Raw genomic sequence first — 115,343 nt, forward strand, 5'->3', positions numbered from 1 at the left:
CCAGCTCGACCGGCTCCTCGAGCTGACGAAGCTGCCGTCGGTGAACCTACTGGTCCTGCCGTTCTCGGCCGGTGTGGGCCGGGCGCACGCCGGCCGGTTCGCGGTGCTCGAGATCCCGGCCGAGCTGGGCTCGGACCTGGTGCACACCGAGGGCCATGCCGGGGAGACGTTCCTGGACGGCGTCGAGGACCTGGCGACCTTCCGGACGGTGCTGACCGGTCTGCGGGCCGACGCGCTCACACCCGAGGAGTCCGACCGGATGATCGCCCACTACCGGGACGTGCACCGGGCGTCCGCGCGAACCGGTACGGGCGTCCAAGAAGTTCCCCTTTCGTGATGTGCAGGTCTACCGATCGGTAACGCAGCGCTATAGGTTTCGTGCTCATCGCGATGTCGCCCCGCAAACATCGGGGAGGCGTCACCCGGCCACCAGTGGGGGATGCATGAGCAGCAACGGAGCGCTCGCGCGACGATGGGTCGGCGCCGTCACGGCGGGACTGCTCGCCGTCTCGATGACGGCGTGCGCGACCTCGGAGCGGGACGCCGGGGGCGAGGGGGGCGGGACGTTCGTCTTCGGCGCCGCCGGTGCCCCGAAGAACTTCGACCCGATCTTCAACGACGACGGCGAGAGCTTCCGGCCCGCCCGTCAGATGTACGACACGTTGATCACCTACAAGCAGGGCACCACCGAGCTCGAGCCCGGTCTCGCCACGAGCTGGGAGTCGACCCCGGACGGCAAGACCTGGACGTTCACCCTGCGCGAGGGCGTCACGTTCCACGACGGCACTGCCCTCGACGCCGAGGCGGTCTGCGCCAACTTCGACCGCTGGTTCCAGATGAAGGGCGCGGCCGCCCAGAGCCAGATGATCTATTACGGCGACGTCTTCGAGGGCTTCCAGACCAACGAGGGCGACGCGTCCGGCGAGCCGGTCTACAAGTCCTGCACCGCCCAGGACCCGACCACCGCGGTGCTGTCGCTGAACCAGTTCAAGGGCGCGTTCCCGGCCGCATTCGGGCTCACCTCGTTCTCGATCTCCAGCCCCACGGCCATGCAGCAGTACGACGCGAACGCCGTGACCCAGAGCGGGGACTCGTTCACCTACCCCGCCTACGCCACCGAGCACCCGACCGGCACCGGGCCGTTCAAGTTCGAGAGCTACGACAAGGCGGCCAACACGATCACCCTGGTCCGCAACGACCAGTACTGGGGTGAGCCGGCGAAGCTGGACCGGCTCATCTTCAAGGTCATCCCGGACGAGAACGCCCGCAAGCAGGAGCTCGCCGCCGGCACCATCGACGGCTACGACTACCCGTCCCCGGCGGACTACGGCACGCTCAAGGACCAGGGCCACCAGGTGCTGATCCGGGACCCGTTCTCGATCCTCTACCTCGGCATCAACACCAAGAACACCCCCGAGCTCCGCGACATCCGGGTCCGGCAGGCGATCGCGCACGCGGTCGACCGGGATTCCCTGGTGCGGACCAAGATGCCCGAGGGCTCCGCGGTCGCCGACGAGTTCGTCCCACCGACCGTGGCCGGCTACACCCCGGACGTGCAGAAGTACCCGTACGCCCCGGAGAAGGCCAAGCAGCTGCTCGCCGAGGCCGGTGCGCAGAACATGACCCTGGACTTCTACTACCCGACCGAGATCACCCGGCCCTACATGCCGAACCCGGCCGACCTGTTCTCCGCGATGGCGGCGAACCTGGAGGCCGTCGGGATCACGGTGAACCCGGTCGCCCGGCCGTGGAACGGCGGGTACAAGGACGACGTCCAGAAGGCCGGCAGCCACGACCTGCACATGCTCGGGTGGACCGGCGACTACAACGACGCCGGCAACTTCGTCGGCACGTTCTTCGGCCGGGAGAAGGCGGAGTTCGGACCGCAGGACCCGGCGATGTTCGCCGACCTGGCCAAGGCCGACGCGATCCCGGACCCGGCGGGCCACGCCGCCGCCTACGAGCAGGCCAACAAGAACATCATGTCGACCTACCTGCCCGCGGTCCCGATCCTGACCACCGGTCCGGCGATCGTGGTCCGCGAGAACGTCCAGGGGCTGATCCCGTCCCCGCTGACCGACGAGCGCTTCGTCACCGTCAGCAAGAACTGACGCTCCCGGGCGCCGCGGACACCCCGCGGCGCCCGGTCGCGCCGTCTCCCACCACGGAGGACGTCCACGCATGCTGCGCTTCGTCGTGCGCCGCCTGCTCCAGGTCATCCCGACGTTGCTGATCCTGTCCCTGCTGCTGTTCGCCTGGCTGCGCTCGCTGCCCGGCGGACCGGCCGGCGCGCTGCTCGGCGACAAGGCGACCCCGGAGTCGATCGCGGCACTCAACCGCACGCTGGGCCTGGACCAGCCGATCCCCATCCAGTACCTGCAGTACCTGGGCCGCGCGGTGACCGGTGACTTCGGCGCGTCGCTGGTCAGCGGCGACCCGGTGCTCACCGAGCTGGGCCGCGCCCTGCCCGCCACGGTCGAGCTGTCGGTCACCGCGCTGCTGCTCGCGGTGCTGGCCGGCATCCCGCTCGGGTACCTCGCCGCCCGCTACCGCGGCCGGCCGTGGGACAACGTCACGATCCTGGGCACGCTGGTCGGGGTGGCGGTCCCGGTGTTCTTCCTGGGCTACGTGCTCAAGCAGGTCTTCGCCGTCGAGCTGGGCTGGTTCCCGCCGTCCGGCCGCCAGGCGGTCGGCATCGACGCCACCGACGTCACCGGCTTCGCCATCCTCGACGGTGTCCTCACCCGCGAGTTCGACGCCAGCTGGGACGCGATCATGCACCTGGTGCTGCCCGCCGTCGCGCTGGCGACCATCCCGCTGGCGGTGATCGTGCGGATCACCCGGGCGTCGGTGCTGGACGTGCTCGAGTCCGACTTCGTCCGCACCGCCAACGCCAAGGGCCTGGCGCCCGGCACGGTGCGGGGACGGCACGTGCTGCGCAACGCGCTGCTGCCGGTGTCCACGACGATCGGCCTGCAGACCGGGTTGCTGCTCGCCGGGGCGGTGCTCACCGAGACCGTCTTCAACTGGGGCGGGATCGGCACGCTGATCGCCGAGGGCATCGAGCGCCGGGACTACCCGCGGCTGCAGGCCGTCGTGCTGCTCGGCGCGCTGGTCTACGTGCTGGTCAACCTGCTCGTCGACCTGTCCTACGCGATCATCGACCCGAGGGTGAGGCTCCGGTGAACGCGGCCACGACCTGGGCGCAGAAGCGCCGCGAGCGGATCGACGACACCGCCGGTCGCAGCCTCGGCGCGGACGCGTTCCGGCGGCTGCGGCGCAGCCCCACCGCGATCGTCGGCGCGGTGATCATCGGGTTGTTCGTGCTGGTCTCGGTGTTCGCGCCGCTGCTGGCCCCGCACGACCCGGCGCAGGCGTTCCCGGAGCTGCTCGAGCAGCTGCGGCCCGGCTCGATCCCGGGGGCGCAGGACGGCTTCCCGCTGGGCAGCGACCAGAACGGCCGCGACGAGTTCTCCCGGATGCTGCTGGCGTCCCGGCAGACGCTGCTGGTCGGGGTGCTCGCCACGCTGTCCGGGCTCGCCGTCGGCGCACTGGTCGGGGCGGTCGCGGGCGCGGCGGGCGGCTGGGTGGACACCGTGCTGATGCGGGTCACCGACGTGCTGCTCTCCATCCCGTCGCTGCTGCTGGCGATCTCGGTCGCGGCGCTGGCCGCCCGGCCCAGCCAGACCACCGTGATCATCGCGGTGGCGCTGGTCAACGTGCCGATCTTCGCCCGGCTGCTGCGCGGCTCGATGCTCGCCCAGCGCGAGTCCGACCACGTGCTGGCGGCGACCGCGCTCGGGGTGCGGCGGCGGTCGATCGTGCTGCGGCACATGCTGCCGAACGCGATCGGGCCGGTGATCGTGCAGGCCACGCTGACCCTGGCCACCGCGATCCTGGACGCCGCCGCGCTCTCCTTCCTCGGCCTCGGCGACGCCGACCCGGCCCGTGCGGAGTGGGGCCTGATGCTGGCGTCGGCGCAACCGTTCCTCGACGTCCGTCCCGCGCTGGCGTTCTACCCGGCGATCGCGATCATCATCGTCGCGCTCGGGTTCACGCTGCTCGGCGAGGCGTTGCGCGAGGCTCTCGACCCGAAGGGACGCCGATGAGTTCCCTGCTGGACGTACAGGACCTGTCCGTGCGCTTCGTCCGCAAGGGCGAGCCGGAGGTCGTCGCCGTCGACGGGGTGTCGTTCGACGTCGAGCCCGGCGAGATCGTCGGCCTGGTCGGCGAGTCCGGCTGCGGCAAGTCGGTCACCTCGCTGGCGATCATGGGCCTGCTGCCGGGCCGGACCCCGCGGGTGTCCGGGACGGTGCTGCTGGACGGCGATCCGCCGGTGGACCTGCTCGCGCTCTCCGACGCCGAGCTGCGGGGGCGGCGCGGCCGGGACATCGGGATGGTGTTCCAGGACCCGCTGTCCTCGCTCAACCCGGTGGTGCCGGTCGGCGTGCAGATCACCGAGGCGCTGACCCGGCACCGCGGGATGGACAAGCGGGAGGCCCGGGCCGAGGCGGTCGCGCTGCTGGGGCGGGTCGGCATCCCGGACCCGGAACAGCGGCTGACGGCCTACCCACACCAGATGTCCGGCGGGATGCGGCAGCGCGCGTTGATCGCGATCGCGCTGGCCTGCCGCCCGCGGCTGCTCATCGCCGACGAGCCGACGACCGCGCTCGACGTGACCATCCAGGCGCAGATCCTGGAGCTGCTGGGCGATCTCGTCGCCGAGACGGGAACGGCGCTGGTGATGATCACCCACGACCTCGGCGTCGTCGCCGGGTTGTGCGATCGGGTCAACGTGCTCTACGGCGGCCGGGTGGTGGAGCGGGCGCAGCGGCACACCCTGTTCGCCGGTCCGCGGCACCCGTACACGGCGGGGCTGATCGGGTCGATCCCGCGGCTGGACTCCGACCCGGCCGAGCACCTGCCGGCGATCGCCGGCTCGGTGGCCGACAACCTGCCGTGGGACGGCGCGTGCGCGTTCGCCCCGCGCTGCCCGCGGGCGCTGGAGACCTGCACCGCCGTCACCCCGGCCGTCTCGGACGAGGGCGACCGGCTGCTGCGCTGCCACAACCCCGTCCCGATCGGAGCGGATGCATGACCGCCCTGCTACAGGTCGACGACCTCGAGGTGCACTTCCCGATCGCCCGGGGGGTGCTGGTGCAGCGCACCGTCGGGCACGTCCGCGCCGTCGACGGGGTGAGCCTGTCGATCGAGCCCGGTGAGACCTACGGCCTGGTGGGGGAGTCCGGCTGCGGCAAGTCCACGCTGGGCCGGGCGATCCTCAAGCTCACCGAGCCGACCGCGGGATCGGTGCGGTTCGACGGTACCGACGTCGCCGGTCTGGCGGGCGAGTCGCTGCGCCGGATGCGGCGCCGGTTCCAGATGGTCTTCCAGGACCCGCTGTCCAGCCTGGACCCCCGGCAGTCGGTCGGCTCGATGCTGCGCGAGGGACTGGCCGCCCACGGCCTGTCCCGGGGTGCCGACGCCGACGCCGAACGGCTGCGCGGGCTGATGGCGGCGGTCGGGCTTCCCGAGGCGGCGTTGCGCCGCTATCCGCACGAGTTCTCCGGCGGGCAGCGGCAACGGATCGGGATCGCGCGGGCGCTGTGCGTCGAGCCGGACCTGGTCGTCGCCGACGAACCGGTGTCCGCGCTGGACGTCTCGGTGCAGGCCCAGGTGCTCAACCTGCTGCGGTCGCTGCAACGCGAGCTCGGCCTGACCTACCTGGTGATCGCGCACGACCTGGCGGTGGTCCGGCACGTGTCGGACCGGGTCGGCGTGATGTACCTGGGGTCGATCGTCGAGGAGGGACCGGCCGGCGGACTCTACGACGAGCCGCTGCACCCCTACACCCGGTCGTTGCTCTCCGCCGTGCCCCAGCCGGACCCGTCCGCCGAGGACACCCGGGAGCGGATCCTGCTCACCGGGGACCTGCCCTCACCGGCCGCGCCGCCGCCGGGGTGCCGGTTCCATACCCGCTGCCCCTGGCGGCAAGCCGATCGCTGTGACACCGAACGTCCCGCCCTGCGGGTGATCGAGGGAGCCGATCCGGGGCACCGGGTGGCCTGTCACCACGCCGAGGCGATCCGCGACGGCCGGATCACCCCGGCTGACACCCGTGAGTGGTTATGTGGGCCCTGGCCCACATAACCACTCACGGGCGCGAAGCGCCTACCGCAGCGCCCGGTTGATGGCGCTGACGACGGCCTTCAGCGAGGCGCTGGTGATCGAGCTGTCGATCCCGACGCCCCAGAAGACCTTCTCCTCGACGGCGCACTCGACGTAGGCCGCGGCGCGGGCGTCGTCGCCGCCGCCCATCGCGTGCTCGTGGTAGTCGAGCACCCGCACGTCGAATCCGATCCCGGCCAGCGCGTCCACGAACGCCGCGATCGGGCCGTTGCCGGAGCCGCTGATCTCGTGCAGGTCGGACTCGACGCGAACGGTCGCGACGATCTCGTCGCGGCCCTCGCCGTCGCTGGTGACCCGGTGCCGGACCAGCATGAGCGGGGTCTCCCGGCCCAGGTACTCCGTGTCGAAGGCGTCCCGCATCGTCTTCGGCTCGACCTCACCGCCCTCGGAGTCGGTGTAGGCCTGGATGACGTGCGAGAACTCGACCTGCAGCCGGCGCGGCAGCTCCAGCTGGTGCTCGGCCTTCATGACGTAGGCGATGCCGCCCTTGCCGGACTGCGAGTTGACCCGGATGACGGCCTCGTAGGTGCGGCCGATGTCGCGCGGGTCGACCGGCAGGTACGGGACCTCCCACGGGTGGTCGTCCACGTGGCGCCCGGCCTCGGCGGCGTCGGCGCGCATCGCGTCGAAACCCTTGTTGATCGCGTCCTGGTGCGAGCCGGAGAACGCCGTGTAGACCAGGTCACCGCCCCACGGATGGCGCTCGGGCACCGGCAGCTGGTTGCAGTACTCGACGGTGCGGCGCACCTCGTCGATGTCCGAGAAGTCGATCTGTGGGTCGACGCTTTGGGTGAACAGGTTCATCCCCAGCGCGACCAGGTCGACGTTGCCGGTGCGCTCGCCGTTGCCGAACAGGCAGCCCTCGATCCGATCCGCGCCGGCCTGGTAGCCCAGCTCGGCGGCGGCGATCCCGGTGCCCCGGTCGTTGTGCGGGTGCAGCGAGAGCACCAGCGAGTCCCGGCGGTCCAGGTTGCGGTGCATCCACTCGATCGAGTCGGCGTAGACGTTCGGGGTCGCCATCTCCACCGTCGCCGGCAGGTTGACGATCATCGGGCGCTCCGTCGTCGGCTGCCAGATCGCGGAGACCGCGTTGGTGATCTCGACCGCGTACTCCAGCTCGGTGCCGGTGTAGGACTCCGGGGAGTACTGGAACGTCCAGTCCGTGTTCGGGTACTTCTCGGCGAACCGCGCCACCTCCTCGGCGCCGTCGGTCGCGATCTTGCTGATGCCGGCGCGGTCGGCGCGGAAGACCACCCGGCGCTGCAGGATCGACGTCGAGTTGTAGAGGTGCACGATCGCCGAGTGCGCGCCCTCGCAGGCGGCGAACGTGCGCTCGATCAGCTCCGGACGGGCCTGGGTCAGGACCTGGATCTGGACGTCGGACGGGATCGCGCCCTCGTCGATGATCTCGCGGACGAAGTCGAAGTCGGTCTGGCTGGCGGCCGGGAAGCCGACCTCGATCTGCTTGTAGCCCATGCGTACCAGCAGGTCGAACATGCGCCGCTTGCGCAGCGGGCTCATCGGGTCGATCAGCGCCTGGTTGCCGTCGCGCAGGTCCACCGCGCACCACAGCGGCGCCCGGTCGATGACCTTGTCCGGCCAGGTCCGGTCGGGCAGCGACACCGGCTCGACCAGCTCGGCGAAGGGCTTGTACCGGTGGAACGGCATCTGCGAACCGCGCTGGCGGTTCCAAGCCGGCTGGGCGGAGTGCGGGGCACCCTCGGGGGTGCGGACGTTGCTGCGGACGCGGGACTCGTAGGAGTCGGGCGAGGTGGTCACGAAAGAACAGCTCCCGGGTGTCGGACGGTCGTGGCGACCGGCGGACACGCGAGACCCCGCGACGAGGGGCCGGTCGGTCAGACCCCGCCGCGGCGGCGAAGGAGCAGGTGCGCCATGGCCTCTACGGTAGACCCGACCCCCCGTTGCACGGCAACCCGGCGCCCGAGGCGATCGATATCCGGTCGCAACGAACGGGTCACAACCCGACGCCGGGTAGCTCGTTGTACCGGCTGGTAACGGCGCCGGATGCGACCATGGCGCCGACCACTTCCGGGAGGGTGCTCGATGACGACAACCGTGGGAACGACCGTGCGACACGGTCTCGGGATCATCGCGACGATCGTGCGGATCGTCGGTCTCGTGATCGTCGCGGTCCTGGTCGCGCACATCGTGCTGACCCTGCTCGAGGCGAACCCGGCCAACTTCCTGACCGAGTACGTCTCGTCCTGGGCCGGGCAGCTGAACCTCGGGCTCGGGAACCTGTTCGTGCCGGCGCAGCCGAAGCTGGCGGTGACGCTGAACTACGGCGTCGCGGCGATCCTCTGGCTGGTCCTCACGACGGTCGTGGTCCGGCTGCTGCGCCGGGTCTGACCCGCAGCCCCGCACACGACGACGGACGGGCCGGGTGGTCACCACCCGGCCCGTCGTCGTGCGCGTCTCAGGCGCGGCTCCGGGTGCGCGCGGCGAGGCCGGCGAGCGCCTCCGGGAAGATCCCCGCGGGCGGTGTGACCAGCCCGGCGCCGACCTGCCCCACACCCGCGACCCTCCCGGCCATCCCGGTGTTGATCTGCGGCAGCACGCCGGTGCGGCACACCTTCGTGACGTCGATGCCGCTGGGCACCCCGGCGAACTCCAGCACCGGAACGGTCCACCGCGGGTTCGTGCCGAGGGTGATCTCGCGCATCCGGCGGGTGGTGGCGAGGGCGTCCGGGACCGTGCCGCCCACGAGCCGCACGATCGCCGGCGCCGTGGCCATCGCGAAGCCGCCGATCCCCGCCGTCTCGGTGATGGCCGAGTCGCCGATGTCCGGGTTGGCGTCGTCCGGGCCGTAGTCGCCCAGGAACAGGCCGTCGGCGAGCTGGGCCGGTCCGGTGAACCACTCGTCGCCGGTGCCGGAGACCTGGATACCGAAGTCGGTGCCGTTGCGAGCCATCGCGACCACCATCGTGGACCCCTCGACGCCGCGCGCGGCGTCCAGCGCGAGCTTGCAGGCCGGCATGGCCAGGTTGAGGAAGAAGTGGTCGTTGCCGCCGACGAACCGCAGCGCAGCGGCGACGTCGTCGGCGGGGAAGCCGGCGGTCGCGGCCCCCGACACCAGCGCGGGGGACAGGTCGCGCAGCAGCATCAGGGTGCCGGCCCGGTTGCGGTTGTGTGCCTCGTCGCCCATCTGCAGCATCTGGGTGAGGATCGCGGTGACGTCGACCGGGGAACCGTGCTCGCGCACCGCCCGGACCGCCACGCGCAGCAGCGGGCCGAGGACGTCGCGCAGCCAGCGCAACCGGTCCAGCACCTCCGGTGCGTACGCGCCGTAGCGCAGCACCTTGCCGAGGCCCTCGTTGAGCGAGCAGTGGGTCCGCCGCCCGGTGGCGGGGTCCTCCAGCACGAACATCCACATGCTCGGGGTGACGACGCCGGCCATCGGGCCGACCGCCGAGCGGTGGTGGCAGGGTTCCAGCGACACCGAGGTCCCGGCCTCGAACAGGGCCGGTGCGTCGGTGGGGTCGTCGACCAGGCCCTCCAGCGCGGCCCCACCCATCAGCGCGCCGCGCAGCGGGCCCGAGGCCCGCTCCCAGGTGATCGGCGGGCCGGCGTGCAGGAACTGCCCCCGCTCCAGGCCGAGCACCTCGGCGGCGGGCGCGACATCGACCAGCGTCGCGGTCACGCCGAGCATCGCGGCGAGCGCCCGCTCGTTCGCCGCCCGGCGCAGCGGGTCGGTGGCCACGGTGACCAGGTCGTCGGCGGTGCCCGCCATCGGCGGCCGCCAGTCGACCCGGGTGACCGGGATCGCCTGTCCGGCGACGGCGTCGGCGAGCAGGTCGGTGCCGGCCGTCACGACGGCGTCGGGGGTCGCTGTGCTCACGGGGTGGCTCCGTTCCGGACGAGGTCGAGCGCCCGGCGGGTGGCCCGGGCGTTGGACCGGTGCACCTCGGCACCGGCGGCGACCAGCGCGTCGATCTGGCGGGGGAGGTCCTGCGGGTCGGCGTCCGTGCCGACGACGGTGACGACGACCGGGACCCCGGCTCCTGCCAGCGCCGGTGCCAGCGTCGCGGCCGGGTCGGGCTCGGCGCCGTGCCCCAGCACGACGTCGAGCAGCACGGCGGCGGTGTCCGGGTCGGCGAGCGCCTTCGCGAGGTGGTCCAGGCGCAGTGTCGGGTCGATCATCGGGTGCGCGCGGCCGGTGGTGTAGGCGTCGTCGCCGAAGTCGACGAAGGTGTGGCCCGTCCCGGGGTCGGCGGCCTCGGCGATCCGGGCCGCCTCGGTGGCGAGGGTGCCGCCGACGAACAGCCCGCGCAGGTACCGCCCGCCGGCCGCCGGACGGGCCGTGCCGTGCACCGGCCACTCCGGCACCGGGCGGCCGAGCCGCTCGAGGACCGCTTCGGCGGCGGCCGTCAGGTCCGGGCGACCCGGCCCGAGCAGGGCGAGCTCGACCGGCGTGTCCAGGGACCCGACGAACTCGCCGATCTCGTCGACCACGTCGTCCGCCGGTGGCTTGGACACCAGCGCGATCATCGCCACGGTCGGGTCGGCGTCCAGCCGGCGCAGCGCCTCCCGGGTGGCGAGCCCGCGGACCTGCGCCGAGAGGTCCCGGCCGCCGACGCCCAGCGCGGAGCCGACCCCGACGCCGGCGTGGTCGAGCAGGGCCAGCAGCTGCTGGGCGCCGGTCCCGGACGCCGCGACGACGCCGACCGGCCCGGGCGCGACGGTGTTGGCGAACCCCAGCCCCAGCCCGTGCACGACGGCCGTGCCGCAGTCCGGGCCCATCACCAGCAGGGAGCGTTGCGCGGCCGTCCGCTTCAGCGCGACCTCCTGCTCCACCGGCACGTTGTCGCTGAAGATCAGCACATCGCTGCCCGCGTCGAGCGCGTCCATCGCCTCGACCGTCGCGTGCGGTCCCGGGACCGAGACCAGCGCGATCGGTGCGGGGGAGCGGTCCAGCGCGGAGCCGGTGGTCCGTGGGGGTAGCGCGACGTCGGTGCCCTTCCGGGGCCGGTTCGCCTCCTGCAGCGCCTGATCCACTCCGGCCAGCACGGCGGGCAGCGCGTCCGGGCCCGCCTCCAGCCGGACCGCCACCAGCAGGTCGTTCGGCCCGGCGCCGGTGGGCACCTCGAAACCCATGCCCGCCAGGACGTCGACGTTCAGCGGGGTCGCCATGGCGACCTGGGCCGCGGCGACGCCGTCGAACCCCTGGACGGTCCGGCTCACGCGCAACAGCGTGACCGAGTCGGCGTAGGCGCCGGGCCTGACCTCGACATGGGTCGTCATGCGGCAACTCCTTCGGAGCGGTCGGGTACGGGCAGGCCGGGTGGTCCGGGGCGCAGGACGGCCAGGGCGAGGCGGGCGCCGTAGGCCATCCCGGTGCCGGAGCTGTGCCCGACACCCGCGAGCGCCGCCTCCGCGGCGGGCTCGGCGGGCGAGCCCAGCGCGGCGACGAACGCGGCGAACCGGGGGATCACCTCGCCGTCGAGCGCGCAGCGCAGCAGCGTGGCGGACAGCAGGGTCGTCCGGTGCAGGTGCGCGCGGACGGCCACGTCGACCGTGGTCGTGTCGGCTCCGGCGGCGCGGTGCAGCGCGAGCCAGCCGCACAGGACGTCGTCGCCGAGCGGGGTGAGGCCCTCGCCCCGGCCGACGAGGTCCCCCGCGGTGTCCGGGGTGACGGCCGTGGGCAGCCCGACGGCGGACATCCGGGCCGGCGCGGGCGGGGCGCCGGCCGGGAGGGCCGGCAACGAGGGGACACGGGTGTCGACCAACCGCCGGACGGCCAGCGGCTCGCCGTCCAGGTGCAGCACCCCGGCGCGCACGGCCGCGGTCCGCACGTCGAACCGTGCGACCCGCGAGTGCAGCGCGCACGGCACGGCGACGGCGCCGGCACCGGTGACGCCGAGGCACCCGTCGTCGAGCGCGAGGTACACCGCGTCCGGCCCGCGGTGCACGATCCGGACCGGGCCGTCCGGGGCCCGCCGGAGCCGGTCCCGGGCCCGGACGGGCGCGCTGACGGGGATCACAGTCTTCGACGCTAGCCTGGGCAACCCCGCGATCCGATGTTAACTTGTGCCACCTTCAGTGCCCGAGAGGGGCAACACTTGCTGAATGACGATCTCGCGGATCCGGAGTGGCCGGCCCGTGCCGCGCTCGCCCGGGTGGACGCCCTGCACACCGGCCTGACCCAGATCGCACTGGAGGGCGGGGACCTCGCCGGCATCGCGGCCGAGGTCGGCCGGGCGCTCGACGTCGGTGTCGCGTTCACCTCCACCGACGGCCGGGTGCGCGCCTCGGCGCTGTCCGCCGACGTGCACCGGCTGCTCGTCGAGCACGACCTGGTCGACCCGACCGGGCGGCTGCGGGTGGAGCGGATGGGTGCCGACGGCGTCGGCGTCGCCGGTGGGCAGGCCCGGACCCTGCGGGTGGCCGCCGGCGGCACGAACCTGGCCCGGCTGGTGTGCGTGCGCCGCGATGCCCGGCTCACCTCCGACGACGTGCACGCCATGGAACGTGCTGCCGCGGTGGCCGCGCTGCTGATCACCCGGGAGGAGGCGGTCACCGCGGTCGAGACGAAGTACCAGGGCGACTTCCTGCGCGACCTGCTGCTGCGTCGCACCGCCGACTCCGCCTACGTCGCCGAGCACGCCGCCACGTTCGGCTGGGACCTGCGCCGTCCGATGGTGGTCGTGTCCGCCGAGCTGGACCCGACCGACGAGCCGGTCTCCGGCGAGCAGCGCCGGGCCTGGCAGAAGAGGTTCGCGGCCGGGTGGCGGCAGGTCTGCCCGGTGCTCGGCCGGGGCATCCCGACCGTCGACTTCTCCTCCGAGGTCGTGACCCTGCTACCGGTCACCGGGGAGGGGGACACCGGCCCGGCGGGGCGGGACATCGTCCGGCGCGCGGTGACCGCGATGACGGGGGACAGGGGTGGGGGCCGTCGGCAGTTCTCGGCCGGGGTCAGCCGTCAGGTCGCCGGCGTCGACTCCCTGCCGGAGGCCTACGGGCAGGCCCGGCGCGCGGTCGAGGTGGGCCGGCGGATCTCCGGCGGGGGCAGCACGACCTTCTTCGACCAGCTCGGCCTGCACCGGCTCCTCGCGCTGCTCCCCGACCCCGCCGAGCTGCGCTCGTTCGTCCGGGACGCCCTCGGCCCGCTCGCCGAGCCCACGCCGGAGGCGGCCGAGTTGCGCGAGACGCTGCAGATCCTGATCGACACCAACTTCAACGTCGCCGAGGCCGCGCGGCTGCAGTTCTTCCACTACAACACGATGCGCTACCGGGTCTCGAAGCTCGAGCGGCTGCTCGGGCCGCTGGCCACCGACCCGAACCTGCGGCTCGACGTCGCGGTGGCGCTGCAGGGGCTGAAGATCGCGTTCTGAGGTCCGCGTCATCACTTCATGCCAACGGATCCGCGGACCAATCGGCAACGATCGCCGTCGAGGTGCGACCTGGGTCTCATTAGCTTGAGTGGATTCGTTGAGTGGATCCGCGAGGCACCGAACCGGAGGGACCCGAGATGTCGATGTTCACGTGGGAGGTGGTCGACCCCGCTCCGGGCCAGCCGGTCGGAGCCCGTCAGCGGCTCCCGTGGGGGAAGACCGTCGGACTCGGCGTCCAGCACGTCGTCGCGATGTTCGGCGCGACGTTCGTTTTCCCGGTGGTGATGGGGCTCGACCCGAACCTCGCCATCCTGTTCTCCGGGCTCTGCACGATCCTGTTCCTGGTCGTCTGCAGGAACCGGGTCCCCAGCTACCTCGGCACCAGCGCCGCGTTCGTGGGCGGGGTCGCGGCGATCCGGGCGCTCGGCGGAGACTCCGCGGACGTGACCGGTGCGATCCTGCTCTCCGGGGTGGTGCTGCTCCTCGTCGGCGTCTTCGTGCACTTCGCCGGGCCGCGGCTGCTGCACGCGGTACTGCCGCCTTCGGTCACCGGCGCCGTCGTCATGCTGATCGGGTTCAACCTGGCCCCGGTGGTCGCCAGCGTCTACTGGACGGTCGACCAGTGGAGCGCACTGCTCACCGCGACCTTCCTAGTGTTCGCCGCGGTGCTCTTCCCGGGATTCTGGGGCCGGATCGCGGTGTTCCTCGCGCTGGTCTTCGGCTTCGTGCTCTCGTTCCTGTCCGACCTGATGTTCGGGCCGATCACCTCCTGCGGCGGCGACGGCTGCACGCCCGAGCCGCACCCGCGCGTCACCTTCGACGGGCTCGGCGACGCCGCCTGGTTCGGCCTGCCGAGCGGCACCCTGGACGACGGCGTGGCCGCCGTGCACGCGCCGAGCTTCTCCCTGGTGTTCTTCCTGCTGGTGGTGCCGGGCGTGATCGCGCTGATCGGCGAGAACCTGGGCCACGTCAAGGCGGTCGCCGAGATGACCGGCGACGACCTCGATCCCTACATGGGACGCGCGCTCGGCGCCGACGGCGCCGCGACCGCCCTGGCCAGCCTGTTCGGCGGGTCCCCGACGACCACCTACGCCGAGAACATCGGCGTCATGGGCGCGACCCGGGTGTACTCCACCGCCGCGTACTACGTGGCGGCCGTCGCGGCGATCGGCCTCGGCCTCTGCCCGAAGTTCGGGGTGCTGGTCGCCGCCATCCCGGGCGGCGTGCTCGGTGGAATCACCCTGGTGCTCTACGGGATGATCGCCCTGGTGGGCGCCAAGATCTGGGTGGAGAACGGCGTCGACTTCGGGGGACCCCGCAACCTCGTCGGCCTCGCGGGAGGACTCGTCGCCGGCATCGGAGGCGTCGCGCTGGACTTCGGCAACGGCTTCGAGATCGGCGGCATCGCGCTCGGGACGGTCCTGGTGCTCGTCTACTTCCACGCGGTGGGGCTGCGCTCCCGCAGGCGTGCCGCGACCGACGAGGAGGTGACCTCGGAACCGTGAAACCCGCGCCCTTCGACTACGTCCGGCCCGGCGGGATCACCGACGCCGTCGCCGCGCTGTCCACACCGGACAGCAAGGTGATGGCCGGCGGTCAGAGCCTGGTCCCGCTGCTCTCGATGCGGCTGGCCGCGCCGTCGATGGTCGTCGACATCAACGGCCTGCCCGGCCTGGACGCGATCACCGTGACCGGGGACGGAGTGCACGTCGGTGCGCTCGCCCGGCACACCGCGGTGCTGGAGTCGTCCGCCGTCGCCCGGAGCCAGCCGCTGGTCCCGATGGCCCTCGCGCACGTCGCGCATCCCACGATCCGCAACCGCGGGACGACCGTCGGTTCGCTGGTGCACGCCGATGCCTCCGCCGAGATGCCGGTGGTGCTGAGCCTGCTCGGCGGGTCGCTGGACGTCGAGGGGTCGTCCGGACGGCGCACGATCGCCGCGGCGGAGCTGTTCACCGGCCCGCTGGAATCGTCGGTGCGGCCGGACGAGATCGCCGTCTCGGCGTTCTTCCCGGCGCTGCCGGCGGGTGCCGGGGTCGCCTTCGACGAGATCGCCCGCCGGCACGGCGACTACGCCCTGGTCGGTGCGGCGGCCATGGTCGAGGGCGAGGAGATCCGGGTCGGCTACCTGTCGGTGAGCGATGTCCCGGCCGTCGTCGACCTGACCGGGGTCGCGCCGGAGGACCGGGCCGACGCGGCGCTGGAGCACCTCGACCCGATCGGTGACATCCACGCCACCGCGGCCTACCGGCGGCAGCTGGTCCGGATCCTGACCGACCGGGTCGTGGCCGCCGCGACCGCGAACGTGAAGGGAGCCACGCGATGAGCGAGACGCTGCACCAGGTCCGGCTGCGGGTGAACGGGCTACCGCACGAGATCCGGGTACCCGCGCGGCGGCTGCTGTCCGACGCGCTGCGCCACGACCTGGGCCTCACCGGCACGCACGTCGGCTGCGAGCACGGGGTCTGCGGCGCCTGCACGATCCTGCTCGACGGCGAGCCCGTCCGGGCCTGCCTGATGCCGGCCGTGGCGGCCCAGGCCTACGAGATCACCACCGTCGAGGGGCTGGCGGAGCCGGACGGCGCGCTCTCGCCGGTGCAGCAGGCGTTCGCGGAGTGCCACGGGCTGCAGTGCGGTTTCTGCACGCCCGGCTTCCTGACGACGATCACTGCCGGGCTGCGCCGCGACCCGTGCCCGACGCACGAGCGGGCCCGGGACATGATCGCCGGGAACCTCTGCCGGTGCACGGGCTACCAGAACATCGTGCGAGCGGTGGAGCGAGCAGCGACCATCGGGTCGGAGCGGGCGGCGGAGATCGGGGCCTCGTCGTGACCACGAAGCTGATGGGACAGCCCGTACAGCGGGTCGAGGACCAGCGCTTCCTGCGCGGCGGCGGCCGCTACGTCGACGACGTGGCGGCGGGCCCCGGCACCCTGCACGCGGCGGTGCTGCGCAGCCCGCACGCGCACGCCCGGATCGTCGACATCGACGTCTCCGGGGTCCTCGACGTCGAGGGCGTGCACGCGGTCTACACCTACGACGACCTGACCGGCCCGATGGCCGAGCCGCTGCCGGTCCTCATCCCGCACCCCGCGCTCACCCGGGGCCGGACCCAGTACGCGCTGGCCCGCGACGAGGTGAACCACGTCGGCGAGGCGATCGCGTTCGTCGTCGCCGACGACCGCTATGTGGCCGAGGACGCCGTCGACCGGATCGTCGTCGAGTACGAGACGCTGCCCGCCGTCGTCGGCGTCGAGGCGGCCCGGGCGGCGGAGCGCCTGGTGCACGACGACGTCCCGGGCAATGTCGGCGCCCGGCTGGAGCAGACCGTCGGCGACGCCCCGGCCGCGATCGCCGCGGCGCCGCACCGGCTCGAGCTGGACCTGGAGATCGAGCGCAGCGCGTGCATGCCGATGGAGGGCCGCGGCACCGTGGCCCGCTGGGACCCCGACGCCGGCCGGCTCGTCCTGTGGACCTCCACCCAGAGCTCCACCGGTGTCCGTGCCGCGGTCGCCGCGAAGCTCGGCCTGGACATCGGGCGGGTCGACGTGATCACCCCGGACGTCGGCGGCGGGTTCGGTGTCAAGATCGTGCACCCGTGGCCGGAGGAGCTGCTGGTCCCGATGGCCGCCCGCGCGCTGGGCCGGCCGGTGAAGTTCGTCGAGGACCGGCGCGAGCACTTCGTCTCCTCGGCGCACGAGCGCGGGCAGGTCCAGCACGTCGAGGTCGGGTTCGACGACGACGGCAGGCTGCTCGGCCTGGACGTCGAGTTCTGGCACGACCACGGCGCCTACACGCCGTACGGGCTGATCGTCCCGATCATCACCTCGACCCAGCTGCTCGGCCCGTACAAGCCCGGCGCCTACCGGGTGGCGTTCGAGTCGCTCTACACGAACACCGTGATCGTCACGCCGTACCGCGGAGCCGGCCGCCCGCAGGGCTGCTACGCCATGGAACGCACGATGGACGCGATCGCGGCGTACCTGGGGCGGGACCGCACCGAGGTGCGGGCGGCGAACTTCATCCAGCCGCACGAGTTCCCCTACGACCACGGCCTGATCTTCCAGGACGGTCGGGCGCTGGAGTACGACTCCGGCGACTACCCGGCGTCGCTGGAGAAGCTGCGCAAGCTGATCGGCTGGGACGAGTTCGCCCAGTTCCGCCGCGAGTGCGCCCAGCAGGGCCGGCGGGTCGGGATCGGGCTGGCCTGCTACGTCGAGGGCACCGGCGTCGGCCCGTACGAGGGCGCGCACGTGCACGTCGAGACCACCGGCAGGGTCAAGGTCGCGACCGGCCTGACCACCCAGGGGCAGAGTCACGAGACGGCGTTCGCCCAGATCGTCGCGGACGAGCTGGGGGTGCCGTTCGCCGACGTCGAGGTGGTCACCGGAGACACCCGCCGGATGCCGTACGCCGTGGGCACGTTCGCGTCCCGGGCCGCGGTGATGAGCGGCTCGGCGATCTTCAAGGCGGCCCGCCGGACGAAGGAGAAGGCGCTGCGGCTGGCCGCCGAGGCGCTGGAGGCCTCGGTCGACGACCTGGAGATCGTCGAGGGGGTGGTGGGTGTGCGCGGCACGGGCCGGTCGATCCCGCTCGGGACGCTGTCGGTGCTGTCCAACCCGCTGCGCTACGCCTTCGACGAGGCATCGAAGGCCGCCACCCAGTTCTCGGTCGGTGACGCCGACGCGCCGCCGGTCGCCGAGGGCGAGGAGCCCGGTCTGGAGGGCAAGGACTTCTACAGCCCGGAGCACGCCACGTTCGCCTCCGGCATGCACGCGGCGATCGTCGAGACCGACCCGGACACCGCCGAGATCCGGATCCTGCGCTACGCCGTCGTGCACGACTGCGGGAGCTTGATCAACCCGATGGTCGTCGAGGGGCAGATCCACGGCGGGGTGGCCCAGGGGATCGGCGGCGCGCTGTACGAGCGGATGGCCTACGACGGGTCAGGGCAGCTGCTCAACGCGTCCTTCATGGACTTCCTGATGCCCTACGTCAGCGAGATCCCGGACGGGATCGACATCGACCACCTGGAGACGCCGTCCCCGCTGAACCCGCTCGGGATCAAGGGAGCCGGCGAGGCGGGGGTCATCCCGGTCTCGGCGGTGATCGCCGCCGCCGTCGAGGACGCGGAGGGCATCCCGGTCACGGCGATGCCGATCTCGCCGTCCGACCTGCACACCCTTCGGGAGGAACACCGCTCATGAAGATCAGCGGGACCGACGTCGTACCGCACCCGGTCGAGAGCGTGTGGGACGCACTGCTCGACCCCCGGGTACTGGTCACCACCATTCCCGGCTGCGAGAAGCTGGAGGCCACCGGCGACAACGAGTACGCGATGACGGTCACCGCGGGTGTCGCCGCGGTCAAGGGCAGCTACTCGGGCAGCTGCGCGCTGTCCGACCTGAAGCAGCACGAGTCGCTGGTGATGACGGTGCAGGGGGCCGGCGGGCCGGGCACGATCACCGCGGTCGTCGACGTCGGTTTCGACGACCTCGGCGCGGAGGGCACCCGGATCTCCTACGCCGCCGACGCGACCGTCGGCGGCGTGATCGGCGGGGTCGGGCAGCGGATGCTGGCGAGCGTGTCGAAGCGACTGGCGGCCGAGTTCTTCGGCAACGTCGGCGCCGTGATCGCCGCGCCCACGGCGGTGCCGGTCGAGGGGTCCGGCTCCGTCACCACCGGTGCGCCGGTCCCCGCCGGCCGGGACGCCGACACCGCGCCGACCGCACTCGTCGGGGGGCCCCGGTACACCGCCCCGACCACCCGGCCGGGCGTCCACACGGGACCCGCCGCGGGCGCCGCCGGGCCGGACGACCTCACGAAGGGCATCGGGATCGGTGCCGCGGTGGCGCTGCTCGGCGTGCTGGTCGGCGCCGCGATCGGGCGGCGCCGGTGACCGGCGCGGGGCGCGCGTTGTCGGTGGACTCGACCGCCCGCGAGCAGGCCGCCGCGCTGCGCACCAGGGACGTCTCGGCGCGCGAGCTGCTGGAGCTGCACCTCGACCGGATCGCCGAGCGGAACCCGGAGCTGAACGCGGTCGTCTCGCTGGATCCGGGACGGGCCCGTGCCACCGCGGCCGCCGCCGACGAGGCCCTCGCCTCCGGTGCGGACCCGGGCCCGCTGCACGGGCTGCCGTTCGCGTTCAAGGACACCCACGACGCCGCCGGCTGGCGCACCACCTACGGTTCGCCGCTGTTCGCCGAGCACGTCCCGGACGCCGACGAGTTGATCGTCGAGCGGATCCGGCGGGCCGGGGCGGTGCCGATCGGCAAGACCAACGTGCCGGAGTTCGCGGCCGGCTCGCACACGTTCAACCCGGTCTTCGGCACCACGCTCAACCCGCACGACCCGTCCCGGTCGGCGGGCGGCTCGTCCGGCGGCGCGGCGTGCGCGCTGGCGTCCGGGATGGTGCCGCTGGCCGAGGGCTCGGACATGGGCGGCTCGCTGCGCAACCCGGCGTCGTTCTGCGGGGTGGTGGGGCTGCGGCCGTCCTGGGGACGGGTGCCGGAGTGGCCGCAGGCCAACATGTGGGAGACGACGAGCACCGGCGGCCCGATGGCCCGCACCGTCGATGACCTGGCGCTGCTGCTGTCGGCGCTGGCCGGGCCGGATCCGCGGGCGCCGCACGCGCTCGGCGACCCGGGTGCGACGTTCGCACCACCGCTGGAGCCGGCGCCGCTCGCCGGGCTGCGGGTGGCGCTCTCGCCCGACCTGGGCGGCGCCTTCGCGGTCGACGCCGAGGTGGGTGCGGTGGTCGAGGCAGCCGGGACCGCGCTGGCCGGGGCGGCGGCGTCGGTCGGCTCGGCCGTTCCCGACCTGACCGGCGCCGACGAGTGTTTCCGGACCCTGCGTGCCTGGCACTTCCAGGCCCGCTTCGGTGACCTGCTCGCCGAGCACCCGGAGCAGTTCAAGGCCTCGCTCGCCGCGAACATCCGGGCCGGCGAGACCCTGACCGGCCCGGACGTCGCGCTCGCCTACCGGCAACGGACGGCGCTGGCGCAGCGGATGCGGGAGTTCTTCGCCGAGCACGACGTGCTGGTGCTGCCGGTGTCCCAGGTGCCGCCGTTCCCGGCCGACCAGGAGTTCCCGACCGCGATCGACGGGCGGCCGATGGAGTCCTACCTGGACTGGATGCGGTCGGCGTACCTGATCACCGTCACCGGCTGTCCGGCGATCTCGGTGCCGTTCGGGACGACGCCGGACGGGCTGCCGGTCGGGATCCAGATCGTCACCCGGCACGGCGCCGACCGGTCCCTGCTGGAGGTCGCCGCCGCCGTGGAGCAACTGACCGGGTAGGGCGCCGGTCACGACGGCGACCGGGCCCCCATCGACGCGATCCATGGGCAACGGCACACCAGCGCTGTTCGATCTCCGCAGAACAGCCAGGCGCTCCGTTGACCATGACGACGGGTGCCGGACGTCTCGATTGCCGGGGTGCTCCACGTCGATAGCCGTGTGATCGGCTCCCGGCTGGGCGATCACTGCCAATAACTGAGTGCTCCTACGGCAAAGATTGCCATGTCCGGGTGTCTCCTCCGCGGGTTGAATCGAGCCGTGCCCAAGCAGGGCCACCACGCCCCGGCAGCAGGAGGACCAGGCATGACCCGGCGCATCCGGATCGGCATCGACACCGGTGGCACGTTCACCGACGTCGTCGCCTTCGACGAGGAGGCGGGCGAGCTCGTCACCACCAAGACGCCGTCCACCCCCGCCAACCCGGCCGACGGGTTCCTGGCCGGTATCGACAAGGTCCTCGGACTGTTTGCCGAGCGGAGCGCAGGCGGAGCGAGCATCAGCGCCGCTCACGGGTCGGCGATCGAGGCCGTCAGCCACGGCACCACGGTCGCGACCAACCAGCTCCTCGAGGGCAAGGTCGATCGGCTCGGTTTCATCACCACGGCCGGCTACGAGGCGATGCTGGAGATCGCCCGCCAGTCCGTGCCGGACGGCTACGGCAACTCCTACTTCTGGGTCAAGCCGAGCCGGATCGTGCCCCGGGACCTGGTCAAGGGCGTCGAGGGACGGCTCGACCACGCCGGCGCGCAGGTCCGCCCCTTCGACGAGGCGGGGGCCCGGACGGTCGCCCGCTGGTTCCGCGACCGCGGCGTGAACACCCTCGGCGTCTGCTTCCTGCACGCCTACGCCGAACCCTCGCACGAGCAGCGGATGCGGCAGATCCTCGTCGAGGAGCACCCCGAGGCCGTCGTGTCGCTGTCCAGCGAGGTGTTGCGCGAGTACCGCGAGTTCGAGCGGGCCACGACGGTGCTGGTGGACGCGGCGGTCAAGCCGCGGCTCTCGGCGTACGTCGGCAACATCAAGAACCGGCTCGCCGAGTACGGCGACCGCGAGATCCCGTTCTACGTCATGAAGTCCAACGGTGGCGTGCTCTCCGCCGACGAGGTCGTCCACCAGCCGATCACCACCGTCCTGTCCGGACCGGCGGCCGGCGCGCTCGGCGCAGCGCTGATCGCGAAGGAAGCCGGGTTCGACAAGGTGCTGACCTCCGACGGCGGCGGCACCTCCACCGACGTCTCGGTGGTGATCGACGGCGAGCCGACGCTGACGACCGAGGGCACGGTCGGCCGGTTCCCGTCCAAGATCCCGATGATCGACGTCGTCACGGTCGGCGCCGGTGGTGGCTCCATCGCCTGGATCTCGCCGGAGGGCACCCTCAAGGTGGGCCCGCACTCGGCGGGCGCCGACCCGGGCCCGCTCTGTTACGGCAAGGGCGGCACCGAGGTGACCATCACCGACGCGCACGTGTTCCTCGGCCGCATCCCGCCGCACCTGCTCGGGGGCGAGATCGGGCTCGACGTCGACGCCGCCCGCGCCGGCATCGAGACCCTGGCCAAGGAGCTCGAGCTGAGCCCGGAGGCGTGCGCCACCGGCATCCTGGAGATCTCCGCCTGGAACCAGGCGAACGCGTTGCGCCAGGTCACGGTCAAGCGTGGCCTGGACGTCCGCGACTTCGCGCTCACCACGTTCGGCGGGTCCGGGTCGCTGCTGCTGTGCCGGCTGGTCGACGTGCTCGGCGTCCCGACCGTGCTGGTCCCGCCGAACCCGGGCAACGTCTCCGCGTTCGGGCTGCTCACCGTCGACGTCAAGAACGACTACGTGCAGACCCACGTCGCGCTGGCCGAGAGCCTCGATCCCGCCGACGTCGCCCGGATCGTCGACGACCTCACCGGGCAGGCCACGGCGGCGCTGAGCCGGGAGGGGTTCGCTCCCGAGCAGCACGGGTTCGTCCGGACCGCGGACCTGCGCTACTTCGGACAGGCCTTCGAGGTGCGGGTCCCGATGCCGGACGGGTCGGTGACAGCGTCCACGTTGGACACGGTCGCGGAGGCGTTCCACGCCGCGCACCGCACGCTGTACGGCTACGACTTCGCCGGGGACCCCGGCCAGCAGGTCGAGTGGGTCAACCTGCGCGTCTCCGGGATCGGGCCGATCCGCCGCCCCGAGATCGCCCGCCTCGACCTGGTCGCCGACCCGGCCGTCACCGAGGTCTCCCGGCGGCCGGTGTGCTTCGACGCCGCCGACGGCTTCGTCGACACGCCCGTCCACCGGCGTTCCGACCTGGTGCCCGGCGCGGTCGTCGACGGGCCGGCGATCGTCGAGGAGTTCGGCTCCACCGTGCCGCTGCACCCCGGCTTCACCGCCCGCATCGACGCGTACCGCAACATCATCGTGACCCGGGAGGCCACGCAGTGAACACCGTGACCGCAGAGAGCCGGCGGGCCCCGACAGAGTTCCCCTTCGGCCCGCTCACCGGCGACGCCGGCGCGAGCGCCGACCCCGTGCTCGTCGAGATCGTGCAGGGCTCGCTGGCCAGCGTGGAGATGGAGGTGGAGACCGCCATCGCCCGCACCAGCCGCAGCCCGATGATCCGCGACGCGCACGACTTCCGCGCCGGGATCCACGACCGCAGGCTGCGCAAGCTCACCGGCCGCTCCTACTCCGCGCTGGTGCACCCGATCGCCCGCGAGTTCGGAATCGAGGAGATGCGCGAGGGCGACGTCTTCTTCCACAACGACGTCTACCGCTCCGAGGGCGGCATCGGGCACCTGCCCGACCTGTGCGTGACCGTCCCGGTCTTCGCCGGGCCGTCCGGCGCCCGCCGGGTGGTCGCCTTCGTCCAGGCGTTCGGGCATCACGACGACATCGGCGGCGCCGTCCCCGGCTCCATGCCCTCGAACGCGACCAGCGTGTTCTCCGAGGGACTCATGGTCCCGCCGATCCGGCTGTGGGACGCGGGCGTCCCCAACCGGGCCGCTCTGGCGATCATGACCCGGAACTCGCGGATGCCCGAGTCGCTGTCCGCCGACCTCGACGCCGAGTGCTCGGCCTGCCTGATGGGGGCGCGGCGGCTCGGCGAGCTGTTCGACCGCTACGGCGTCGAGACCGTCGAGTCCTGCTTCGACGCGATCATCTCCCGCACCACGGAGACCTACCGCCGGGAGATCCTCGGCCGGATCCCGGTCGGCACCTGGACCTGGGAGGACTACGCCGAGCACGACGGCGTCGACGAGCCGCAGCTGCACACCCAGCGGATCACGCTGACCCGCACCGGCCCCGACGACCCGGACGGCGAGCGGCTGATCCTCGACTTCGCCGGCACCTCACCGCAGGCCAAGGGCCCGATCAACCACTGCGGTGACTACTCCGACGGCGTCTTCCTGAAGAAGTGGCTGGCGCCGATCCTGCGCAACCTCGCCGACTCCCCGGAGCGGATGGCCGAGCTCGACGTCAACGAGGGCATCGTGCCGCTGATCGAGATGCGCTTCCCGCCGCCCGGGACGCTGCTCACCCCGATCTTCCCGGCACCGACCAACGCCCGCACGTTCGTCATCCTGCGGCTGCTCGGCGTGCTGGCCGGCGTCGTCGCCAAGGCGGTCGACGGGGAGATGCCCGCCGACCAGGAGACGATCCGCTACACCGGCGTCTACGGCGAGGACTTCGACGGCCGCCCGTACCTCATGCGCGAGGTGCTCGGCGGCGGCTCCGGCGGCCGCTACTACGCCGACGGCGAGGACACCATCCACGTCGTCCCGGACTCGCGGAACCTGCCGACCGAGTTCACCGAGGCCCGGTTCCCGTTCCGGGTGGAGTCGCTGTCGCTGGCCGTCGACTCCGGCGGCCCGGGCGAGTTCCGCGGCGGGCTCGGCTACGAGAAGCACATCCGGATGCTCAAGGACGCCCACTTCATGTCCATCGCGGACCGGTCGATCCTGGCCTGCTGGGGCGTGAAGGGCGGCAAGGCCGGGCACCCGTTCCAGGTCGTCATCGACCCGGGCGGACCCGACGAGCGCGAGGTCGACGCGCTCGCCGACGCCGAGCCGGTCGCCACCGGCGAGGTGATCCGGATCCGCACCACCGGGGGCGGGGGCTGGGGCGACCCGCTCGCCCGCGCGCCGGAGGCTGTCGTGCGGGACGTCGTGTGGCGCAAGGTGTCACCCGAGGCGGCGTTCGCCGACTACGGCGTGGTGCTCACCGGCTCGCTCGACGACGACACCCTGGCTCATGACGCCACCGCCACCGCCACCGAGCGCGCCGGCCGATCCGCCTGGTCCAAGACCGACGACGCCTTCTTCGACCGTGGCCCCGGCTACGCAGCTCTCGCCGCCGGCGCTCCCCACGCCGAGGTCGACCGGCTCTGAGCCCTGACCACCGGGACCGGGGCGCGACAGCCGATCAGCACGCTTGTGTCCTGGGCAGGGGAACGTGCGGCCCGCGGCGAGCCGGGGCGACGTAGGAGAGGAGTGGGTGCCGTGCTGCGGGTGGCGATCCCCGGGGGCAACGGGAAGACGGGGCGGGCGGTCGCGGCGGCCCTGCGCGAGCGCGGTGCCACGGCCGTTCCGCTGGGGCGCGGCGACCGGGTCGGTGCGGCCGCGGCCGGGTGCGACGCTGCGTACCTGATCGCCCCGAACATGCATCCGGACGAGCCCGCACTGATCGCCGGACTGCTCGACGAGCTGAAGGCCGCGGGCGTCGGGCGGGTCGTCCACCACTCGGTGGCCTCGCCGTACGCCCCGGACATGCCGCACCACCTGGGCAAGGCACGGGCCGAGGATCTCGTCCGCCGGTCCGGTCTGCGCTGGACGATCCTGCAGCCGGGCGCCTACCTGCAGAACCTCGACGTCACCGGACCGGTCCGGGTGCCCTACGACGTCGACGCCGTCTTCGGCTTCGCCGATCTGGCCGACGTCGCGACGGCCGCCGCCACCGTGCTGCTCGAACCCGGCCACGACGGCGCGACCTACGAGCTCGCGTCCCGCACGGCCACCGTCGCCCAACTGGCCGCCGAGGCCGGTGTCACCGCCGAGCGGATTCCCGGGCCCTCCGGCGCCGGGGAGTGGCTCGATGCGATGTTCGCCTACTACGACCGGTACGGCCTGCCGGTCGGCACCCGCACGCTCGCCGCCCTGCTCGACCGCTGAGCACGGCGCCGGCGCCCGCACGTCACGGCGGGTCCGGCTCATCTCACGACAAGGACGGCACCGCCGTGACCCAGCCCTTCCGGCACGCGCTCGCGTGCTGCCGGCGATTCGGCAACACTTGCCAGCGATCCGGCCGACTTTCCGTCTTCGGTGACGGTGATCCAGGTCGCACGGCGAACCTAGGTTCGTCGTCATGAGGGTTCTGCTGGCGCTGGGCGGCAACGCGATGACCGCCGCCGACGGCCGCGCCCGGCCCGAGGACCAGGTCGCCGCGGCCCGGGTCGCGGCGGACGCCGTCGCCGGACTGCTGGCCCGCGACGTCGACGTGGTGCTCACCCACGGCAACGGCCCGCAGGTCGGCAACCTGCTGGTGAAGAACGAGCTGGCCGCGTCGGTCGTCCCGCCGGTCCCGCTGGACTGGTGCGGCGCGCAGACCCAGGGGACGCTCGGCTTCGTCCTGACCACCGCGCTCGACGCGGCGCTGGCCGGCCGCGGGATCGACCGGCGCACCGCCGCCGTCGTCACCCGCACCGTGGTCGCCGCCGACGACCCCGGTTTCAGCCACCCGACCAAGCCGATCGGCCGCTACCTGCCCGCCGACGAGGCCGCGGTGCTGGCCGGGCACGGCCAGCACTGGGAGGACCGCGGCGAGCGCGGGTGGCGCCGGGTCGTCGCCTCGCCGGAACCACGCGAGATCGTCGACGGGCCCGCGATCCGGGCACTCGTCGACGCCGGGTTCGTCGTCGTCGCGGGGGGTGGCGGCGGGATCCCGGTGGTGCGGGCCGGTGACGGGTCACTGCACGGCGTCGAGGCGGTCATCGACAAGGACCTCGGTGCCGCGCAGCTGGCCCGCACCGTGCACGCCGACGTGCTGGTCATCGGCACCGACGTGGCGCGGGCGGTGCTGCGCTTCGGCACCCCGTCGGCCGAGCCGCTGGGCGTCGTGCCGGTGGAGAAGATGCGCGCCCACGCCGCCGAGGGGCACTTCGCCGGCGGCTCCATGGGGCCCAAGGTCGACGCCGCCTGCCGGTTCGTCGAGCACGGCGGCACCCGGGCCGTCATCACCGATCTGGAACACCTGACGGAGTCGCTCACCGGCGACTCCGGAACCGTCGTCGTCCCGTCCTGAGAGGAGTCGTCATGCCCGACGCCATCGAGGTGCGCAAGGTCCCGATCCACTCCGTCGCCGACGCGAGCGAGCTCGCGGCGCTGATCGACTCGGGGACGCTGCGGGCCGAGCGGGTCGTCGCGATCATCGGCAAGACCGAGGGCAACGGCGGGGTCAACGACTACACCCGGATCATCGCCGATCGCGCCTTCCGCGAGGTCCTCATCGAGAAGGGCGCCCCGGCCGAGCAGGTCAAGGAGGTCCCGATCGTCTGGTCCGGCGGCACCGACGGCGTGATCAGCCCGCACGCGACGATCTTCGCGACCGTCCCGCCGGAGGAGGCCACCCGCTCCGACGAGCCGCGCCTGACCGTCGGCTTCGCGATGAGTGAGCAGCTGGCCCCGGAGGACATCGGCCGCACCCCGATGATCACCAAGGTGGCCGACGCCGTGCACGCGGCGATGAAGCGGGCCGGCATCACCGACCCGGCCGACGTGCACTACGTGCAGACCAAGACCCCGCTGCTGACCATCAACACCATCCGCGACGCGCACGCGCGCGGGCAGACGACCCGGCTCGACGAGCCGCACGGATCGATGGACCTGTCCAACGGCTGCACCGCGCTCGGCGTCGCCGTGGCGCTCGGCGAGACCGGGATGCCGACCGACGACGACGTCATGCGCGCCCGCGACCGGTACTCGTCGGTGGCGTCGTGCTCATCCGGGGTGGAGCTGGACCGGGCACAGGTCGTCGTCGTGGGCAACGCCCGCGGGGTCGGCGGCCGTTACCGGATCGGGCACTCGGTCATGAACGACGCCCTGGACGCCGACGGCATCTGGAACGCGATCCGGGATGCCGGGCTGGAGCTGCCGGAGCGCCCGCACGCCTCCGACCTGGGCGACCGGCTGGTGAACGTGTTCCTCAAGTGCGAGGCGTCGCAGGACGGCACCGTCCGCGGCCGGCGCAACGCCATGCTCGACGACTCCGACGTGCACTGGCACCGTCAGATCAAGTCCTGCGTCGGTGGGGTCACCGCGGCCGTCACCGGTGACCCGGCCGTGTTCGTGTCGGTGTCCGCGGCGCACCAGGGGCCGGAGGGCGGGGGTCCGGTCGCCGCCATCGTGGACCTGGGGTGAGCGACTGCCCGGCCGTCTCGTGCTGCGGGGCGGACCGGGTCGGCGAGCGCGGACCACCGGACGAGGAGGAGCACATGGCGACCGCCGAACGGCCCGCTCCGGCCTCGTCCGGGTACCTCGACGCGGTGCTCGACCCGGGGTCGTTCCGCTCGTGGGACGCGCCGGCCGGCACCCCGGCCGGCGCCGACCCCGCATACCGGGCCGAGCTGTGCCGGGCCCGGGTGGCCGCCGGGACCGACGAGTCGGTGATCACCGGCGAGGGCCTCGTGGACGGCGACCCCATCGCCGTGGTCTGCAGCGAGTTCGGCTTCCTCGCCGGCTCGGTCGGCACGGTGGCGGCCGGCCGGATCGTGGCCGCCGCGGAGCGCGCCACGACCGCCCGGCTCCCGCTGCTGCTCGCACCCGCCTCGGGCGGGACCCGGATGCAGGAGGGGACGCCCGCGTTCCTCGCGATGAGCACGATCGCGCGGCAGGTCGGCGCGCACCGCCGGGCCGGCCTACCGGTCGTCGTCCACCTGCGGCACCCGACGACCGGGGGCGCGTTCGCGTCCTGGGGGGCGCTGGGGTCGGTGACGTTCGCCGAGCCCGGTGCGCTCGTCGGATTCCTCGGCCCGCGGGTGTACGAGGCACTGCACGGCCGGCCGTTCCCGCCCGGCGTGCAGACCGCGGAGAACCTGCACGCCCACGGCCTGGTGGACGGGGTGCTCGGCGCCGGTGAGCTGGCTCCGGTGCTGTGCCGGGTGATCGGGCTGACCCGGCACGCCCCGGCCCGACCGGGCCCGCCGCCGCAGCACCGGTCGGAGCCGCAGCACCGGCCGGGACCAGAGGCCGGGGCGTGGACGTCGATCACCGCGACCCGTCGGCCGGACCGCCCGGGCGTCCGTGACCTGCTCGCGGCGGCCCGGGACACCGTGCTGCTGCACGGAACCGGTGCGGGGGAGACCGCGGCCGCCACCCTGCTGTGCCTGACCCGGATCGGGAGGTCCGCGTGCGTGCTGGTCGGACAGGACCGGACGGCCGAACGCGCGGTCGGGTCGGCCGACCTGCGGGTCGCCCGGCGCGGGATGGCCCTGGCCCGCGAGCTGCGCCTGCCGCTGGTGACCGTCGTGGACACCCCCGGCGCGGAGCTGAGCCCGGAGGCCGAGCAGGGAGGGCTCGCCGGGGAGATCGCCCGCTGCCTGGCCGAGCTGTCCGAGCTGCCGGCACCGGTGGTGTCGGTGCTGCTGGGGCAGGGCGGCGGTGGCGCCGCGCTGGCGCTGCTGCCCGCCGATCGGGTCCTGGCGGCACGGCACGCCTGGCTGACCCCGTTACCTCCGGAAGGGGCCGCCGCGATCGTGCACGGGACCGCGGACCGGGCCGGCGAGACCGTCGCCGGGCAGCGGGTGCGCAGCACCGATCTGGCCGAGCTCGGTGTCGTGCACCGGATCGTGGACGAGCTCCCGGACGCCGCCGACGAGCCGGCGGAGTTCGTCTCCCGGACGATGGCCGCGCTCGCCGAGGAGATCCCGGTCGCGGCCGCCGGGCCGCGACACCCGCGGGTGCCCAGCGCCACTCCCTGACCGTCCGGCGTGCCGCCGGGGGCTGCCGGCGGGTGTTCGCCGACGTCTCCCGTACCGGCAGGCAGCGTTACTGCAGCGCACGCCGCGGCGACACCGACGCCGTCCGCCGGCCACCGAGAACGCGGCGCGGCCTAGCAGGGGAGGGCGCCGTACCGCACGACCGTGTGGGGTGGGTCATCGAGGCTGCCCCAGAGCCTGAAATCGGAGGCCCCGCGCCGGTAGTGTGCCGTTCCGACCAGCGTCGCCGGTGCGCCACCACGGTCACCGGCGGCCCAGAAGAGAGAGCACCCGACGGCTCCGACACCCGGAGCCAGGACAGGAGGTCGGCGTGGCCCTCGTCGTGCAGAAGTACGGCGGATCGTCGGTCGAGAGCGCGGAGCGCATCAAGAAGGTCGCCGAGCGGATCGTCCGGACCCGCAAGGAGGGCCATGACGTCGTCGTCGTCGTGTCCGCCATGGGGGACACCACCGACGAACTGACCGATCTCGCCGAACAGATCTCCCCGAAGCCGCCACTCCGCGAGATGGACATGCTGCTCACCGCGGGTGAGCGCATCTCGAACGCGCTGGTGGCGATGGCCATCCACTCGCTCGGCGCCGAGGCGCGGTCGTTCACCGGCTCGCAGGCCGGCATGCTCACGACCTCCCGGCACGGCGACGCGCGGATCACCGATGTGAACCCGTACCGGCTGCGCGAGGCGCTGGACGAGGGGCACATCGTCCTCGTCGCCGGGTTCCAGGGGATGAGCGCGGACTCGAAGGACATCACCACGCTGGGGCGGGGCGGGTCCGACACCACCGCGGTCGCGCTCGCCGCGGCGTTGCAGGCCGACGTCTGCGAGATCTACTCCGACGTCGACGGCGTGTTCTCCGCCGACCCGCGGATCGTCTCCCGGGCCAGCCTGCTGGAGACGGTGACCTACGAGGAGATGCTCGAACTCGCCGCGTCCGGGGCGAAGGTCCTGCACCTGCGGGCGGTCGAGTACGCCCGCCGCTACGGCGTACCGCTGCGGGTACGCAGTTCCTACAACGACAAGCCGGGCACGCTGGTCTCCGGCTCGATCGAGGAGATTCCGTTGGAGAACCCGATCATCACCGGCGTCGCGCACGACCGGTCCGAGGGCAAGATCACGGTGACCGGCGTGCCGGACACCCCCGGCATGGCGGCGAAGATCTTCCGCACGGTCGCCGACGCGGAGATCAACATCGACATGGTCCTGCAGAACATCTCCAACGTCTCGGACAAGAAGACCGACATCACGTTCTCGCTGCCGCGCTCGGACGGCGACCGGGCCGTCACGGCGCTGGAGAAGGTGCAGGCCGAGATCGGCTTCACCGAGCTGATCTACGACAGCGACATCGGCAAGGTCTCGCTGGTCGGCGCCGGGATGCGCAACCACCCGGGCGTCACCGCGACGTTCTGCGAGGCGCTGTCGACGGTCGGCATCAACATCGAGACCATGAACACCTCGGAGATCCGGATCTCGGTGATCTGCCGCTCCGACCAGCTCGACGATGCGGTGCAGGCCCTGCACGAGGCGTTCGACCTGGGCGCCGAGGACGACGTGGTGGTCGCCGCGGGAACGGGCCGGTGAGCTGAGATGAGCCTGAACGACAAGCCCGTCCTGGCGCTGGTCGGCGCGACCGGCGCCGTCGGCACGACGATGATCGACATCATGGACTCCCGCGAGTCCGTGCCGTGGGGCGAGATCCGCCTGATCGCCTCGGCCCGCTCGGCGGGCAAGGTGCTGCGGGTCCGCGGCGAGGACGTCACGGTCGTCGCGCTCGAGCCCGAGGTGTTCGACGGCGTCGACATCGCGATGTTCGACGTCCCGGACGAGGTCAGCGCCGAGTGGGCGCCGATCGCGGCGTCCCGCGGTGCGGTCGCGGTGGACAACTCCGGTGCGTTCCGGATGGATCCCGAGGTGCCGCTGGTGGTGCCCGAGGTGAACCCGGAGAAGGTCACCGAGCGCCCCAAGGGCATCATCGCGAACCCGAACTGCACGACGCTGTCGATGATGGCCGCGATGGGCGCGCTGCACCGCGAGTTCGGCCTGGAGTCGCTGGTCGTGGCCTCGTACCAGGCAGCGTCCGGGGCCGGGCAGCCCGGCATCGACCAGCTCTACGCCGAGATCGAGGCGCTGGCCGGCAAGCAGGCCGGCAACGTCTCCGGTGACGTCGCGAAGGCGCTCACCGACGCCGGCGTGCCGGTCGGGTCCGCGGCGGGCTCGCCGTTCCCGGCCCCGCTGGCGCTGAACGTGGTGCCGTGGGCCGGCTCGGTCAAGGACGACGGTTGGTCGTCCGAGGAGCTGAAGGTCCGCAACGAGTCCCGAAAGATCCTGGGCATCCCGGAGCTGAAGGTCTCCGCGACCTGCGTGCGGGTCCCGGTCGTCACCACGCACGCGCTGTCGATCCACGCGACGTTCTCCCGGGACGTGCCGGTCGAGGCTGCCCGCAAGGTGCTCGCCGCGCAGTCGACGATCGTCGTCAAGGACGACCCGGCCGCCGGCGAGTGGCCGACCCCGGCCGACGTCGTCGGCGGGGACCCGACCGTGGTGGGCCGGATCCGGCAGGCGCTGGACTTCCCGAACACCCTGGAGCTGTTCGTGTGCGGCGACAACCTGCGTAAGGGCGCCGCGCTGAACACCTACGAGGTCGCCGAGACGGTCGCGCGGGCGGGCTGACGCCCCCGTGAGTGGTGGGGGGGGGGCGGGCCGCGCCCACCCCTCCCGGGCCGCGCAGCGTCGTCACGATCGCGCGGTGGTCGGTGCCGGGCACCAGGTGCACCGAGAACGACTCCGCCACGATGCCCTGGTTGCTCAGCACGTGGTCGATCTGCGGGCCCATCCACTCCGGCGCGAACGTCGGCCAGGTGCCGGCCAGGCCGTTCCCGGTCTGCGCACCGGCGTCGCTGCACCCGGCCATCGCGTCGCGCAGGACCGAGTGGTCCAGCGTCGCGTTGAAGTCCCCGGCGACGACGGCGGGCGTGTCCGCACCGCACCACTGCTGCAGGTGTCCCACGTCCTCGCGCCACTGCCCGACCGAGCGCGGCACCGGCGCGACCGAGTGGAAGGCGACGAACCGCAGGTCGCCCAGCTCGCCGCCGGTCGCCTCGATGGAGTGGAACCGGGTGTCCTCGCCGACCCGGGTCCGGACGTCGCCGAGCCGGTCCGCCCAGGCGACGGTGTTGCCGCGCACGTCGGCCTCGCGCCGGGACACCGACGACTCCATCGAGTACCCCAGCGGGGTCAGCAGCGGCTCAAGCTCGCGCAGGTAGCGGCCACCGGCCTCGGGGATCGAGACGATGTCCGGGTCCTCGGCGCGGATCAGCGCCGCCAGCGAGTCGGCGTCGGCCTCGCCCTCGTAGACGTTGAGGGACAGCACCGTCAGCGCCCGGCCGCCGCCAGGTGCGGGTTCGGCGACCGTGCGCGGCGCCACCAGGGCGGCACCGACCAGTGCGACCAGCAGCAGCGCGACCGGGACCGGCCAGAACCGGCGGTGGAACGCCGTCACGATCGCGGCCGGCACCGCGACCGCGGCCACGGCGCCGACGAACAGCGGCCGGAACGCGATCAGCTGGGCGAACGGGAAGTACCGGTCCGCGCCGACCAGGTCCGGCAGCAGCAGCCCCGCGGCGCCCAGACCGAGCACGGATGCCCACACCCAGCGCGGCCGTCCCCGGCGGCGCGGGCCGCGGGGATTCGGCTGGGTGGTGGAGTCGGGTCGGGGCGGCGCGCTCATCGAGATCCAGTCTGCCCGAGCGCGGGGCCCGGCCACCGGTTACCGGGTGGTTCTGCGCCGATCGCCTGTGGCCCCTCTCAGCTACCGGCTTGGGCGAACGCGTCCCGGCTGCATCAGCAGCGCCGCCGCCCCGGCCACGAGCACCGCGACCGAGCCACAGGCCAGGATCGCCACCGCCGGTGACGCGGCGTCGACCAGGAACCCGGACAGCGGGTTCGCCAGCGCGATCCCGATCGTCGCCGCCGAGCCCTGCAGGCCGGTGACCATGCCGCGCACCGCGTCCGGCGCGAGCTCCCCGACGGCGTCGCTGCCGGCCGCCAGCGTCGGTGCGGTGAGCAGGCCGGCCGGCAGCAGCAGGAACAGCAGGCTCCACCAGGACCAGGCCAGGGCCACCGGCAGCGTGGCGACGCCGAGCACGACGAGCAGCAGCGGTAGCGGGGCACCGCGTCGGGCCGCGCCGTAGGCGAACCCGCCGAGCAGCGACGCGACGCACCACACCGCGTTCACCACGGCGATCGCCCAGGCCTGGCCGGACCCGGTCAGCGCCGCGATGAACGCCACCTCGGTGCCGATGATCGCGATGACGGCCGCCGCGACCGCCAGCAACGCCCCGACCAGCGGCCGGCTCAGCCAGTCCCGCACCGGTGGCCGGGAGGTGGGGCGCTCGCCGTCGGCCCGGACCGGCGGGTTCAGCCACCACAGCGCGATCCCGGCGAGGACGAACCCCGCCCCGACCACCCGCATGGTCACCGCGCTGCCCAGCGAGACCGTCAGCAGCGAGCCGATCGCCGGGCCGGTCATGTAGGACAGCTCGACCGACATCGAGTCCAGCGCGAACGCGGGGCGCCGCTGCCCGGCCGGGACCACGGCGGCGATCACCTGCCGGACCAGGGAGAACACCGGCAGCGTCAGCACCCCGGCGACGAACGCGGCGCCGAGCAGCCCGGCGTAGCCCAGCCCCGGCGCGACCGACCAGAAGGCCACCCCGGCGGCCACGGTCAGGGCCACCACCGGGCGCAGCCCGCGCCGGTCGATCAGCGACCCGAGCAGCGGGGCGCCGATCGCCATCCCGGTCGGCACCGCCGCGGCGACCAGCCCGGCCGCACCGAAGCCGTAGCCCAGGGTCAGGACGGTGTGCAGGGTCAGTGTCACGCCGACCGCGGTGGCCGGGATCCGCGCCGCCATCCCGATCGCGGTGACAGACCCGACCCCGGGGCGGCGCAGCACGTCGGCGAACGCCCCGAGCCCGGTGCGCGGCGGATCGGTGCGGGCGAGGTCGGTCACCACCCCATCCTGCCGCGCGACCGCTCGCCCGGCCGCCGCCCGTACGCGGAAATCTGGTTTGGTTCCAGAAAGTCCGGGAACCCAGGAGACATGGACCACCGGACGACCGAGGCGGCCGCGCAGCTGCGGGCCACCGGCCTGCGGGTCACGGCCCCGCGGGTCGCGGTGCTGGAGGCGCTCGCCGACCACCCGCACGCCACCGCGGACACGGTGACCCGCCTGGCCCGGTCCCGGCTCGGGACGGTCTCGGTCCAGGCGGTCTACGACGTGCTCGGGGCCTGCACCGAGGCCGGTCTGGTCCGCCGGATCGACCCGGCCGGGTCGCCGGCCCGGTTCGAGACCAGGACCGGGGACAACCACCACCACCTGGTCTGTCGCGGGTGCGGCCGGATCGTCGACGTCGACTGCGTCGTCGGCGCCCGCCCGTGCCTGGCCCCCGACGACGACGCCGGCTTCCGGTTGGAGGAGGCCGAGGTCGTCTTCTGGGGTCTGTGTCCCGACTGTCGGGTCGGGGAAGCCCCTGCAGGAACGACCGCAACCACCCACCACGTGCACAAGGAGTCGCGGCAGTGACCACGTCCCAGCCCCAGCCGACCACCACCGATTCCGGCAGCCCGGTCGCCAGTGACGAGCACTCGCTGACCGTCGGTCCGGACGGCCCGATCCTGCTCAACGACCACTACCTGATCGAGCAGATGGCCCAGTTCAACCGGGAGCGCATCCCGGAGCGGCAGCCGCACGCCAAGGGCGGGGGCGCGTTCGGGACGTTCCGGGTCACCGGCGACGTCAGCGCCTACACCCGGGCCGCGGTCTTCCAGCCCGGCGCCGAGACGGAGATGGTCGCCCGGTTCTCCACCGTCGCCGGTGAGCGAGGCAGCCCCGACACCTGGCGTGACCCGCGCGGTTTCGCGCTGAAGTTCTACACGTCCGAGGGCAACCTCGACCTCGTGTGCAACAACACCCCGGTGTTCTTCATCCGTGACCCGATGAAGTTCCAGCACTTCATCCGCTCGCAGAAGCGGCTGGCGGGCAACAACCTGCGCGACGCCGACATGCAGTGGGACTTCTGGACGCTGTCGCCGGAGTCGGCGCACCAGGTCACCTGGCTGATGGGGGATCGCGGGATCCCGAAGACCTGGCGGCACATGAACGGCTACTCCAGCCACACCTACTCCTGGGTGAACGCCGCCGGCGAGCAGTTCTGGGTGAAGTACCACTTCAAGTGCGACCAGGGCGTCGAGTGCCTCACCCAGTCCGAGGCCGACCACCTCGCAGGCGAGGACGGCGACGCCCACCAGCGCGACCTGTACGACGCGATCGGGCGCGGCGAGTTCCCGACCTGGACGCTGAAGGTGCAGGTCATGCCGTTCGAGGACGCGAAGACCTACCGGTTCAACCCGTTCGACCTCACCAAGGTCTGGCCGCACGCCGACTACCCGCTGATCGAGGTCGGCAAGATGGAGCTGAACCGCAACGTCACCGACTACCACACCGAGATGGAGCAGGCGGCGTTCCAGCCGAACAACATCGTGCCGGGCACCGGCCTCTCGCCGGACAAGATGCTGCTGGGCCGCGGGTTCTCCTACTCCGACGCGCACCGCGCCCGGCTCGGCGTGAACTACCAGCAGATCCCGGTCAACCGGCCCAAGTCGCCCGTCCACAGCTACTCGAAGGACGGCGGCATGCGGATCGAGAACGTCACCGACCCGGTGTACGCGCCGAACTCGCAGGGCGGTCCGGCGGCCGACCCGCAGCGTGCGAACTACTCGAACATGTTCGCCGTCGACGGCGAGATGGTCCAGCAGGCCTACACGCTGCGTGCCGAGGACGACGACTACGGCCAGCCCCACACCCTGATCAACGAGGTGATGGACGAGGCCGCGCGTGAGCGGCTGGTGCACAACGTCGCGGGTGCGGCCGCGGGCGTGCGCTCGGACGAGATCCGCGAGCGCGTCTACCAGTACTGGAAGAACATCGACAAGGCGATCGGTGACCGGATCGAGGCCGCGATCAAGGGTCATCTGGCGCAGAACGAGTCGCTGAAGGGCGGCGGCCGGTTCGACTGACCCGACCCGCGCGCCTCGACGACCCCCGGGCACAGCCCCGGGGGTCGTCGTGTGTCCGGTGAGGTGTTCGGCGCGGGCCCTCGCGGGTTACGTTGCGTCCCGACACCGAACTCGGCGCAAAGGGGCGCACCGTGCTGATCCGGAATCCGGCCCGGCAGCTGGACTCGGGCTACCTGGACCGCACGCCGTGGTTCCAGTTCATCCTGCTGTCGCTGCTGTTCCCGATGTGGGGTGCGGCGGCGGGCCTCAACGACATCCTGATCACCCAGTTCAAGCACGTCTTCACGCTGTCCGACGCGGCGACGGCGTTCGTCCAGTCCGCGTTCTACGGCGGCTACTTCCTCATCGCGATCCCGGCGTCGCGGATCATCCGGCGGACGTCGTACAAGGTCGGCGTCCTGATCGGACTGTCGGTCTACATCGTCGGCTGCGCGCTGTTCTTCCCCGCCAGCACCCTCGCGACCTACGGGATGTTCCTGTTCTGCATCTTCGCGATCGCGGTCGGGTTGAGCTTCCTGGAGACGAGCGCGAACACCTACTCGTCCATGCTCGGTCCGCGCGAGAGCGGGACGCTGCGGCTGAACATCTCCCAGACGTTCACCCCGATCGGGAACCTGCTCGGGGTGATCCTCGGCAAGTACCTGATCTTCGGCACCGGGGACTCGATCGAGGCGCAGATGGACGCCGCCCCGACGGCCGAGGCGAAGGCGGCGCTGGGCGAGGACCTGCTGCTCAACACCCTGCGCCCGTACGCCTACATCCTCGTCGTCCTGGTCTGCCTGCTGGTGCTGTTCGTGATCACCGACTACCCGCGGGCCAAGCCGGCCGGCCCTGCGGAGCCGCAGCGGGCCGGGCTCGCCGAGACGCTGCGGGTCCTGGCGCGCACCGCGCAGTACCGCAAGGGCATCGTCGCCCAGTTCCTCTACGTCGGCCTGCAGACGGCCGTGTGGTCGTTCACGATCCGGCTCGGCTTGGAGCTCTTCCCGGAGATGAACGAGCGCGAGGCGACCGACTTCATGATCGTCGGCTTCGTCTGCTTCCTGGTCGGCAAGTTCGTGGCGAACTGGCTGATCGCCCGGCACTCCGCGGCCCGGGTGCTGGTCGCCTACTGCGGGATCGGTGCGGTGCTGCTGCTGTTGGCCGCGTTCGGGCCGGCCAGCGTCGCGATCTGGCTGGTGATCGCGTCCAACCTGCTGATGGGCCCGTGCTGGCCGACGATCTTCGGACAGACCCTGGACACCATCGAGGACAAGCGCCACCAGGAGACCGGGGGAGCGATCCTGGTGATGGCCATCGTCGGCGGCGCGGTCGTCCCGGTGCTGCAGGGCGGGGTGTCCGACCTGCTCGGATCGCTGCAGCACTCGTTCGTCGTCTCGGCGGCCTGCTTCCTGGGGATCCTGCTGTACTTCCGCAGCAACCTCCGCTCCTCCGCCGCGACCAGGAGCTCGTGATCGTCGTGCGGGTGTCGATCGGTGCCGTCGAGGGCACCGATCGACATCGGGTCCGCGATCACCGCGCGGGGCAGCTCCGGCCGACCAGCGTCCGCCGCACGAAGTCGATCTCGGTGGCGATCAGGTCCAGCTGGTCGGAGACGACGAGCGAGCCGTGGCCGGCGTCGAACCGGCTGACCTCGTAGGGCACGTCGCCACGCGCGGCGAGGGCGTCCAGGTAGTTGTCGATCTGCCGGATCGGGCACCGTGGGTCGTTCTCCCCGGCCAGCACCAGCACCGGGACGCGTACCGCGTGCACGTAGGTCGACGGGGACGCCTCCCGGTACAGCTGTGGCAGCTCGTCCGGGGACCCGCCGAACAGCGCCCGGTCGAAGGCCCGCAGCTGCTCCATCTCGTCGGCGTAGGCGGCGACGTAGTCGGCGACCGGCACCCCCGCGACGGCGGCCGCCCAGCGGCCGGGCTGGGTGCCCGCGGCCAGCAGCGCCAGGTAGCCGCCCCAGGACCAGCCGTCGACGGCGCACCGGGCGGCGTCCAGGGTGCCGTCACCGACCAGGGCGTCCTGCACGGCGGCGACGTCGGCCAGCTCGGTCAGCCCGGGCCGGCCCTCGATCGCGTCCCGCCAGGCCGAGCCGTAGCCGGTGGAGCCGCGGTAGTTCACCTCGACGACGGTGAACCCGGCCTCGACCCAGGTGGCGCGGCCGGCGTCGAACCGGTCCTCGTCGGCGGCCTGCGGGCCGCCGTGCAGTACGAACACCGCGGACGCCGGAGCGCCGCCGGACCGGGGCGCCTCGGTGACCAGCGCGTGCACCGATCCGGCAGGCCCCTCGGCCCACACGTCACGCACCGGCAGCGACCCGGGCGGACGCGCGCCGGGCGGGAGGAGCAGCACCTCGTCGCTGCCGTCCGGGTGCAGGGCCCGGATCTGTGACGGCGTCGCCGCGGACGAACACGAGTACTCGACGGTGCCGTCGTTGCGGACCTCGGCCGAACCGACGCAGCCCGCGGCGACCCGCAGCTCGGTCAGCTCGCCTGCGGCCGGGTCGTAGCGGTACAGCCGGGTCCGGGCGGCGTGCGTGTGCGCGACGAGCAGCGCCGTCCCGTCCGGGGTGAACCCGCCGACCAGCTCGCCCGGCAGGTCGATCTCCAGCTCGGTCTCGACCCCGGTCGTCGGGTCCCAGATCAACAGCTCCTCGCGGCCGCGACGCTCGTGCCCGACCAGCAGCCGCTGGTCCCCGGCGACCGGGGAGAACTCCAGCGGGGCGAGCCCCTTCCCGGGCCCGTCGTGCAGCTCGCCGACCGTCTCGATACGCCCGCCGTCGATCCGCAGCACCCGCAGCGAGGGGTGCCGGGAGTCGCCGTGCTCGGAGTGCGAGATCGCCAGCAGCGTCTCGTCCTCGGACAGCGCGCCGACCGAGGCGTCCTCGGTGTGCGTGTAGACGACGCGGGCGGGCTCCGCGGACCCGCGCTCGTGCACCAGCAGCGTGCTGCCGTCGTCGGTGGAGACGCCCAGCGCGGTCGTCCGGCGCCCGATCTCCAGGCCCGCCGAGTAGCCGTCCCCGACGCCGGGGACGGCGGGCACGGTGTCCGCGCCCGCCCCGGCCGCGAACGGCTGCGCCACCCAGTGGCCGAACTCGTCGCCGTCGGTGTCGGCGAACCACCAGACGGCTCCGCCGTCCGGCGGCAGGGTCGCCGAGGTCGTGCCGGTGCGCCGGTCGGTGACCCGGCGGTGCTCGTCGCTCCCGCGGTCCCAGACGTGGATCTCGAAGGTGCCCGAGGCGTTCGAGACGTAGACGTTGCGCTGCGGCGCGTCCTCGGCCCACGAGGGGCGCGACATCCGCGCCGCGGTGAACCGGGACCGCCAGCGGGCCTCGCGCTCGTCGTCGAACAGCCGGTCGGGGACCGGGGCCGTGGGGTGGCTGCGGGCGCTTCCGGTGCTCACGGGCGGCTCGGTGGTCACGCCCGTGATCGTGCCCGGTCCGCGTGTCCCGGGGTCCCGGCGGGGTGGGTGCGCCCGTGCGGCAGAGTGGATCGCCCGCGACCGTGGATGGAGGACGATCGTGCGACCCGCCGCGTCCCGCCGTGCCGTTCGGGCTGTGCGGGCGTTGCTCGCCGGGACGCTCGTCGTGGGTGTGCTCACCGGGTGCGCGGCGGCGCCGGGACGCACGTCGTCGGCCGGTCCGACCGTCACCGCGACCGCGCAGCCCTCGAACGTCGTCCGGGTCCGGTTCGACCACGAGACCCGGCACCACGAGGAGCCGCTGCGCTCGGTCGTCGTGCCGCGGGGTGCCACGGTGGAGCTGGTCGTGGGCAGCGACGTGGCCCGCCGGGTGCTGGTGCCCGAGCTGGGCCGGGCCCTCGACGTGACGGCCGGCGGGACCGTGACGATCCGGTTCCTGGCCCTCGGGACGCTCTCGGTGCGGATCGCCGAGGCCGGAGCGGTCCGCGGCGGGACCGTGATCGGCCGGGTGGTGCCCCGGATCCTGTGACGGGCCCGGGTCAGACGAAGGTGTCGGTGCGCCCGGCGATCTCCCGCAGACCGTCCGCGATGTCGATCCCGGTCGGGGCGGTGTCCGGGTCGAGCAGCCACTGCACCATGACACCGGTCAGCAGCGCCTGGTAGACGGTCCCCAGCACGTGCGCGCGCCGGTCGGCGGCCGCCGGGTCGTCGGGCAGCGTGTGGAAGGTCAGTGCCAGCCCCTCCCGGACCTCGCGCTGCGCCTCGGCGAGCGCGGTGCGCAGCTCGGGCAGCCGCTCGGCCTGGGCGAGGGCCTCGACGTGGGTGGCCCACAGGCGTCGCTGGGAGGAGAAGAGCCCGATCACCCGGCTCCAGGTGTCCGCGACCCGGCGGTCCGGATCGGACGCCGCGATGTTGTCGGGCTCGGCCAGCGCCCGGTCCAGCTCCTCGCTCCACGCCGTCGTCGCACCCATCAGAGCCTCGGTGAGCAGGGCGTCCTTGGAACCGAAGTGGTAGCCGATGGAGGCGAGGTTCGTGCCGGAGGCGGACACGACGTCCCGGGCCGTGGTCCGGCCGAAGCCCTTCTCGTAGAGGCACTGCGCGGCCCCGTCCAGCAGCTCCTCGCGGTGTCCCATGATCGGAAAACTATCGGGTCGACACGATCGTCCGTACACCGGCCGTTCATCCGATCCGTGCAGCGCTCAGCCGCCGCGTCGGGGCCGGCCGATCCCGGAGACGTAGAGGGTCAGCAGCACCGCCCCCGGCGGCGCCGCGATCCACAGGAACCACGGGTACTCGAGGCCGGTGGTGGCGGCGACGATCCCCCAGCCGGAGACCGCCACCGCGGTCAGACACATCCAGATGATCGCCAGCACCTTCATCGCGACGCCGCCGGGGGAGTCCGCGAAGATCGGCCCGTCGCGACGCACCCGCTCGGGGGCGGGCAGGTCCCGGGTCACCCGGGTCAGGTCGCCGCGGGTGCGCATCCGCCAGACCTCGGAGACCCGCTCGTCGAACTCGGTCAGGTCGATGAAGCCCTCGTCGTGCGCGGCCCGCAACCGGTCGGCGACCGACTGCCGGTCGGCGTCGGAGATCCGGACGTCGTCGGGGCGGACGGGCTCGTTCACGCCGTCGATGATGCCAGGGCCCGGCGTTCTGCCAGGCTGGTTCCGTGACGCGTCGGGTGGTGCCGGACCGGGTCCGGTGGGCGGTGTCGGTGGTCGGTGCCGGCCCGGCGACGCGGGTGCTCGAGATCGGATGCGGGCCGGGCGCGGCCGCCGAGCTGATCTGCCCGGGGCTCACCGGGGGCGGCCGGATGCTCGCGGTGGACCGGTCGGCCGTCGCGGTGCGTCGGACGAGCGAGCGGAACGCGGCGCACGTGGCCGCCGGGGTGCTCGAGGTCCGGGAGTCGTCGCTGGCCGGTCTGGTGCTGCCGGATGCGTCGACCGAGGTCGCCTTCTCCGTGAACGTGAACGTGTTCTGGACCCGCGATCCCGGGCCGGAGCTGGCGGTGCTGCGCGCCGCTCTGGACCCCGGCGGGGAGCTGCACGTGCTCTACGAGGGCGCGCCGCCTGCCGCGGTGCGGGACGGGCTGGAGCGGCACGGCTGGTCGGTCCGGCCGGTGTCCGGCCCCGGCGGGGCCGGGGTCACGGCAGTCCCTGAGTGACCGGCGGCCCGTCTGCACGGGGCTGGACTCTCGGCGTCGGGATCAGGGCGCGAGCACCAGCTTCCCGACGGCGGTGCGCTCGGCGTGGCGGCGGGTGGCCTCGGCGGCGGCGGTCAGCGGCAACCGCTCGGGCCGGGGCGGGTGCAGCTCGCCCCTGGCGATCCGCTCCAGTACCCGGCCGGCGAGGTCGCGGGCCGCGATCGGGTCGGTCCGCGACCAGTCCCCCCAGTCGACGCCGACGACGGTCCGGTTGCGCAGCAGAACGACGTTCGCCGGCAGCCGGGGAATCTCCCCGGAGGTGAACCCGATGACGCAGAACCGTCCGCCGGCACCCAGGGCCCGCAGCGCGGCCTCCGCGGACGGGCCGCCGACCGGGTCGAGGACCACGTCCGCCCCGCCGCCGGTCCGTTCCCGGATCGCGTCCTTGAGCGCGCCGGGGCCCTCGCCGTAGCCGACCGCGTCCTCGGCGCCGGCGGCCAGCGCCGCCGCGCGCTTGTCCGGTGTGGACGCGACGGCCAGTACCCGGGCGCCGGCGGCGCGGGCCTGGTCGACGGCGGCGAGCCCGATCCCGCCGCCGGCCCCGAGCACGACGACCCGCTCGCCCGGGCCGACCGGGACCCGGTGCTCGAGGGCGAAGGCGACCGTCCCGTAGCCCTCCATCGACGACGCCGCGACCCCGGCGTCCACGCCGTCGGGCACCGGCACCACGAGGTCCGCGTCCACCACGACGTGCGAGGCGAACCCGCCGACCAGGCCCAGCAGGGCCGCGACCCGCTCGCCGGCCCGCGGGCCCGCGGCGACGGTGCCGGCGACCGCGCTGCCCGGGGTGAAGGGCAGCTCGGGGCGCAGCTGGTAGCCGCCGCGGGCGATCAGGCCGTCGACGAAGCTGACCGCGGCCGCCTCCACGGCGACCAGCAGCTCGTCCGGGCCGGGCTCGGGCGTCGGTTCCTCGACGACCTCCAGCCGCTCCGGATCGGTGAACTCCCGGCAGAGCACCCGTCGCACCAGCAACCTCCCGTGTCGTGAACCGTCGGTGTCCCACCGAGCCTGCCAGGCGTGGTCGACAGGCCCGCCCGATGCGGATGCTTCCTGCGCTCCGCGGCCCGAACACCCGCGCGGTAGGGTGCCGCCAGGTCAGCCGCCGAACAGGAATTGCGTCGAAGCGGAGGGAAGCGCCCCGATGCCAGAGCCCGAGCCGGTCACGAAAGACCCAGAAAAGGGATACGTAGCGCTACTCGGGTGGAGTCTCAACGCCGTCGAAGCCCTCGATCGCTTCGACCGGCGGTACGTCGTCGTGGCACCGGACTGGGCCGAGGAGTACTGCGCCGAACACGACATCCCCTACGTGCCGTGGAACTTCGAGCGGCTCAACGACCGCTCGATGGAGATCGCGGAGACCCTCCAGAAGGAGGGTGTCGACGTCGCGATCCCGCTGTTCGAGGAGACCGTCGAGTGGGCCGGGGCGATCAACTCGGTCCTGCTGGACAACCCGCGCCTGTTCGGCCAGGCCATGCTGCTGCGGGACAAGGCGCTGATGAAGCGCCGGGCGCAGCTCGGCGGCATCCGGGTCGGGATCTTCGAGGAGGCTCACGACCGGGACGACATCATCCGTTTCCTGAAGCGGGTCAACCAGACGCTGCTCAAGCTCGACGGTGACCCGAACGACCCGATCCACCTCAAGGCGTTCGACAAGGCCGGTTGTCTCGGGCATCGCGTCATCCGCACTCCGGACGAGGTCGACACCATTCCGGAGGAGGAGTTCCCGGTCCTGATGGAATCCCATCTGGACGGCTGGGAATTCGCCGTGGAAGCCTGGATCCACAAGGGTAAGATCAAGTTCCTGAACATATCGGAATACGTCACGCTCGGCTATTCGGTGTTCGTTCCGGCGACTCCGGAGTTGGAGCGTTACCGGCCGCAGATCACGGCCCAGATCGAGAAGCTGATCAAGACCTTCGACATCGACTTCGGCTTCGTGCACCCGGAGTACTTCGTCACCAGCGACGGTGAGATGTACTTCGGGGAGGTCGCCTACCGGCCGCCGGGGTTCAAGGTCTTCGAGCTCCTGGAGCGCGCCTACGGGTTCAACGCCTACCAGGCGCTGGTCCTGGCGTTCGACCCGAAGACGACCGAGGAGGAGGTCGACGCCTTCTTCCCGCGCGAGGTGGAGGGCGCCGCCGGGGTGGCCGGCTGCTTCGGCGTCTACCCGCGCCGCCGGGTGGTCAGCGAGCTGGAGATCCCGGAGGAGACCGAGGACGACGACTACTACGAGTCGCACGACCTCTCGGCCCCGCAGGAGGAGACCGTCACCAAGCGGACCGCGTTCGGCACGCACTGGGGTCTGCTGTACTTCTTCGGCGATGACCCGTACCGGATGCGTGACCTGCTGAAGAAACAGGAAGAGCTCGACTTCTACGTCTGAGGTGCCCCCGGGGGCCACCTCGGGGACTTCGGGGAAGTGTGGTGAGTCCGATCGTTGAGCCCACCGGCGCCACGGAGCCGGGCCAGGCGCTGACCAGACGCCTGGCCCAGCTCGACGACGCCACCCGGGCCATGGCGGAGACCCGTGATTTCGGCAAGCCCGGCAAGCTGCGACGGGTGCTGGAGGCGCTGCGGCGGGTGCTGCTGCAGCCCGGCGGGTGCGCGGCCGTGCAGGCCCGTGCCGCCGCGCTGGAGGACGCCGGGTTGTTCCTGGGCACCGACTGGGCGTCCCCGGACATCCTGGTGCCCGCGCTCGTCGGCCCCGGTCTGCAGAGCGGGTCGGTCGACACGGTCGTGCTGGAGGCGACCAGCGAGCTGCGGATGCTGGCGATCGCCGCCGGGGAGTACGCCCACCCCTCGTTCACCGCCGAGGACGCGCGGCAGTTCCTGTCGCAGGTGCTGGCGATGAACCTCGAGCTGCTGTTCACGCCGCCGACCGAGGCGGAGCGGACCCGGCAGGGGCGTACCGCGCAACTGGTCCGGGACCTGTTCAAGCACGTCGCCGAACAGGTCGGCTACGACACCGTGCTGGACCGGCTGGTCGAGGAGATCTGGCGGATCCTGCGCCAGCGCCCGATCCAGACCGACCAGGTACAGGCGCTGATCACCCGGATCGCGATCTACCGGGGCGATCCGGACGTCGAGCTCACCTCGTCCGGGCAGGGCATCGACCGGCTGATCACCAGCCTGTTCGGGACCACCGAGGCCTGCCGGGAGGACCCCGGCATCGAGGTGTTCCGGTCCCGGCTGGAAGCGATGGACGCGCCGGGCCTGCAGTACGAGGCCAGCGGCTTCGCCCGCGCGATGCACGACACCGGGCTGGTGTCGCCGTACCACGCGGAACTGCTGCAGTTCCTGCGGCACGAGAGCGACTACCTGCTCGGCGAGGCCCTGGGGCTGTCCGAGACCGGCCGGAACTGCCTGCTGCGCTACCACGACCTGGTGCACCGGCTGATCGAGGCGGCGGTGCACCCGCAGACCGCACAGTGCATCTACGGGCTCGCGCTGCTGCTCGACCGCGGGATCCTCTACGAACCGCCGGTCGTGCCGGCGCTCTGGCGTCAGCTGTCGCTGCCGCTGTCGGCGCACGCCCGGGAACGGTTGACCGCGGCGTTCGGGAGCGAGCTGCGGCCGGAGGACCGGCTGCTCGCCGGGGTGCTGTCGATGCTGGGCCTGCCGCTGGGTGTCGGGCAGGGCGACAACCCGACCTGCCAGTCGGCGCGGGCGCTGTCGATGTGGGCCTACAACGACCCGGACTACCTGCTCGAGATGGTGGCCTGGGCGGCCCGCGACGACGAGATCATCATGCACTTCGAGGGACAGTCGATCTCGTCGCAGGAGAGCTCCGGCGGGGTCGCGACGACGCTGCCCGTCGACCTCGACCCGGTGTCGCTGCTGGTCGTGCCGCACCTGGACCGGATCTACGCGGAGATGGGTCGCCGGTGCGCGGACCGCCCGGGTGATCCGCACCGCTGGGTGAACCCCGAGTTCCACGGCTGGTGGGCCGCGCGCGGGTTCCGGATCAACGTCGACGTCGGGACCGGCAACCTGGTCGACCTCGACGAGTTCCTCCGGGACTTCTACGCCGGCTACCACCCGGCCTACAACGGCGGGCAGCCACTGATCCACCCGCAGCCGGCGGGCATCGCGGCCACCGACAGCGGGGCCCGCTACGTCGGCTGGCACGCCATCACGATCCTGCGCGCGGCCCCGGACCCGCAGGACGTCATGCGGGTCTACTTCTACAACCCGAACAACGACAGCGGCCAGGACTGGGGCGACGGCGTGGTCGTGTCGACCGCGGGCAACGGCGAGCGGTTCGGCGAGGGGTCGTTGCCGTTCGACCAGTTCGCGTCCCGGCTCTACATCTTCCACGTCGACCCGCTGGAGCGGGGGGAGCCGGAGAAGGTCCCGGGTGAGGAGATCGAGCGGGTCACCGGCTTCATCGAGCGCAGCTGGGGTGCCGACCGGCTGCCGGGCGGCCAACTGCAGGCGACGGAGGGGGCGTCGCCGGCCTGACCGTGCCGGCGTGCCCTTCGGAGCGGAGCTCCCGGCGCCGGGCCGGTACCGGGGTCAGCGACCGGCGTCGGTCCGTGCCCGACGCCGGTGGTGGTCGCGCACCAGCAGCCCACCGGACACGAGCGCGAGGACGCCGAACGCCGACCCGACGGCGGCCGGCAGTGCCAGGACCGCGCTGATGACGTCGGCGGCGAGGGCGAGGATCAGGAGCAGCCACAGGACGCGGCGGTGCGTACCGGTGGTGAGCGCAGTGCTGGACATCGAAGTCACCTCTCGTCGTGGGGACGTCCCCGTTGCTGTCCGATGTGGTCCAGTCTGGCCACGGCGTGCGCGCGGCACATCGTTCCGAGGTGCGCAGTCCCCGGTCGCCACCTTTCGATGGAGGCGACCGGGCGGTGATCGACGGTGCGTCGTCGTACCCCGATGATGGGACGAGCCGTCCGGCGACGACCGACGAGGAGCACGCGGAGGACCGTGTCCCGACCCCTGCAGCCGCCACGCCGGTCCGTTCCGCTCCATGCGGTGACCGCGACCGTGTGCGGGCTGGTCGCGATCGGCCTGCTGCTCCTGCTGCCGTCCGCCGCGGGCACGGACCCGACACTCGGGCCCGTACCTCGCCCGGGCGAGGTCACGTGGTGGACGGTGGCCGCGGTGCTGGTGCTGCAGGCGCTGATCGTGGCCTGGGTGAGCAGGTACCCCACGACGGCCCTGCCGGCGCTGGCCGCAGTCCCGCTGGTGCTGGTAGCCCCCGCGCCCGGTGTGGCGTTCAGCCTGACCGCCGTCGCCGAGATGGCCGGGGTGCTCCTCGCGGTCGTCGCCCGGCCGCCCCGCCGACGGCTGTGGGGCGCGCTGGCGGCCACCGCGCTGCTGCTGGCGGTCGGGCAGTGCCTCAACGACGTCCGGAGCGGCGGGGTGGGCGTCGCGACCGCGGCGGCCGCGGCGTTGCTGCAGGCGGTCGTCGTGGTCGGGCTGCCTCTGCTGCTCGGGCTGGTGATCGCCGCGCAGCGCGACGCCCACGACGCCCGCAGCCAGGAGGTGCAGGCGCTGCGCCGGGAACAGGACGCCCTGCTGCAGGCGGCCGTGTCGCAGCAGCGGGTGTCGATGTCGCGGGAGCTGCACGACATCGCCGCTCACCACATGTCCGGCATCGCGCTGATGGCCGCGGCCATGGAGCGGCAGATCGACTCCGATCCGGCCACGGCGAAGGGCTCGGCACGCCAGATCCGTGCGCAGAGCAGCGCCGTCCTCGACGACCTGCGCCGGCTGGTCGGCCTGCTGCGCGAGGAGCCCGACGCCACCCGACCGGTGGAGACCGTCGCCGCGGTGTCCGCGCTCGTCGAGACCCGGCGGGCCGCGGGAGCCGAGATCGACCTCGTGGTGCCGGACACCGAGCCCGGCGCGGGCATCGGCCCGCTCGCCCAGCTGGTCGCCTACCGGATGGTGCAGGAGTCGCTGGCCAATGCGGCGGCGCACGCCCCGGGCGCACGGTGCGCGGTCGAGATCGGCGACGTGCACGACGGGCGGCTCACGATCACCGTGCGCAACGGCGTCCGCACCGGCCCCGATCCGGGCCCCGGCAGCGGGTTCGGGCTGGTCGGCATGGCCGAACGGGCGCAGCTGGTCGGGGCTGACCTCGCCTACGGCGCCACCCCGGACGGCGGCTGGGAGGCCCGCCTGACGCTACCGCTCGACGGCACGATCAGTACGACGCGCGCACCCGCGCCGCTCCCGGAGGACCCCGCATGATCCGCGTGCTCATCGCCGACGACCAGCACCTGGTCCGCGCCGGCCTGTCGGCGTTGCTGGGCGCCGAGCCCGACATCGAGGTGGCCGGCGTGGCCGCCGACGGGACCCAGGCGCTGGGGATGGCCCGCGACCTGGTGCCCGACGTCGCCTGTCTCGACATCCGGATGCCCGGCCACAGCGGCATCGAGGTGGCGCGCGAGCTCTGCGCACCCGACGCCGACCCGCAGGTACCGGTCCTCGTGTTGACGACCTTCGACCTCGACGACTACGTCTTCGGTGCGCTGGAGGCCGGGGCGGCGGGGTTCCTGCTCAAGGACGCGGCACCGGAGGCCATCGCGGCGGCCGTCCGGCAGGTCGCCGCCGGTCAGGGCACCATCGACCAGACGCTCACCCGGCGCATTCTGGCGGAGTTCGTGCACCGGCGCGGCCTGCGGCCGGTGACGGGCCGGCGCGCCGAGGACCTGCTCACCCCGCGTGAGCACGAGATCCTCATGCTGCTCGCCCAGGGCATGTCCAACGACGACATCGCCCGCACCCTCGTCGTCGAGGTGTCGACGGTGAAGTCGCACCTGGCCCGGATGCTGCCCAAGCTCGGCGTGCAGTCCCGGCTGCAGGCGGTCGTGTGGGCGTACCAGAACCACGTCGTCACCGTTCCTGGTCCGGAAGCCTGACGCCCGGACCTGCCCGATCGGTACCGGGCGCCCGGTAGCCGAGCCGTCCGCGGGTCCCGACCAGCACCAGCACCCCGGCGACGACCGCTCCGGTCGCCATGGCGTGCGACGCGAGGTCCGAGTCGATCGTCGGGAACATCTCCGACCAGACGATCGAGGCGAAGTTGTTGACGCTGACGTGCAGCAGCATCGACAGCGGCAGGCTCTCCCCGGTCCGGTTGAACACCCAGGTCATGACGATGTTGAACGCAATGCAGAAGACGGCGAAGGAGACCGGGCGGGTCCAGTCGGCGTCCGGGAAGCCACCCCACTCGGTGAGGAACAGCGGCAGGTGCCAGACCGCCCAGAGCGGGCCGAGCACCATCGAGCCGGCCAGCGGACCGAAGCGGCGCTGCAGGCGGGGCAGTGCGAAGTCGCGCCAGCCGGGCTCCTCTGCGAGACCGGTCGTGACCATCTGCAGGAGCAGCCCCGGGACGTAGGCGGCGACCACCATCAGCGACGGGGCGCTCACCTGCCCGCCGGAGAACACGAATCCCGTGGCCAGCATCGCCGCGGGGACACCGAGCAGGGTGATCGCGTACCAGTGCCACCGGACCCGCCAGCGCCACATCCGTCCGACCCAGCGCCGCAGCCCGGCGCGCCCGTCGGCGACGGCCGTGATCAGCAGGGCCGAGGCGATCGGGCCGAGGTAGGCCCCGGGCAGGACCCCGAGGAGCTGGCTCGTGCCCAGGACATCGGGGAACCGGTAGTCCCAGACCCCGAGCCCGTTCTGCGACAGGATGTAGGGGATCCACGCCAGCCAGCTCATCAGGTTGGCGAGCACGAAGAAGCTGAGCAGCGGGTGCCGCCGGAGCGGTCCGAGCACGCTGCCGTGCCGCGCGGGTCCGGTGGGGCCGGTCCGCTGTGGGGTTCGGTCCGAGATCGTCATGGGAGGAAGTCTCGGATCCGGTGGGGTGCGGTCACGAGCGGCGAAGGATCGAAGCTCCCGGGTGCCATCGAAAGGTGCAGGGGCGCTGATTCGGCCGGCCGGCGCCGACCGGACTCGCCGGCTGCGGCGAGCAGGTTGCTCGGCGGCCCATGTGGCCGAGCGATTGTTGAGCGGCACCAGCAGGACGACGGACACGATGACGCTGACTACGGCGCGTACACCTGCTCGGGCCGCCGACCGGTGCCCGTACCGAGGAGCTGCGCGCGCTGACTACCGCAAGCAGAAGCCGTAGACATGACGAAGACCCTGGTCCCCACTCGCACGTGAGTCTGTGACCAGGGCCTTCGTGTGGTCGGGGTGACAGGATTTGAACCTGCGACCTCTTCGTCCCGAAGCAACCAGGCCGACCGACTGGCCAGCCAGAACACGCAGCTCAGAGCGGTTCCGACGCCCGTGGACGTCCGCCCGGTTCCGCGTCCGTACGGACCGATCGTCACGCAGTTGGTCACCCACCTCCCGGTCATCCTGGAGACAGCCCGCCCGGCGAGGGCTCTGCGCGGTCGTTGGACTATTACTCCGGCGGTGGCCAGCTGCCGTCCCGTGTTTGTGCCGCCGGTTGACCATCAGCGCGGTGCATTCGTTGTAGGCGGCCCAGGTCTGTCGCGGGTGCGGGTGAGCACCTGAGGTCGGCGCCTCGCCCTAGGAGGCACCGCCCTCAGGTTGTCAGGGCGACGACCGGGAGCCCTCCCCGCCGCCCCGGCTATCAGACGGGCTCAGCCGATACCCGTCCCCGCCCCGACGTCCAGCGGAACTGGCTGGGCACGGAACGGCTCGGTTCCGGGCACCAGCTCCACGGTTCCGGGCAGGTCGCCGTTGTCGTTGGCGTAGTCCAGGGCCGCCCTCAGGTCGCTCACCCCGTTGGTGCCTGCCTCGGGGGCGATGTTCAGGGTCGACAGGATCCCGAACGCCGTTCCGTTGGCGGTGAGGTAGCCGCTGCCCGAGTCGCCGGGGATCCCGGGTAGGGCCGTCAGGACAGTGTGCGTGCGCCCGCCGCCACTGGTGCCCAGCGAGGTCCCGGTCTTTGGCCGCAGCGCCTCGATGCCCTGGCGCAGCGACGAGTTGCTGTAGGCGTAGACGGTGTCGCCGTTGTTCGTTCCGTCCGGCTCGACTGCGGTCGGGCCGCCGTAGAACGGCATCGTCGGGTTGGTCCGGGACACGTCCGCCGGATCGAGGCGCACCAGCGCGAAGTCGTTGAACGCGCAGGTGTCAGGGTCGGTTTCCCCGGCCTCCTGCATCGACAACCAGGAACTGTAGGCCAGGGTCCCCGGCCGCGACGCTCCTTCGACCTCGACCGGGGTGCCCAGCGGCAGCGAGCCCGCGGTGCAGCCGTCAGTCTCGGTGCTCCCACCGGTACCGGCGCAGTGCGCGGCTTGACCGAGGAACACGTCCGTGCCGTCGGTGAATACGAAGTTCGCCGTGCACTGCGCGCCCTCGGTCCGGGTCATCACCCCGGGCTTGACCGTGGCACTGTCGGCTGGGGCGAACTCCGCCACCTCGGCAGCAGAACCTGCCGGGGCCACTGCCACCGTCAGCGCGGCTGCGGCCGCGATCCCGACGGTCAGTGAGACGCATCGCCGGGAGCGCAGCCGGTTCACTAGCCGCATCAGGCGAACTCGCCCAGGCCACCGTCGACGTTCATGCTGCCCTCGGCCGTGGTGTCCCGAGCGCTGCCCGACACCGACGTATCGGACTCGGAGACCGAGCCGTTGCTCTGCATCTCGCTGCCGGCGAGGTCGCGCACCAGCGACTCGCCGTTGATCGGGGCGTCGTGGAAGGAGGGCAGCTGGTCCGCCGACGGGGCCTGGTCCAGCGCGGGCAGCTGCCCCATCGTGGGGGAGACACCCAGGGACGGCGCGTCGCCCAGCGACGAGGCGTCGCCCAGGGAGGGGACGTCCTCCAGCGAGGGGGCCGTGCTCACGGCGGGCCCGTCGTACTCCTGGGTCATTGCGGCGCCCGGGGTCATCTCCTCGGCCGGGCCGGTTTCGGCCGCGGCCAGGCCCGCCCCGCCACCCATCACAGCGCCCACGCCGGTCGCGAGCAGCAGGCCACGCCCGGCCCACACCCGGACCACGCCGCTACCGGCTGCCTTGTGTGCAACTTCGTGTCGACCCATGTCAGGCCAATCCCTTCGACGAGTGAAAAGCATCCATTCAGGCCAACGTCGAGCACGCCATGAAGTTACTCGTCTCTGGCGAGATCTTCTGGAGCGCCCGATAGAGTGAGTAGCCTGATGTTGGCTCACTGGCTGCGACCGGGCGCCGACGTCAGTTCTGAGGCCGCCACGATCCGGTGATGGCGTAGGTGATGCCGGATCTCCCACGGGCCCAGCGACGGCCCAGACGGCCCAGGCATCGATCCGACAGCGTCCGCAAACGTTCGCCGACTCCAGCGCTGTGAAGTGAATCGACCGGGCTATGCAGGCTGCTCCAGGGTGACCCGGTAGCCGAGGTTGTGCAGTTGGTTGATCAGGCGGTCGCGTTGGCGGTTTTGGTTGCGGCGGGTGAAGTAGTCGCCTCCGAGGTCGTCGTAGTCGACGTCGTCGTGGAGCAGGTGCCAGCAGATGACCAGGATGGAGTGGGCGACCGCGATAGCGGCCTTCTTCTTCCCGATCCGCCGCGCGAGGCGCCAGAACTGGGCCGAGAGGTAGGTGTCGCGGGTGCGGGCCGCGGCCCAGGCGCACTGGGTCAGGATGTCGAGCAGCCACACATCACCCTTGGTGGTCTTGCCGGAGCCGCGTTTCCCGCCGGTGATGTTGTTGCCCGGAGCGACCCCGGCCCAGGAGGCCAGGTGCGCGGCGGTGGGGAAGCGGGTCATGTCGACGCCGATCTCGGCGATGATGGTCTCGGCGGCCCGTTTCCCGACCCCGGTGATGGTGTCGAGCTGGTCACGGGCCCGGGTGAAAGGGACACCGCCCTCGCTGATGTGGGTCGCGAACAGGGTGTCGACCCGTTCGTCGAGCCGGCCGATCGCCTGCTCCAGGTGCGCGGTGTGGTCCAGGGCGAGCCCGATCAACAGCGCGTGGTGGGCGGTGAACCGGCCACGCAACGCCTGGCGCAGCGCGGGGATCTTGAGCCGGAGCCTGCCTTTGGCCAGGTCGGCGAGCACAACAGGGTCACGCTCACCAGCGATCAGTGCCGCGAGCATCGCCCGCCCGGACACCCCGAGAACATTCGAAGCGACCGAGTCGAGCTTGATCCCGGCGTCTTCGAGGGTCTTCTGGATCCGCTGGCACTCACTCGTGTGGCCCTGAACCATGCGCTTGCGGTAACGGGTCAGGTCGCGGAGTTCCCGGATCACCGACGGCGGCACGAAACTGCCCCGCAGCAGGCCGTGTTCGAGCAACTCGGCCAGCCACTCGGCGTCGAGCACATCACTCTTACGACCGGGCAGGATCTTCACGTGATGGGCGTTGACCAGCATCAACTCCCACGACGGGTGCTCTTCGAGCAGATACCAGACCGGTTTCCAGTACGAGCCGGTCGCCTCCATCACGATCGCGGTCACACCGTGTTCGGTGAACCAGTCGGCCATCGCCTCCAGCGAGGCGGTGAACGAGGTGAACGTGCGGGTCATCTTGACCCGGCCCCGCCCTCCCGGGCCCGGTATCCGCACGCAGGCGACCACCTCGTCCTTACCGATGTCGATCCCCGCGCACCGCTCGATCAGCGTGTCCATCAACGGCCTCCTCACCCACACCCGGACAGGGCGGGGCCGGCAGGGCCGACCGATCAACGACGCTGTGAAGCGTGCACAACAGCAACAGTTCGAGGTGCCGGGAAGGCCCCAGGCGTCAGTCTCAGTCTCGGGCTCACGTGCACCAAGCGCGAACGAGCTCAGCCGACCCCGACCGATTCTCATCCGTCGAGGCGGCCCGGGGAAGGGCCATGGATTCTCCAGTTGGTAATCGGACGTCGTCGGCTTGGGGAATCTGATGTACGCCGCCCACTCCACGCCCTGACCTGTAGTTCGTAGCTGCCGCGAGTGTCTGCTGTTGACCGTCTAGGACCCTGCCGTATCGCACGTTCTTCGCACGCGGCTGGACTCCCCTTCCAGCGCCATCCCGTCGACAGTGAGATGGACACTGCAGGCGGCACCGCCTCGTTCGGGTCTGACCCGCCGTCGGCTGACGCGGGCTCCAGGGTCTGTTGTCTTTGTCAGGATCGGTCGGCCTGGGTCGGGGTGGTGCTGCCTGTGCTGAGCGGCCGGGCGGCGTGCCCTGATAGGAGCCTGTGCGAGAGGCACCCATCACTGTCCTGTCCGTTTCGCCCGGCCGCGACGCCGACCCCTGGTTCCGGTGCGAGCGGAAAGAGGTGCAGCAGGTGCCCAGCATGACCGACCAACCCGCCCCTGTCCCCTCGCCTGCGGTGGTGGAGGTGGTGGCCGGGGTCGACACCCAGCCACGCCTGCTCGGTCGGAATCACCGGGCGGTCGATCGCCGGTGACGAGTGCGGCGAATGCGGCGGATCGGGGGTCCGGCGTTCTCGGCGCACCCTGGGTCCCACCGATGCCGGCTCGGTGCTGGTCGTCAACGACTGGCAGGTCGTCCAGATCGGGCACCGCAACGACGCCGAACGCGAGATCGCACTCGGCATCGCCGAACGACGACGCGAACAGCGCCGCACCCGATCCGCCTACGGGAGGTCGTCATGAAGTTCGACGAGGTTCCGCCGTGGCGGCTGTTCCGGGTCTCCGAGGCGATGGTCCTGCTGTCAATGAGCCGCTCGGTGATATACGAGCAGCTCCGGTCTGGGCGTCTGTGTTCGGTCCACCAGGGCCGCGCCCGACTGATCCCCGCCTCGGCTATCGCCGACTACGTCCAACTGCTCACCGACGAGACAGGAGACCGGTATGACCGCTCGGCGTAGCCGCGGGGCTGGAGGGTTGCACTGGGATGAGCGGCGGCAACGCTGGGTCGGCACGGTCACCACCGGCTACACCCCGGACGGCAAGCGGATCGTGCGGCGGGGGAGCGGTCGGACCAAGACGACCGCCAAGGAGAAGCTGCGCGAGATCGTCCGCGCCGTCGAGGACGGTCACGCCGTCGCCGAGCACGGGTACACCGTCGAGCACGCCGTCCGGGACTGGCTGACCTACGGTCTCACCGGGCGTGCACCGGCGACGATCGCGACCAGGCGCATCCTCGCCGAGCAGCACGTCATCCCGGCCCTGGGAGCCCGGAAGCTGCGGGAGCTGTCCGCCGAGGACGTGGACCGTTGCTTGCGAGCAAGGCCCAGACGCTCGGGACCCGGACTCTGCAGGACATCAGGTCGATTCTGCAGCGCTCGGTTGCGCGGGCCCAGGCCCGGGACAAGGTGCGTCGCAATGTCGTCCTGCTGTGCAGCACACCGACCGGGCAGGGTGGCCGACCGTCCAAGGCGCTGACCTACGCACAGGCGCAGGCCCTGCTCGAACTGAATGTCACCAGCACCTATGGGGCGTACACCGTTGTGGGCCTGCTGACCGGTGCTCGCACGGAGGAGCTGCGCGCATTGACCCGGGACGACGTCGATCTGATCGGCCGGCCCGACGCGGAACCGCCTGTTCCGGCGCACATGAAGGTCTGGCGCTCGGTCCGGATCGACGGGGACACGAAGACCCGAAAGTCGCGGCGCACGATCGCCCTGCCGGGTCGCTGCGTCGAGGTGCTGCGTGGGCAGCGAGACCGTCAGGTCCGGCACCGTTCGCGCGCGGCGGCGGGAGTGGCAGGAGCACGGTCTGGTGTTCGCCTCCGAGACCGGCACCGCGCTCGACGCGGCCAACGTCCGGCGCGGCTTCCGCATCGTGCTCAAGGCCGCGGGGCTCGATGCGGGGGAGTGGACGCCCCGGGAGCTGCGGCACAGCTTTGTCTCGCTGCTGTCGGACAGCGGCATGACCATCGACCAGATCGCTCGCCTGGTCGGACACACCGGTGGGAGCACGGTCACGGAACTCATCTACCGGAAGCAGATCCGGCCGGTGATCGACGAGGGCGCGACCGCGATGGACGGCCTGTTTCCGCGCGCAGAGCCGTAGTCACTCAGCTAGTCACGCAGCACGCCCCGGACACGACGAAGGCCCTGGTCCCAGACTCTTTACGGAGTCTTTGACCAGGGCCTTTGTATGGTCGGGGTGACAGGATTTGAACCTGCGACCTCTTCGTCCCGAACGAAGCGCGCTACCAAGCTGCGCCACACCCCGAGCGACTGTCACGGTCTCCCGTGAGCCGTTGGAAACTCTACCCGACGCCCGTGGTGGCGTGCGCGGGGGCTCCCCTCCCGGTCGCGGCCCCGGTCGGCCGGGGAACCAGGGTCAGCAGCGAGGCCTCGGGCGGGCAGGCGAACCGCACCGGCGCGTAGGGCGAGGTGCCCAGCCCGGCCGACACGTGCAGCCGCAGGTGGCTGCCCCACCGGCTGACGCCGCGGGCCCGGGAGCGGTCGATCCCGCAGTTGGTGACGATCGCGCCGTAGCCCGGCAGCCGCAGTTGGCCGCCGTGCGTGTGCCCGGCGAGGACGAGGTCGTAGCCGTCGGCGGCGAAACCGTCGAGCACCCGCGGCTCGGGGGAGTGGGTCAGGCCCAGGCGCAGGTCGGCGTCCGGGTCGTACCCCGCGATCCGCGGGTAGCGGTCCCGGTGCAGGTGCGGGTCGTCGACGCCGGCGACCCGCACGGTGCGTCCGTCCACGGTGAGCTGTTCCCGGGTGTGCGTGGCATCGACCCAGCCGTGCTCGCGGAAGGCTGCGCGCAGGTCGCTCCAGGGTAGCGGTTCGCCGTGCCTCCGCCGGGTGTCGCTGCGGCGTAGGTAGCGGGCCGGGTTCTTCGCCGTCGGGCCGTAGTAGTCGTTGCTGCCGAACACGAACGCGCCCGGGCGGTCCAACAGCGGCCCGAGCGCGGCGAGCACCCCCGGCACCGCGTCCGGGTGCGCCAGGTTGTCCCCGGTATTGATCACCAGGTCGGGTTCCAGGGCGTCCAGCGCGGCGATCCAGCGGATCTTGCTGAGCTGGCCGGGGGTGAGGTGGAAGTCCGAGAGGTGCAGGATCCGCAGGCGTCGTGCACCCGGCTCGAGTACCGGCAGCTCCACCCGGCGCAGGGTCCAGTGCCGTCGCTCGACGCCGGCCGCGTAGCCCAGGCCGGTCGCCGCGGCGGCGACGGTTCCGGCGGCCAGGCTGGCGAGGGTTCCGGCGGTGCTCACGCCGTCCAGCCTACGGCGCGGGACTATCGTGGCCAGTCGTGAGCACCCTCAAGGAGCAGCTGCGGACCGATCTCACGGCCGCCATGAAGGCCAAGGACGAGCTGGTCAGGACGACCCTGCGCTCGGCGCTGAGCGCGATCGGGACGGCCGAGGTGGCGGGCGAGGCCGCCCGCGAGCTCTCCGACGACGAGGTCCGCGCCGTGATCACCAAGGAGACCAGGCGCCGGGCCGAGTCGGCCGAGGCGTTCGCCGGTGCCGGTCGGGACTCCCAGGCCGCCCGGGAGCGTGCCGAGGGCGAGGTCCTGTCCCGCTACCTGCCCACCCAGCTCTCCGACGACGAGGTGGCCGGCCTCGCCCGCGCCGCCGTCGCCGAGGTGGCGGCCGAGTCCGGCGAGCAGCCCGGGATGAAGCAGATGGGCCAGGTCATGAAGAAGGCGAACGCGGCCGCGGCCGGGCGTGCCGAGGGCGGCCGGGTCGCCGCCGCCGTCAAGCAGGCACTCGCCGGGAACTGAGCCGCCGCCACCGGGGTCCGCCGTCGGACCCCGCACCGCCACCGGAGCATGTCCCGAGGGGCACACTCGTTGCGCCCCGGGCCCCGAGGGTGCCCCTCGGGACACGTCGGACAGCGCCGGGGCGTGCGACATGCCGCGCCGGGTCAGTTCGTCGGGGTCTTGCGGGTGCGCGAGGTGGTGCTCTTCTTCGTCGTGCCCGCGGACGTCGAGTTCTTGGACGTCGAGTTCTTGGACGCCGCGCTCTTGGACGTGGTGCCGGTCTTGCGGGTCGTCGTGCCGGACTTCTTCGCCGCGCTGCTGCGCGCCGTCGTCCCGCCGCTCTTCGACGCCGCCGCGGTCTTCCGCGTGGTCGTCTTCTTCGCCGGGGCCTTCGCCCGCCGCTCGGCCAGCAGCTCGGAGGCCCGCTCGTCGGTGACCTCCTCGACCGAGTCGCCCTTGCGCAGGCTGGCGTTGGTCTCACCGTCGGTGACGTACGGCCCGAACCGACCGTCCTTGACCACCATCTTCTTGCTCGTCGACGGGTCCTCGCCCAGCTCGCGCAGCGGCGGCGCCGCGGCCGCCCGGCCGCGCTGCTTGGGCTGCTTGTAGAGCTCCAGCGCCTCGTCGAGTGTCACCGTGAACAGCTGCTCCTCGCCGGCCAGTGACCGCGAGTCGGTGCCCCTCTTCAGGTACGGCCCGTAGCGACCGTTCTGCGCGGTGATCTCCTCGCCGGAGTCCGGGTCCGTTCCGACGACCCGCGGCAGCGAGAGGATCTTGAGCGCGTCGTCGAGGGTGACGGTGTCCACGGCCATCGACTTGAACAGCGAGCCGGTGCGCGGCTTCGGCTTGGCCGGCTTCTTCTTCGCGCCCTCCGGAACCTCGGGCTCGGGCAGCAGCTCCGTGACGTACGGGCCGAACCGGCCCTCCTTGGCCACGATCTCGTGCCCGGTCACCGGGTCGGTGCCCAGCTTGCGGCCCTCCTGCGGGACCGCGAACAGCTTCTCGGCGACCTCCTCGGAGAGCTCGTCCGGCGGCAGGTCCTCGGGCAGGTTCGCGCGCTGCGACGCGCCGTCGACGATCCGCTCCAGGTACGGGCCGTAGCGCCCGACCCGCACCACGACGTCCCGGTCGGCGGCGTCGGTGAACATCGGGATCGAGTTGATCGTGCGGGCGTCGATCTCCTCGAGGTTCGCCCCGACGAGCTTCTTCAGCCCGCCGACCTCCGCGATCGACCCCTGCGCGCGCCTCCCGGCGCCGAAGTAGAACCCGTTGAGCCAGTCCACCCGCGAGTCGTTGCCGGCCGCGATGGAGTCCAGATCGTCCTCCATACCGGCGGTGAAGTCGTAATCCACGAGCTGGCCGAAGTGCGACTCCAGCAGCCCGACGACCGAGAACGCCACCCAGGACGGGACCAGCGCGGCGCCCTTCTTCCAGACGTAGCCGCGGTCCAGGATCGTCTTGATGATCGACGCGTAGGTCGAGGGCCGGCCGATGCCGAGCTCCTCCAGGGCCTTGACCAGCGCCGGCTCGGTGAACCGGGACGGCGGGTTGGTCGAGTGCCCGTCCGGGACGAGCTCGTCGGCCTGCAGGGTCTGGCCCTCGGTGAGCTCGGGCAGCCGGGACTCGGCGTCGTCGGCCTGGCCCGGGGACCCCTCCTCGACCGCCTCGACGTAGGCCTTGAGAAAGCCCGGGAAGGTGATCGTGCGCCCGGACGCGGCGAACACGACGGCCTCGCCGGTCCCGGCCGTGCCGTTGATCCGGACGCTGACCGTGGTCCCGCGCGCGTCGGTCATCTGGGAGGCGATCGTGCGCTGCCAGATCAGCTCGTAGAGCCGGTAGTCGTCGCCGTCGACCTCGCGGGCGATCGCGCCGGGTGTGCGGAACGACTCGCCCGCCGGGCGGATCGCCTCGTGCGCCTCCTGGGCGTTCTTGACCTTGCGGGTGTACTGGCGCGGCTTGTCGGCGACGTAGGCGTCGCCGTAGAGCTCACGGGCCTGGGACCGGGCGGCCTGGATCGCGGCGTCGGACAGCGTGGTCGAGTCCGTCCGCATGTAGGTGATGTAGCCGTTCTCGTAGAGTCGCTGCGCGCTGCGCATCGTGCGCTCGGACGAGAACCGCAGCTTGCGCCCGGCCTCCTGCTGCAGCGTGGAGGTCATGAACGGCGGGTACGGCTTGCGGGTGTAGGGCTTGGACTCCACCGAGGAGACGGCGAGGTCGCGGCCCTCCAGGCCCTCGGCGAGCCGGCGGGCGCCGGCCTCGTCGAGCACGACGACGTCCTTGGTGTTCTTCAGCTTCCCGTCGGCGCCGAAGTCGCGGCCGGTGGCGACCTTGTTGCCGTCCACCTGCATCAGCCGGGCGCCGAAGGTGGGCGGGGTGGCCTCGGCGCCGGCGTTCATCGTCGCGGCGATGTCCCAGTAGTCGGCCGAGGTGAAGGCGATCCGCTCCCGCTCGCGCTGCACGATCAGCCGGGTCGCCACCGACTGCACGCGACCGGCCGAGAGCTTCGGCATGACCTTCTTCCACAGCACGGGGGAGACCTCGTAGCCGTAGAGGCGGTCCAGGATCCGTCGGGTCTCCTGGGCGTCGACCAGATTCTGGTCGAGCTCGCGGGTGTTCTCCGCGGCGGCCCGGATCGCCGACTCGGTGATCTCGTGGAAGACCATCCGGCGGACCGGGACCTTCGGCTTGAGGGTCTCCAGCAGGTGCCAGGCGATGGCCTCGCCCTCGCGGTCGGGGTCCGTCGCGAGCAGCAGCTCGTCCACCGACTTCAGCGCCTCGCGCAGCTCGGAGACGGTGCTCTTCTTCTCCGGCGTGACGATGTAGAGCGGGCTGAACTGGTTGTCGACGTCGACGCCGAGCCGCGCCCAGGACTCGCCCTTGTACTTCGCCGGCACGTCGGCGGCGCCGCGCGGCAGGTCGCGGATGTGCCCGACCGAGGACTCGACGACGTAGTCGTCGCCCAGGTAGGGCTGGATCTTGCGGGCCTTGGTCGGCGACTCGACGATCACCAGACGGCGCGTCGGGCGGCCGGACGCGGTCGTCGACGTGGTGGGCGTGCGTGTGCCCCCACCCGACTTCCGTGCCGAACCCGTCTTGTCCGTCGTTGCCGCTGCCACGTGGTCCTACCTCATCTCTCCGGCCGCGTCGCGCCTGTTGCGACGCCTGTGCCGTGCCGGTGCTTCCGCGATGCTGCGGAGCGTGCCGGGGCGGTCACGCCGCGCGTCGTCATCCGTCGACGATCGCACGATCTCATACCGCCGCCGACCCCACCGTGGCTCGTGCCACCGGCGGCGGGCGAGGCGACAGCCTAGCCCCGCCGGGAGACCGGCAGGTCAGGCGGCCGGTCGTCCGTGGAACCTTGGCCAGTCGGAGGGTCCGATGGTGCCCGGGGCGGGCCCCACCAGTTCGGTCAGACGCGCCATCCGACGCGCCCCGTGCAGACGTAACGCCGGGCCGGGGGCGCCGTGTTCCCCGGCGGCCACCCGGGCCGGGGGCAGGCCCGCCCGGGTGGCGGCGGCGATCAGCGGCCCGTGCGTCCACGGGGCCTGCGGGTCGAGGAGCAGCAGATGACCGCCGCGCAGGTCCGCGACGCCCGCCGCGAGCACCCACAGCCGGAGCGCGGCGCCGTCGAGCTGGAAGCCGGACGGGACCTGCTTGTGGCCGTTGCCGGTGCACCAGGACCGGGCCAGCGGCGCCAGGTCCCGGCGGAACGCGCTGCGCAGCCCGGACGCGCCCGGGGCGAGGGTGACGCCGCGGGCGCCGGCCAGCGCGGCCAGGGCCCGCTCACGGCCGTCGAACGGGAGCGGGACGTCGAACCGGGCGGTGTCCCCGGCGCCGAACCGCTCCAGCCGGCCGGGTCCGCAGAGCAGCCCGGCCAGGTCGGTGATCCCGGCCGGCCGGGCCTCCGCGGAGAACAGCGACATCTGCGGCACGCGAGCAGTGTAGAACGCATGTTCGACGCGAACAACGCGCCGCGCCGACCGGATGTTCCCGTTCGCCGGGCGGGGTCAGGACGGTGCGGTGAGCTTGTTCAGCTCGCCGCACTTCGGGGCGGTCGAGACGGCCTTGTCCAGCCGCGGGGTGGCGCCGAGCTTGTCCAGGCCCTGGGCCGCGCCGATGGTGCGCAGCTTGTCCTCGGCCGAGCGGAGCCGGCCCTCGAAGCCGGGCACGTCGTTCGGGTCGGCCGCGTCGACCTCGCTCTTCGCCTGGTCGACGGTCCCGCCGGTGCGCTGGAGCAGGTCACCGATCGACTTCGCGAACTGGTCGCCGCCGGAGACCGGGGAGGCGCCCGCGGCCTCAAGCTGCTTCTGGCCGTTGTCGATGCCACCGGCGACCGTGCCCAGGTAGCCGGACAGGCGGCCCTTGATGCCCGCGAGGTCGGCGCCCGCGTAGTCCGGCTTGGCGGTCAGCGGCTGGTAGTACGACAGCAGCGCGCCGCACACCTTGTCGCCCCAGGCGACGGGATCGGCGCCGACGCCCTCGGTGGGGCGGGGTGCGGGGTCCGGTGATGCGGTCCCGGCCACCGTGGTCGTGCAGCCGGCCGCGAGGCACGCGGCAAGCAGGGTCGGCAGCAGGACCCGGGCGGCGCGGGCCGGTCGGGGGGTCGCCATCGTCGGGCTCCAGCTCGTCGGGGGCGGCGCGGATGCGCGCTGCCTCGGGGGAACGGACCGGGTGCGACCGTATGCCTCGGCCGCAGGTCAGCCGCCGCCACCCTGCCCTGGGCAGCTGTCTGGAGCAATGGGCACTGCGGCGTTCGGGGGTGCGTTCTCCACCTCATCCGAGATGCCGGCCGAGATCGCCGCACGGGCCCGACGCCCGGAACGCCGTGTCCGGTTCCGGGTCGGCCGAGCCGGGTGACGACGGACGACGGCCGCTCGCCCCGGGCGGGACGAGCGGCCGTCGCGATCGTGCGGGAGGTGCGGTGCGCGCCGGGGCACGCTCCGCGAGGGTCGCTCAGCCGACCGAGCTCTCCGCGGGTGCGTCGGTGATCGCCGACGTCCTCCGCTTCGAGATCACGACCGCCCCGACGATGATCAGGACCGCGACGACCGCGATCAGGATCCGGATCACCGGGTTGCTGCCGGGCAGGGACAGCAGGACGATCGCGGGCGCGATCAGCACCGAGACCAGGTTCATCACCTTGATCAGCGGGTTGATGGCCGGGCCCGCGGTGTCCTTGAACGGGTCGCCGACGGTGTCACCGATGATCGTCGCCTCGTGGGCGTCGGAGCCCTTGCCGCCGTGGTTGCCGTCCTCGACGAGCTTCTTGGCGTTGTCCCAGGCGCCGCCCGAGTTGGCCAGGAAGATCGCCATCAGGACGCCGGTGGCGATCGCACCGGCCAGGTAGCCGGCCAGCGGGCCGACGCCCAGGCCGAACCCGACCGCGATCGGCGCGAAGATCGCCAGCAGGCCGGGGGTCGCCAGCTCGCGCAGCGAGTCCCGGGTGCAGATGTCGACCACGCGGCCGTACTCCGGCCGCTCGGTGCGGTCCATGATCCCGGGCTTGTCCTTGAACTGGCGGCGCACCTCGTAGACGACCGCGCCGGCGGCACGGGTGACCGCGTTGATCGCCAGGCCGGAGAACATGAACACCACCGACGCACCGATGATCACGCCGACCAGGGTGTTCGGGCTGAACACCTCGTAGGCGAACGACGACCCGGCGTCGCCCAGCGCGACGCCGGCGGAGTCGAGCGCCTGGTTGATGGCGTCGCGGTAGGAGCCGAACAGTGCCGTCGCGGCGAGCACCGCGGTGGCGATCGCGATGCCCTTGGTGATCGCCTTGGTGGTGTTCCCGACCGCGTCCAACTCGGTGAGGATGTCCACGCCGTCGCCCTCGACGTCGCCGGACATCTCCGCGATGCCCTGCGCGTTGTCCGAGACCGGGCCGAAGGTGTCCATCGCGACGATGACGCCGACCGTGGTGAGCAGGCCGGTGCCGGCCAGCGCGACCGCGAACAGCGACACGACGATCGAACCGGAGAGCAGGAAGGCCCCGTAGACCGCGGCCGAGATGACGATCGCGGTGTAGACGGCGGACTCGAAGCCGATCGAGATGCCGGACAGGATGACCGTCGCCGAGCCGGTCAGCGACGACTTGCCGACGTCGCGGACCGGGGTGTCCTCGGTGCCGGTGTAGTAGCCGGTGAGCTTGAGGATCACCACGGCCAGCACGATGCCGATGATCACGGCGACCGACGCGATGAGGCGCGGGTCGCTGGTGAGCTCGGCGACCGAGCCGTCGGTCGGGTTGGTCATCTCGCCGAAGCTGCCGGGCAAGTAGACATACGCCGCGATGATCGACAGCACGCCCGCGAAGATCGCCGAGAGGTAGAAGCTGCGATTGATCGCGCGCAGCGAGTTCTCCCCCTCCCGGGCCTTGGTCAGGTACACGCCGAGGATCGCGGTGATCACGCCGATCGCCGGGACGATCAGCGGGAACAGCAGGCCCTGCAGGCCGAACGCGGCGGTGCCCAGGATGAGCGCGGCGACCAGGGTGACGGCGTAGGACTCGAACAGGTCGGCCGCCATGCCGGCGCAGTCACCGACGTTGTCGCCCACGTTGTCGGCGATGGTGGCGGCGTTGCGCGGGTCGTCCTCGGGGATCCCCTGCTCGACCTTGCCGACCAGGTCGGCGCCCACGTCCGCGGCCTTGGTGAAGATGCCGCCACCGACCCGCATGAACATCGCGAGTAGCGCGGCGCCGAAGCCGAAGCCCTCCAGGACCCGCGGGGCCTGGCCGGCGTAGACCATCACCACGATGGCGGCACCGAACAGACCGAGGCCGACGGTGAACATGCCGACCACGCCGCCGGTGCGGAACGCGATCCGGGTGGCCTTGTCGCGCCCGTTCGCCTCCCGGGCCGCCGCGGCGACGCGGATGTTCGCGCGCGTGGCCAGCCACATGCCCAGGTAGCCGATGATGGCGGAGAAGCCCGCACCGACGAGGAAGAAGATCGATCGGCCGATGCGTTCACCGAGGTCCTCGGCGGGGAGCGCGAAGAGCAGCACGAACACGATGACGGCGAAGATGCCGAGCGTGCGGAACTGGCGGTTGAGGTACGCCGAGGCGCCTTCCTGGACCGCGCGGCCGATCTCCTGCATCGAGGGCGTGCCCTCGCCGTGGGCGAGGACCTCCTTGAGCAGCAGACCGCCGACGGCCAGGGCGACGAGGGCGACCACCGCGACCACACCCACGATGGTGAGGTCTCCCGCACCGAGCTCGAGGCCCTGGGCGAGGGTGGACTGGGACATCCGTCCTCCTGGTTCAGCAGAGATCCGACCAGGTAGCCGTTGACGGGGGTGGCACCGGTGTCGGTGCTCCCCGCCGACGACGGCGTCCCTGGCGTCGACTGGGCCCGGACCGGCGGTCGCCGGCGACCGGGCGCGTGCAGTCTAGAAGTGTGTCCGACCACTCACTGCGAGCGGGATCACAAGCGGGAACTATCCGCCCAAAGTGATCAAGAACACAACGTGCGTGGGGCTGTCCGGCGGCGCTTCCGGACGCCCCTCGCGGGCGAGCCGGACGGAGGGCCGGCCGTACGGCAACGTCCGTCCGGCCGCATCGTCCCTCCGTCCGGCCGCACCGGTGCCTCCGTCCGGCCGCCTGCGTCGGTCCGGGCGGCTCGGGTGCCGCGGCGCCGCCCGGTCGCGGTCGGGCCTGTCCGGCGGTGGCGCCGTCCGGTGTGTCAGCCTGGCCGGTCGTGGGGTCGACGGGAGTGCGGTCGGAGGGATCGCGGCGCGGCGTGGACCTGTTGCGCCGGGTGCTCGCCGGCTCCGGTGTCGACCCGGACCGCGCCGAGCCGGCCTCCGCGCAGGAGTCGCCCGCCGCGCAGGAGCCGGCCGCCGTCGACCCGGTGCCGGACGACGACCCATTGCGGCACGTGGTGCGCACGCCGCCGCGGCCGGGCCGGACCACGGACTGGCCGGACTGGACCCCGGAGCCGCTGCGGGCGGCGCTCGTCGACCGGGGGATCGCGCGGCCGTGGGCGCACCAGGCCGAGGGGGCCTCGCTGGTACACGGCGGCGCCGACGTCGTCGTCGCGACCGGGACGGCGTCGGGCAAGTCGCTCGTCTACCAACTCCCGGTGCTGGCCGGGCTCGAGGAGGACCCGCGGGCGACCGCGCTCTACCTGGCGCCGACCAAGGCGCTGGCCGCCGACCAGCTCCGGGCCCTCGACGGGATCGCCCCGCCCGGGATCCGTCCGGCAGCGTTCGACGGTGACACCCCGATGGAGGAGCGGGACTGGGTGCGCCGGCACTGCCGGTGGATGTTCTCCAACCCGGACATGCTGCATCGCTCGCTGCTGCCCCGGCACCGCCGCTGGGCGACCTTCCTGCGCCGGCTGCGCTACGTCGTGATCGACGAGTGCCACACCTACCGCGGGGTGTTCGGCTCGCACGTGGCCGTGCTGCTGCGCCGGTTGCTGCGGATCGCGGCCCGCTACGGCGCCCGGCCCACCGTGGTGCTCGCGTCGGCGACGGTGGCGACCCCGGGCGAGTTCGCGTCCCGCCTGACCGGACGCGACGTCGTCGCGGTGACCGAGGACGGCTCGCCGAACGCCGGGCGGACCGTCGCGTTCTGGGAGCCGCCGCTGCTCGCCGAGATCACCGACGACTCCGGCGCCCCGGTCCGGCGCTCGGCGGGCGGGGAGGCCGCCCGGATGCTCGCCGATCTGGTGCTCGAGGACGCCCGCACGCTGGCGTTCGTGCGATCCCGGCGCGCGGCCGAGCTCACCGCCCTGGGGGCACGGCGTCAGGTCGCGGAGGCGGCACCGGAGCTCACCGAGCGGATCGCGGCCTACCGCGGCGGCTACCTGCCCGAGGAGCGGCGCGCGCTGGAGGGGGCGCTGATGTCGGGTGAGCTCCTCGGGGTCGCGACCACGAACGCGCTGGAGCTGGGTGTGGACATCTCCGGGCTGGACGCGGTGGTGCTGGCCGGGTTCCCCGGGACCCGGGCGTCGTTCTGGCAGCAGGCGGGGCGCGCCGGGCGGGCCGCCGACGAGGCGCTGGTGGTGCTGGTGGCCCGGGACGACCCGTTGGACACCTACCTGGTGCACCATCCGCAGACGCTGCTCGGCGCCCCGGTGGAGAGCTGCGTGCTGAACCCGGTGAACCCCTACGTGCTCGCCCCGCAGCTGGCGTGCGCCGCCGCCGAGATGCCGCTGACCACGGCCGACGTCGCCGACGTGTTCGGGGGCGCCCCGGCGGAGGAGGTGCTCGACGAGCTGGTCGCCGACGGGGTGCTCCGCCGCCGCCCGCACGGCTGGTTCTGGCCGGACACCGGTGGTTCGCCGTCCGCCGACGTCGACATCCGTGGGGCGGGACTCGGCCAGGTGGCGGTGGTCGAGGCCGCGACCGGCCGGATGCTGGGCACGGTCGACGGGGATGCCGCTCCCGGGTCGGTGCACCCGGGAGCGGTGTACCTGCACCGCGGGGACAGCTTCGTGGTCGACGAGCTGGACCTGGAGCAGGGACTGGCGCTGGTGCACCCGGAGGACCCGGACTGGCGGACCGAGCCGCAGTCGGTCTCGGAGGTGACGGTGCTGGCGACCCGGGAGTCGCGACGGTACGGCCCGGTCCGGGTGTGCTTCGGCGACACGACGGTGACCAGCCAGGTCGTCGGCTACCGGCGTCGGACCGCGGACGGGACGGTGCTCGACCAGGCCCCGCTGGACCTGCCGCCACAGAGCTTGGACACCCGCTCGGTCTGGTACACGATCGACCCGGACGCGCTGGAGGAGGCGGGGATCGACGAGGCCCGACTGCCCGGTGCGTTGCACGCCGCCGAGCACGCCGCGATCGGGCTGCTCCCGCTGTTCGCGATCTGCGACCGCTGGGACATCGGAGGGCTGTCCACCGCGCTGCATCCCGACACCGGGTCGCCGACCGTGTTCGTGCACGACGGTCACCCCGGTGGCGCCGGCCTCGCCGAACGCGGACACGAAGTGCTGGCGTCCTGGCTGAGCGCGACCCGGTCGGCCGTGCACGACTGCGAGTGCCGCACCGGCTGCCCGTCCTGCGTGCAGTCGCCCAAGTGCGGCAACGGCAACAACCCGCTCGACAAGGCGGGTGCGGTGCAGGTGCTGGGCCTGGTGCTCGACGCGCTCGCCGGAGACGGGGACTCCGACGACGGGGACTCCGACGACGGGCACCCCGACGGCGGGCACTCCGACGACGGGGACTCCGGGTGAGCGGCGGCGACAGGAGCGAGCCCCGCGGACCGGCCTGAACGGGCACCGCCGACCCACCCGTCGGGGGGTAGGTGGGCCAGCGGCGACCTCGGTGCGACGGCGTCGGACGGGGGCGCGTGGTGCGCTCCGACCCCATCGCGCTCTGGGGAGCGTGGCCGGTGTGCCGGGGGCGGACCGGACCCTGCCCGGCCCCGCGACGACTCCCAGTAGGCCGTAGTGGGCGCGGGGTGACCAGTCCCGGCGCGCCCGCCGTCGGCGATCGGTCCGGCGTCGACGACGAGTCGTCGCTCGTCGCCGGTGTCCGGCCCGTGCTGTCGTGGCGGTCACGTGGCGCACTGTTCTCCGTCCGTTCATCCAGGAGCGCGGACCGCTCACCGAGACCATGATCACGTCGTGCGGCGGCGTCACGGTGGCGCGAACCCGGCCCCACCACCGTCCACCGGAGCGGGACCGGCCCGGGCTCGGGCGCTCGCCGGGTCCCGGACGGGGAGCAGCCCGCTCCACTGTGTCTGCGTCTCGACCAGGGAGTCCCATCCGTCGAGCCGGCAGCCGGTGACCTCGGCTCCGTTGCGTGCGGCGATGTCGGCGGCGACCGCACACGCCGGTCCGGGGCCGTCGACCGAGCGCCCGGCGGCAGCGAGCGCGGACAGGTCGGCGGCCGCCGAGGCGATGTGCCGGGCACGGACCGCGGCGGCGACGTCGATGCACACCATCGCGGTCAGGAGCAGGACCGCGGCCGCGGTGGCCGTCCATACCGACGCGACGCCGTCGTCGCCGCGGAGGCGGGCCGGGCGCGGGCTCACCGCCTGCTCCCCGGTGCCGCGGCGGGCCGACCGCCGCGATCCGCGGGTTCGGGAACCGACGCCACCGCCCGGGGCGGCGCCGTCCCGGGCGGTACCGGCCGGGGTGCTGCCGGAAGACCGGACGCCGCACCGTCCACGGCCGCACCGGACGCGGCCGGGCCGCCGGGCAGGTCGTCGGCCGGGGGTACGGACGGGTCGCCCGGCAGCTCGTCGTCCGGGCGTGCTTCCGCGCCACCGGCTCCCGGCGGTTCGTCGGCTCTGGCGTCGCTCCCGCCCGCCCGGTCGGTTCCACCCGCCGGGGCGGGCGCCCCACCGGCGGTCAGGCCGGGTTCGGTGACCGCGGTCGCCGAACCGGTGATCCGGATCGGCAGTGGCCAGGCCGGGCGTGCGGTCACCGTGGCGACGACGGTGTCACCGTCGAACCGCAGCTCGGTGTCCGCGCCGGTGGGTGCCAGCGTGGCCGCCGCGACCCGGCCGCGGTCGGCGTCGCCGCGGGCCGCCTGCCGGACCAGCTCGCGGGCCGCGTCGGTGCAACGGACCGAGCCGGCGACCGCGGCCACCGCGGCGACGGCGGCCGCCGCGACCAGGACGAGGGTCCCCAGAGCCAGCGCGGCCTCGACAGTGACGGCGCCGTCGTCGGCCCGGGCCCGCTCAGAACGTCGCGGACAGCGCACGCTGCACGATCCCGGTCAGCGCCGCGACGATGTCGTCGCCGCTGACGATCGCGTACAGCAGCGCCGCGAACGCCGCCGCGGCCACGGTTCCGACGGCGTACTCCACCGTGGACATGCCTTCGTCGTCCCGAGCGAGCCGGCTGAGGCGCCCGCGCAGGTCGGGCTCCGGGGGCGCCGACCCGGCGCCGGTGGACGGGACGGGCACCGGTCGGTCCGGAGCACCCGCCGTCGAACGATGCGGGGCCGGGCGGGGTGAGATCGGGCGGGATGCGGTCGGGCGGGTTCGGGTCATCGGTCTTCTCCTCGGTCGTGGGCCAGCCGGTGGCAGGCCCGGGACACGTCCGGTGTCACCACCGGGCGATCACCTGCCCGGCCAGCCCGATCACGACCGGCACGATGCCGAGGACCAGGAAGGCGGGCAGGAAGCAGAGCCCCAGGGGGGCGGTGATGCGGACCGCCGCCCGCTGTGCGCGCTCCTCGGCCCGGTCGGCCAGGTCGCCCCGCAGCCGGGCCGCCTCGGAGCGGGCCGCCCGACCGAGCGCGGCGCCGGTCGCCGCCGACCGTCCTGCGGCGCGGGCGAACCCGGCCAGGTCGGGGTCGGCGGACACGGCGGACCACGCCTGCGCCGGGTCGGCACCGAGAGCGAGCAGCCCGGACACCCGTCGCACCGCCTCCCCGGCCGGCCCGGGAAGCCGCCGCGCGGCAGCGGCGACGGCGTCCGGAACGGTCAACCCGGCCGCGAGACAGGTGGCGAGCAGGTCCCAGGCGGCCGCGAGGTCGCCCGCGTCGGCGACGCCGCGGGTGGCCGCCCGCCGGAGGAGCAGCAGTACCGCACCGCCGGCGCCGGCACCGACCGCGGCACCTGCCGGGCCACCGACCGCCCAGCCGAGCGCGGCCCCGGCAGGCAGCAGGACGGTCAGCACCAGCGGCCGGTCCGGCGGGCGGGGCGGGGCGACCGGCCGCGGGGCCAGCCCGCGCAGCCGCCCTGCCGCCGGTCGTCCGCCACCGACCAGCAGCGCGGCGGCGAGGAGACCGAGCACCGCGGCGGTCACGACGGGACCGCCGTACGCAGTATGTGATCGCTCCACAGCGCACCCGCCGTGGTGAGCGCCACGCCGAGCAGCAGCAGCATCGGGCCGATCGCGCCGCTGCGCAGCACGGTCAGCGGCGCGATCCCCATGAGCTGCCCGAGGCCGATCCCGGCCAGTGGCAGTGCCGTGAGCACCGACGCCGTCGCGCGCGGTCCGGCGAGCTGGGCACGGACCCGGGCGCCGTGCGCCAGCCGCCACCGGACGTCGTCGAGGACCCCGGCGAGCAGGTCGGCCAGCGGTGCTCCGTGTCGGTCCGCGAGCTCCCACGCTGCGGCGACACGCTCCAGATCGCGGGTCGCGACCGGCCGGTCGGAGGCGGTGCGGCGCAACGCGTCGGGCACCGGTTCGCCGATCCCGGCGGCCGACCCCGCCGGCCCGAGGAGCTCGCGGGCCAACGGGCCGTCGTCGGCGACCCCGGCCAAGGCCACCGCCGGGTGGGCACCCGTGCGGAGCTCGTCGGTGATCCGGGCGAGCGAGTCGGCCAGCTCGGTGGCCGCACGGGTCTCCCGCTCGGCGGCCCGGCGGGCGCGCAGCCGCCGCCGCACCACCCAGGTGCCGGCGCCGGCGCACACGGCGCCGGCGGGGCCGAGCACGACCCATCCCGCGACCAGCATCCCGCCGTAGACGGCGGGTGTGGCCGGCGCGGCCGGTCGGAACCGCCGCCGCCGCGAGGTGAGTTCGCGCAGGCGGGCGGCACCGGTTCCGGCGGGTAGGCCGAGGACGGCCAGGGCGAGCAGTAGCAGGATCGACGCGCTGCGGGCGGGTGAGGACGTCAGGACGCTCAGCACGGCGGTGTCACCCCGCGTTCCCGGAGCAGGGTCGTCAGCAGCGGGTGGCCGGGCCCGGGGCCACCGTCTCGGGTCCATGCGGCCTCGACACGCAGGTCGCCGTCGTCGCGGCGGAGCACGCCGACCTCGTCGAGGACCCGACCGGCGTCCGGCCGTCGGCGCATCTGGAGGACGACCTGCACCGCTGCCGCCAGCTGGCCGTCGAGCGCGGCCGGGCCCATCCCGCCGAGCCCGGCGAGCGCCCGCATCCGGGCCGGTATCTCGCGCACCGAGTTGGCGTGCACGGTGCAGGCGCCGCCCTCGTGGCCGGTGTTCATGGCCGCCAGCAGGTCGCAGACCTCCGCGCCGCGGACCTCCCCGACCACCAGCCGGTCCGGCCGCATCCGCAGCGCCTGCCGCACCAGCTCGCGCAGCGGCACACCGCCGGCGCCCTCGATGTTCGGCGGCCGGGCGACCAGCCGGACGACGTGCGGGTGCCGGGGGCGCAGCTCCTCGGCGTCCTCCACCGTCACCAGGCGATCCCCGGGGTCGGTCGCCCCGAGCAGGGCGTTGAGCAGGGTGGTCTTCCCGGCTCCGGTGCCACCGGCGACCAGCGTCGCCAGCCGGGCCGCGACGATCGCACGCAGCAGGGACTCGCCGGGCGCGTCCAGCGTGCCGCTGCGGCGGAGCGCGGACAGGTCGTGGTGGGCCGGGCGCAGGACGCGCAGCGAGATCGAGGTCCCGCCGGCGGAGACCGGGGGCAGCACGGCGTGCAGACGCACCCCGGCCTCGGCGAGCCAGCCGTCGACGTACGGGCTGGCGTCGTCGAGGCGGCGGCCCGCGACCAGGGCGAGCCGCTGGGCCAGGCGCCGTACGGCGGCCTCGTCGGCGAAGGTGACCGTCGTGCGGCGCGGCCCCGCACCCTGGTCGATCCAGACCGCGTCCGGGGCGGTGACCAGCACGTCGGTCGTGCGCGGGTCCCGCAGCAGGGCATCCAGCGGGCCCGCGCCGGTGAACTCCTGACGCAGCGTCCGCAAGGCCGCGAGGACATCCAGGTCGGAGGCGACACCACCGGTCTCGGCGCGTACCGCGGCGGCGACGGCGGCCGGACCGATCTCCCCGCCGCCGTCGGCGAGGCGGGCCCGGACCCGCTCGACGAGCGAGGTCACGACGCCGCCCCGAGGACGCCTTGGTCCGCGGCGGTGAGCCGGGCGCGCACGGCGCGGGCGGCGGTCGCGAGCGGACCGCGGCCCGACCCCGGGACGCGACCGCGTTCCATCGCCCCCGCCAGGTCCCGCTCGGCCCGCATCGCGTGCAGCAGCGGCAGCCCGAGCGCCCCGGCGACCTCGTCGGGAGTGATCCCGCCGGGGGACGGGCCGCGGACGACCAGCTCGACGGTCGCGGCGTGCTCGGCCAGGACGTCGACGACCCGGGCGGCGGCCGCGCAGGCCCGGAGCCCGGCCGGGACGATCAGGACCGCCAGGTCGGCGCCGCCGACCGCGGCGAGCGCAGCATCGGTGGGGTAGCGGGGGACGTCGCAGACCACGGTGTCGCCGGAGCGGCGGCCGGCGTCGAGCACTACCGGCACCGCGGACGGGTCGGGGCCCTGCGGGGATCGCGCGCAGGACAGCACCGACAGCGGGGTGCGCCCGGAGCCGGCGTGCGGAAGCGCGGCGTGCAGCGATGCCGCCTGCACCCGGCCGTCGCCGATGGTCAGTTCGGGCCACCGCATGCCCTCGGCCTGTTCGAGACCGACGAGCAGGTCCAGACCACCGCCGAGCGGATCGCAGTCGACCAGCAGCGCGCCGGCGCCGTCCCGGGCGGTCACGGTGGCGACGGCCGTGGCCAGCACGGACGCTCCGGCGCCGCCGCAGCCACCGACGACCGCGACCACCTGCCCCGAACGGCCGCCGGCGGCGGTGCGCTCGCGGACGTCGGCGAGCATCCCGGCCAGCGTGGCCTCGCCCAGCGGCAACTCCACGACCCGGTCGGCGCCGAGCGCGACGGCCACCCGCCAGTCCTCGGCGACGGGCTCGCCGGTCACTGCGATCACCACCCCGCCCCGTCGGCCGAACCCGGCACGGAGGCAACGGACGGCGCCGGCCCGGTCGAGCAGCACCATCGGTGCGCGGGACCAGGCCCGGCGGGCGTCCGCCGCGTCGGCCGCCCGTTGCGCCGCGACGTCGGCGGCCGCGGCCAGCCGCAGCAACGCGTCCAGCAGGTCCGGATCCTCGGCCACGATCAGGCAGAGCCGATCCTGCTGCCGCCCCGACTGCCGGCCTGCCTGCCGGCCCTGCGCCCGGTCGCTCTGCCGTTCCATCGCCCCTCCTCCGCCCCGGCCCGTCGGTACGGGTCCGGTGCCCAGCGTGCGGCGCGGCGGGGCCGGTGGAGCGGTCGATTCCTGGCCTGTGGACAACTTCGGAGGTTGTGGACAGACGGCCTCGGGGCGGGCGTCCTCGCCCGGAACGGTCGGTGCCGTCGGGCAGGATGGATATCGGGGGAGGGCCCTGCGCGGGCGGCCTGTGCGAGCGCGGAGCGGCCTGCACGGGCGCGGAGCAATACGTCCGGCGGATACGACCGACAGCTCGGGCGGCGAGCAACGGGGGCGACCCTGCACAGAGGACGGCCCTGCACAGAGGACCGCCCTGCACAGAGGACGGCCCCCGCCAGGGGGGATTGGCGGGGGCCGTCGGTCGGTTCAGCCCCGGGGGGTCGAGCTGAACCGCGCCCGGACCACGTCCGAGCTCTCCCAACTGTAGCCGTAATCGCGCCATCCCGCCCAGACCCGGCCCGTGGCCTGCGCCGACCGGTCCGGGAGGCGGTGTGGTGCGCGGCGGCCGGCAGCCGCGGAGTACGCCGACCGGTGGCCCACTGCCGCCGACCGGTCGTGTCCGCCGGTCACTCTGCGCTGTCGGCCCCGGAACCGGCTGTGGCCGGTACCCCGCACCGGGCCGGGCGGCGGAGCGGGGTCGTGCCGGTACTTCCGGCCGGTGCTGCAGTGGGTCCCGGTCTGGCAGGCTCCGCACCCGTGCCCGACGCTTCCGCGCCCGTCCCGACCGCGACGCCCGCGCCGCCGACCGGTCCCGGCGGCGCCTCGCTCCCGCTGCAGGCGGTCTTCCTGGACCTGGACAACACGATCATCGCCGGCTCCAGCGCGCTGGCGTTCACCCGGCCGTTCGCCCGGTACGGCCTGATCGACCGGGCGACCGTGCTACGCGGTGCGTGGGCCCAGCTGCTGCTGGTGCTCGCCGGCGCCGACGCGTCCACGATGGACACGTTGCGCCGCAGGATGACCCTGCTCTGCCAGGGCTGGGAGGTGGAGCGGGTCCGCACGATCGTCGCCGCGACCCTGCACGAGGTGATCGGCCCGCTGGTCTACCCGGAGGCCCGGCGGCTGATCGAGCGGCACCGGGCGGAGGGCGCCGAGCTCGTGCTGCTGTCGGCGTCCGGCCTGGAGGTGGTCGAACCGATCGCCGCCCTCATCGGCGTCGACCGGTACCGCGCGACGACCATGCGGATCGAGGCCGGCCGCTACGCCGGGGAGATCGAGAACTACTGCTACGGCGAGGGCAAGGCCGAGGCGGCCCGGGAGATCGCGGCCGGAGCCGGGCTGGACCTCGCCCGGTGCGCCGCCTACACCGACTCGATCACCGACCTGCCGCTGCTGGAGGCGGTCGGCCTGCCCGCGGTGGTGAACCCGGACCGGGAACTGCGCCGGATCGCCCGCGAGCGGGGCTGGCCGGTGCTCGCGTTCGTGCGGGCCCGCTCGCGCCGGGACCGGCTCTTCCGGTTGCGGGACCGGCTCGCGGACCGGTTCGCGGGCCCGGCCGGCCCGGGACCCACGGCCGCCCGACCCGCCGATGTCGCGCTCGCCGGTTCGGCGTGGGCGGACCGTGCGGCAGAAGGCCGGCCGGGCGCCGACCCGGCGGGGACGGAGGGCGCGGACCGGCCGGGGACCGGCCCGGCACGAACCGGGTCCGGGAGCCCGGTGACACGGTCCGCCGCGACCCTCGCCGCCCTCACCGCGGCCGGCGGTCTCGTCGCGCTGTGTCGCAACCGTGCCCGTCGTGATCGGCGGGGTTCCGGCAACGAGACCGCCGTCCGGGCGACCCCGCGCACCCACCCGGACGCCGGACCGGTCACCCCCTGCTGCTGAACCGGTGCACCCGATGGCGAGGGTTGCCCACCTTCGGCCCCCAGGACTAGGAAGAGGGGCACGGAAACCGGGTCAGGCCAGGGGCGGTTCGGAGGAGAAGAGCCCGTCCCCCCAGGCTCGGGGGCCGTACGCGAGATCCGGGCACTCCACGGAGAGCACGCCGCGGGAGGCATGTCGTAGTGGGACTGCGTACCGGGACGCCGGGCGCCGAGGCCATACACACACGACACGTAGTGCACGCAGGGATCCCGGACTCGCGTCGGGCCGGGCGGTGCTCCTGACGGGGGTACCGCCCGGTTCTTCGTCGTGGTCGGCCCGGGTCGTGGCCGCGCCCGCCCGGTGGTGACCCCTGGTCAGCTCCCCTGCGCGGAGGCGATCGACAGACCCTCCCGGCCGCCGGCCTCCCACTCCGCGCAGCAGTGCGTGATCCAACGGGCCAGTCCCTCGGGCGTGCCTCCCGCGAACCCCTCCGCCGCCTCCCGGTAGGCCGGCTGCCGGCGCAGGAAACCGACCTCGGGCACGCACAGCCCGCGGGGATCCAGACCGGACGACATCGCCGTCAGCCGGGCGGCGGCCCGGGCGACGACGCCGTCGGCCGTCCCGAACGCGCGCAGCGACAGCAACTCGCCGTGCACGACGGCGACCAGGACCGGCGCCGGTACCCGGGTCCCACCGCCGAGCAGGTCCGCGAGCGTCGACAGCCGCGACGACACCCCCGCCCGGGGCCGGCCGAGCACCGTCTCGTGCTCGGCCGCGGGGACCAGGTCGGTCGCGGCCAGCACGTGCAGCCGGGCCAGCCCCTGCAGCGGTGCCCGCCCCCACGTGTCCAGCAGCCGGGCCCGCTCGTCGGCGATCCGGACCGCCCCGGCCAGCACCGGATCGGACACGTGGTCGGTGGTGGCCGGGGTGAGCGGGGCGCCGTCCAGGGCCGCCGACGAGCGGGCCGCGCGCAGCGCCGCCTCGGCGGCCGTCGCCGGCCAGCCCCGCCGGTTCACCGGCTGGTTGTGGACCTCGGTCGCCGCGTCCCGCGCGCGCTCCACCGCCTCGGGCACGCCGGGCAGAAGGGCGAGCGGGCCGAGTGGGTCGTCGGTCGCGGTCCGGGCCATGGCGTCATCGTCGCACCCCGGTGGCCGACCGCTCGTCGGACACCGGTCGGCCGCCGGTCGGCCACCCGCCGAGCCGCGCGGTGGGTACCGGCCCTGGGCCAGGGGCCCGGAACCGCCTCCGACCTGCTCCAACGGTGGGTCCGCTCGCCGAGCGGTGTGCCGGGAAACCCACACAGACGGTGCGGACGGCGATCGGGTTCACTAGCGTCGGCCCGCACACGCGTGCGCACGTCACGTGCGCTACGGGGTCGTTCCGGCCCGTTCACTGCCGCGTCGAGGAGGACACGAGGACCATGGCCGAGTCCGAGAACAGCAGCGGCGCACTCAGCGCACTGTCCACCGAGAGCCGCTCGTTCCCGCCGTCGGAGGAGTTCGCCGCCCAGGCCAACGCCACCGCCGAGTGGTACGACCGCGCCGACGCCGACCGGGAGGCGTTCTGGTCCGAACAGGCCGAACGCCTGAGCTGGGCGAAGAAGTGGGACACCGTCCTGGACTGGCAGCCCCCGTTCGCCAAGTGGTTCGTGGGTGGCGAGCTGAACGTCGCGTACAACTGCGTGGACCGGCACGTCGAGGCCGGCAACGGCGACCGGGTCGCGATCCACTGGGAGGGTGAGCCGGGCGACTCCCGCACCATCACCTACGCCGACCTGCAGCGCGCGGTCTCCAAGGCCGCCAATGCGCTGGCCGAGCTGGGCGTCGGGAAGGGCGACCGGGTCGCCATCCAGCTGCCGATGATCCCCGAGGCCGTGATCTCGATGCTGGCCTGCGCCCGGGTGGGTGCGCTGCACAGCGTGGTGTTCGGCGGGTTCTCCCCGGGGGCGCTCAAGGCCCGGATCGAGGACGCCGAGGCCAAGCTGCTGATCACCAGCGACGGCCAGTACCGGCGTGGCAAGCCGGCGCCGATGAAGGAGAACACCGACCAGGCGGTCGAGGGCACCTCGATCGAGCACGTCCTGGTCGTGCGGCGGACCGAGACCGAGGTCCCGTGGACCGAGGGCCGCGACCTGTGGTGGCACGACGTCGTCGACGCCGCCTCCGACCAGCACACCCCGCAGGCCTTCGACTCCGAGCACCCGCTGTTCATCCTCTACACCTCGGGCACCACCGGGAAGCCGAAGGGCATCCTGCACACCTCGGGTGGCTACCTGACCCAGGCGGCCTACACCCATGACGTGACGTTCGACCACAAGCCCGGCGAGAGCGTCTACTGGTGCACTGCCGACATCGGCTGGGTCACCGGGCACACCTACATCGTCTACGGCCCGCTGGCCAACGGGGCGACCGAGGTCGTCTACGAGGGCACGCCGAACACCCCGCACGAGGGCCGGCACTGGGAGATCGTCCAGAAGTACGGCGTCTCGATCTACTACACCGCGCCGACGCTGATCCGGACGTTCATGAAGTGGGGCGACGACATCCCCGCCCAGTACGACCTGTCCTCGCTGAAGGTGCTCGGCACGGTCGGCGAGCCGATCAACCCCGAGGCCTGGATGTGGTTCCGGGAGAAGATCGGCGGCGGGCGGTGCCCGATCGTCGACACCTGGTGGCAGACCGAGACCGGCGCGACCATGATCGCCCCGCTGCCGGGCGTCACCGCGACGAAGCCGGGATCGGCGATGCGGCCGGTGCCGGGGATCTCGGCGATCGTCGTGGACGACTCGGGCACGCAGGTCGGCAACGGCGAGGGCGGCTACCTGGTCATCGACAAGCCGTGGCCGTCGATGCTGCGCGGCATCTGGGGCGACACCGAGCGCTACAAGGAGACCTACTGGTCCCGGTTCGCCGAGCAGGGCTACTACTTCGCCGGTGACGGCGCGAAGTACGACGACGACGGCGCCATCTGGCTGCTCGGCCGGGTGGACGACGTCATGAACGTGTCCGGGCACCGGATCTCCACCACCGAGGTGGAGTCCGCGCTGGTCAGCCACCCGACCGTGGCCGAGGCCGCCGTCGTCGGCGCGGCCGACGAGACGACCGGCCAGGGCATCGTCGCGTTCGTGATCCTGCGCGGGGGCACGGCCGCCGACGACGACGCCAAGGGCGACGAGGCGATCAAGGCGCTGCGGGACCACGTCTCGAAGGAGATCGGCCCGATCGCCAAGCCGCGCCAGATCATGGTCGTCGAGGAGCTGCCGAAGACCCGCTCCGGCAAGATCATGCGCCGGCTGCTGCGCGACGTCGCGGAGAACCGTGAGGTCGGCGACGTCTCGACGCTGGCCGACACCTCGGTGATGGACATGATCACCAGCGGGATGTCGGAGTCCAAGGAGGAGTGACCCGCTCGCCTGCACGGTGACCACGGTCCCCGGACGCGAGCCGCGTCCGGGGACCGCGCCACGGCTCCACAACGCGGGTCACCCACCCAGGAGCCCACAATGCGGGGATGGACGGGGACGGGGTTCGGGTGCGGCGGGGGTTCGTCGTGCCGGAGCGGGAGCTTCGGTGGCGGTTCTCCCGTGCGTCGGGACCGGGTGGGCAGGGCGTCAACACCACCGACTCCCGGGTGGAGCTCTCGTTCGACGTCGCGGGTTCGCCGAGCGTCCCGGACGGGCTGCGCGAACGGGCCCTGGAACGCCTCGCGCACCGGCTGGCCGGCGGCATCCTGACGGTGGTGGCGCGCGAGCACCGCAGCCAGCTGCGGAACCGGGAGGCGGCCCGCGAACGGCTGGCGTCGGTGCTGGCCGAGGCGACCGCGGCCGGCCCGCCGAAGCGGCGGCCGACCCGTCCGACGGCCGGGTCGAAGCGCCGCCGGCTGGACGCCAAGACGCACCGGGGGACGCTCAAGCAGCAGCGCGGCCGGCCCACCCGCCACCCGGACGAGTGAGCGACCCTCCTCCGGACGGGGACGGCGTGGCGTAGCCGAGCAGGCGAGGGATCCCCATGGCACGATGACGGCTCACGATCGACGGCCGTCCGGGGGAATCAGGACTCCGGGGCCGAGCGCGCAGGAGGGATCACGGTGGCCAGCTCGACCAGCCAGTCCGGCGACGCGGAGGTTCCGCCCGTCCTGCCCTCCATCCCGCTCACGCCCGAGCCGGGTCCCCGCGAGCAGTCCCTCGGGGCGCTCGCCAAGGACGTCACCGCGCACATGTCGACCCTGGTCCGCTCCGAGGTGGAGCTGGCCAAGGCCGAGGTGACCGCCGAGGTGAAGAAGGGCGTGCAGGGCAGCGTCTTCTTCGTCATCGCCGCGGTGATCGGGCTGTTCAGCCTGTTCTACCTGTTCTTCACCCTGGCCGAGTTCCTGTCGCTGTGGCTCAACCGGGCCGCCGGCTTCGGGATCACCTTCCTGCTCATGGTGCTGGTGGCCGGCGTGTTCGGCCTGCTCGGCTACCTGCGGGTCCGCAAGATCCGCAAGCCGGAGCGGACCATCGACTCGCTCAAGGACTCCGCCCAGATGCTGTCCCAGCGCGGCAAGGGCGACGAGCAGGAGAACGTCCGCGAGCTGGGCGACGGCTCGTCCGGGCGGCACGCCGCTGCGGGCTGAGCCGTGGGCGTCCCGGTGGACCCGGCTGTCGTGCGGGTCGCCGGACCGTGGACGCACCGGCACGTCTCGGCGAACGGGATCCGCATCCACCTCGCCGAGGCCGGACCGCCGGACGGCCCGCTCGTGGTGCTGCTGCACGGGTTCCCGGAGTTCTGGTGGACCTGGCGGCATCTGGTGCCGCTGCTGGCCGGGCGCGGCTACCGGGTCGTGGCGCCGGACCTGCGCGGCTACGGGGACACCGACAAGACCCCGCGCGGCTACGACCTGTGGACCCTGGCCGGGGACTGCGCCGGCCTGGTCCGGGCGCTGGGTGAGCGGCGCGCTCACGTCGTGGGGCACGACTGGGGCGCCGCGATCGGCTGGAGCGTCGCCGCGCTGCACCCGCGGCTGATCGCCTCGCTGACCGGACTCGGCGCCCCGCACCCGACGACGATGCGCGATGCGCTGCTGCGCGACCCGCTCGGCCAGGGCCGGGCGAGCCGCTACATGGCGGGCTTCCAGGTCCCGCGCCGTCCGGAACGGACGCTGCGTGCGGACGGCGGCGCCCGCGTCGAGCGGATCATGCGGGCCTGGGCCGGGCGGGACTGGATCGGCACCGAGGACTTCGCCGACGCGCTCCGGCGCAACCGCGAGGCGATCCGGATCTCCACGGTCGCGCACTGCAGCCTGGAGTACTACCGGTGGGCGGTGCGCTCCCAGCTGCGCAGTGACGGCCGCCGGTTCGCCAGGGACGTCTCCGGGCCGGTGCGGGTGCCGGTGTTGCAGGTGCACGGCGCCGACGACCCGTGCGTGCTGGACGCGACCATGCGCGCGACCCGCCGGTTCGCCGGGGCCGGGTTCACCCACCACGCGCTCCCCGCCACCGGGCACTTCACGCACGAGGAGCGGCCGACCCACGTCGGCGCGCTGGTCGGCGCGTTCCTGGACCGGGTCGGCGGGCGCTGACCCGGCCGAGCCGCGGTGCCGGGTCGTCACCGGCGCGGCCGCGTGCGCGTCGCTCCCGGGACCCGCGGTGCGGGGTCGAGGATGCCGGTTCCACCCCCCGCACGCCGCGCCTCTACGCTCGGCTCCCGTGCGAATCCTGGTCGTGGGTAGCGGCGCGCGAGAGCACGCCATCGCGGTGTCCTTGGCGCAGGATCCGGAGGTGACGGCCCTGGCCTGCGCCCCGGGCAACGCCGGAACGGCGGCCGTCTCCGAACAGTTCGGCCTGGACGTCGGCGACAACGACGCCGTCGTGGCCGTCGCCCGGACCTGGCAGGCCGACCTGGTGGTGATCGGCCCGGAGGCGCCGCTGGTCAGCGGGGCCGCGGACGCGGTGCGCGCGGCCGGCATCGCCTGCTTCGGACCGGGTGCCGGGGCCGCCCGGATCGAGGGGTCCAAGGCGTTCGCCAAGTCGGTGATGAGCTCGGCCGGGGTGCCGACGGCGTCCTCGGTGGTGGTCGACAACCCGGCCCACCTGGACACCGCGCTGGGCGTGTTCACCCCGCCCTACGTCGTGAAGGACGACGGCCTGGCCGCCGGCAAGGGTGTCGTGGTCTCCGACGACGTCGAGGTGGCCCGGGCGCACGCGCTCGGCCTGCTCGACGCCGGGCACCCGGCGCTGCTGGAGTCGTTCCTGGACGGCCCGGAGGCATCGCTGTTCTGCCTGGTCGACGGGACCACCGTGGTGCCGCTGCTGCCGGCCCAGGACTTCAAGCGCGTCGGCGACGACGACACCGGCCCCAACACCGGCGGGATGGGCGCCTACTGCCCGCTGCCCTGGGCCGGCGCGGGCCTGGCCGACGACCTGGTCGAGCGGATCGTCCGCCCGGTCGCCACCGAGCTCGACCGCCGCGGCGTGCCGTTCTCCGGGCTGCTCTACGCCGGCCTGGCGCTCACCTCCCAGGGCCCGGCGGTCGTCGAGTTCAACTGCCGCTTCGGCGACCCGGAGACCCAGGCGGTGCTGGCGTTGCTGCGCACCCCGCTGGCCCGGCTGCTGCACGCCACGGCCACCGGCACCCTCGCCGAGCAGCCGCCGCCGGACTGGTCGGACGACTCGGCGGTGACCGTGGTGGTGGCGGCCGAGGGGTACCCGGCCACCCCGCGCCTCGGGGACGTGATCACCGGAGCGGACGGCGACGGGGTGCGGCACGCCGGCACCCGGCGGCGCGAGGACGGGGCGGTCGTGTCCTGCGGCGGTCGGGTGCTGTCGGTCGTCGGGACCGGCGCGGACCTGGCCGCGGCGCGGGCCGACGCCTACGCCCGGCTGGAGCCGGTGCGCCTGGCGGGCTCGCACCACCGGACCGACATCGGGCTGCGCGCCGAACGTGGAGAGGTCAGCATGCCTGTCTCCCTGCGCTGATTATTTCCTCAGCTTTACGGCCAGATGACCGTGTGAGGTTGGTCTATTCGGCGTCGATCCCTTCGTGACCAGCTGATCTCTCCCGCACGTGGCCGGGCGTCCCGCGGATGTGTAGAAAGATCTTGAATAGCAGGTAAAGCCGGTCATCTGCGTTTGATCACGGTGCCCGGCCCGTGGATCGTTCGGAGCAGGGGCACAGCCGGTGCCCTTGAGCCACAGGAGGATCCATCATGGCCAACGCTCCCCAGCCGGCCCGCCGTCGTCGCGCGCTGACCCTCGTCGGTGCCGTCGTCGCCGCGCCGCTCGCGACCCTGGCGTTCAGCGGTTCGGCGCAGGCCGCCGAGCTGACCCCGATCGCCGAGTACCTCGACACCACCGTCGCGGACACCGAGGCGCAGCTCGGTGGCGCGCTCGACGCGCTGGGCCTCGAGGCCGCCGAGTGACCTTCCGTCCGTGACGGGTCACCACGGCGGGTCCGGCCCCTTCCCCTCGGGGGAGGGGCCGGGCCCGCTGGACGTCCGCGCGCCAGCTCCGGGCTCCCGGCCGGGCGCGCGGGCCCCGGCGACCGGCTGCCGCGCTGCCCCGCCGACGGGCGGCCTACCCTCGGGACCCGTGACCGGACCCAGCACCGCCGCGAGGACCGGGACCTCCCGGCTCACCGTCGCCGCCCGCGCCGCCGTCGCCCCGTTCCACGTGATGGACGTGTGGGCCGCGGCCGCCGAGCGGGCCCGCAGCCACGGCGACCTGATCAACCTCTCGGCCGGCCAGCCGTCCACCCCGGCCCCCGAACCGGTCCGCGCCGCGGCCGTGGCCGCGCTGCAGGGCGAGGTCCTCGGCTACACGGTCGCGCCGGGCATCCCGGAGCTGCGCGAGGCCGTCGCCGGGCACTACCGCCGCACCCGCGACCTGGACGTCGATCCCGGTGACGTGGTGCTCACCACCGGCTCGTCCGGCGGGTTCCTGCTGGCCTTCCTGGCCGCGTTCGACGCCGGCGACCGGGTCGCGATGGCCCGTCCCGGCTACCCCTGCTACCGCAACATCCTCTCCGCGCTGGGCTGCGAGGTCGTCGAGCTGCCGTGCGGGCCGGAGACCCGGTTCCAGCCCACGGTGGCGATGCTGGAGGAGCTCGACGAGCCGGTGAAGGGCCTGATCCTGGCCAGCCCGGCGAACCCGACCGGCACCGTGCTCGAGCCGGCCGAGCTGGCCGCGCTCGCCGTTTACTGCGAAGAGCGCGGGATCCAGCTGGTCAGCGACGAGATCTACCACGGCATCACGTTCCCCGGGAGCCCCGCGACGACCTCGGCGTGGGAGACCTCGCGGGAGGCGGTGCTGGTCAACTCGTTCTCCAAGTACTTCTCGATGACCGGCTGGCGGCTGGGCTGGCTGGTCTGCCCGCCGCGGCTGCGCCGCACCGTCGAGGGCCTGGCCGGGAACTTCACCGTCTGCCCGCCCGCGCTGCCCCAGCACGCTGCGCTGGCCGCGTTCGACGAGACCTCCTACGCCGAGGCGGACGCGCACGTCGTCCGGTACGGGCGCAACCGGGACCTGCTGCTGTCCGGACTGCCCGGGATCGGGATCGACCGGCTCGCCCCCGCGGACGGTGCCTTCTACGTCTACGCCGACGTCGCGCACCTGCTCCGTGACGGCGAGGACTCGATGGGGCTGACCTACCGGCTGCTCGCCGAGACCGGGATCGCGGTCGCCCCGGGCCCGGACTTCGACCCGGTCGACGGCGGCGGTTACGTCCGGTTCTCCTGCGCCGGCGAGCCGGACGGGATCTCCGCGGCACTGGAGCGCCTGCGCGCCTGGGTCTGAGCCCGGCGGTCAGCTGAGCGCGCTGCGCGCCTGCTGCGGCAGGTCCCGGGTGCGGTCCAGCTGGGCCGGGGGAGCCCCCGGCGACCCGGTGCTGGCCGGGCCGACCTCGCCGATCCGGTCCAGCACGGCGGCGATGTGCCGGTCGGTGACGTCGCGGTGGGTCATCAGCCGCAGCTTCCCGGCGATCGCCCCGGCACGGACCCCGGCCTCGGCGAACGCGGCGATGGTGCCGGCGACGTCCGCGACGTCGACCAGCACGATGTTGGTCTGCGGCTCCCGGACCCGCCAGCCGCGCTCGCGCAGCCCGGCGGCCAGGGTCGCGGCCCGGGTGTGGTCCTCGGCGAGCCGGTCGACGTTCTCCAGGGCGACCAGCCCGGCCGCGGCCATCATCCCGCCCTGCCGGACACCGCCGCCGAGCATCTTGCGCAGCCGCCGGGCGTGCTCGACGAACTCGACCGACCCGGCGACGACCGATCCGACGGGCGCGCCGAGGCCCTTGCTCAGGCACACCGACACCGTGTCCGCGCCGACGGTCAGCGCCCCCGGCGGGACCCCCAGCGCGACGGCCGCGTTCCACAGCCGCGCGCCGTCGAGGTGCACGGCCAGCCGCGCGGCCCGGGCGGCGGCGGCGAGTGCGGCGTGCTCCTCCGGCGCGGTGACGGTGCCGCCCGCGGCGTTGTGCGTGTTCTCCAGACAGAGCAGCGCCGGGTGCAGCGCGGCGTAGGACCCGTCGGTGGCCGCGGCGCGGCGGACCGCGGCGGCGGTGACCTTGCCGGGGCCGCCGTCGTGCGGCAGCGGGCGGGGCATGCCGCCGGCCAGCCACGCCGACGTCCCGAGCTCGAAGTCGAGCACGTGCGAGCCCTGCGGGGCGAGGAACGCCTGACCGCGGTCCAGGTGGCTCATCAGCGCGACGATGTTGGCCATCGTCCCGGTCGGGGTCCACAGCGCGTCGGCGGCGCCGAGCAGCCCGGCGACCCGCTCCTCCAGCTCGCGCATCGTCGGGTCGCGGTCGAGCACGTCGTCGCCGACGGCGGCCTCGGCCATCGCCGACCGCATCGCCGCGTCCGGGGCCGTCACGGTGTCCGACCGGAGATCGACCGGCTCGTCGTCGGGGACGGCTCCGCGGGTGGAACCGCGCACTGCTCGGCGGTTGCGGGGTGACGGGCGCACTCGCCCAGTCTCCTGCATCGGGGGCTCCGACGACACGGCAGGGTCACGAAAAGGTCACGGCACCGCCGTCCCGGCGAGCCGCGGGCACGGCTCGCCGCGGCGAGACCGGAATGTCACTCGGCAGGCGGCGCCGACCAGGGCAGGATGGGCCGGTGGCGACCCCGGGGAAGCAGACCGAGAAGGGCGAGCGCCGCCGTGCCCAGCTGGTGGCGGCGGCCGCCGCGCTGCTCGCCGAAGGTGGGTTCGACGCGATCCGGCACCGGGCCGTCGCCGAGCGGGCCGGGGTGCCGCTGGCCGCGACGACATACTACTTCTCCTCGCTCGACGAGCTGGTCACCGCCGGTGCCGAGCAGGTCGCCCGGGACGAGCTCGACGACGCCCGCGCGGCGCTGGACGCCGGCGACGATCCAGCAGAGATCGTCCTCGACCTGCTGCTCGGCCCGCTCTCGCGCAGCGGCGGCCTGCATGCGGTGCTGCTGCGGTTCGAGCGGCTGGTCGGGGCCGGGCGGCGGCCGTTCCTGGCCGACCTCATGCGCGAGCAGCGGGTCGAGCTCGACGAGCTGCTCACCGAGTCGCTGACCCGCGCCGGGTACCGGCCGGAGTCCGGCGGCGTCCGCCGGATCACCGCGCTGGTGGACGGCATCGTCATCTCCGGGCTGATCGAGGCCGCCCCCGATCCCCGCGGGATCGGCCGGGAGGCGCTGCGCGAGGCCCTGGCCGACGGCGATTACCATCGCGTCACGTGATTCCCAACGTGCTGGCCGCGCGCTACGCGAGCCCGGAGCTGGTCCGTCTCTGGTCGCCGGAGTACAAGATCGCGCTGGAGCGCCGGCTGTGGATCGCGGTCCTGCGCGCCCAGCGCGACCTCGGCATCGAGGTTCCCGAGCAGGTGGTCGCCGACTACGAGGCCGTCGTGGAGCAGGTGGACCTGGCCTCGATCGCCGAGCGCGAGCGGGTCACCCGGCACGACGTGAAGGCCCGGATCGAGGAGTTCAACGCCCTCGCCGGCCATGAGCACGTGCACAAGGGCATGACCAGCCGGGACCTCACCGAGAACGTCGAGCAGCTGCAGATCCGGCTGTCCCTGGAGCTGGTCGCCGACCGGACCGTCGCGCTGCTGGCCCGGCTCGGCCGCCGCGCCGGTGAGTACGCCGAGCTGGTGATGGCCGGCCGCAGCCACAACGTCGCCGCGCAGACCACCACCCTGGGCAAGCGGTTCGCCTCCGCCGCCGACGAGCTGCTCGTCGCGCACGGCCGGCTCGAGGACCTGCGCTCGCGTTACCCGCTGCGCGGGATCAAGGGCCCGATGGGCACCTCGCAGGACATGCTGGACCTCCTCGACGGCGACGAGGCGAAGCTGGACGAGCTGGAGGAGCGGGTCGCGGCGCACCTCGGGTTCGCCGCCGGGTTCACCAGCGTCGGGCAGGTCTACCCGCGCTCGCTGGACCACGACGTCGTCACCGCGCTGGTGCAGCTTGCCGCGGCGCCGTCGTCGCTGGCCACCACGATCCGGCTGATGGCCGGGGCCGAGCTCGCCACCGAGGGCTTCGCCCCCGGCCAGGTCGGTTCCAGCGCCATGCCGCACAAGATGAACGCGCGTTCCGCGGAACGCATCAACGGCTTGATGACGATCCTGCGCGGGCTCTCGGTGATGACCGCGGACCTGGCCGGATCCCAGTGGAACGAGGGCGACGTGAGCTGCTCGGTGGTACGCCGGGTCGCGCTGCCGGACGCGTTCTTCGCCCTGGACGGGCTCTACGAGACCGCGCTGACCGTGCTCGACGATTTCGGCGCCTACCCCGCGGTGATCGCCCGCGAGCTGGACCGCTACCTGCCCTTCCTCGCGACGACCGCGGTGCTGATGGCCGCCGTCCGCGCCGGGGTGGGCCGGGAGACGGCGCACGAGGTGATCAAGGAGCACGCCGTCGGTGTGGCGCTGGCGATGCGCGAGCAGGGCCAGGCCGACAACGACCTGCTGCAGCGCCTCGCCGGCGACGACCGGCTCGGCCTGCCCGCCGGGACGCTGGAGGGGCTGCTCGACGGCCCGCTGCGGTTCACCGGCGCGGCGTCGGCCCAGGTCGCGGCCGTCAACGAGCAGATCGCCGCGATCACCGCGAAGCACCCCGAGGCCGCCGCGTACACGCCGTCGTCGATTCTCTGAGAGGGATCCTGTGAAGCTCGTCCACTCCGGCAAGGTCCGCGAGCTCTACCTCGACGAGTCGGTGGACCCGGCCGAGCTGCTGCTGGTCGCGTCCGACCGGCTGTCGATCTACGACGTGGTGCTGCCGACGCCGGTCCCGGACAAGGGCGCGATCCTCACGGCGCTGTCGCTGTACTGGTTCGACCGGACCTCGGACCTGGTCGGAAACCACGTGCTCGGCACGCACGACGTCCCGGCCGAGTTCGCCGGGCGCGCGGTGCGCTGCCGCCCGCTGGAGATGCTGCCGGTCGAGTGCATCGCCCGCGGCTACCTCACCGGCCTGGGCCTGCAGGAGTACGGACGCGACGGCACCGTCTCAGGCGTGCGGCTCCCGGACGGGCTGGTCGAGGGCTCGCAGCTGCCCGAACCGATCTTCACCCCGACCACCAAGGCCCCGGTCGGCTCCCACGACGAGTTCATGACCTTCGACGAGGTCGTCGCCACGGTCGGGGGGGACACCGCCGAACAGCTGCGGAGCCTGACCCTGGAGGTCTACCGGCGCGGCGCCGCCGCGGCCGCCGCGGGCGGGATCCTGGTCGCCGACACCAAGCTGGAGTTCGGCCGGGACACCGACGGCGGGATCGTCCTGGGCGACGAGGTGCTGACCCCGGACTCGTCCCGGTTCTGGCCCGCCGACTCCTACGAGCCCGGCCACGTGCAGTTCAGCTTCGACAAGCAGTACGTGCGCGACTGGTCGGCCGGGCTGGACTGGGACCGCACCGCGCCGGGGCCGGAGGTGCCGGAGGAGGTGGTGCAGGTCGTGCGAGAGCGCTACGCGGAGGTGTACCGCCGGATCACCGGCACGTCCTGGACCTCGCCCACGTCCTGACCGGCCCGCCGCGCGGGTCGTGATCGGATCCCGGGCGACGTCCGGCGTCGGGAGGTGGTGGGCCCCCCAGTCTTGACCGGCCGGCCAACCAGGGGTAGACCGGGATGTGTCCGGAGAGGGACTCCCCACGGGGACACACGAAGAAGGTGGATCGCGATGGTCGAGAGGTCATGGCAGCGCTGGCAGGACTGGGCCGCGCTGGTGATCGGTGTGCTGACCGCACTGTCTCCCCTCGTGACGACGACTGATGCCGCCGCCGCGTGGACGCTGGTCGTACTCGGAGTGCTGCTCGCGGCGAGCGCGTTGTGGTCGCTCGGGGCGCCGGGATCGGTGTCGAGCGAGTACGTGCACGGCGTGCTCGGGGTCCTGCTGTTCATCGCCCCCTGGGTGATGAGCTACAGCAACCTCACCGGGGCGTCCTGGACGTCCTGGGCCGCCGGGGTGCTGGCGGTGATCGTCGCCGCCACCGCCCTCCCGGCCGCGAACGCCGCGCACCGCGGAGCGATCGCGGCGCACTGACCGACGGTTCCCGCGGGCCGCGACCGGTGACGGTCGCGGCCCGCTTCGTGTGCGCGGGAGGATCGGGAGATGGCCGAACACGACACCGAGGGCGAGCCGGCGCGGGAGCGGATCCTCGTCGCGAGCGAGGAGCTGTTCGCCGAGCTCGGTTTCGACGCGACCCCGACGTCGAAGATCGCCGCCCGGGCCGGTGTACCGAAGGGCTTGGTGCACTACTACTTCCGGCGCAAGGCCGACCTGCTCGAGGCGCTGGTGGAGCGGCTGCCGGCGGACGTCGTCCGGTGCTCCGACGTGATCGTCCCCGGTGACCTCCCGGCCAGCCTGGACGGTCTGGTCGCGGCCCTGGACCGCTCGCAGGACGACTCGTACGTGCTGTCGCACCTGCTGTGGCGGGAGGCCGACACGCACTCGGCCGTCCGGGACGTGCTGAACCGCCGCTTCGACGAGCTCGTCGCCGCCGTCCGCGAGGTGATCGTGACGGCGTCCGGGCAGCCGGACTCGGAGCGGGTCCGGGGCGCGGCGCGGCTGCTCGCCGCCGCGATCGGGCACCGGCACGCCACCGCCCGGCACGCACCGGACGACGCGCGGCCCCCGGCCGCGGACCGGATGGACGCCGAGCTCGGCGTCGTGGTCGCCGCCCTGCAGGCCTGAGTGCCTGGTCGGACCGGCCGGCGCTCGTCGCCGGGGTGGCCCCGGCGGCGAACATGCGTGGCTCAGCCGCCGTCGAGGGAGGCCAGCAGCGCCTGCGCGGTCGGCGCGTCGGTCACCAGGCGGTTGAACAGCCCCGCCCGGGCCGCGCCGACGATGCTCGGCACCTTCTCCGCGCCGACCGCGACGGCGATCGTCCGCGGCACCTTCTGCAGCTCCCGGGGTGAGATCCGCACCATCCGGTCGCTCCCCGGGAAGTCGATCGGTCCGCCGTCCGAGCGGTAGAAGTTCAGGCAGACGTCCCCGACGCCGTCCTGCAGCCCCTCGTCGTCCAGCGGGACCGAGGTGGAGATCGAGTCGCGACCGGCAGGCGGCGCACCGATGCCGACCAGCGCCGCGGCGGCGTCGGTCCAGAACCCGGTGACCCGGCGGAACTCGGGGTCCTCGGCGAGCGTGTCGCGCATCGCCGGTGACGGCATCGCCGGCGCGAACAGGAAGTGCGGACGTCCCTGGATCCGCTCCGCGACGGCTCGGGTGATCTCGTTGGTCTGGTGCCAGGCCTCCGGCTCGGCCACCCCGCCCACGGTCGGAACGATCTCGCAGCCGGGTACCAGGGGCAGCGCCTCGTGGCTGAGCTCCCAGACCGTCCGTCCCGACGACACCAGCAGCACGTCCCCGGATCCCAGCCCGGCCTCGCGCAGTGCCTCGCCGACCGGCTCCACCAGGGACGGCCCGAGACCGGTGGCCGCGGACGGTGCCAGCCAGGTCTTCTCGATCCCCAGGGCCTCGGCGAGCCGGACCGCATCGTCGCCCCGGGCGCGCAGGGTGTCCGGATCGTGCACGGTGATCTGCACGATCCCGACGCGGCGGGCCTCGGCCAGCAACCGGGAGACCGTCGGCCGCGAGACCGTCAGCCGCTCCGCGATCGTGGCCTGGTTCAGCTCGTCCGCGTAGTACAGCCGCGCGGCCCGGTACATCAGCCCGAGGTCACGCCGGGAGAACCCGTTCGGCGCCATCGCCGGCTCCCTTCCGTGCTGGAGTCCACCACCAGTTTTGCACGTTTGTTCATTCTGGAACAGATGTGTTGACCGATGTTCACACGAGAACGCATGCTCACACCAGAGCGCATGCAGATGTCCGCATGGCACCAATGGAGGTTTCGCCGTGACCACTGGGACCCAGATCCCCACCCGGATGCAGGCCGTCGTCGTACACGGCCCGGAGGACTACCGGCTGGAGGAGGTGGATGTCCCGAAGCCCGGTGCCGGCGAGCTGCTCATGCAGGTCGAGGCGGTCGGTGTGTGTGCCAGCGACCTGAAGTGCTACCACGGTGCCGCGAAGTTCTGGGGCGACGAGAACCGTCCCGCCTGGGCCCAGACCGGCGTCACCCCCGGCCACGAGTTCGTCGGGCAGATCGTCGGCGGGGACGACGAGGGCCTGGCGCTGCACGGCGTCGAGATCGGCGACCGCGTCGCCTGCGAGCAGATCGTCCCGTGCGAGGAGTGCCGCTACTGCCGGCGCGGGCAGTACTGGATGTGCGGCCCGCACGACATGTTCGGCTTCCGCAACTTCAACGGCGCGATGGCGCAGTACATGGCCGTCCCGACCCGGGCCCGGGTGCACAAGGTGTCGAAGGACCTGGAGCCGGCGCACGCCGCGTTCGCCGAGCCGCTGTCCTGCGCGCTGCACGCGGTCGAGCGGGCGACGATCTCCTTCGACGACGTCGTGGTCGTCGCCGGCTGCGGCCCGATCGGGCTGGGCCTGATCGCCGGCGCCCGGGCCAAGAACCCGCGCCTGCTGATCGCCCTGGACCTCGACGACGCCAAGCTGGAGCTGGGCCGCCGGACCGGAGCCGACCTCACGATCAACATCGGCTCCGAGGACGCGGTCGCCAAGGTCCGCGAGCTGACCGAGGGCTACGGAGCCGACGTCTACCTGGAGGGTTCGGGGGCCACCCCGGCCGTCGCGCAGGGCCTGAACCTGCTGCGCAAGCTGGGTACCTACGTCGAGTACTCGGTCTTCGGCTCGGAGGTGACCGTCGACTGGTCGATCATCTCCGACGACAAGGAGCTCGACGTCCGCGGCGCCCACCTGGGCCCGCACTGCTGGCCCGCCGCGATCAAGATGCTGGAGGACGGGAAGCTCCCGGTCTCCGACATCTGTACCCACCAGGTGCCCCTCGCGGAGTTCCAGAAGGCCCTCGACCTGGTCGGCGACACCTCCGGTGCGTCGGTGAAGGTCTCCATCCTCCCGAACGCCTGAGAGGAGCACCGATGAGCAGCGCTGCCATCAACCAGCCGCAGAACGAGACCTTCCTCGACCGGATCGGCATCCCGCACTCGTTGCGCTGGGGCTTCGTCGGCGTGCTGGTCTTCATGACCGGCAACGGGACCGAGTCCAACTTCATCTCACCGCACATCGAGTCGGTACTCGGCTCGCCTGCGGAGACCGCCGCGGCGATCGTCGCCGCGTACGGCGTCGCCGTCCTGGTCGGGAGCTACCTGTCGGGCGCTCTGGCCGACCTGTGGGGACCGCGCCGGGTGATGACCCTCGGCGTGGTCGTCTGGGTGGTCTTCGAGGTGCTGTTCCTGCTGAGCCTGCAGCTCGGCAGCACCCCGCTGGTCGCGGTCACCTACTTCTTCCGGGGCTTCGGCTACCCGCTCTTCGCGTTCGCGTTCCTGGTGTGGATCAACGTGGTCACCCCGTACGAGCGCAACGGTGTCGCGGTCGGCTGGTTCTACGTCATGTTCACCGGAGGCCTGCCCACTCTGGGTTCGCTGTTCGCCCTCGGCATGATCCCGGCATTCGGCGGGGCGACCGGCGGCGAGACCGGCGCGATGATCGGGTCCACGGTGCTCGTCCTGGTCGGCTTCCTGATCGCGCGGTTCGCCGTGCACGAGGAGCACGCGACCCGGCGGCTGGCCCCGGCCGGCGAGTCGAACGCGCAGGTCATCACCGCGGGCCTGCGGCTGTCCTGCCGCCAGCCGAAGATCTTCATGGGCTTCCTCGTCCGGCTGATCAACACCGCGCCGCAGTACGGCATGTTCATCATCCTGCCGACGGTGATCGCCACCGAGCTCGGCTGGGGCCAGTCCCGCTGGCTGATCATGACCGTCTTCGTCTACGCGACGAACATCCTGGTCAATGCGGTGTTCGGCTGGGTCGGCGACAAGTGGGGCTGGCGCCGCACCGTGCAGTGGTTCGGTGTCTTCGGCTCCGCCGTCGGCCTGCTGCTCTGGTGGTACGTGCCGCACGCCGTGCCGGCCGGCTCCACCTGGGGCTTCTGGGTCTCGGTCCTCGCGGGCTGCGTGTTCGGCTGCCTGCTGGCCGGGTTCGTCCCGATGGGCGCGATCATGCCCGCGCTGGCACCCGACCACAAGGGAGCCGCGATGGCCATGTACACCACCGCGGCCGGTGGGGCGCAGTTCCTCGGCGCGGCGGTCGTCTACGTGATGCTCGCGCTCGGTACCGGCAACGTCGGGGTCGTCTGGGGCTTCGTGGTCCTCTACGCCGCGGCGTTCGTGATGGTGTCGTTCCTGAACGTCTCCCAGGACGCGACGGCATCCCGCACGGCCGCTTCCGCCCACTAGTCCACACCCCGGGCGCGAGCGCCCGGACCCGCCCCGAGGAGGGGACATGACCAGGATCTTCGACGACCCGGCCGAGTTCGCCGACGACCAGCTCGCCGGCTTCCTCGACCTCTACGCCGACCGTGTCCGAGGGGTGCACGGCGGCGTGGTCACCCACCGCGGCGACGAGCCGCAGGTCGCCGTGGTGGTCGGCGGCGGGTCCGGGCACTACCCCGCGTTCTGCGGGACGGTCGGGCCGGGCCTGGCGCACGGCGCGGTGGTCGGCAACATCTTCACCTCGCCCTCGGCGGCCCAGGCCTACTCGGTCGGCAAGGCGGCCGACCAGGGGAGGGGCGTCATCTTCAGCTTCGGCAACTACGCCGGTGACGTCATGAACTTCGGGATCGCCGCCGAGCGGCTGCGGGCCGAGGGGATCGACACCCGGATCGTGATCGTCACCGACGACGTCGCCTCCGCCGAGGAGGAGCAGAAGCGTCGCGGCATCGCCGGCGACTTCACGGTCTTCAAGGCGATGGGCGCGGCCGCCGCGCGCGGCCTCGGCATCGACGAGGTCGAGCGCCTCGGGCGGGCCGCGAACGCCGCCACCCGCACCCTCGGCGTCGCGTTCTCCGGCTGCACCATGCCCGGTGAGGACGAACCGCTGTTCACCGTGCCGGAGGGTCACCTCGGCCTCGGCCTGGGCATCCACGGCGAGCCCGGGATCCGGGACGTCGAGATGCTGCCGGCCCGCGATCTCGCCGCGCTGCTGGTCGACGAGGTGTGCAAGAACGCCCCGGCCGGCGCCCCGAAGCGGGTCGGCACGATCCTCAACGGGCTCGGCACCACCAAGTACGAGGAGCTCTTCCTGCTCTGGCGGCACGTCGCGCCGCGGCTGCGCGAGGCCGGGCTCGAGATCGTCGAGCCGGAGGTCGGCGAGCTGGTGACCAGCCTGGACATGGGTGGATGCTCGCTGACCCTGATGTGGCTCGACGACGAGCTGGACCCGCTCTGGCGGGCCGACGCCTACACCCCCGCCTACCGCAAGGCTGCCGCGCCGCTGGCGCCGCTGCGCGAGCCGACCCCGGACGAGCTGGCCGAGGCCGAGGCCGTGGTCACCGCGCCGGAGGCGGGCGAGGCCGGCCGGCGGCTGGCCGGCACGGTCCGCACCGCGCTCGCCGCGGTCGAGTCGACGATCCGCGAGCACGAGCACGAGCTGGGCCGGATCGACGCCGTCGCCGGCGACGGCGACCACGGGCGGGGCATGCTGAAGGGCGTCACCGCGGCCACCGCCCGGGTTCGGGAGTCCGGTGACCGGGTAGGCGGTGGATGGCTGCTGCAGCAGGCCGGGCAGGCCTGGGCGGAGCGGGCCGGCGGCACCTCCGGGGTGCTGTGGGGTGCCGCGCTGGAGGCGTTCGGCCGGCACCTGGGTGACACCGCGGACGCCTACCCGGCGGGCACGGTCGCCGCGGGCGTGCGGGAGTTCGCCTCGACGATCCAGCAGCTCGGCGGCGCGCAGCCCGGCGACAAGACGCTGCTGGACGCGCTGCTGCCGTTCGTCGACGACCTGGAGCGTCGGGTCGGCGCGGGCGAGGAGCTCGCACCGGCGTGGGCCGGCGCCGCCGAGGTCGCGACGGAGCAGGCAGGACGGACCGCGGACCTGCGCCCGAAGATCGGCCGCGCCCGTCCGTTGGCCGAGCGGAGCGTGGGTACACCGGACGCGGGGGCGACCTCGATGGGGCTGGTCGTCACCGCGGTGGGAGCCGTGCTGGAGTCGGAACCGTGCTGAAGGAGGACAAGTGAGCGAGAAGCTGCGCATCGTGGTCGGCGCCGACGACGCCGGGTTCGACTACAAGGAGAAGCTGAAGGCCGACCTGGAGGGCGACGAGCGGGTCGCCCAGGTCATCGACGTCGGGGTCGGTCCGGACGGGCACACCGCCTACCCGCACATCGGGGTCGCCGCGGCCCGCAAGATCGCCGACGGCGAGGTCGACCGCGGGCTGCTGATCTGCGGCACCGGGCTCGGCGTCGCGATCTCGGCGAACAAGGTGCCCGGCATCCGCGCGGTCACCGCGCACGACCCGTTCTCGGTGGAGCGCTCGATCAAGTCGAACGACGCCCAGGTGCTGTGCATGGGCCAGCGGGTGGTCGGCATCGAGCTGGCCCGCAAGCTCGTCACGGACTGGCTGGACCACCGTTTCGACCCGCAGAGCGCCTCCGCGGAGAAGGTCGCCGCGCTGAACGACTACGACCGCCGGGACGGCGAGCCGCTCGCCGAGGCCGGCCGGGTGGGGACGGACTGCTGATGTTCGACCTGACCGGCCGGGTCGCCCTGGTCACCGGGGCGGCGTCCGGGATCGGCGCGGAGGCGGCGGCCGCGCTCGCCGCGCAGGGCGCCACCGTCGCCGGCGCCGACCTCAAGGAGGACGGCCTGGCCGGCTGCGCGTCGGCGCACCGGGTGGACGTGGCCGACCCCGATTCCGCCCGGGCCTGTGTGCAGGAGGTTCTCGACCGGCACGGCCGGCTCGACGTCCTGGTCAACTCGGCCGGGGTCGCGCTGCTGGCGCCGGCCCGGGACCTGGGGATCGTCGAGTGGCGCCGGACCCTCGACGTCAACCTGACCGGCTCCTGGCTGATGGCCCAGGCGGCCGGCCGGGTGATGGTCGGGGCGGGGTACGGCCGGATCGTCAACCTGGCCTCGCAGGCCGCGAGCAGCGGGCTGGAGAACCACGCGGCGTACTGCGCGTCCAAGGCCGGGATCAACGGTCTGACCCGCACCCTCGCCGTCGAGTGGGGGCCGCACGGGGTGACGGTCAACGCGATCTCGCCGACCGTGGTGCTCACCGAGCTGGGCCGTGCCGCCTGGGACAACCCGGCCGGCGAGGCACATCGTGCGGAGATCCCGGCCCGGCGCTTCGCCGAGCCGTCGGAGATCGCGGCGGCCGTGGTCTACCTGGCCTCGGCCGAGGCCGCGATGGTCAACGGGGCCGAGCTGAAGGTCGACGGCGGCTTCACCGCGCGGTAGGGAGCGGGTGACCGCGCACCGAAGCTGTCGCCGGACCGCCCCCGGGTCCTCACGTGCGGTTCACGTCGGTCCGGCTCAATGGAGCCATGAGCACCCTGCTGGTGTCGCTGTCCGGACTGACCGACGGCGACGACGCCGACCGCGCCCGGGCCGCCGCGTTCGCCGCCGAGCTGGACCGGCGCGGTGTCCCGCTGACCCACCTGGTGCAGCCGCGCGGTCCGGAGGGTCCGCTGCGGCGCGGCGACGACCTGGTGCGCTGGATCGCCGGCCGGATCCGGGCCGGCGACGACCTGCTGCTGCACGGCTACGACCACACCGCCGACCCGGTCGGGTCCTGGCAGAACGGTGCGGTGCCACGGTTCGGCCGGCGCACCGAGTTCGGCGCGCTGCCCCGGCACGAGGCGGTGCTGCGCCTGACCGCGGCCCGCCGGGTGCTCGCCGCGACCGGGCTGTCCACCGACGGCTTCGCCCCGCCTCGCTGGACCGCCTCCGACGGCACCCTGGACGCGCTGCACGATCACGGCTTCGCGCTGTGTGCCGACGAGACGGCGCTGCGCTCGCCCGGCCCGGACGGCCGGGCGCTGAAGGCGCGGGTGCTCTCGTTCCGCAGCGTCGAGGTGCGGTTGCGCCCGGCCGAGCGCCCGGCCGGGGAGCGGTGGCGGGCTCGCGCGTTGCTGCAGGCCGCCGGTCGCACCGCCGAGCGCGGCGGGACCGTGCGGATCGCGCTGCGTGCCAAGGATCTCCGGAAATCGCACCGGGTCGACGCCGCGCTCGTCGCGATCGACGCCGCCCGCGGCGCCGGGGCGGTCCCGGCGGTGCACCGCGGGCTGGTCGCCGCGGACGTGCCCGCGGCCTGACCCGTACCCGGCAGTGCCCCGGTTGTCCACAGTGTGCGGGGTCGTGTGGACAACCGGGGTCGCCTGTGGATGGTCAGCTCCGCCGCTCGCCCAGCACGCAGAACTCGTTGCCCTCCGGGTCGGCCAGCACCGTCCACGGCTGGCCGGTGTGCTGGCCGACGTTCACCCGGGTCGCCCCGAGCATCAACAGCCGCGCGACCTCGGAGTCCCGCACCCCGTCCGGGCGCAGGTCGACGTGCATCCGGTTCTTCGACCGCTTGCCCTCCGGCACCGGGACGAAGATGAACCCCGGGGCGACCCCGCCCGCGGGCTGGATCTCGAACTCCTCGGGCGAGGCGTTGACGACCTCCCAGTCCAGCGCCTCGGCCCACCAGCGGCCCAGCCGGACCGGGTCGCGGGCGTCGACCACGACCTGCTCCCAGCGCATCCCCATCAGACGGCGACCGCGGTGCCCCGGTCCGGCACCAGGAGGGTGCTGCCCTCCGGGCCGAGGGAGTCGAAGAACCGGTAGTGCAGCGCCGGGTCGGCCAGGGTCTGCTCGTGGATCGGCACCACCTTCCGGGGCGCGACCGCCCGCAGGTAGTCGACGGCCTCGGAGACCTTCAGCCACGGCGCCCCGGTCGGGAGCAGCAGCGTCGCGAGCTCGTCGCGGCCCGGTGGCACGTAGGCGTCGCCGGGGTGCAGCAGCACGCCGTCGACCAGGTAGCCGTTGTTGGCCACCAGCGGGATGTCCGGGTGGATCTCCGCGTGCTCGCCGGACCCGACGACGTCCACCGCGGCACCGCCGAGGTCGAGCCGGTCGCCGGGGGCGGCGGTCCGGGCGTCGATGCCGGTCAGCTGCTGTGCGGTCTGCCCGTCGGTGACCAGCGCCGCGTCCGGGTTGGCGCGCAGCAGGTGCGCCACGCGCTCCGCGTCGACGTGGTCGAAGTGCTGGTGGGTGACCAGGATCGCGTCCAGGCCGTCGAGGGACTCGAAGCCCGACGAGAAGGCTCCCGGGTCGAACAGCAGCCGGGCGGCTCCGGTGTCGACCAGGACGCAGGCGTGCCCGTAGTGGGTCAGGTGCATGCGTTCACCGTAGGCTGAGCGGGTGGCCAGAGTGGTGGTGGACGTGATGCCCAAGCCCGAGATCCTCGACGTGCAGGGTCAGGCCGTGACCCGCGCGCTCGGCCGGATCGGGGTGTCCGGGGTCAGCGGCGTGCGGCAGGGCAAGCATTTCGAGCTCGAGGTCGACGACGCGATCGACGACGAGACCCTGCACCGGCTCGCCGGTTCGCTGCTGGCGAACCCGGTGATCGAGGACTGGACGGTGACCCGGCTGTGAGCAGCGCCGCCACCCGGGTCGGAGTGATCACCTTCCCGGGCACGCTCGACGACGTCGACGCCGCCCGCGCCGTCCGGCGTTCCGGTGCCGAGGCCGTCCGGCTCTGGCACGGCGACCACGACCTGCAGGGTGTGGACGCCGTCGTCGTGCCGGGCGGGTTCTCCTACGGCGACTACCTGCGCGCCGGCGCGATCGCGTCGCTGGCACCGATCATGCGCGAGGTGGTGGACGCCGCCGGTCGGGGCCTGCCGGTGCTCGGCATCTGCAACGGCTTCCAGATCCTCTGCGAGGCGCACCTGCTGCCCGGCGCGCTGATCGCCAACACCGGGATGCACTTCCTGTGCCGGGACCTGGTGCTGACCGTGCAGAACGCGACGACGTCCTGGACCGGCGACTACACCGCCGGTGACCAGCTGCTGGTCCCGCTCAAGTCCCAGGAGGGCCGCTACGTCGCCGACGCAGGCACCCTCGACGAGCTCGAGGGGGAGGGCCGGGTGGTGTTCCGCTACCGCGACGGCGCGCCGAACGGTTCGTCCCGGGACATCGCCGGCATCACCAACGCGGCGGGCAACGTCGTCGGGCTGATGCCGCACCCCGAGCACGCGACCAGCGCGCGGACCGGGCCGTCCACCGACGGGCTGGGCCTGTTCACCTCGGTGCTGGCCCGGGTGGCCGCCTGACCCCGGTGAGGCCGGTCTCGGGGGCGGCCGGCCCCCGGCGGCGCGGCGTCTACCCTGGCGCCGTGACGATGCCCCAGGTGACCGTCGACTCCGTCCAGCGTGCCGCGGCGACGCCGGAGGCGCCGCAGCCCTACCGGGAGCTCGGTCTCAAGGACGACGAGTACGCGCGCATCCAGGAGATCCTCGGTCGCCGGCCCACCGAGGCCGAGCTGGCCATGTACTCGGTGATGTGGAGCGAGCACTGCTCCTACAAGTCGTCCAAGGTGCACCTGGGCTACTTCGGCGAGACCACCACCGACGAGATGCGCTCGGCGATGCTCGCCGGGATCGGCGAGAACGCCGGCGTCGTCTCGATCGGTGACGGCTGGGCGGTGACCTTCAAGGTCGAGTCGCACAACCACCCGTCCTACGTCGAGCCCTACCAGGGAGCGGCGACCGGGGTCGGCGGCATCGTGCGCGACATCATGGCGATGGGGGCCCGCCCGATCGCGGTCGGTGACCCGCTGCGGTTCGGCCCGGCCGACGCCGAGGACACCGCCCGGGTGTTGCCGGGGATCGTCGCCGGGGTCGGCGGCTACGGCAACTGCCTGGGCCTGCCGAACGTCGGCGGCGAGGTCGTGTTCGACCCGTCGTACGTGGGGAACCCGCTGGTCAACGCGCTGTGCGTGGGTGCGCTCAAGGCCGAGGACCTGCACCTGGCGTTCGCCTCCGGCACCGGCAACAAGATCATTTTGTTCGGCGCGACGACCGGCCTCGACGGCATCGGCGGCGTGTCCGTGCTGGCGTCGGAGACCTTCGACGAGTCCAGCGGCGCTGCGCAGAAGGCCGACCCTGCAAGCAGGTCGGCGGCCCGCAAGAAGCTGCCGAGCGTGCAGGTCGGCGACCCGTTCACCGAGAAGGTGCTCATCGAGTGCTGCCTGGAGCTGTTCGCGGCCGGGCTGGTCGTCGGCATCCAGGACCTCGGCGGCGCGGGCCTGTCCTGCGCGACCTCCGAGCTGGCCAGCGCGGGCGACGGCGGGATGCACGTCGACCTGGACGCCGTCCCGCTGCGCGCCACCGGGATGACCGCCGCCGAGATCCTCTCCTCGGAGTCCCAGGAGCGGATGTGCGCGGTCGTGCGGCCCGGCGACGTGGACGCCTTCATGGCCGTCTGCCGCAAGTGGGACACGATCGCCACCGTGATCGGCGAGGTCACCGAGGGCGACCGGTTGGTGATCGCCTCCGGCGGCGAGACCGTGGTCGACGTGCCGCCGCGGACCGTCGCGCACGAGGGCCCGGTCTACCGGCGCCCGGTCGCCCGCGACGACGAGAAGCAGGACGCGCTGGCCGCGGACGACCCGAACCGGCTGCCCCGCCCGGAGACACCCTCCGAGCTGCGCGCCGAGATCCTGCGGATGGCGGCCGCCCCGAACCTGGCCTCCCGGGCCTGGGTCACCGACCAGTACGACCGCTACGTGCGCGGCAACACCGTCGCCGCGCACGGTGCCGACTCCGGCGTCGTGCAGGTCGACGAGGGGACCGGTCGCGGGATCGCCGTCGCCACCGACTGCAACGCCCGGTTCGTCGCGCTGGACCCCTACACCGGCGCGCAGCTGGCGCTGGCCGAGGCCTACCGCAACGTCGCGACGTCCGGGGCGGTGCCACTGGCGGTCACCGACTGCCTGAACTTCGGCTCGCCGGAGGACCCGCACGTGATGTGGCAGTTCGAGCAGGCCGTGCGCGGTCTCGCCGACGGCTGCGCGGTGCTCGGCACCCCGGTGACCGGCGGGAACGTCAGCTTCTACAACCAGACCGGCTCGGCCGCGATCCTGCCGACCCCGGTCGTCGGGGTGCTCGGCGTGCTCGACGACGTCGCGACGGCCGTCCCGTCCGGGTTCGCCGGGGCCGACGGAGACGCGGTGCTGCTGCTCGGCGTGACCACCGAGGAGCTCGGCGGCTCGGAGTGGGCGCACGAGGTGCACGGGCACCTCGGCGGGCGGCCGCCGGCCGTCGACCTGGCGCACGAGCGGCGGCTCGCCGGGCTGCTCGCCGCCGCGGCCGCCGACGGGACGCTCACCGGCAGCCACGACCTGTCCGACGGCGGGCTCGCGCAGGGCCTGGTCGAGGCCGCACTCGCCGGGAACCGCGGGGCCCGGATCGATCTGGCGCCGGTGCACGACGACGTTTTCAGCGCCCTGTTCGCCGAGTCCGCGGGCCGGGTGCTGGTCACCGTCGGCGCCGCCGGCGCCGAGGCGTTCCTGGCCCGCGCCGCCGAGGCCGGCGTCCCGGCCACCCGGATCGGCGACACCGGCGGCCGGTCGCTGGTGCTCGACGCCGTCGGCGGGCTGGTCCTCGACGAGCTGCGGACCGCCTGGGAGGGCACGCTTCCCGCACGGTTCGGGCCGGCCGACCTGCCGGGGGCATGAGCGACGCCGAGCGGAGCGCCCGCGGCCCGGGCGGCGGCGCCGACGTCCTGCGCGCGTGGTCGGCGGGCGGCCCGGAACCCGACCGGGCCACCCGCAAGGCTGCGGTGAAGGAGTCGCTGGCCGAGCTGGCCCGCCGTGCGCCGGGACACAGCGTCGAGGTGCGGGTCCCACCGTTCGGCGCCGTGCAGTGCGTCGAGGGACCGCGGCACACCCGCGGCACCCCGCCGAACGTCGTCGAGACCGACCCGCGGACCTGGATCGGGCTCGCCCTCGGCGTCCTGAACTGGGACGACGCCGTCGCTTCCGGAACCGTGCGGGCGTCCGGGGGGCGAGCCGGTGAGATCGGCCCGCTGCTCCCGCTGGCCTGACCGGGGCCCCGCACCGGCGATGCGACGGACGTGACGCCGGTCCCCGGACCTGGGTCGACGCCACCGCCCGGGCGTACGATCGAGACCGGTCCGGTTCGCCGCCTGCCGAGGGAGCGCCTGCGTTGAGTTCCGTCCGGAACACCCGCAACAGCCCTGCAAACCCCGAACCCGGGATCTCCCCCGAATACGAACCGGAGAGCGGTCCCCGCGAGGAGTGCGGCGTCTTCGGTGTCTGGGCTCCCGGCGAGGACGTCGCCAAGCTGAGCTACTACGGGCTCTTCGCATTGCAGCACCGCGGGCAGGAGGCGTCCGGCATCGCCGTGTCCGACGGGCAGCGGATGGTGGTGTTCAAGGACCTCGGCCTGGTCAGCCAGGTGTTCGACGAGCAGACCCTGTCCTCGCTGCGCGGGCATCTCGCCGTCGGGCACTGCCGCTACTCCACCACCGGCGCGACGACCTGGGAGAACGCCCAGCCGACGTTCCGCACCACCGCCACCGGGTCCGGGCTGGCGCTCGGCCACAACGGCAACCTGGTCAACACCTCCGAGCTGCGCGACGCCGTCGCGAAGCTGGAGAACCGCAACAGCTCCGGGCTGCGTGCCACCACGGACTCGGACCTGGTCACCGAGCTGCTCGCGGCCGATGCCGCGGACCTCGGCATGTTCGAGGCCGCGCTGCGGTTGCTGCCGCGGCTGCGGGGCGCGTTCTCGCTGACCTTCGCCGACGAGACCACCCTCTACGCCGCCCGGGACTCCCACGGCGTCCGGCCGCTGGTGCTGGGCCGCCTCGAGCGCGGCTGGGCGATCGCCTCGGAGACCGCGGCGCTGGACATCGTCGGTGCCTCGTTCGTCCGGGAGGTCGAGCCGGGCGAGCTCATCGCGATCGACGCCGACGGCATCCGCAGCCAGCGCTTCGCCGCACCGGAGCCCAAGGGCTGCGTGTTCGAGTACGTCTACCTGGCCCGGCCGGACACCCAGATCGCCGGGCGCTCGGTCTACGACACCCGGGTGGAGATCGGCCGTCGGCTCGCCGAGGAGCATCCGGTCGAGGCGGACCTGGTCATCCCGGTCCCGGAGTCCGGCACCCCGGCCGCGATCGGCTACGCCCAGGGCTCCGGCATTCCCTACGGCCAGGGCCTGGTGAAGAACGCCTACGTCGGCCGCACCTTCATCCAGCCCAGCCAGACGATCCGCCAGCTCGGCATCCGGCTCAAGCTCAACCCGCTGCGCACCGTGATCCGCGGGAAGCGCCTGGTCGTGGTGGACGACTCGATCGTCCGCGGCAACACCCAGCGCGCGCTGGTCCGGATGCTGCGCGAGGCGGGCGCGCTCGAGGTGCACGTGCGGATCGCCTCGCCTCCGGTGCGCTGGCCGTGCTTCTACGGCATCGACTTCGCCAGCCGGGCGGAGCTGATCGCCAACGGGGCCGACACCGAGGGCGTGCGGCGTTCGATCGGCTCGGACTCGCTGGGCTACGTCTCGGTGGACCACATGGTCGCCGCGTCCGAGCAGCCCCGGTCCCGGCTGTGCTGCGCCTGCTTCGACGGGGAGTACCCGATCCCGTTGCCGGAGGAGGCACAGCTGGGCAAGCACCTGCTGGAGGACATCCCGACGCCCGCGGCCTCCGGGTCCGCCTCGGGCGATCCCGGCCCGCTGTCCGTCGGATACGGTGCCGATGAGGCCCTGACCCGGCCGTGACCCGGCCGTGAGCCGGTACCGCCCCGGCGTCCCGATCATCATCTGCACCTGGAGAACCACCCCATGCCCTCGACCGAGCCCGGCCCCGCCAGCTACGCCTCCGCGGGGGTGGACATCGACGCGGGGGAGCAGGCGGTCGAGCGGTTCCGGCCGTTCGCCGAGAAGGCGACCCGGCCCGAGGTGATGGGCGGCATCGGCGGGTTCGCCGGGCTGTTCGCGGCGAAGTTCGGCAAGTACACGGAGCCGGTGCTGGCCGCCTCCACCGACGGGGTCGGCACCAAGGTCGCGATCGCCCAGGCGATGGACAAGCACGACACGATCGGCCAGGACGTGGTCGCGATGGTCGTCGACGATCTGGTGGTCTGCGGGGCGGAACCGCTGTTCCTGCAGGACTACATCGCCGTCGGCAAGCTGGTGCCCGAGCAGGTCGCGACGATCGTCCGCGGCGTCGCCGAGGGTTGCGAGCAGGCCGGGTGCGCGCTGCTCGGTGGCGAGACCGCCGAGCACCCCGGGCTGATGGACGCCGGCGGCTACGACCTCTCCGCGACCGGCGTCGGCGTCGTCGAGGCCGAGAAGATGCTCCGCCCGGACCGGGTGCGTCCCGGTGACGTGCTGGTCGCGATGGGCTCGTCCGGCCTGCACTCCAACGGCTACTCGCTGGCGCGGCACGTGCTGCTCGACATCGCCCGGCTCCCGCTGGAGGGCGAGCTCGAGGAGTTCGACCACTCGCTCGGCGAGGAGCTGCTGGTCCCGACCCGGATCTACGCCAAGGACTGCCTGGCGATCACCGCCGAGACCGGAGTGCGGACGTTCTCGCACGTCACCGGCGGTGGGCTGGCCCGCAACCTGGAGCGGGTGCTGCCCGACGGGCTGGCCGCCACCGTGGAGCGCGGCTCCTGGACCCCGGCGCCGGTGTTCAAGCTGATCCAGTCCCGGGGCCGGGTGGACCGGGTCGAGATGGAGAAGACCTTCAACATGGGCGTCGGCATGGTCGCCGTGCTCCCGCCGGAGGACGTCGACCGCGCGCTCGCCGTGCTGACCGCCCGGCACGTCCCGGCGTGGATCCTCGGCGACGTCGCCCGGATCCCGGACGTCGAGGGCGCCGACTCCGGCGAGATCGGCGACCGCACCCAGTTGCGCGGCGAGCACCCCCGGTTCTGATCCGGGCCGCCCTCCGGCCGGCCGCGACCATCCCGGACTCAGCGGCGGGTGTCGCGCCCCGGGCTGGTGCGGTGCAACGGCTCGGTCGGGTCGACGGGCTCGGCCGGAGTGAACAGGTCGCCCGGCCGCTGCCGGTACGCAGGCCCGCCGGACGGCCCGGAGAGCTCGGACGGCCCGGACGGCCCGGACAGCCCGGACGGTCTGCCCACCCCCGCCCGTCCGGACGGTTCGGCGGCAGCGGGACGAGCCGAGCCCGACCCCCCGGGGCCGAGCGGCCGGATCTCGGTGATCGCGTCGTCGTCGTTGGCGGCCGGGCGGTTCGCGCCGCGGGCCGCGACGGTGACCGCGGCGACGCCGGCCGCGCCGTCCGCCGCCGCGTCGGGGGAGTCGTCCGCAGGTTCCGCGGAACGCCGGGCCGGCCACGGCGACTGCCGGTGCCGCCCGACCGGCGGCGGCAGCGACGGGTCCCCGGGCACCGCCCGCTCCACCCCGGCACCCGTGAAGGCGCGCACCGAGAGCCGGGCGAACGCGGCCCGGTCCGGACGCTCCCGGCTCAGCACCGACCCGAGGAACCCCAGCAGGAACCCGGCCGGGACCGACACCAGCCCCGGGTTGGTCAGCGGGAAGAACGAGAAGTCCATCCCCGGCAGCATCGACTCCGGCGTCCCGGACACGGCCGGGGACACCACGATCAGGCCGACCGTCACGACCAACCCGCCGTACATACTCCACAGTGCACCGGTCGTCGTGAACCCGCGCCAGAACAGCGAGTACAGCAGTGTCGGCAGGTTCGCCGACGCGGCGGCGGTGAAGGTCAGCGACACCAGGAACGCGATGTTCTGCCCGTTCGCCAGCACCCCGCCTGCGGTCCCCAGCACGCCGATCACCACTGTCGCCCGGCGCGCCACCCGGATCTCGTCGGTGGCGCTCGCCGTGCCGCGCTTGAGGAGGTTGGCGTAGACGTCGTGTGCGAAGGCGGCGGCCGCGGTGATCGTCAGGCCGGCGACGACCGCCAGGATCGTCGCGAACGCGACCGCCGACACCAGCGCCATCGCCACCTCGCCGCCGATCTTCAGCGCCAGCAGCGGGGCCGCGGAGTTCACACCGCCGGGCGCGGCCAGGATCGCCTCCGGACCGACCAGGGCCGCCGCGCCGTAACCGAGGATCAGCACCAGCAGGAAGAACCCGCCGATCAACCAGATCGCCCAGGTCACGGAGGAGCGGGCCTGCCGGGCCGTGGGCACGGTGTAGAACCGCATCAGGATGTGCGGCAGGCCCGCCACGCCGAGCACCCCGCCGATCGCCAGCGACAGCAGGTCCATCTGCTCGAGGACCCCGCCGCCGTACATCAGTCCGGGCCGGAGCACCGCCTCGCCGAGCGGATGGCGCTCGGCGGCCGTGTCCAGCAGCCGGGGCACGCTGAGACCGTGGATGCCGAGCACGTACGCCGACATCACCGTGCCGGTGACCACGAGCAACGCCGCCTTGGCGATCTGCATCCAGGTGGTGCCGGTCATCCCGCCGATCAGCACGTAGACGATCATGAGCCCGCCCACCGCCGAGATCACGACGGCCTGCCCGACCGGGTCGGTGATGTCGAGCAGCAGCGCGACCAGCCCGCCGGCCCCGGCGAGCTGGGACAGCAGGTAGAGGATCGAGATGACGACGGTCGAGGTGGCGGCCGCGGCCCGGACCGGCCGCTCCTTCAACCGGACGGTGAGCACGTCGGCGAGGGTGTAACGGCCGGTGTTACGGATCAGCTCGGCGACGAAGAACAGCGCGAGCAACCAGGCGACGAACGCGGCGACGGCGTAACCGAAGCCGTCCGGCCCGGAGACGGCGACCGCACCGACGATCCCCAGGAACGTCGCCGCCGACAGGAAGTCCCCGGACAGCGCCAGGCCGTTCTCCGGACCGGTGAAGCCGCGCCCACCGGTGTAGTACGACGAGCGCGACGTGCCCGAGCGGGCCACCCGCAGCACGACGACCAGCACGATCAGCAGGAACGCACCGAACACCGTGAGGTTGAGCAGCGGGTCACCGAGCGACGCGTCCGGCACGGGCGCCGGTGCCGCGGCCGGGGTCGGGGCCGTCACGAGGGTCGTGACCGGAGTCGCGAGCGGGAGCAGGCAGCTCAGCACGGGCGCTCCAGGCGGTCGCGCAACTCCGCGGCGATCGGGTCCAGGCGGCGCTCCGCGTACCGGTTGTAGGCCGCGGTCAGCGCGAACGTGGACACGAACTGACCGAACGCGAACAGCAGCACCACCGGGATGCCGGCGACCCGCGCCGAGAGCAGATCCTTGTACCAGGCGTTGAGCACCAGGTAGCACAGGAACCAGGCCAGGAACACGGCCGTCGCGGGCAGGATGAACCGCACCAGCCGGCGGCGCAGCAGGACGAACTCCGGTGTGGCGGCCGTGCTCACCCAGACGTCGCGGCGGGACGCGTCCGGGAGCGGCGTGACCTCATTCAGCGCCCCGCTCGTCGAGAAACCTCGGTGTTTCGTCACACAAAGTGCAACGCCGAGTAAGCAGGTGGGTTACGACTACCCCCTGATCGGGGTAGATGTCTCGCTGCTCGGTGCATCATCGGTTACCCGGTGTGACTCCCGGAGCATCGGCGGGTGCAGCGCCCGGGCGGGGCCACGGCGGAACAACCGGGGCGGCCGGCCGCGGCCGCCGGTGACCAGCGTGGTCGTCGGGACCAGGAAACCGTCGGTCGAGGTCACCTTGCGCTGGAAGTTCCGCGGATCCAGCGTCGTCCGCCAAACCGCCTCGTAGATGCGGCGCAGATCGGTGACAGTGAACTCGTGCGGGCAGAACGACGCGGCCAGCGTCGTGTACTCCAGCTTCGAGCGCGCCCGCTCCACCCCGTCGTCGAGGATCCGGTCGTGGTCGAAGGCGAGCGTGGGCACCGCGTCGATCGGGCACCATGCCGACGCCGCCGCGCCGCCGCCGGGCGTCGGTTCCGGCATGTCCGGCACGAAGGCCAGGTAGCCGACCGACAGCACCCGGCCGCGCGGGTCCCGGTCCGGCGCCGCGTAGCTCGCCAGCTGCTCCAAGTGCCCGACGACCGCGTGCCCGGTGTCGGCCCCGGTCTCCTCGCCCAGCCTCCGGCCAGCGGTGTGCACCAGATCCTCCTCGGGGCGCACGAAGCCACCGGGTAGCGCCCATGCGCCGAGGAAGGGTGGTTCGCCCCGCTCGATCAGCAGGGCGTGCAGACGGTTCGACCGCACCGTGAGCACGACAAGATTGACCGCGACGGCGAAGAGATTGCCGCGCATGTCGTGTACACCTCGGACGGGACGGGAGCCGGACGCGCGCCCCGATCAGGGACGCGGTCGTGATCTTGCCCTATCCGACCGGCCGGGCGAAACCAGCGGGTGCGACCGGCGTAGCGGTCACTGCGCCGAGTGGGGGTGGGCCGTCCGCCCGACGCCCGAGCCACTCGGGCCGGGCGTCGTGCGGAGACTCAACGACGAGAGCTGTCGTCCTCGTCGTTGTACTTGTCCGCGAGATCCGAGTACTCCTCGCCGTACCCGTCCTCGTTGTCGTCGGTAGTAACCGCCGTCCCGCTACCGATCTCCCGCTGCAGGGCGTCGAGATCCATAGACGGGGAGCTGTACTTGAGCTCGCGGGCCACCTTCGTCTGCTTGGCCTTAGCTCGTCCGCGCCCCATGGCAGGTCCCCCTTACAACAGGGAAGGGGCGGCCCGGTCAGTCGACACGACCCGGCGGCCCCTCTCATCTCATCAATGTCGTGGTAGCCACCGTACCTTGCTCTGCCCGGTACACGCGACGCGGCACCGCCGTCGTCACAGCCGGGCGCACGGACGCCCCACGGAGACGTCCGGTGGTCACCCGGCGGATCCGCCGCCGGTGGCCCGCTTCCGCGCGGCCCGTCCGGGCGGGGGCGAGTCCGGATCCGTCTCGTAGGAGTCCGGGTCGATCGCGGCGGGAGAGACGCGGTCGTCGGCCCCCGCGGTCAGCTCGGCGTCCATCGGGACCGAGCGCTTCACCAGGGCCAGCGCGACGGGCCCCAGCTCGTGGTGCTGCACGACGGTGCCGACCCGGCCGGCCGGGCGGCCGTCGCGCACCACCGGGTCCCCGGTGCGCGGCAGATCCTCGTCGCCGCCGTCGAGGTGCAGCAGCACCAGCCGGCGTGGCGGGCGTCCCAGGTTCGCGACCCGCGCGACGGTCTCCTGGCCGCGGTAGCAGCCCTTGGTCAGGTGCACCGCCGGCCCGATCCAGCCGACTTCGTGCGGGATCGTGCGGTCGTCGGTGTCCAGGCGCAGCCGGGGCGAGCGCGACTCCACCCGCAGCGCCTCGAACGCGATCGTGCCCGCCGCGCGGGCTCCGGCGGCGGTCAGCGCGGACCACCAGCGGTCCTTCGCCTCCCGCGGCACGACGACGTCGGCGGCGTCCTTGCCCGGCCACGGGGTGCGGCGGACGAAACCGCCGCCCTCCAGCGCCACGACCCCGTGCGGTGCGGGCGGGACGGCGACGCCGGCCTTCGTCAGCACGTCCGGGACGTCCGGGCCGACGAGGCTGAGCACGGCCAGCTCGGCGGAGGCGTCGCGCGGCTCGACCTGTGACCAGAACACCATCTTCTGCAGGTAGTCCAGCAGCGTGGCGCCGTCGCCGGGCTCGGTGTCCAGGTAGACCGTGTCGGCCGTGTGTGCGACGGCGGCGTGGTGCAGGACCCGGCCCTGCAGGTCCAGGACCAGGGCCTCGGTTCCGGTGTCCGCCGGGAGCTCGCTGACGTGCTGGGTCAGCAGCAGGTGCAGCCAGGTCAGACGCTCCTCCCCGGTGACCACCAGTACGTCGCGGTGCCCCCGGTCGACGACGGCGGCCGACCGGGCCATGGCCCGCTGCTCGGCGGGCGGGTCGCCGCGGTGGGCCGGGACCGCGGCATCCGGGTCCGGAGCCTCGGTCGCGGCGGTGTCGTGTTCCTGGTCGGCGGGTGTGGTCACCGGTCTCCCTCCGCGGCCGTGCCGGCCGCGTCGTCGCTGTGCTGGTGGATGGCGCTGTCCTGATGGATGGCGCTGTCCTGATGGATGGCCCTGTGCTGGTGGATGGCGTTCTGCTGGTGGGGGGGGCTGTGCCGGCGGGCGGCACCGGCCCCGTGTGCGTGCTCCGCGCCGGCCGGGTCCTCATCGCGTTCGTCGTCGACCGCGCAGTCCGAACAGGTCCCGGACAGCGCGACGTGCGTGGCGTCGAGCCGGAACCCGAAGTCCGCCAGTGTGCGGTCCGCCACCTCGCTCATCAACCGGGTCGGCGCCTCGTCGACCCGGCCGCAGTGGTGGCAGACCAGGTGTACGTGCCGGTGCTGGTGCTCGGAGTAGGTCGGCGCTCCGTGTCCGAGATGGGCGTGGCGGACGACGCCCAGCCCCTCCAGCAGGTCCAGCGTGCGGTACACGGTGGTGATGTTGACGGCGGGCGCGGTCGCCTGCACGCGGGTGCACACCTGCTCGGGCGTCGCGTGCCCCAGGTCGCGCACCGCGTCCAGCACCAGCTGGCGCTGAGGTGTCATCCGCAGCCCGCGCTTGTGCAGCGTGCCCTTCAGCGAGGTGTCCACGCAGCCGATGGTATTAGCTGGGGGCCGGTAGGCTCGTCCGGAGACGAGGGCAGCCGCGCATCGTGTCACGAGGTCGGGTTCCACGGGTGCCGCCACGCCGGGCCGCGACCGTCGCGGCCTGCGGAGTTCGCCGCGACGTGGCGATGCTGGCTACCCTGAAGGTCGACCTCCTACCGGAGCACGGTGTCCGGTGAGGGGCCACGCATTGCCGGACAACCTGTGAGGAGAGGCGATGACGGCAGACGGGGCGGACCGCCCGGGCGGTTCCCCGCGGTTCGACGTCGTTCTCCGCGGCTACGACCGTAAGCAGGTGGACGAACACATCGTCCAGATGCAGCGGGTCATGGGACGGATGCGCGCCGACATCGACGCGCTCCGCAGCCGCCCGGTTCCGCCGCCGTCCCCGGCCCCGCCGCCCGGCGGATTCGCCGGAGCGTCTCCCGGGCAGCAGGTCGGACCGGCCGGTCCGCCGCGGCCGGGTCCGCGGCCCGCGCCGGGTCCGCAGCCGGAGCACCCGGACGCCATCAACTCGTTCTCGGACCGGATGCAGACGATCCTGCAGAAGGCCGAGGAGGAGGCCGAGGAGGTCCGCAACAAGGCCAAGGCGGACGCCGAGCGCGTCACCGCGGAGGCCCACAAGCAGGTCGAGCGGGCCCGCGCGGACGCCGACCGGGCCCGCGAGCAGGGCGACAAGCTGCGTGCTGAGGTCGGGGACCTGACCCGGCGACGTGACGATCTGCGGTCCGAGGTCGCCTCGTCCGGGCGTGCGTCGGGCGCTGACCCCGGGCGCCACGAGATCCACTCCGACGGTCAGCGGCCCGACGCCGACGCTGCGCGCAGCGGGGCCCCGGCCGCCGAGGCGGCGGCCGGGTCGGCGTCGCAGGGCTCCACCCCGAAGGACACCGGTCAGCAGGCGGGCGACCAGCACGGTCCCGGTCAGCAGCGAGCCGGCCAGCAGCACTCCGGCCAGCAAGGTCAGGGGCAGCAGGGTCAGGGGCAGCAGGGCCACTCGTCGTTCGTGCCGTCCGGCTCGGGGCAGCCGAAGCCCGGCGGGGTCCCGGTCTCCGAGGGCTCGGTCCGGCCCGCGTCGGCACCGGCCGGTCCCGGCCGGCAGGGCTCGGGTCCGAAGGGGCCGGGCGGGCAGGACCCCGGCCAGCAGGGCCGACCGGCCGCCCAGGCCGGCGCGAACGGCGCGCGGCCCGGAGCACCGGGCCCGCGCCCCGGCGGAACGGCTCCCGGCCAGGGCGGCCCCGGGGCGAACGGCTCCGGTCAGGGCCCCGGCCAGAATGTCGCCGGCCAGGTCCGCCCAGGTCAGAGTGGTCCGAGCCAGAGCGGTTCGGGGCAGGGCGGCCCGGGACAGGGCAGCCCGGCACAGGGCGGCCCAGGTCAGAACGGCCCAGGTCAGAACGGCCCAGGTCAGAACGGCCCAGGTCAGAATGGCGCGAGTCAGGGCGGCCTGGGACAGAGCGGTTCGGGGCAGAGCGGTTCTGGTCAGGGCGGCCACGGGCAGGACGAGGCGCGGCCGGGTCCGCGCTCGCAGCCGTCCGGTCCGCAAGGTGCCCGACCCGGCGGGGATCGGCAGGACTCGGGTTCGCAGTCCCGTTCGTCGGGCGCGCCCGGGTCGGGGCAGCCTGGTCAGCCGGCTCCCGGCCAGCAGCCAGCAGGTGCCCGTCCGGGCCAGCAGGGTCAGCAGAACGCACAGCCGAAGGCCGGCCAGCAAGGTTCCGGACAGCAGGGCGCAGGGCAGCAGAACCCCGGACCGAAGAACACCGGCCGGCCGCCCGGCCAGGCGACGCCGGGTCAGCCGTCCGCTGCGCCGGGGCAGCGACCGGCTCCGGGCGCCCGGCCGACACCGTCACCGCGCCCGGCGCCGTCCGGGAACCAGGACCAGAGCCCCGAGCGGACCTCCGCGGTCCGCCCGGGTGCCGACGAGCCGGAGCCGGCGGAGCTGTTCCGCCCGGCGGCGGACTCCGGTCCGGGCGACCCGGCGACCTCGGCGGTGCCGCGCCAGGACTCGCCGCCGGAGTCCGGAAAGGACCCCGAGCGGACCGTCGCGGTCGGCGCTGTCCGCCGATCCGGTGACACACCGAAGGATGGTTCCCAGGAGGGCTCCGGCCCGGATTCCGGGACCGCCTCGGAGGCGACCGCCGACCCGCCGACGACCGCCAACCCGGCTGCCGACCGCGGTGCCGATCAGGCGCGCGCCGACGGGCCACGACCGGGCCCCGGTCAGGCCTCCAGCGGTCAGGGCAGCCGCAACAGCGGTTCGGAGAAGCGCCCGGACGGGTCCGGCCCCGGCGGGCAGGGCTCGAACGGCGGTCACGGCAACGGCTCGTCGGGCAACGGGAACGGTTCCGCAGACCACAACGGGGCCGGCGCGGCGCGCCCGCCGTCGGGGACGCGCAGCAGCTGAGGTTCCCCGCGTGCGGGCCCCGGCCGCAATAGGGTCCGTGCCCATGCAGTTCGGCTCGTCGACGGTTCCGCTCCTGCCCCTCGCGGCGGTGGTGGGTGCGGGCGCGCTCGTGCTCCTCGTCCTCTGGGGGGTCTGGCGTGCCCGCCGGCAACCCACGCCCGTACCGCTGCCGGTGGCTCCTCCGGACCATTCCGCCGTGCAGCCGTGCGCCGCGGACTGGACGGGGGAGGCCGCGGGTGGGCCGGCCGATCCGCCGCGCCCGCCTCGGGTACGGACCGTCGCCGACGTGGTCGCGGAACGGGAGGCGGACACCGGGCCACTCCCGGTGTCCGCAGTGGCCGCTGCTGCGCCCGCTGCGACGCCGCGTGCGGGCCGGCACGCCACGCGCGACGGCAGGGACGCCCCGGGGGACCTCTCCGCCCCGGCCGACGAGGGTCCGGACCCGGCGATCCTCGCCCGGACCGGCCCCGCCGCCACCGCGCGGACCGGTTCGACGGCCGGGACCGGCACAGTGACCGCTGCGACCGGTGCCGGCCTCACGGCTGCTGCCGCCGCGCTCCGCCGGCCCGCCAGCCCCTACCCGGGTGCGGCCCCGGAGACCGAACCCGCGCCGCACGCGCCCGACGCCGCCGACGCCCCACCGGCCTCCGCTGCCGTGCCGGCCGCCACCGATCGGGTCGCCGGGTCCCACGGCGGTGACCCCGGTCCCGGTGCCCAGGATCCCGGTGGCCCGGATTTCGGCGGTCAGGATCTCGATGCCCACCATTCCGGCGGCTCGGATTCCGGTGCCCAGGATCCCGGCGGCCACGATCCCGGCGGCCCGGATTCCGGCGCCTACGATTCCAGCGGCTCGTATTTCGGCGGCCCGGATTCCGGTGGCACGGATTCCGGTGGCACGGATCTCGACGGCCCGGGGGCCGACGAGCCGCACGGCGCCACGCCCGCACCCGGCGGCCCCGGCCTCGATCCGGCCGCCGGGACGCAGGTCGCGGCCGGGAGGACCGGCCCCACCGACGGGGACACCGTCCCCGTCGTGCCGGAACCCGAGGGTCAACGGGCCGCCCCGCTGCCGCCGTGGTCGGTCGAGCGCACCGTCCCGCCCGCGCAGGACCTCCCCACCGGCGACCCTGTCGGCGAGCGCGCCGCGGACGGCGCCGGAACCGCGAGCGTCGGAGCGTCGGACACGGGGACCTCGAACCCCGGGACCCCGGACACCGGGGCCCCGGACACCGGGACCCCGGACACCGGGACCCCGGACGCTGGAGCCTCGGACACCGGAGTGCCGGACGCCGGGGCACCGGGGGCCGCGACCGCCGACGTGACCGGCGCACCGGAGTCGGTGTCCCGCGCGGTGCAGCAGGCGCTCGCCGCGCGCGCCGTCCGGCGGGCCCGGATGCGCCATCCCGACCCGGACGACCCGTCCGGCGGTGAGCAGCAGGAGCTGCCGCTGTCGGTGGTGCCGTCGCGACCGTCCGCTCCGGTCGCCGCCGCCGACGCCCGGGACAGGCTGCTGTCGGTGCTGATCACCGATCCCGCCCGCGCGGTGGACGCGACCATCCGGCTCGACGACACCCGGAACTCGATCGAGGAACTCGGGGACGTGCTGCGGCGCCGGCGTGCCGAGCTGGCCGGTGCGGTGCACCACCTGCGGGACTGCGGTCTGGATCCCGCGCAGATCGGCCGACTGTCCGGAATGGCCGTCGCCGACGTCCGGACCATCCTGGACGGTGAGGACGCCCGCTGAGTCCGGGAAGGCCCGCCCACGTGAACGAACGCGGACTCGTCCCGGACCCGGTCCTCGGCGTCGAGCACCGGATCCTGCTCACCCGTACCGAACTGGAACCCACAGAAACTCAGGGCAGCACGGTGAAACGCACCGCGGAACCCGGCGGTGCCTGGGCCAGTAGCGGCAGGTCCGCGGTCTCGACGACAGCGAGCACCGGGTAGCCACCGGTCGTCGGGTGGTCGGCGAGGAACACCACCGGCGGGCCGTCCGGCGGGGCCTGCACGGCGCCGGTGACCATCGCCTCGCTGGGCAGCTCGCGCGCGTCCGTGTCCGGGTGCCGCGGCGGCGGCGGGCCGTCGAGCCGGATGCCGATCCGGTTGCCCGTCGGGGAGACGGTCCACTCCGGACGGGTCAGGGCGGCCCGAGGGTCGCTGAACCAGTCGTCGCGCGGGCCGAGCCGTACCCGCAGCCGTACCGGGACGGCCGGCACCGAGACCGGGACCGGACCCGAGACCGGCACCGGGCCGGACCACCGTCCGACCGGCAGCGTGTCGCCGTCGGAGACCGGGTCCGGGCCGAGCCCGGAGAGCAGGTCGGTGCTGCGGCTCCCGAGCGCCGCCGGCAGCTCCAACCCGCCCGCCACCGCGAGGTACACGCGCAGCCCGCCGACCGGCCTCCCGATCTCCAGCAGGGCGCCGTCCGGGACCCGCAGCGCGGCGTGTGCGGTGGCCGGGCGGCCGTTCAC

The 115,343-nt window shown here is 73.4% G+C and carries 99 protein-coding genes, 1 tRNA gene and 3 pseudogenes (2 of these 103 only partly in view); 63 read left to right on the forward strand and 40 right to left on the reverse strand.

Annotated elements, in window-relative coordinates; all coding sequences use genetic code 11:
• The 6 genes from ACLFMI_RS04845 to ACLFMI_RS04870 form a co-directional block, all read left to right on the forward strand.
• Positions 1-337, forward strand: the 3' portion of a protein-coding gene (locus tag ACLFMI_RS04845; protein ID WP_410946507.1) for a helix-turn-helix domain-containing protein. Its footprint begins 581 nt before the window's first position; only the last 337 of its 918 coding nucleotides appear in the window; the start codon falls outside the window, past its left edge; it ends in the stop codon at positions 335-337.
• A gap of 106 nt (positions 338-443) precedes the next feature.
• Positions 444-2,111, forward strand: coding sequence for an ABC transporter substrate-binding protein (locus tag ACLFMI_RS04850; protein ID WP_410946508.1), 1,668 nt, complete (start codon positions 444-446; stop codon positions 2,109-2,111).
• Between the two features lie 70 nt (positions 2,112-2,181).
• Complete coding sequence (locus ACLFMI_RS04855; RefSeq protein WP_410946509.1) at positions 2,182-3,186, forward strand: ABC transporter permease; 1,005 nt, start codon at positions 2,182-2,184, stop codon at positions 3,184-3,186.
• Complete coding sequence (locus tag ACLFMI_RS04860) at positions 3,183-4,109, forward strand: ABC transporter permease (protein WP_410946510.1); 927 nt, start codon at positions 3,183-3,185, stop codon at positions 4,107-4,109. Before ACLFMI_RS04855 ends, ACLFMI_RS04860 begins: the two co-directional genes overlap by 4 nt.
• On the forward strand, positions 4,106-5,098 hold the full coding sequence (locus ACLFMI_RS04865) for an ABC transporter ATP-binding protein (RefSeq protein WP_410946511.1): 993 nt from the start codon (positions 4,106-4,108) through the stop codon (positions 5,096-5,098). Before ACLFMI_RS04860 ends, ACLFMI_RS04865 begins: the two co-directional genes overlap by 4 nt.
• Positions 5,095-6,150 carry an ABC transporter ATP-binding protein gene (locus ACLFMI_RS04870; protein WP_410946512.1) on the forward strand — a complete coding sequence of 352 codons (1,056 nt, stop codon included), beginning with the start codon at positions 5,095-5,097 and terminating at the stop codon, positions 6,148-6,150. Before ACLFMI_RS04865 ends, ACLFMI_RS04870 begins: the two co-directional genes overlap by 4 nt.
• Positions 6,151-6,171: 21 nt before the next feature.
• Here the strand turns inward: ACLFMI_RS04870 and leuA are convergent, their stop codons facing one another.
• Positions 6,172-7,968, reverse strand: a complete 1,797-nt coding sequence (gene leuA, locus ACLFMI_RS04875) for a 2-isopropylmalate synthase (protein WP_410946513.1) — start codon at positions 7,966-7,968, stop codon at positions 6,172-6,174.
• A gap of 285 nt (positions 7,969-8,253) precedes the next feature.
• Here leuA and ACLFMI_RS04880 point away from each other — a divergent pair, with 285 nt between their 5' ends.
• Positions 8,254-8,559 (forward strand): hypothetical protein, encoded by a 306-nt coding sequence (locus ACLFMI_RS04880; protein WP_410946514.1) that lies wholly within the window; start codon positions 8,254-8,256, stop codon positions 8,557-8,559.
• A 67-nt stretch (positions 8,560-8,626) separates the two neighbouring features.
• Here the strand turns inward: ACLFMI_RS04880 and ACLFMI_RS04885 are convergent, their stop codons facing one another.
• From ACLFMI_RS04885 to ACLFMI_RS04895, 3 genes are read right to left on the reverse strand one after another with little or no spacing between them, the layout of a single operon-like run.
• Entirely contained in the window at positions 8,627-10,048 is a 1,422-nt protein-coding gene (locus ACLFMI_RS04885; protein WP_410946515.1) for a YlbE family protein, read from the reverse strand.
• On the reverse strand, positions 10,045-11,451 hold the full coding sequence (locus tag ACLFMI_RS04890) for an FdrA family protein (protein ID WP_410946516.1): 1,407 nt from the start codon (positions 11,449-11,451) through the stop codon (positions 10,045-10,047). Before ACLFMI_RS04890 ends, ACLFMI_RS04885 begins: the two co-directional genes overlap by 4 nt.
• Positions 11,448-12,191, reverse strand: coding sequence for an oxamate carbamoyltransferase subunit AllH family protein (locus ACLFMI_RS04895; protein WP_410946517.1), 744 nt, complete (start codon positions 12,189-12,191; stop codon positions 11,448-11,450). Before ACLFMI_RS04895 ends, ACLFMI_RS04890 begins: the two co-directional genes overlap by 4 nt.
• A gap of 78 nt (positions 12,192-12,269) precedes the next feature.
• Here ACLFMI_RS04895 and ACLFMI_RS04900 point away from each other — a divergent pair, with 78 nt between their 5' ends.
• From ACLFMI_RS04900 to ACLFMI_RS04970, 15 genes are all read left to right on the forward strand, one after another.
• Positions 12,270-13,541 carry a PucR family transcriptional regulator gene (locus ACLFMI_RS04900; RefSeq protein WP_410946518.1) on the forward strand — a complete coding sequence of 424 codons (1,272 nt, stop codon included), beginning with the start codon at positions 12,270-12,272 and terminating at the stop codon, positions 13,539-13,541.
• A 143-nt stretch (positions 13,542-13,684) separates the two neighbouring features.
• Positions 13,685-15,046, forward strand: coding sequence for a uracil-xanthine permease family protein (locus tag ACLFMI_RS04905; protein WP_410946625.1), 1,362 nt, complete (start codon positions 13,685-13,687; stop codon positions 15,044-15,046).
• Complete coding sequence (locus ACLFMI_RS04910; protein WP_410946519.1) at positions 15,043-15,867, forward strand: FAD binding domain-containing protein; 825 nt, start codon at positions 15,043-15,045, stop codon at positions 15,865-15,867. The genes ACLFMI_RS04905 and ACLFMI_RS04910 overlap by 4 nt, the downstream gene beginning before the upstream one ends.
• Positions 15,864-16,373, forward strand: coding sequence for a (2Fe-2S)-binding protein (locus ACLFMI_RS04915; RefSeq protein ID WP_410946520.1), 510 nt, complete (start codon positions 15,864-15,866; stop codon positions 16,371-16,373). The genes ACLFMI_RS04910 and ACLFMI_RS04915 overlap by 4 nt, the downstream gene beginning before the upstream one ends.
• Positions 16,374-16,384: 11 nt before the next feature.
• Positions 16,385-18,748, forward strand: coding sequence for an aerobic carbon-monoxide dehydrogenase large subunit (cutA, locus tag ACLFMI_RS04920; protein WP_410946521.1), 2,364 nt, complete (start codon positions 16,385-16,387; stop codon positions 18,746-18,748).
• A complete protein-coding gene (locus ACLFMI_RS04925; RefSeq protein WP_410946522.1) occupies positions 18,745-19,440 on the forward strand; it encodes an SRPBCC family protein in 696 nt (231 codons plus the stop codon). Before cutA ends, ACLFMI_RS04925 begins: the two co-directional genes overlap by 4 nt.
• Positions 19,437-20,840: an amidase gene (locus ACLFMI_RS04930; RefSeq protein ID WP_410946523.1), complete on the forward strand. Its 1,404-nt coding sequence runs from the start codon at positions 19,437-19,439 to the stop codon at positions 20,838-20,840. The genes ACLFMI_RS04925 and ACLFMI_RS04930 overlap by 4 nt, the downstream gene beginning before the upstream one ends.
• Positions 20,841-21,143: 303 nt before the next feature.
• Positions 21,144-23,255 (forward strand): hydantoinase/oxoprolinase family protein, encoded by a 2,112-nt coding sequence (locus ACLFMI_RS04935; RefSeq protein WP_410946524.1) that lies wholly within the window; start codon positions 21,144-21,146, stop codon positions 23,253-23,255.
• A gap of 5 nt (positions 23,256-23,260) precedes the next feature.
• On the forward strand, positions 23,261-25,201 hold the full coding sequence (locus ACLFMI_RS04940) for a hydantoinase B/oxoprolinase family protein (RefSeq protein WP_410946525.1): 1,941 nt from the start codon (positions 23,261-23,263) through the stop codon (positions 25,199-25,201).
• A gap of 102 nt (positions 25,202-25,303) precedes the next feature.
• Complete coding sequence (locus tag ACLFMI_RS04945) at positions 25,304-25,981, forward strand: SDR family oxidoreductase (protein WP_410946526.1); 678 nt, start codon at positions 25,304-25,306, stop codon at positions 25,979-25,981.
• 193 nt (positions 25,982-26,174) lie between these two features.
• Positions 26,175-27,110 (forward strand): carbamate kinase, encoded by a 936-nt coding sequence (locus ACLFMI_RS04950; protein ID WP_410946527.1) that lies wholly within the window; start codon positions 26,175-26,177, stop codon positions 27,108-27,110.
• Positions 27,111-27,121: 11 nt separating this feature from the next.
• Positions 27,122-28,225: a barbiturase gene (gene bar, locus ACLFMI_RS04955; protein WP_410946528.1), complete on the forward strand. Its 1,104-nt coding sequence runs from the start codon at positions 27,122-27,124 to the stop codon at positions 28,223-28,225.
• Between the two features lie 74 nt (positions 28,226-28,299).
• Positions 28,300-29,784: a carboxyl transferase domain-containing protein gene (locus ACLFMI_RS04960; protein ID WP_410946529.1), complete on the forward strand. Its 1,485-nt coding sequence runs from the start codon at positions 28,300-28,302 to the stop codon at positions 29,782-29,784.
• A gap of 328 nt (positions 29,785-30,112) precedes the next feature.
• Positions 30,113-31,378, forward strand: coding sequence for an aspartate kinase (locus tag ACLFMI_RS04965; protein ID WP_410946530.1), 1,266 nt, complete (start codon positions 30,113-30,115; stop codon positions 31,376-31,378).
• Positions 31,379-31,384: 6 nt separating this feature from the next.
• Positions 31,385-32,467, forward strand: coding sequence for an aspartate-semialdehyde dehydrogenase (locus ACLFMI_RS04970; RefSeq protein WP_410946531.1), 1,083 nt, complete (start codon positions 31,385-31,387; stop codon positions 32,465-32,467).
• An 88-nt stretch (positions 32,468-32,555) separates the two neighbouring features.
• On the opposite strand, the pseudogene ACLFMI_RS04975 reads toward ACLFMI_RS04970, so the two are convergent.
• Together ACLFMI_RS04975 and ACLFMI_RS04980 are read right to left on the reverse strand one after the other, a co-directional pair.
• Positions 32,556-33,524: pseudogene (locus ACLFMI_RS04975) on the reverse strand (endonuclease/exonuclease/phosphatase family protein); the annotation flags it as partial.
• Between the two features lie 81 nt (positions 33,525-33,605).
• Positions 33,606-34,808 carry an MFS transporter gene (locus ACLFMI_RS04980; protein ID WP_410946532.1) on the reverse strand — a complete coding sequence of 401 codons (1,203 nt, stop codon included), beginning with the start codon at positions 34,806-34,808 and terminating at the stop codon, positions 33,606-33,608.
• Positions 34,809-34,898: 90 nt separating this feature from the next.
• On the opposite strand from ACLFMI_RS04980, the gene ACLFMI_RS04985 reads away from it, so the two are divergent.
• The 3 genes from ACLFMI_RS04985 (at position 34,899) to fucP (ending at position 38,325) form a co-directional block, all read left to right on the forward strand.
• Complete coding sequence (locus tag ACLFMI_RS04985; RefSeq protein WP_410946533.1) at positions 34,899-35,381, forward strand: Fur family transcriptional regulator; 483 nt, start codon at positions 34,899-34,901, stop codon at positions 35,379-35,381.
• Positions 35,378-36,874 carry a catalase gene (locus ACLFMI_RS04990; protein WP_410946534.1) on the forward strand — a complete coding sequence of 499 codons (1,497 nt, stop codon included), beginning with the start codon at positions 35,378-35,380 and terminating at the stop codon, positions 36,872-36,874. Before ACLFMI_RS04985 ends, ACLFMI_RS04990 begins: the two co-directional genes overlap by 4 nt.
• 131 nt (positions 36,875-37,005) lie before the next feature.
• The gene (fucP, locus tag ACLFMI_RS04995) at positions 37,006-38,325 is read left to right on the forward strand and encodes an L-fucose:H+ symporter permease (protein ID WP_410946535.1); all 1,320 of its coding nucleotides are present in this window, start codon (positions 37,006-37,008) and stop codon (positions 38,323-38,325) included.
• A 58-nt stretch (positions 38,326-38,383) separates the two neighbouring features.
• Here the strand turns inward: fucP and ACLFMI_RS05000 are convergent, their stop codons facing one another.
• Positions 38,384-40,264: a prolyl oligopeptidase family serine peptidase gene (locus ACLFMI_RS05000; protein ID WP_410946536.1), complete on the reverse strand. Its 1,881-nt coding sequence runs from the start codon at positions 40,262-40,264 to the stop codon at positions 38,384-38,386.
• A gap of 154 nt (positions 40,265-40,418) precedes the next feature.
• Between ACLFMI_RS05000 and ACLFMI_RS05005 the strand changes: the two genes are divergently transcribed.
• Positions 40,419-40,811, forward strand: a complete 393-nt coding sequence (locus ACLFMI_RS05005) for a hypothetical protein (RefSeq protein ID WP_410946537.1) — start codon at positions 40,419-40,421, stop codon at positions 40,809-40,811.
• A gap of 10 nt (positions 40,812-40,821) precedes the next feature.
• Here ACLFMI_RS05005 and ACLFMI_RS05010 read toward each other — a convergent pair whose 3' ends face one another.
• Complete coding sequence (locus ACLFMI_RS05010) at positions 40,822-41,415, reverse strand: TetR/AcrR family transcriptional regulator (RefSeq protein WP_410946538.1); 594 nt, start codon at positions 41,413-41,415, stop codon at positions 40,822-40,824.
• A gap of 66 nt (positions 41,416-41,481) precedes the next feature.
• The gene (locus ACLFMI_RS05015) at positions 41,482-41,907 is read right to left on the reverse strand and encodes a DUF1707 SHOCT-like domain-containing protein (RefSeq protein ID WP_410946539.1); all 426 of its coding nucleotides are present in this window, start codon (positions 41,905-41,907) and stop codon (positions 41,482-41,484) included.
• 44 nt (positions 41,908-41,951) lie between these two features.
• Here ACLFMI_RS05015 and ACLFMI_RS05020 point away from each other — a divergent pair, with 44 nt between their 5' ends.
• Entirely contained in the window at positions 41,952-42,446 is a 495-nt protein-coding gene (locus ACLFMI_RS05020) for a class I SAM-dependent methyltransferase (protein WP_410946540.1), read from the forward strand.
• A gap of 42 nt (positions 42,447-42,488) precedes the next feature.
• Here the strand turns inward: ACLFMI_RS05020 and ACLFMI_RS05025 are convergent, their stop codons facing one another.
• Positions 42,489-43,451, reverse strand: a complete 963-nt coding sequence (locus tag ACLFMI_RS05025; protein WP_410946541.1) for a zinc-binding dehydrogenase — start codon at positions 43,449-43,451, stop codon at positions 42,489-42,491.
• Positions 43,452-43,626: 175 nt separating this feature from the next.
• Here ACLFMI_RS05025 and ACLFMI_RS05030 point away from each other — a divergent pair, with 175 nt between their 5' ends.
• Entirely contained in the window at positions 43,627-44,868 is a 1,242-nt protein-coding gene (locus tag ACLFMI_RS05030) for an ATP-grasp domain-containing protein (protein WP_410946542.1), read from the forward strand.
• A 41-nt stretch (positions 44,869-44,909) separates the two neighbouring features.
• Positions 44,910-46,946, forward strand: a complete 2,037-nt coding sequence (locus ACLFMI_RS05035) for a hypothetical protein (protein ID WP_410946543.1) — start codon at positions 44,910-44,912, stop codon at positions 46,944-46,946.
• 54 nt (positions 46,947-47,000) lie between these two features.
• Here the strand turns inward: ACLFMI_RS05035 and ACLFMI_RS05040 are convergent, their stop codons facing one another.
• A complete protein-coding gene (locus ACLFMI_RS05040; protein WP_410946544.1) occupies positions 47,001-47,207 on the reverse strand; it encodes a hypothetical protein in 207 nt (68 codons plus the stop codon).
• Positions 47,208-47,468: 261 nt separating this feature from the next.
• Between ACLFMI_RS05040 and ACLFMI_RS05045 the strand changes: the two genes are divergently transcribed.
• Positions 47,469-48,692 (forward strand): sensor histidine kinase, encoded by a 1,224-nt coding sequence (locus tag ACLFMI_RS05045; RefSeq protein ID WP_410946545.1) that lies wholly within the window; start codon positions 47,469-47,471, stop codon positions 48,690-48,692.
• The gene (locus tag ACLFMI_RS05050; RefSeq protein ID WP_410946546.1) at positions 48,689-49,363 is read left to right on the forward strand and encodes a response regulator; all 675 of its coding nucleotides are present in this window, start codon (positions 48,689-48,691) and stop codon (positions 49,361-49,363) included. Before ACLFMI_RS05045 ends, ACLFMI_RS05050 begins: the two co-directional genes overlap by 4 nt.
• Here ACLFMI_RS05050 and ACLFMI_RS05055 read toward each other — a convergent pair.
• From ACLFMI_RS05055 to ACLFMI_RS05070, 4 genes are all read right to left on the reverse strand, one after another.
• On the reverse strand, positions 49,338-50,291 hold the full coding sequence (locus ACLFMI_RS05055) for a CPBP family intramembrane glutamic endopeptidase (protein WP_410946547.1): 954 nt from the start codon (positions 50,289-50,291) through the stop codon (positions 49,338-49,340). The genes ACLFMI_RS05050 and ACLFMI_RS05055 overlap by 26 nt on opposite strands.
• Positions 50,292-51,064: 773 nt before the next feature.
• Positions 51,065-51,955 (reverse strand): serine protease, encoded by an 891-nt coding sequence (locus ACLFMI_RS05060; RefSeq protein WP_410946548.1) that lies wholly within the window; start codon positions 51,953-51,955, stop codon positions 51,065-51,067.
• Positions 51,955-52,464, reverse strand: coding sequence for a hypothetical protein (locus ACLFMI_RS05065; protein WP_410946549.1), 510 nt, complete (start codon positions 52,462-52,464; stop codon positions 51,955-51,957). The genes ACLFMI_RS05060 and ACLFMI_RS05065 overlap by 1 nt, the downstream gene beginning before the upstream one ends.
• 299 nt (positions 52,465-52,763) lie before the next feature.
• Complete coding sequence (locus tag ACLFMI_RS05070; RefSeq protein WP_410946550.1) at positions 52,764-54,026, reverse strand: IS110 family RNA-guided transposase; 1,263 nt, start codon at positions 54,024-54,026, stop codon at positions 52,764-52,766.
• Positions 54,027-54,866: 840 nt separating this feature from the next.
• Here ACLFMI_RS05070 and ACLFMI_RS05075 point away from each other — a divergent pair.
• From ACLFMI_RS05075 to ACLFMI_RS05085, 3 genes are all read left to right on the forward strand, one after another.
• Complete coding sequence (locus tag ACLFMI_RS05075) at positions 54,867-55,001, forward strand: hypothetical protein (protein ID WP_410946551.1); 135 nt, start codon at positions 54,867-54,869, stop codon at positions 54,999-55,001.
• Positions 54,998-55,216: a helix-turn-helix domain-containing protein gene (locus tag ACLFMI_RS05080; RefSeq protein WP_410946552.1), complete on the forward strand. Its 219-nt coding sequence runs from the start codon at positions 54,998-55,000 to the stop codon at positions 55,214-55,216. The genes ACLFMI_RS05075 and ACLFMI_RS05080 overlap by 4 nt, the downstream gene beginning before the upstream one ends.
• Positions 55,217-56,000: 784 nt before the next feature.
• Positions 56,001-56,363, forward strand: a complete 363-nt coding sequence (locus tag ACLFMI_RS05085; protein ID WP_410946553.1) for a tyrosine-type recombinase/integrase — start codon at positions 56,001-56,003, stop codon at positions 56,361-56,363.
• Between the two features lie 88 nt (positions 56,364-56,451).
• Here the strand turns inward: ACLFMI_RS05085 and ACLFMI_RS05090 are convergent.
• Positions 56,452-56,528 (reverse strand) — tRNA-Pro (locus ACLFMI_RS05090).
• Between the two features lie 37 nt (positions 56,529-56,565).
• On the reverse strand, positions 56,566-57,516 hold the full coding sequence (locus ACLFMI_RS05095; RefSeq protein ID WP_410946554.1) for a metallophosphoesterase: 951 nt from the start codon (positions 57,514-57,516) through the stop codon (positions 56,566-56,568).
• Positions 57,517-57,554: 38 nt separating this feature from the next.
• Between ACLFMI_RS05095 and ACLFMI_RS05100 the strand changes: the two genes are divergently transcribed.
• Complete coding sequence (locus tag ACLFMI_RS05100; RefSeq protein WP_410946555.1) at positions 57,555-58,028, forward strand: GatB/YqeY domain-containing protein; 474 nt, start codon at positions 57,555-57,557, stop codon at positions 58,026-58,028.
• Between the two features lie 143 nt (positions 58,029-58,171).
• Here the strand turns inward: ACLFMI_RS05100 and topA are convergent, their stop codons facing one another.
• From topA to ACLFMI_RS05120, 4 genes are all read right to left on the reverse strand, one after another.
• A complete protein-coding gene (topA, locus tag ACLFMI_RS05105) occupies positions 58,172-61,018 on the reverse strand; it encodes a type I DNA topoisomerase (protein ID WP_458788576.1) in 2,847 nt (948 codons plus the stop codon).
• 321 nt (positions 61,019-61,339) lie between these two features.
• Positions 61,340-61,930: a hypothetical protein gene (locus tag ACLFMI_RS05110; RefSeq protein WP_410946626.1), complete on the reverse strand. Its 591-nt coding sequence runs from the start codon at positions 61,928-61,930 to the stop codon at positions 61,340-61,342.
• Between the two features lie 84 nt (positions 61,931-62,014).
• Entirely contained in the window at positions 62,015-62,617 is a 603-nt protein-coding gene (locus ACLFMI_RS05115; RefSeq protein WP_410946557.1) for a hypothetical protein, read from the reverse strand.
• A gap of 343 nt (positions 62,618-62,960) precedes the next feature.
• Entirely contained in the window at positions 62,961-65,261 is a 2,301-nt protein-coding gene (locus tag ACLFMI_RS05120) for a sodium-translocating pyrophosphatase (protein WP_410946558.1), read from the reverse strand.
• Positions 65,262-65,752: 491 nt separating this feature from the next.
• Between ACLFMI_RS05120 and ACLFMI_RS05125 the strand changes: the two genes are divergently transcribed.
• The gene (locus tag ACLFMI_RS05125) at positions 65,753-68,200 is read left to right on the forward strand and encodes a DEAD/DEAH box helicase (protein ID WP_410946559.1); all 2,448 of its coding nucleotides are present in this window, start codon (positions 65,753-65,755) and stop codon (positions 68,198-68,200) included.
• 404 nt (positions 68,201-68,604) lie between these two features.
• Here the strand turns inward: ACLFMI_RS05125 and ACLFMI_RS05130 are convergent, their stop codons facing one another.
• The 7 genes from ACLFMI_RS05130 to ssd form a co-directional block, all read right to left on the reverse strand.
• A complete protein-coding gene (locus tag ACLFMI_RS05130; RefSeq protein WP_410946560.1) occupies positions 68,605-69,003 on the reverse strand; it encodes an Rv3654c family TadE-like protein in 399 nt (132 codons plus the stop codon).
• Positions 69,000-69,677, reverse strand: coding sequence for a TadE family type IV pilus minor pilin (locus ACLFMI_RS05135; protein ID WP_410946561.1), 678 nt, complete (start codon positions 69,675-69,677; stop codon positions 69,000-69,002). Before ACLFMI_RS05135 ends, ACLFMI_RS05130 begins: the two co-directional genes overlap by 4 nt.
• Positions 69,655-69,882 carry a DUF4244 domain-containing protein gene (locus tag ACLFMI_RS05140; protein WP_410946562.1) on the reverse strand — a complete coding sequence of 76 codons (228 nt, stop codon included), beginning with the start codon at positions 69,880-69,882 and terminating at the stop codon, positions 69,655-69,657. The genes ACLFMI_RS05135 and ACLFMI_RS05140 overlap by 23 nt, the downstream gene beginning before the upstream one ends.
• Before the next feature lie 142 nt (positions 69,883-70,024).
• Positions 70,025-70,729: a type II secretion system F family protein gene (locus ACLFMI_RS05145; RefSeq protein ID WP_410946563.1), complete on the reverse strand. Its 705-nt coding sequence runs from the start codon at positions 70,727-70,729 to the stop codon at positions 70,025-70,027.
• Positions 70,726-71,556, reverse strand: coding sequence for a type II secretion system F family protein (locus ACLFMI_RS05150; protein ID WP_410946564.1), 831 nt, complete (start codon positions 71,554-71,556; stop codon positions 70,726-70,728). The genes ACLFMI_RS05145 and ACLFMI_RS05150 overlap by 4 nt, the downstream gene beginning before the upstream one ends.
• Complete coding sequence (locus ACLFMI_RS05155; protein WP_410946565.1) at positions 71,550-72,704, reverse strand: TadA family conjugal transfer-associated ATPase; 1,155 nt, start codon at positions 72,702-72,704, stop codon at positions 71,550-71,552. The genes ACLFMI_RS05150 and ACLFMI_RS05155 overlap by 7 nt, the downstream gene beginning before the upstream one ends.
• Positions 72,701-73,855 carry a septum site-determining protein Ssd gene (gene ssd, locus ACLFMI_RS05160; protein ID WP_410946566.1) on the reverse strand — a complete coding sequence of 385 codons (1,155 nt, stop codon included), beginning with the start codon at positions 73,853-73,855 and terminating at the stop codon, positions 72,701-72,703. Before ssd ends, ACLFMI_RS05155 begins: the two co-directional genes overlap by 4 nt.
• A 708-nt stretch (positions 73,856-74,563) precedes the next feature.
• On the opposite strand from ssd, the gene ACLFMI_RS05165 reads away from it, so the two are divergent.
• Positions 74,564-75,691: an HAD family hydrolase gene (locus ACLFMI_RS05165; RefSeq protein WP_410946567.1), complete on the forward strand. Its 1,128-nt coding sequence runs from the start codon at positions 74,564-74,566 to the stop codon at positions 75,689-75,691.
• A gap of 353 nt (positions 75,692-76,044) precedes the next feature.
• On the opposite strand, the gene ACLFMI_RS05170 is transcribed toward ACLFMI_RS05165, so the two are convergent.
• Positions 76,045-76,797, reverse strand: a complete 753-nt coding sequence (locus tag ACLFMI_RS05170; protein ID WP_410946568.1) for an oxidoreductase — start codon at positions 76,795-76,797, stop codon at positions 76,045-76,047.
• 293 nt (positions 76,798-77,090) lie between these two features.
• Between ACLFMI_RS05170 and acs the strand changes: the two genes are divergently transcribed.
• From acs to ACLFMI_RS05205, 7 genes are all read left to right on the forward strand, one after another.
• Positions 77,091-79,073: an acetate--CoA ligase gene (gene acs, locus ACLFMI_RS05175; protein WP_410946569.1), complete on the forward strand. Its 1,983-nt coding sequence runs from the start codon at positions 77,091-77,093 to the stop codon at positions 79,071-79,073.
• Between the two features lie 107 nt (positions 79,074-79,180).
• The gene (arfB, locus tag ACLFMI_RS05180) at positions 79,181-79,621 is read left to right on the forward strand and encodes an alternative ribosome rescue aminoacyl-tRNA hydrolase ArfB (RefSeq protein WP_410946570.1); all 441 of its coding nucleotides are present in this window, start codon (positions 79,181-79,183) and stop codon (positions 79,619-79,621) included.
• A gap of 129 nt (positions 79,622-79,750) precedes the next feature.
• Positions 79,751-80,281, forward strand: a complete 531-nt coding sequence (locus ACLFMI_RS05185) for a phage holin family protein (protein ID WP_410946627.1) — start codon at positions 79,751-79,753, stop codon at positions 80,279-80,281.
• A 30-nt stretch (positions 80,282-80,311) separates the two neighbouring features.
• Positions 80,312-81,226 carry an alpha/beta fold hydrolase gene (locus ACLFMI_RS05190; protein WP_410946571.1) on the forward strand — a complete coding sequence of 305 codons (915 nt, stop codon included), beginning with the start codon at positions 80,312-80,314 and terminating at the stop codon, positions 81,224-81,226.
• 127 nt (positions 81,227-81,353) lie between these two features.
• Positions 81,354-82,622 (forward strand): phosphoribosylamine--glycine ligase, encoded by a 1,269-nt coding sequence (gene purD / locus ACLFMI_RS05195; RefSeq protein ID WP_410946572.1) that lies wholly within the window; start codon positions 81,354-81,356, stop codon positions 82,620-82,622.
• 230 nt (positions 82,623-82,852) lie between these two features.
• The gene (locus ACLFMI_RS05200; protein WP_410946573.1) at positions 82,853-83,065 is read left to right on the forward strand and encodes a hypothetical protein; all 213 of its coding nucleotides are present in this window, start codon (positions 82,853-82,855) and stop codon (positions 83,063-83,065) included.
• 253 nt (positions 83,066-83,318) lie between these two features.
• Positions 83,319-84,437 carry a pyridoxal phosphate-dependent aminotransferase gene (locus ACLFMI_RS05205; protein ID WP_410946628.1) on the forward strand — a complete coding sequence of 373 codons (1,119 nt, stop codon included), beginning with the start codon at positions 83,319-83,321 and terminating at the stop codon, positions 84,435-84,437.
• A 9-nt stretch (positions 84,438-84,446) separates the two neighbouring features.
• Here the strand turns inward: ACLFMI_RS05205 and ACLFMI_RS05210 are convergent, their stop codons facing one another.
• Entirely contained in the window at positions 84,447-85,493 is a 1,047-nt protein-coding gene (locus ACLFMI_RS05210) for a threonine aldolase family protein (protein ID WP_410946629.1), read from the reverse strand.
• Positions 85,494-85,759: 266 nt separating this feature from the next.
• Here ACLFMI_RS05210 and ACLFMI_RS05215 point away from each other — a divergent pair, with 266 nt between their 5' ends.
• The 5 genes from ACLFMI_RS05215 (at position 85,760) to ACLFMI_RS05235 (ending at position 89,806) form a co-directional block, all read left to right on the forward strand.
• A complete protein-coding gene (locus tag ACLFMI_RS05215) occupies positions 85,760-86,353 on the forward strand; it encodes a TetR/AcrR family transcriptional regulator (protein WP_410946574.1) in 594 nt (197 codons plus the stop codon).
• Positions 86,350-87,768 (forward strand): adenylosuccinate lyase, encoded by a 1,419-nt coding sequence (gene purB, locus ACLFMI_RS05220; RefSeq protein WP_410946575.1) that lies wholly within the window; start codon positions 86,350-86,352, stop codon positions 87,766-87,768. The genes ACLFMI_RS05215 and purB overlap by 4 nt, the downstream gene beginning before the upstream one ends.
• Before the next feature lie 10 nt (positions 87,769-87,778).
• Positions 87,779-88,636 carry a phosphoribosylaminoimidazolesuccinocarboxamide synthase gene (locus tag ACLFMI_RS05225; RefSeq protein WP_410946576.1) on the forward strand — a complete coding sequence of 286 codons (858 nt, stop codon included), beginning with the start codon at positions 87,779-87,781 and terminating at the stop codon, positions 88,634-88,636.
• Positions 88,637-88,792: 156 nt separating this feature from the next.
• Positions 88,793-89,155 carry an SPW repeat domain-containing protein gene (locus tag ACLFMI_RS05230; protein ID WP_410946577.1) on the forward strand — a complete coding sequence of 121 codons (363 nt, stop codon included), beginning with the start codon at positions 88,793-88,795 and terminating at the stop codon, positions 89,153-89,155.
• 69 nt (positions 89,156-89,224) lie between these two features.
• Positions 89,225-89,806, forward strand: a complete 582-nt coding sequence (locus ACLFMI_RS05235; RefSeq protein ID WP_410946578.1) for a TetR/AcrR family transcriptional regulator — start codon at positions 89,225-89,227, stop codon at positions 89,804-89,806.
• 62 nt (positions 89,807-89,868) lie between these two features.
• On the opposite strand, the gene ACLFMI_RS05240 is transcribed toward ACLFMI_RS05235, so the two are convergent.
• Positions 89,869-90,819, reverse strand: a complete 951-nt coding sequence (locus tag ACLFMI_RS05240) for a sugar-binding transcriptional regulator (RefSeq protein WP_410946579.1) — start codon at positions 90,817-90,819, stop codon at positions 89,869-89,871.
• Positions 90,820-90,967: 148 nt separating this feature from the next.
• Between ACLFMI_RS05240 and ACLFMI_RS05245 the strand changes: the two genes are divergently transcribed.
• The 6 genes from ACLFMI_RS05245 (at position 90,968) to ACLFMI_RS05270 (ending at position 97,251) form a co-directional block, all read left to right on the forward strand.
• On the forward strand, positions 90,968-92,065 hold the full coding sequence (locus ACLFMI_RS05245) for an alcohol dehydrogenase catalytic domain-containing protein (protein WP_410946580.1): 1,098 nt from the start codon (positions 90,968-90,970) through the stop codon (positions 92,063-92,065).
• An 11-nt stretch (positions 92,066-92,076) separates the two neighbouring features.
• Positions 92,077-93,393, forward strand: coding sequence for an RbtT/DalT/CsbX family MFS transporter (locus tag ACLFMI_RS05250; RefSeq protein WP_410946581.1), 1,317 nt, complete (start codon positions 92,077-92,079; stop codon positions 93,391-93,393).
• A gap of 46 nt (positions 93,394-93,439) precedes the next feature.
• The gene (locus tag ACLFMI_RS05255) at positions 93,440-95,158 is read left to right on the forward strand and encodes a dihydroxyacetone kinase family protein (RefSeq protein ID WP_410946582.1); all 1,719 of its coding nucleotides are present in this window, start codon (positions 93,440-93,442) and stop codon (positions 95,156-95,158) included.
• A gap of 10 nt (positions 95,159-95,168) precedes the next feature.
• Positions 95,169-95,675 (forward strand): ribose-5-phosphate isomerase, encoded by a 507-nt coding sequence (locus ACLFMI_RS05260; RefSeq protein WP_410946583.1) that lies wholly within the window; start codon positions 95,169-95,171, stop codon positions 95,673-95,675.
• Complete coding sequence (locus ACLFMI_RS05265) at positions 95,675-96,394, forward strand: GolD/DthD family dehydrogenase (RefSeq protein WP_410946584.1); 720 nt, start codon at positions 95,675-95,677, stop codon at positions 96,392-96,394. The genes ACLFMI_RS05260 and ACLFMI_RS05265 overlap by 1 nt, the downstream gene beginning before the upstream one ends.
• An 86-nt stretch (positions 96,395-96,480) precedes the next feature.
• Positions 96,481-97,251 (forward strand): DUF2334 domain-containing protein, encoded by a 771-nt coding sequence (locus ACLFMI_RS05270; protein WP_410946585.1) that lies wholly within the window; start codon positions 96,481-96,483, stop codon positions 97,249-97,251.
• Between the two features lie 73 nt (positions 97,252-97,324).
• On the opposite strand, the gene ACLFMI_RS05275 is transcribed toward ACLFMI_RS05270, so the two are convergent.
• Together ACLFMI_RS05275 and ACLFMI_RS05280 are read right to left on the reverse strand one after the other, a co-directional pair.
• Positions 97,325-97,684: a VOC family protein gene (locus ACLFMI_RS05275; protein ID WP_410946586.1), complete on the reverse strand. Its 360-nt coding sequence runs from the start codon at positions 97,682-97,684 to the stop codon at positions 97,325-97,327.
• Positions 97,684-98,316, reverse strand: a complete 633-nt coding sequence (locus ACLFMI_RS05280) for an MBL fold metallo-hydrolase (protein WP_410946587.1) — start codon at positions 98,314-98,316, stop codon at positions 97,684-97,686. Before ACLFMI_RS05280 ends, ACLFMI_RS05275 begins: the two co-directional genes overlap by 1 nt.
• 22 nt (positions 98,317-98,338) lie before the next feature.
• Here ACLFMI_RS05280 and purS point away from each other — a divergent pair, with 22 nt between their 5' ends.
• The 6 genes from purS to purM all read left to right on the forward strand — a co-directional run bounded on the left by purS (position 98,339) and on the right by purM (position 104,883).
• Positions 98,339-98,572, forward strand: a complete 234-nt coding sequence (gene purS, locus ACLFMI_RS05285; RefSeq protein ID WP_029239885.1) for a phosphoribosylformylglycinamidine synthase subunit PurS — start codon at positions 98,339-98,341, stop codon at positions 98,570-98,572.
• Positions 98,569-99,252: a phosphoribosylformylglycinamidine synthase subunit PurQ gene (gene purQ / locus ACLFMI_RS05290; RefSeq protein ID WP_410946588.1), complete on the forward strand. Its 684-nt coding sequence runs from the start codon at positions 98,569-98,571 to the stop codon at positions 99,250-99,252. The genes purS and purQ overlap by 4 nt, the downstream gene beginning before the upstream one ends.
• A 68-nt stretch (positions 99,253-99,320) precedes the next feature.
• Complete coding sequence (gene purL / locus ACLFMI_RS05295; protein WP_410946630.1) at positions 99,321-101,657, forward strand: phosphoribosylformylglycinamidine synthase subunit PurL; 2,337 nt, start codon at positions 99,321-99,323, stop codon at positions 101,655-101,657.
• Positions 101,654-102,025, forward strand: coding sequence for a sterol carrier family protein (locus ACLFMI_RS05300; protein WP_410946589.1), 372 nt, complete (start codon positions 101,654-101,656; stop codon positions 102,023-102,025). Before purL ends, ACLFMI_RS05300 begins: the two co-directional genes overlap by 4 nt.
• Before the next feature lie 173 nt (positions 102,026-102,198).
• Positions 102,199-103,722, forward strand: coding sequence for an amidophosphoribosyltransferase (purF, locus tag ACLFMI_RS05305; protein WP_410946631.1), 1,524 nt, complete (start codon positions 102,199-102,201; stop codon positions 103,720-103,722).
• A gap of 63 nt (positions 103,723-103,785) precedes the next feature.
• Positions 103,786-104,883 (forward strand): phosphoribosylformylglycinamidine cyclo-ligase, encoded by a 1,098-nt coding sequence (gene purM, locus ACLFMI_RS05310; RefSeq protein ID WP_410946590.1) that lies wholly within the window; start codon positions 103,786-103,788, stop codon positions 104,881-104,883.
• A gap of 473 nt (positions 104,884-105,356) precedes the next feature.
• On the opposite strand, the pseudogene ACLFMI_RS05315 reads toward purM, so the two are convergent.
• The 6 genes and pseudogenes from ACLFMI_RS05315 to ACLFMI_RS05340 form a co-directional block, all read right to left on the reverse strand.
• Positions 105,357-106,943: pseudogene (locus ACLFMI_RS05315) on the reverse strand (solute symporter family protein); the annotation flags it as partial.
• A 74-nt stretch (positions 106,944-107,017) separates the two neighbouring features.
• Positions 107,018-107,308 (reverse strand): DUF485 domain-containing protein, encoded by a 291-nt coding sequence (locus tag ACLFMI_RS05320; RefSeq protein ID WP_410946591.1) that lies wholly within the window; start codon positions 107,306-107,308, stop codon positions 107,018-107,020.
• Between the two features lie 120 nt (positions 107,309-107,428).
• The gene (locus tag ACLFMI_RS05325; protein WP_410946592.1) at positions 107,429-108,166 is read right to left on the reverse strand and encodes an NUDIX hydrolase; all 738 of its coding nucleotides are present in this window, start codon (positions 108,164-108,166) and stop codon (positions 107,429-107,431) included.
• A gap of 188 nt (positions 108,167-108,354) precedes the next feature.
• Complete coding sequence (locus tag ACLFMI_RS05330) at positions 108,355-108,561, reverse strand: DUF3073 domain-containing protein (RefSeq protein WP_410946593.1); 207 nt, start codon at positions 108,559-108,561, stop codon at positions 108,355-108,357.
• Positions 108,562-108,738: 177 nt separating this feature from the next.
• A complete protein-coding gene (gene ygfZ / locus ACLFMI_RS05335; RefSeq protein ID WP_410946594.1) occupies positions 108,739-109,854 on the reverse strand; it encodes a CAF17-like 4Fe-4S cluster assembly/insertion protein YgfZ in 1,116 nt (371 codons plus the stop codon).
• 182 nt (positions 109,855-110,036) lie between these two features.
• A pseudogene (locus ACLFMI_RS05340) lies at positions 110,037-110,459 on the reverse strand (Fur family transcriptional regulator); the annotation flags it as partial.
• Positions 110,460-110,691: 232 nt separating this feature from the next.
• Between ACLFMI_RS05340 and ACLFMI_RS05345 the strand changes: the two are divergent.
• Both ACLFMI_RS05345 and ACLFMI_RS05350 read left to right on the forward strand, forming a co-directional pair.
• Positions 110,692-112,872 carry a DivIVA domain-containing protein gene (locus ACLFMI_RS05345; RefSeq protein ID WP_410946595.1) on the forward strand — a complete coding sequence of 727 codons (2,181 nt, stop codon included), beginning with the start codon at positions 110,692-110,694 and terminating at the stop codon, positions 112,870-112,872.
• A 286-nt stretch (positions 112,873-113,158) separates the two neighbouring features.
• The gene (locus ACLFMI_RS05350) at positions 113,159-114,616 is read left to right on the forward strand and encodes a hypothetical protein (protein WP_410946596.1); all 1,458 of its coding nucleotides are present in this window, start codon (positions 113,159-113,161) and stop codon (positions 114,614-114,616) included.
• A gap of 109 nt (positions 114,617-114,725) precedes the next feature.
• On the opposite strand, the gene ACLFMI_RS05355 is transcribed toward ACLFMI_RS05350, so the two are convergent.
• Positions 114,726-115,343, reverse strand: the 3' portion of a protein-coding gene (locus ACLFMI_RS05355; RefSeq protein ID WP_410946597.1) for a 5-oxoprolinase subunit C family protein. 249 nt of this gene lie beyond the right edge of the window; only the last 618 of its 867 coding nucleotides appear in the window; its start codon lies beyond the right edge, outside the window; the stop codon is at positions 114,726-114,728.

This window comes from Pseudonocardia nantongensis (genome assembly GCF_046546495.1).
Lineage (GTDB): Bacteria > Actinomycetota > Actinomycetes > Mycobacteriales > Pseudonocardiaceae > Pseudonocardia > Pseudonocardia nantongensis.

What these genes read in the sequence shown, in the direction of transcription:
- ACLFMI_RS04915 (WP_410946520.1), top strand. Translation starts at nt 15,864, where the DNA reads ATGAGCGAGACGCTGCACCAGGTCCGGCTGCGGGTGAACGGGCTACCG.
- ACLFMI_RS04850 (WP_410946508.1), top strand. Translation starts at nt 444, where the DNA reads ATGAGCAGCAACGGAGCGCTCGCGCGACGATGGGTCGGCGCCGTCACG.
- ACLFMI_RS04905 (WP_410946625.1), top strand. Translation starts at nt 13,685, where the DNA reads ATGTTCACGTGGGAGGTGGTCGACCCCGCTCCGGGCCAGCCGGTCGGA.
- ACLFMI_RS05345 (WP_410946595.1), top strand. Translation starts at nt 110,692, where the DNA reads ATGACGGCAGACGGGGCGGACCGCCCGGGCGGTTCCCCGCGGTTCGAC.
- ssd (WP_410946566.1), bottom strand. Translation starts at nt 73,855, where the DNA reads ATGGAACGGCAGAGCGACCGGGCGCAGGGCCGGCAGGCAGGCCGGCAG.
- ACLFMI_RS05265 (WP_410946584.1), top strand. Translation starts at nt 95,675, where the DNA reads ATGTTCGACCTGACCGGCCGGGTCGCCCTGGTCACCGGGGCGGCGTCC.
- purL (WP_410946630.1), top strand. Translation starts at nt 99,321, where the DNA reads ATGCCCCAGGTGACCGTCGACTCCGTCCAGCGTGCCGCGGCGACGCCG.
- ACLFMI_RS05080 (WP_410946552.1), top strand. Translation starts at nt 54,998, where the DNA reads ATGAAGTTCGACGAGGTTCCGCCGTGGCGGCTGTTCCGGGTCTCCGAG.
- ACLFMI_RS05040 (WP_410946544.1), bottom strand. Translation starts at nt 47,207, where the DNA reads ATGTCCAGCACTGCGCTCACCACCGGTACGCACCGCCGCGTCCTGTGG.
- ACLFMI_RS04950 (WP_410946527.1), top strand. Translation starts at nt 26,175, where the DNA reads ATGAGGGTTCTGCTGGCGCTGGGCGGCAACGCGATGACCGCCGCCGAC.
- ACLFMI_RS04960 (WP_410946529.1), top strand. Translation starts at nt 28,300, where the DNA reads ATGGCGACCGCCGAACGGCCCGCTCCGGCCTCGTCCGGGTACCTCGAC.
- ACLFMI_RS05330 (WP_410946593.1), bottom strand. Translation starts at nt 108,561, where the DNA reads ATGGGGCGCGGACGAGCTAAGGCCAAGCAGACGAAGGTGGCCCGCGAG.
- ACLFMI_RS05200 (WP_410946573.1), top strand. Translation starts at nt 82,853, where the DNA reads ATGGCCAACGCTCCCCAGCCGGCCCGCCGTCGTCGCGCGCTGACCCTC.
- ACLFMI_RS05325 (WP_410946592.1), bottom strand. Translation starts at nt 108,166, where the DNA reads ATGCGCGGCAATCTCTTCGCCGTCGCGGTCAATCTTGTCGTGCTCACG.
- ACLFMI_RS04925 (WP_410946522.1), top strand. Translation starts at nt 18,745, where the DNA reads ATGAAGATCAGCGGGACCGACGTCGTACCGCACCCGGTCGAGAGCGTG.
- ACLFMI_RS05010 (WP_410946538.1), bottom strand. Translation starts at nt 41,415, where the DNA reads ATGGGACACCGCGAGGAGCTGCTGGACGGGGCCGCGCAGTGCCTCTAC.
- ACLFMI_RS05050 (WP_410946546.1), top strand. Translation starts at nt 48,689, where the DNA reads ATGATCCGCGTGCTCATCGCCGACGACCAGCACCTGGTCCGCGCCGGC.
- ACLFMI_RS05205 (WP_410946628.1), top strand. Translation starts at nt 83,319, where the DNA reads ATGGACGTGTGGGCCGCGGCCGCCGAGCGGGCCCGCAGCCACGGCGAC.
- ACLFMI_RS05240 (WP_410946579.1), bottom strand. Translation starts at nt 90,819, where the DNA reads ATGGCGCCGAACGGGTTCTCCCGGCGTGACCTCGGGCTGATGTACCGG.
- ACLFMI_RS04890 (WP_410946516.1), bottom strand. Translation starts at nt 11,451, where the DNA reads ATGACGACCCATGTCGAGGTCAGGCCCGGCGCCTACGCCGACTCGGTC.
- ACLFMI_RS05280 (WP_410946587.1), bottom strand. Translation starts at nt 98,316, where the DNA reads ATGCACCTGACCCACTACGGGCACGCCTGCGTCCTGGTCGACACCGGA.
- ACLFMI_RS05275 (WP_410946586.1), bottom strand. Translation starts at nt 97,684, where the DNA reads ATGGGGATGCGCTGGGAGCAGGTCGTGGTCGACGCCCGCGACCCGGTC.
- ACLFMI_RS04880 (WP_410946514.1), top strand. Translation starts at nt 8,254, where the DNA reads ATGACGACAACCGTGGGAACGACCGTGCGACACGGTCTCGGGATCATC.
- arfB (WP_410946570.1), top strand. Translation starts at nt 79,181, where the DNA reads ATGGACGGGGACGGGGTTCGGGTGCGGCGGGGGTTCGTCGTGCCGGAG.
- ACLFMI_RS04985 (WP_410946533.1), top strand. Translation starts at nt 34,899, where the DNA reads ATGGACCACCGGACGACCGAGGCGGCCGCGCAGCTGCGGGCCACCGGC.
- ACLFMI_RS05030 (WP_410946542.1), top strand. Translation starts at nt 43,627, where the DNA reads ATGCCAGAGCCCGAGCCGGTCACGAAAGACCCAGAAAAGGGATACGTA.
- ACLFMI_RS05255 (WP_410946582.1), top strand. Translation starts at nt 93,440, where the DNA reads ATGACCAGGATCTTCGACGACCCGGCCGAGTTCGCCGACGACCAGCTC.
- ACLFMI_RS05210 (WP_410946629.1), bottom strand. Translation starts at nt 85,493, where the DNA reads ATGCGGTCGGCGATGGCCGAGGCCGCCGTCGGCGACGACGTGCTCGAC.
- bar (WP_410946528.1), top strand. Translation starts at nt 27,122, where the DNA reads ATGCCCGACGCCATCGAGGTGCGCAAGGTCCCGATCCACTCCGTCGCC.
- ACLFMI_RS05170 (WP_410946568.1), bottom strand. Translation starts at nt 76,797, where the DNA reads ATGGCCCGGACCGCGACCGACGACCCACTCGGCCCGCTCGCCCTTCTG.
- ACLFMI_RS05230 (WP_410946577.1), top strand. Translation starts at nt 88,793, where the DNA reads ATGGTCGAGAGGTCATGGCAGCGCTGGCAGGACTGGGCCGCGCTGGTG.
- ACLFMI_RS05115 (WP_410946557.1), bottom strand. Translation starts at nt 62,617, where the DNA reads ATGGCGACCCCCCGACCGGCCCGCGCCGCCCGGGTCCTGCTGCCGACC.
- ACLFMI_RS05250 (WP_410946581.1), top strand. Translation starts at nt 92,077, where the DNA reads ATGAGCAGCGCTGCCATCAACCAGCCGCAGAACGAGACCTTCCTCGAC.
- ACLFMI_RS04855 (WP_410946509.1), top strand. Translation starts at nt 2,182, where the DNA reads ATGCTGCGCTTCGTCGTGCGCCGCCTGCTCCAGGTCATCCCGACGTTG.
- ACLFMI_RS04865 (WP_410946511.1), top strand. Translation starts at nt 4,106, where the DNA reads ATGAGTTCCCTGCTGGACGTACAGGACCTGTCCGTGCGCTTCGTCCGC.
- ACLFMI_RS05065 (WP_410946549.1), bottom strand. Translation starts at nt 52,464, where the DNA reads ATGGGTCGACACGAAGTTGCACACAAGGCAGCCGGTAGCGGCGTGGTC.
- ACLFMI_RS05055 (WP_410946547.1), bottom strand. Translation starts at nt 50,291, where the DNA reads ATGACGATCTCGGACCGAACCCCACAGCGGACCGGCCCCACCGGACCC.
- ACLFMI_RS04935 (WP_410946524.1), top strand. Translation starts at nt 21,144, where the DNA reads ATGACCCGGCGCATCCGGATCGGCATCGACACCGGTGGCACGTTCACC.
- ACLFMI_RS04870 (WP_410946512.1), top strand. Translation starts at nt 5,095, where the DNA reads ATGACCGCCCTGCTACAGGTCGACGACCTCGAGGTGCACTTCCCGATC.
- ACLFMI_RS05300 (WP_410946589.1), top strand. Translation starts at nt 101,654, where the DNA reads ATGAGCGACGCCGAGCGGAGCGCCCGCGGCCCGGGCGGCGGCGCCGAC.
- acs (WP_410946569.1), top strand. Translation starts at nt 77,091, where the DNA reads ATGGCCGAGTCCGAGAACAGCAGCGGCGCACTCAGCGCACTGTCCACC.
- ACLFMI_RS05060 (WP_410946548.1), bottom strand. Translation starts at nt 51,955, where the DNA reads ATGCGGCTAGTGAACCGGCTGCGCTCCCGGCGATGCGTCTCACTGACC.
- ACLFMI_RS04970 (WP_410946531.1), top strand. Translation starts at nt 31,385, where the DNA reads ATGAGCCTGAACGACAAGCCCGTCCTGGCGCTGGTCGGCGCGACCGGC.
- purM (WP_410946590.1), top strand. Translation starts at nt 103,786, where the DNA reads ATGCCCTCGACCGAGCCCGGCCCCGCCAGCTACGCCTCCGCGGGGGTG.
- ACLFMI_RS05235 (WP_410946578.1), top strand. Translation starts at nt 89,225, where the DNA reads ATGGCCGAACACGACACCGAGGGCGAGCCGGCGCGGGAGCGGATCCTC.
- ACLFMI_RS05070 (WP_410946550.1), bottom strand. Translation starts at nt 54,026, where the DNA reads ATGGACACGCTGATCGAGCGGTGCGCGGGGATCGACATCGGTAAGGAC.
- ACLFMI_RS05110 (WP_410946626.1), bottom strand. Translation starts at nt 61,930, where the DNA reads ATGTCGCTGTTCTCCGCGGAGGCCCGGCCGGCCGGGATCACCGACCTG.
- cutA (WP_410946521.1), top strand. Translation starts at nt 16,385, where the DNA reads ATGGGACAGCCCGTACAGCGGGTCGAGGACCAGCGCTTCCTGCGCGGC.
- ACLFMI_RS05270 (WP_410946585.1), top strand. Translation starts at nt 96,481, where the DNA reads ATGAGCACCCTGCTGGTGTCGCTGTCCGGACTGACCGACGGCGACGAC.
- ACLFMI_RS05120 (WP_410946558.1), bottom strand. Translation starts at nt 65,261, where the DNA reads ATGTCCCAGTCCACCCTCGCCCAGGGCCTCGAGCTCGGTGCGGGAGAC.